Source organism: Brevundimonas sp. NPDC058933 (genome assembly GCF_049315965.1).
Taxonomy (GTDB): domain Bacteria; phylum Pseudomonadota; class Alphaproteobacteria; order Caulobacterales; family Caulobacteraceae; genus Brevundimonas.
Map to the genome: position 1 here is coordinate 1 of NZ_JBMOSL010000003.1, position 108777 is coordinate 108777.

Here is a 108777-nt window from a genome sequence, read left to right on the forward strand (position 1 = left end):
GCCCTGCGGCCCAGCGTCCGGCCCCGCGCCCTGCGGCCCGGCCCGCAACGCCGGCCGCCGCCCCGGCCGAGGCCGGTCCGCGCCCCTATACGCCGCCCGCCGCCGAGGCTGGCCAGCCGGCCGCCGCCGCCCGGCAGTCGGTCCAGTAAGAGCGCTCCGGACAACGGCGCGGTTGGCAGACCGGCCGCGCGCCGCTATTCAGCGCGCTTCGATTTTCGCGAGACCATCCCATGTCCGACGCCCTGCCTGACCGCCTTTCGGTCGATCCCGACAGCCCCTTCCACGACGCCGACCTGTTGGCCCGCGGCATCGGCATCCTGTTCAAGGGCGAGGAAAAGACCAACGTCGAGGAATACTGCGTCTCGGAAGGCTGGGTCCGTCTGGCCGTCGGCAACCGCGTCGACCGTCGCGGCAAGGCCCTGACCGTCAAGCTGCAAGGTCCGGTCGAGCCCTTCCTCAAGGGCGAGTGATTCTATCCTCGCGGGCGGCGTCTGAGGCTTTCGGTCGCAGGCTTCGCCCGCTAGGGTCCGCGCCTTGTTTGTGAGTCTGGGAGGCGCTCCATGTCGTTCAACGCCCGTCTGATGGCCGCCAGCGCAATGGCGCTGGGCCTGATCGCCACGCCGGTTCTGGCGCAGGACGCCGCGACCATCCGCGCCGCCGAGCAGGTGCGCGACACGGCGCTGCAGTCGAACATCGCCCTCGACTACGTCACCCAGATCACCACCCGTTTCGGCGCCCGCCCGGCGGGCTCGCGCTCGGAGCAGGCCGCCGCCGACTGGGCCGCCGACTATATGCGCGCCCACGGCTTCCAGAACGTCCGCATCGAGCAGTTCCCGCTGGTCGGCTGGGAGCGGGGCGAAGAGAGCGCCGAACTGCTGGGCGCCCGCCCGCAGCGTCTGGTCGCCGCCGCCCTGGGCCACTCCATCGCCACGCCGGCTGACGGCATCGAGGCCGACGTGGTCTTCTTCGACGGTCTGGACGCCCTGCTGGCCGCGCCGGTCGGGTCGCTTACGGGCAAGATTGCGGTCGTCGATGGCGGCCAGATGGTCAAGATGCAGGACGGTTCGGGCTATGGCTCGCTGTCGCGCATTCGCGGCGTGGGCCCGACCGAGGCCGCCAAGCGCGGCGCCGTCGCCTTCGTCATGCGGTCGGCCGGTTCGGACGAGCACCGGATGCCGCACACCGGCACCACCCGCTATGTCGAGGGCAAGGTGCCGCTGCCGGCTTTTGCGCTGAGCGCGCCGGATGCCGACCAGGTAGCGCGGCTGGTGAAGATGGGCGAGCCGGTGCGGCTGCGCCTGAAATCCACCGCCCATACCTATCAGACCCACAGCCAGAACGTGATCGGCGACATCGTCGGCGCGACGCGACCGGACGAGATCATCGTCCTGGGCTCGCACATGGACAGCTGGGATCTGGGCACCGGCGCCATCGACGACGCGGCGGGCGGCGCCATCACCCTGGCGGCGGCCAAGCTGATCGCCGACCAGGGCCGTCCGGACCGCACCGTGCGCGTGGTCCTCTATGGTTCGGAAGAGGTGGCCCAGCCGACCGACACCGGCAACGGGGGCGGCGCCTATTTGCGCAACATCGGCGCGGCGGGCGTCGAAAAGCACGTCATCGCGGGCGAGAGTGACTTCGGCGCCGACCGCATCTATGCCCTGAAGACGCCGCCGGGCGCGCAAGGGTCCGACTTCGCCAGGATAGCCGCGCGGGTGCTGCGTCCGATCGGCGTCCTGCCGTCGAACGAGCCGGAACTGCACGGCGGCGTGGACATCGGCCCGTTGGCGGGAGCCGGCGTGCCGGTCTTCGGTCTGTCGCAGGACGGGACCCGCTACTTCGACCTGCATCACACAGCTGACGACACTCTGGACAAGATTGATCCGGCGCAGATGACCCAGAACGTCGCCGCCTGGGCCGCCCTGGTTCGGCTGATCGCCGATTCCGACGTGGACTTTCGGGCCCTGCGTGCGGCGGCTGCTCCGGCGAAGCCATAAAGGCCGGCGTTCTTCCAGGCGGGAAGGCGCCGCCAGGTCATTAGAGGGCGGCCTCGCCTTGGCTCAAACGCCAGAGGCGGCTATAGATTCTGCTCGGCCCGCGGGCGTGGCGAAACTGGTAGACGCAACGGACTTAAGCTGAGGATTGAGTGCGCCGGGGGAAATCCCGGACGTAGAACCGCTCAAATTCGGGGAACCCTGTGAAATGGCGATCCCGAGCCAAGCCCGTCATTCGTGACGGGAAGGTGTAGAGACTAGACGGGCGGCGTCTAAGGCCTTGCGGCTATGACGAAGGGATAGTCCAGACCACGAACGCCCTCGGGTGGCGGCGAAAGTCGAAGTGGTATGAAAATCCGTCGGGCATTGCCCATGCCGGTTCGACCCCGGCCGCCCGCACCACCATGTCAGTCGCCCGACACGCACTCCTGGGGCCATCCGGAGCGAGTGACGCCGGAGGGTGCGAACTCGGCGCCGGCGGTCACCGGGGGGCTGCTCGCGCCCGGCTCAGTTCGCTGGCGGCGACGGCGAAGTCGGCGCGATAGGCGGGGTCGGCCTTCAGCGCCGCGACCAGGGCGGCGCCGACGATCCGGCCGGCCTCTACATCACTGGCGTAGTGGACGCCGCAGACCATGCGGCTTTCGCCATAGGCCAGCCCCCGCGCGAGAATCTCGTCGGCGCGGTCCGGCGCCATTTCCGCCAGCACCAGTGCCCAGGCCCAGCCCAGGGCGGAATGACCGGAGGGGTAGGATCCGCTGTCCGCAAGCCAGGTTTCTGGCGGAAAGCAGGTCTCGGCAGGTTCGGATACGAACGGGCGGATACGGAAGTAGCCGCGCTTGGCCGGGGTCTGGACGGTCTCCAGGTCTCCCAGCATGCGCCCCAGCAGCCGGGTCAGGGTCGGCATGCGCTCGGGAACGAAGTCGATTCCGAGGGCCTCGTTGAAGACGCGGGGCGCAGACGGAGTCTCGATCTCGTTGTCGGCCCGGGCCTGCTCCCAGCGCGGCGTGCCCTTCAGAGTTCGGGTATAGCGATAGCGGGCGATGTCGTCCTGTTCCCGTAGTGAGCCGGCCTCGGGCGGAGCGGGCAGGAAGACGGCGGCGTTCGGGGCGTGCGCCTTGTCCAGATAGCCGTGCGGATGGTCGCGGAATCCGGTCCAGAAGGTCGGCGGCGAAGCGGGGGCGGAGGCGCAGCCGACAAGGGCGAACGCCAGGACGGTCGTCGCCAGGCGGCGGCCGGGGAGAAGAAGGCTCATGGATGCTCTGGGGCTGGGCGTGTCAGACGATCTGGGCGCCGGGACGGCCGTCTTCGACGACCCAGGTGTTGAGTGTGGACAAGGCCGCCTTTGGATCGCGCACGTCGCTGATGGCCTGGTAGCGGGTGGTCATCCGGTCGGGGCGGACGTCGATGGAGATATAGCCCCGCACGCGGCTTTCGAAGAATTTGATGTGCGGGTTGGCGGGCATGGCCGACATCAGCCCTTCATGGGGCGGTCCGCCGGACGTGATGGAGGTGCCGACGAACTCGGTCGCCACGACGGGGGAGTTTTCGTCTTCGCTGTTCAGCAGGACGTCGTTGGTCCAGAAGGAATGGTAGTCGCCGGACAACACCACAGGATTGCGCGGCTTCAGCGTGTGAAGGGCTTCGGTCATCCGCACGCGCGCTGCGGGGAAGCCGTCCCATGTGTCGGTCCAGTAGCGGGTCTCGTCGCCTCGGTTCTCGAACCGCAGGCCCGCCATGACCAGGTCCTGCCCCAGGATGTTCCACTGAGCCTCGGTTCGAGCCAGGCCGTCGTATAGCCAGCGCTCCTGTTCGAACCCCAGGAAGGTGCGTGACGGGTCCAGCCGGTCCGAGCACTGGCTGTCGGTGACGATCTGACCCCTGGCCCCGCCCTCGTCGACGCAGGCGCCGCGCGAGCGATACTGGCGGCCGTCCAGCATATAGAACTCGGCCAGTTTGCCGTAGCGGATGCGCTTGTGGATCGGCATTTGCAGCCGGGAATCGATGCGGGTGCGGCGGATGGGCATGGCCTCGTAGAAGGCCTGATAGCCGGCGGCGCGGCGCTTCAGAAAGTCGGCCGGCCTGCCGTCCTTGTCGGACCAGACGCCGGAATAGTTGTTCAGCACCTCGTGGTCGTCCCAGGTGACCAGACAGGGCGCGGCGGCGTGCAGGCGCTGAAGATCGGCGTCGGTGCGGTGCAGGGCGTAGCGGTTGCGATAGCCGGCCAGGGTGGTGGCTTCCTCGAAACCATAGTTCCGCACATTGTTCGCCGCCCGCTCGCCGGTGCGGCTGTATTCGTAGATATAGTCGCCCAGGAACAGGGTGAGGTCGGGCGCTTCATCCGCCATATGGCCATAGGCGCTGAAATAGCCGACCTCCCAGTTCGAGCAGGAGGCCACGGCCAGTTTCAAATGGTCGACGTCGGCATCCGGCGCCGGGGCGGTGCGCGCCAGACCGATCGGGCTCTGTTGGCCGGCGGCTGTGAAGCGATACCAGTATGGGCGTCCGGGACGTAGGCCCTGGACCTCGATGTGGACAGCGTGGGCGGTCGAGACGTCAGCCGTGACGCGCCCCGTCGCAGCGATCCTGGTGAAGCGCTCGTCGGATGCGACTTCCCACCGGACTTCCATGGGAAGGTGCAGGCCGCCCAGACCGTCTGGCGAGATCGGGTCGGCGGCGAGGCGGGTCCACAGGACAAAGCCGTCCGGCCAGGGATCGCCGCTGGCGACGCCCAAGTGAAACAGATAGGCGCCGCCAGCCTGCGCGCGGCCGAAGTGCAGCATGGCCGGGGCGGCGACCAGGCCGCCGATCAGGGCGCGCCGGTTCATCGACGATGTGGTTTTGAACAGGGTCATCAACGGCGTCCCGGCGGGTGAAAGTCGGCGGGCCGGGCGAGCCGGCCCGCCGGGAAGGATGCGGCGCTTAGAAGTCCATCGTCAGGCGCACGCCGACCGTGCGGCCCTGATTGGGCGAGTTGGTCGGGCGAGCGCCGCCGTTGAAGTTGTTGCGCGTCTCTTCATACTCGGTGTTGAAGAGGTTCTGCGCATAGAGGCTGGCGCGCCAGTTCGCGTCGGACGGGCCCATGCTGAAGTTGGCGTTCCACAGCCAGTAGCCCGGCAGAACCGAGGCCGAGGCGGCGTTGTAGATGCCGTCGCGCTGGTTGTAGTTGGTCTCTGCGCGCCAGTCGAAGCCCAGCATCGACCAGTCATAGGCGACCGAACCGCCGTAGTTGAACTTCGGGAACTGCAGCGGCTCGCCCGAACGGTCGTTCGAGATGATGATGTCCCAGGGGCCGTCGATCGGGTTGGCGGCGTTGGTCGCGGCGGCGTCGATGGCGAAGTATTCGCTGTATTCGCCTTCCTTGTAGCCGAAGTTCTGGCTGATCGTCAGGCCCGGGAACGGGGTCCATGTCAGCTCGATCTCGCCGCCATAGATTTCTGACTTGGGCACATTGGTGATCTTGCCCAGCTGGCCGGTCTCGCGGCTGTATTCAGTGCCCTGGATCTGCTGGTTTTCGTAGTCGTAGAAGAAGACCGCGCCGTTGACGCGCAGGGTGTTGTCGAACAGGTCGGACTTGATCCCGGTCTCATAGGCGATGACGACTTCGGGCTTGAAGGGCGTCTGCGACTGGCCGTTGTAGGTGGTGAAGCCGCCGGACTTCACGCCGCGCGCCACGCTGGCGTAGAGCAGGGCGTTTTCAGCCAGGTCGTATTCCAGACCAAAGCGGCCGGTCCATTCCGAAAGCGAGGTCTCGTAGGTCGTCTCCGGTCCGACCGGAAGGTTCAGGCGGCGCGTGCCGGTGGTGGTCAGGCTGCGGTCCTCGTTTTCGTAGCGCAGGCCGGCGATCAGGCTGAGGCGATCCGTCAGAGCAAAGCTGTTGTGCGTGAAGACGCCCGCCGCCTGAACCGACTGGTCATAGGGGGTGTTGATCAGGTTGCGGTTGGCGCCGCGGAACTCGGTGTAGAAACCGCCCTCGATGCTTTCGTCAGCATAGTGGGCGCCGACCATCCAGTTCAGGCGACCGACCTCGTTCGACAGTCGGGCCTCCTGCGAGAAGGCCTTGATGTCGTTGTAGAAATAGACGTCGGATTCAGCCGCCGGCGTGCCGTCCCAGTCGTTGTATTCCGACCGGCTGAAGGTTTGGTAGGCGGTGATGGTGTTCAGCGTAGCCCACCCCAGGTCAGCGCGGATGCGGGCGCTGAGGTCCAGGCCGTCGTTGTCGCGACCCGGCTTGGCGTCAAGGCTGCGGCCGGACACCCCGGCCAGGGCTTCAGAAATTCGCCATCCGGTAATGCGGCGAGCCGTGTCGGCGGGATAGGTGATGCTGCCGTCGAAGACAGGGTAGGGCGCGCGCAGGCGGAAACCCAGGCCGTCCGACTTGTCGATCTGGTAGGTGGCGGCCAGATCGACGGTCACGTCCGGCGAGGCGTCCCAGGTCAGGCGGCCGCGCACGGCGGTCTTGTCGCGATCGCCCAGCTTCTCGCCGGTCGTGCGGTGATACTGCCAGGCGCCGCCCTGTTCGGTGACGGCGGCCAGGCGGCCCAGCAGGCCGGGCGCGATCTGGCCGGATACATAGCCCTCGACCTTGTAGCGGTCGTAGGAGCCGTATTCGGCGGTGAAGCCGGCGCGGGTGTCGGCCGTCGGGGCGTTGGTGATGATGTTGACGGCGCCGCCCGTGGTGTTGCGTCCATAGAGCGTGCCTTGCGGTCCGCGCAGCACTTCCAGACGGGCGATGTCGAACATCGCGCCCTGGGTCGTGATCGTATAGGGATGCGCCACTTCGTCGACATAGACGCCCACGGTCGAGGCGTTGTTGGAGGAGTATTCGCGCGTGCCGATGCCGCGGATGCGGAAGGCGGGTTGGCCGCTGCCGAACTGGCTGTCGACCTCCATGTTGGGCACGACGTTCTCGATATCGTTGATGACGTTGATGCCCTTTTCGTCCAGGTCTTCGCCGCCGATCACGGACAGGGCGGCCCCCACATCCTGGCTGGCCTGCGCGCGGCGCTGGGCGGTGACGACGATGTCCTGCACCGTCGTGGCCTGAGGTTCGCTGGAGGCCGGATTATTACCCATGGCTGTTGCGGGCAGGGCCGCCGCCAGGGTCAGGACGGCGCTTGAGGCGCCGAGAAGAAGACGTTTCATGTGTCGATCCATCGGGCGACGCGCGGGATACCCCCTCCCACAGCCGTCGAAGTGTTTCTGAACGTTGTCGAACAGCCGTCTTGTCCAGCCGTTGATCGAGGCGTCTCACGCAGCGGGGAGGACAGGCGAGGCGACCTTCGTCGAGTCAGAAAAACAACTGTTCGACAACGAGATCGGCAATAGATCGAGCGAGCTATGCTTTTGTGACGTCTATCTGAAGTGTTCTTGTCAGTGCTCTCAGCCCGCGTTCGATGTGAGAATAACGCACGTTCGATCAGGCGTGGCGCGGGACCAGTTGGAGCGCGGCCGCGCGAAGATCCGCCTCCGAGAGGGCGGTTCCACTGGCGCAAGCCATCAGGGCGGCGGCCTTGACCCAGAGGGCGAACCGGGTCGCCGCCAGTCGATTGAGGTCGAATTCAGCGGGCCAGACGCCTGCGCTGTTGTAATAGGTGCCGCCTCCCTCGGGGCCTCGCAGCAGCATGGCCAGGTCGCGCAGCGAAGGGTCGCGTCGCGCCTCCATGCAGACACTGGCGATCAGCCGCACATACTTGACGTAGAAGCCTTCGGCGTCCGGCTGAATAGAAACGGTCGGCGCCATGATCCGCGCCCAGCTATCCAGATCGGCCGCCGCCGGGTCGCCCTCAGGCTGTTGCCCTGCCAGATAGCGGGGCATGTCGCGGAAGACGCTGTGCCAGACGGCGTCCAGAACGAAGCGGCGCATGTCCGGCCAGTGATAGGCGATCGTCGACGTCGACGTCCCCGCCACCGCGCTGACGGAGCGGTTGGTCAGAGCGGTGACGCCTCGCGCCAGGATCTGGTCGGCCGCGATGTTCAGCAGCTTGAGACGCATCGAATCCGGTTCCAGGCCTGCCGCCGGCGCCTGGGGCAGGATCAGGTTCTCGCGATACCAGAAGGTCGCAGTCGCCGGTCCGTCCGACTGGCCGAAGGCGCGGTCGATCAGCCCTCCCAAACCCTCGTCCGCTATGACCTGATAGTCGAGCCGATCCAGAAGCGCGCCAGCGTAGAACTGTTCGATGGTCGTCCAGTCGACGAGAGGGTCTGCAAAGGCTGCAAGTCGGGAATCCGCAGACAGGTGATCGCGCCAGGCCGTCTTTCGCATGGCGGCCCATCGCCGGATCAAATCCTGGCGTTCCGTTGTGATCTCGCTGTCGATCAGCAGGGCTTCCCAGATCCGGGCGAACCCGCAATCGTCCGAGACGCGACGGCGTAGATAGTGCCGCACCAGAACCATGAGGTTGTCACGGCTCAGGGGCAGATCGGCGACTGACTGGAAAAAGCTCGTATGGAAGTCCGCATCCCGTCGCAGCGCCTCCTCGCCGATCGCATGGACCAGACCGGATTTGGCGCCGAACAGGTTGACGATGACCGTCGTGCTCTTGCCGACCGCCTGAGCCAGGTCACGCATCGTCAAATTGTGCAGCCCATGCGCCGACGCATGATCGATGGCCGCATTGATGATCTGCTCGGCGTCGGCGGTGCGGCTGGTCGCTGGGATTGGAGGCATGATCCTCAATGTGGCCTCAAGGAAGGGCTGTCGAGTGTGAGCGACAGGCATTTTCCAGAGTTGTCGAAATGTCGCATCTGAAGCCGTTCGCCGGAGCCGGTGATGGTGCATTCGAAACTCCAAACGAGCGAGCGGCGGCGTCGTGCAGCGTGGGCGCCGCGTTCTCGGCCCTGGCCATCTTCGCGGGTCTGGGCGCCAGTCTTTAATGTTGCTGCATTCGGCTAGCGCGATTGATGACGCTGGATCCGCCTGGTTGTCTTGGCGCCGTTACGCTGGGGGGGTAGTCAGCCAGCATTCTCAGTGTTTCCCGGTGTTCAAGATGATCTTCAGCCGCATTCTGGCTCCGACCCTGGCGTTGGTCCTTCTGGCGGGCGCGGCTCTCCCGGCGATGGCGCAGCAGGCGGCTCAGCCCGTCGCCGCGACCGCACAGCGCGCCGCGCCAGCCCTGGTCGTGACCCTGGTGGTCGATCAGTTGAGCGCCAATCTGTTCAACCAGTATCGCGGCCAGTTCACCGGCGGGCTGAAGACCCTGGCCGATCAGGGCATGGTCTCGATCAACGGCTATCAGACGCACGGCGTCACCGTGACCTGCGCCGGTCACTCCACCGTCCTGACGGGCGTGCATCCGACGCACAGCGGCATCCCCGCCAACGACTGGATCGACACCACGACGGGCAAGGAGACCTATTGCCTGGCCGCGCCGCAGAACACCCTGGCGCACGGCAAGAACACCGATAACGGACCGGTCGGCCCGGATCAGCTGAAGGCCACGACACTGGGCGACTGGCTGAAGTCGGTCAGCCCGACCAGCCGCGTCTTCGGCATTTCCGGTAAGGATCGCGGGGCCATCAATCTGGCCGGCCACAAGGGCGACGGCGCCTATTGGCTGACCGCCGATTTCGGCTTCACCACCTATGTCGAGCCGGGACAGTCAGCCGAGGCGAAGCTGGCGCCGGTGACGGCGATCAATGCGCGGATGATCGACCGTTTCACGCGGGCGGCCCCGACCTGGACCTATAGCCACGAGGCCTGCCGTCGTCTGGAAGGCCAGTGGGTCATCGGCGGGCAGACCTTCAACTCGACCGTGCCGCCGTCGAACTTCACCCTCGACAGCTCCCCCCTCCTGGACGAGCTGACGCTGGAGGGCGCCGTCGAACTGCTGGACAACCAGCAACTGGGCCGCCGCGGCGTCACGGACATGCTGGGCGTCAGCCTGTCGGCCACTGACCGCATCGGTCACGGCTACGGCACGCAGGGTCCCGAGATGTGCGAGCAGATGCTGCGCCTCGATGCGGCTCTCGGCGTCTTCCTGGACAAGCTGTCGACCATCCCGGGCGGCGCGGTCGTGGTGCTGACCGCCGACCATGGCGGCTCGGACTTCCCCGAGCGGTCCGCGGTCGAGGGCTATCCGGCGGCGGGGCGGGTGGATCGTGGGCTGATGCCGCGCGTCAATGACGCCCTGAAGGCCCGCTTCAACCTGACGGCCAACCCCCTGGTGTCGTCGGCGGGCGGTCTGATCGTGGTCGATGGAGTCAGGAAGTCGCTGGCCGAGCCGCTGCGCAGCGAGGTTCTGGCGGCCGCGGTGGACTTGCTGACCGCCGAGCCGCAGGTGGCGCTGGCGGTGTCGCGCGACGAGCTGCTGACGGAGCCGATGCCCGCTTCGGACAACCCCGAGGCGTTGAGCCTGCGCCAGCGTCTGCGCCTGTCGGCGGTGGCGGGGCGCTCGCCCGACATCATGCGCTCGTATCAGCCCGGCCTGACCGGGTCGGGTCGCGTGGGGGCGACGATTTCCAGCCACGGATCGCCCTGGGACTATGATCGCCGCGTGCCGATCATCTTCTGGTGGCCGGGCGCCGAGGGTCAGGAACGCTTCCTGCCGATGCGGACCATCGACATCGCTCCGACCCTGGCCCACCTGATCGGGGTCAAGCCGGCGGACGCGCTGGACGGTCGCTGCATGGACCTGCCGCAGTTCGCTGCGGGGCGCTGCGAGGCCCAAAAGCCGTAACGTCGTGTTTCAGGGCTCATAAACTCGTGTTTCCGGCCGGGGGCGTGGTCTTACCTCCCCCGCGTTTCGTTGGCACAAGGGTGCAAAGCCTCTGAGGGGAGGCTCGGCCTGTAGAGCCACGAGGAAACACTATGAACAGAGCCCGCCGCGCGCGCATCGTCGCGACCTTGGGGCCCGCAAGCCGAGCGCCCGCCACCGTCAAGGCGCTGGCCCAGGCCGGGGTGGACGTCTTCCGCCTGAATTTCAGCCACGGCTCGCATGAGGATCACGCGGCGGCGCTCAAGGCCGTGCGCGGCGCCGAGATGGCGCTGAAACGCCCGCTGGGCGTTCTGGCCGACCTGCAGGGGCCGAAGCTGCGCCTGGGCCGGTTCGCCGATGTCGAGATCACCATCAAGCCCGGCCACAAGATGCGCTTCGACCTGGATCCGGCGCCGGGCGACGCGACGCGGGTGCAGATGCCGCACCCGGAAATCTTCAAGGCCCTGCGCACCGGCATGCTGCTGCTGATCGACGACGGCCGCATCCGCCTGCGGGTCGGCGAGCGCTCGGACGAATGGGCCGATGTGACGGTCGAGAGCGGCTCCAAGCTGTCGGACCGCAAGGGCGTGGCGGTGCCGGAGGCGGTCATTCCGGTGTCCGCCCTGACCCCCAAGGACCGCGAGGACCTGGCCTTCGCCCTGCGCCTCGGCGTCGATTGGGTGGCCCTCAGCTTCGTGCAGAAGGCCGAGGATATGGCCGAGCTGAAACGGCTGGTGAACGGTCAGGCCGCCTGTCTGGCCAAGATCGAAAAGCCCCAGGCCCTGAATGATCTGGAGAGCATCCTCGACTACTGCGACGGCGTCATGGTCGCGCGCGGCGATCTGGGCGTCGAGATGGAGCCGGAAGAAGTGCCGGTCGCCCAGAAGAAGATCCTGCGCGCCGCCCGCCAGCGCGGCGTGCCCGCCATCGTGGCGACCCAGATGCTGGAGTCGATGACCAGTTCGCCGGCCCCGACGCGGGCCGAGGCGTCTGACGTGGCCAACGCCGTTTATGAGGGGGCCGACGCCCTGATGCTGTCGGCGGAGACGGCGTCGGGCGACTATCCGATGGAGGCGGTGCAGATCATGAACCGCATCATGGAGCGGGTGGAGCGCGACCCCCTGTGGCCCGGCCTGATGGACGCCGAGCACGCGGGCATGGATATTCACGACGTCGATGCCCTTGTGGCGGCGGCGCGCAAGGCGGCGGAGGCGGCCTCGACCGCCTGCATGGTGGTGTTCACGACGCTGGGCGGCACGGCGCGGCGGATGTCGCGCGAGCGGCCCCTGCAGCCGGTGCTGGCCCTGACGCCCAAGCCGGAGACGGCGCGTCGTTTGTCGCTGGTCTGGGGGCTGGAGCCGCGTCTGGGCGAGCAACCGACGTCGCTGGAAGGCCTGACGGATGATGCCGTGCAAAGCGCCATGACCTATGGCCTGGCCGAGCCGGGCCAGCGCATCCTGATCCTGGCGGGAACGCCCTTCGGCGCGCCGGGGGCTGCGAATCTGTTGCGTCTGGCCCATGCTCCGGCCCATGCTGCCGGCGGGGCGAAGAACGCCCGGAAGATCTGACGGGACCGGATGATAAAATACATCGGCTCAAAGCGCGCGCTTCTGGGCCATGTGACGGGCGCCGTTCGCGCCGCCTTGCCGGACGGCGGGACGGTCTGCGATCTGTTTTCCGGCTCGGCCCGGGTCGGCCATGCCTTGAAGGGGCAGGGTTTCCGCGTCTGGTCCAATGATCACAACGCCTATGCCCACACGCTGGCCACCGCCTATGTCCAGGCCGACCGGGAACGCTGGACCGACAAGGCCGAGACGGTTCTGGCGGAGCTGCGAACCCTGACGCCCGAGGCCGGCTGGTTCACCAAGGCCTTTTGCGAGGACGCCCGCTTCTTCCACCCAGACAACGGCGCCCGGATCGACGTCATGCGGACGCGCATCGAGGCCATGGGTCTGGAACCGGAGTTGAAGGCCGTGGTTCTGGTCGCCCTGATGGAGGCGGCGGACCGGGTGGATTCCACGGCGGGTCTGCAGATGGCCTATATGAAGCGCTGGGCGCCGCGCGCCCTGAAGCCGCTGGAGTTGAGGCTGCCGGACCTGCTGCCCGGCGTGGCGGCGGGGGCTTGCCGGGCGACGCAAGGCGACGCGGTCGAGATCGCGGATCAGGTCGAGGCCGACCTGGTCTACCTGGACCCGCCCTACAACCAGCATTCCTATCTGGCCAACTACCACTGCTGGGAAAGCCTGGTGCTGTGGGACAAGCCCGAGACCTATGGGATCGCCAACAAGCGGGTGGACGTGCGGACCCGCAAGAGTCCCTTCAACAGCCGCCCCGGCATCGGCCCGGCCCTGCAATCCGTGGTCGAGCGGCTGAAGACGCCCAACCTGATCGTCAGCTTCAACGACGAGGGCTATCTCAGCCGCGACGACCTGACGGCCATGCTGTCGGCGCGCGGTCATGTCCAGGTGGTCGAGATTGCGCGCCCCCGCTATGTCGGCGCCCGCATCGGCATCCATAATCGCAAGGGCGAGAAGGTCGGCGCCGTCGGTCGCCTGCGCAATGTCGAGCATCTGTTTGTCGTGACCCCGGAACCCCTCAGCCTGCCGGTCGCCGCCTGATCGCGGAACCATCGGGTGTTGATCAGGTTACCGGTGCCATGAGCGCATCAACCGAACGTTCGAATTCCTCGCCTTCAGAGCCTCGCCGACAGTCGTCGGGCGGATTGCCCAACTGGCTGTTGTTCGCGCTGATCGCGGCCGTCGTGGTGATCCTGGGCCTGCTGGTGGCGGGCGCAACCAGCGGCTAGGCGCTTTCCAGCAAGGCCTTGATCGGCGCCCAGCTGGGCCGGTGCGCCGGGCAGGGGCCGAGAGCCTTCAGCGCTTGCTGGTGCAGGGGGGCGTTGTAGCCCTTGTGGCTGGCGAAGCCGTAGCCGGGGTATTGTCCATCCAGCTCGATCATCAGCCGATCCCGCGCCGTCTTGGCCAGGATGGAGGCCGCCGCGATGGACAGGGACAGGCTGTCCCCCTTGACCACGGTGGTCACGTCGCAGGGCAGTTTGAAGCGGTAGTTGCCGTCGACCAGAGCGATGGCGGGCTTGATGCTCAGGGCCTCGACGGCGCGACACATGGCCAGGCCGGTGGCGTGCAGGATGTTCAGTTCCTCGATTTCCTCGACCGAAGCGAAGCCGACGCCCCAGGCCAGGGCGCGGGCCTTGATCTCGGGCTCCAGCGCGGCGCGGCGTTTCTCGGTCAGGGCCTTGGAGTCGTCGATGCCGGGCGGCAGGTCGTCGGGATTGAGGATCACCGCCGCCGCCGACACGGGTCCGGCCCAGGGTCCGCGCCCGGCTTCGTCGACGCCGCAGACGTGGCCGCCGTTTCCGCCCTCGCGCGCCAGCATTTCCAGCGCCAGGGTGGGGAAGGCGCGGACAATCTTGGGGGCGGCAGGTTTAGGCGGGCTCATCGCGCGTCAGTGCCACGAACCGGCGCGGGGCGGAAGGCGGTCCTCTGATCGCATAGGCGTGGCGGGAAGCGGACACTCTGAATGTCAGCCAAGGGTGGGAAGCGGACCTCTCAGCTATCAGCGCCACGGCGGAGATGTATGAGCGCATAGGCGCGTCCCTGACCATCTAGAGCAGATCGCCCGACACGTTCGAAGCCTAGATGTTCGTAAAAGCCGAGGGCTTTCGGATTCTGCTCGTTCACATCGACCGTCAGGTTTGGATGTGCGCCGAGGACATTGCAGATGAGGGCTTTTCCAATGCCTTTGCCGTGATGATCGGGGGACACGAAAAGCGCTTCCAGATGCCCGTCATGCAAGAACATGAACCCGAGCGGCGCATCGGAACTATCGACAGCAAGAAGCAGAGACACCTGCGGGAAGAATTCCAGAACCTCAGCCTCGATTGCAGCGCGGTCGCTTGGGGCGAGGAAGTCGTGGGTAGCGTCAACGGCTGCGCGCCAAATATCCATAACGCGAGGCAGATCGGAGGGGGTGGAAGGGCGGAAATCTAACATGCGCTGTCTTTACCCGTGCCCCTGTTCGTCCGCTACGGGTCGAAGGCGGCGATCCCTAGAGCGGCGTTTTCTTCCCTTTCGTCATCCTCCGGCAAGCCGCTCTCGGCGGCGCAGACCGGGGGACCCAGCGGCGCGCGAGAGCGCGAACCTGTCGCGCAGACGATGGTCGAACATCTCTCGTGAACAGATCGCCTTCGGCGCCGCTGGGTCCCCCGGTCTCGCTGCGCTCGCCGGAGGATGACGAAGGTGAAAACGCACACCAAGGTGCGCAACGGGTCGAACGCTGACCTCTACACAACGCCGCCAATCAGATATTGCCCACCTCCCCATGCCGGAAGCAGGTCGTCTGGTGGTCGTTGACCATGCCGACCGCCTGCATCCACGCCGCGACAGTTTGACAAAATAACCGCGTCGCGTAGACGGGGGCTATGAAAGTCCTGATTTACGCCCGTTATTCCGGCTCAAAACAAAGCCACGGAACGTCCGTGGAGCGTCAGGTGGAGATGGCGGAAGCCTACGCCAAGGCGCACGGGCTGGCGATCACAGAGCCTCCCCTGATCGACCGCGCCAAGTCCGCGTTCCACGCCGTCCACATTCGCGGGAAGATGGGTCAGCTTCTCAAGCGGGTCGCCTCCGGCGATCTCGGTCAGGGCGACATCATCCTTGTCGAAATGATCGACCGCATGTCCCGCGAGAAAGTCATGAGGGCGTGGGATCAGCTTCGCACCTTCACCAATGCCGGGGTGACCATCATCACCGTGGCGGACGGCGCTCGGCTCAACGACGCCACCTTCGATGACCAGTGGACACGGATCATCGAACCGCTGGCGAAGATGGCTGGCGCCCATGACGAAAGCGCCAAGAAATCCGTTCGCACCGCCGACAACTGGCAACGGGCGAGAGCCAAGGGCGTGAACATGACCACGGCTCTCCCCGGCTGGCTCAACCAAGATCGGTCAGAGCGTCCCGAACGGGTCGATATGGTTCGCCAGATTTTCGATCTCTGTCTCGCCGGTCATGGGTGTTCGGTGATCGCCAAAACACTGAACGCCATGCCGGAGTCTCCCGCATGGGGGAACGGACGTTCAGACACCTATCTCGAATGGTCCACCGCCACGATCTCGAAGATTCTCGGCAACCGGGCCGTCATGGGCGAGTATCAGCCGCGATCCAAAGGCGAGATCGTCGGCCCGGTTGTCCCTGACTATTTTCCGCAGATCATCGACCCCGACACGTTCTTCAAGGCTCAAGCCTTGATCAAATCGCGCCGCTTCGGTGGCGAGGGGTCAGGCCGTAGGGCCGAAGGCGCGTCCAACATTTTCCGGGGGCTGGCTCTTTGTGGTGTGTGTCGGCGGCGGATGGTCGTGACCCACGCGGGCGGGATCAGATACCTCCGCTGCTATGGGTCCAAGGCCGGAGTTTGCGCGAACAAGCGAGGCTTCAACTACGACAAACTTGAGGAAGCGGTCATCAAAACGGTCAGCGAAATCCAGTTGAGCGACGACACCGCGTCCGCCCGGCTCCGGGGCCTCCAATCGGAGATTGCCTCGGCCAAGCGTGATCTGGAGACGACCCAAGGGAACATCGACTTCCTCATGAGCGAGCTTCTGGCGCGACGGTCACCCGCCATGTCGAAGGCGTTGGCCGACGAAGAGGCCAAACTGGAGAGCGTCCAGAGCCGTTTGGACGGCCTTCAACAACGTCTGGCCAGCGAGGCGGCGCCGCTCACACGACACCAGAGCGACCTGACCACGGCGTTCGACCAACTCTCTAAGGCCGATAAGCCGGGCGAGGTTCGCCAACGGTTGAACATGGCTCTGGCCGCGTTGGTCGATAAGATCGCCATGACGCCGAACCACAACGTCATGATCCATTTCAAGGACCATACGGTCTACGTCCTCCGCTACCGGCTCAAAGCCGACCTTCCGAAGCAAAAGCGCGTCGGGGCGCGGCCGGTCAGCGACTATGAATGGTATGCGGGCCGCGTCGGCGGTCAGGACATGATGGACGCTTGGGCCGCTGATCTCGCCGCTCTGGACGCAGCTTAAAGAGGCTGGCCCCGGTTCTCGGAGCGTTTGAAGTAGGGCCGGAGATAGTCGCGGAGTTCGTATAGCTCGTCGTCTGACAAAGCCCACCAGAACGGTAGACAACGCACCGTGCGAAGGTCGGTGGCCTTTTGGACCGGTAGCGCATCGTTGGTAATGGCGCGCTCGTGGAGCGTCTCGATCACCGCCCTAAGCCAGTAGCGTCGCGCATGCTGGCGTCTATGGGTGTTGGTGATCGAGACTTGCTCTTCCTTATAATAGTCGATGATACGCACGGTTTATTTAGCCCCGTGGATGGCGGATTAAGCCCGGTTAGATCGTGGTCCCGTCGTGGAATACGGCGAAGAGGGTCGCGTCCCGGTCACTCTCGAACTCGTAGATGAACACGACAGGTTCGCCCATTTCGACCGGGAGCTTCACGAACTTCCAAGCCCCTTGGCAATCGGTCTTGCACCACGCTTCGGCCTCCGTGTTCAGAGGAACGATGGCGCCGCCATGGCGGTCGATATGCTCTTGGATGACGTCTTGGGTGAACGTCAGGGTGACGATGTGGCTCATAGTCATAGTTATCTTGTGATGGTGATCAGGCGGCTTTAGCGGCCGATTTTCGCGATTTTAGGCGGCTTCCGACCACCAGTCGGGACCGTCAGTGCAATGGCTCTCGAACTCGATTTCCATCTCCGCGAAAAACTCGGTCAGGTCGGGATACTCTTCGAGCAGGGCGCGGGTTGGCTCTCGAATGACCAGCCATTGTTCGGGTGTCTCGATGACCACCATTCCCACGGCGTGGGCGACCCTCGCCAAATAGTGGCGGAAGCCATGAACCAAGGTGTCGTCGTCGCTGGGGGTCGCGGCCATCATACGGGCGTAGAACAGGAAATCGTTTTCAAGGGGCGTCGCGACCCGCGTGAACCTCTTTTCGAACGCCTCGAAGATCGCGTCATCGTTCGTCTGGAGGATGGTGTAAGGGCTTTCGCTCTCGCCCTGAAATGCGATGAACTGTGTCGTGAACTTGCAGATCGCGACCTCAACGTCTCCGTTCTTCCAACACTGCCAAACGGTCTGGTCCACCGACGCCGTGAGGTCGTCGTTGTCCTCCGGGTCGTCGCGTCGAACCGTCATATGGGTGTTGGCCTTCCTGAATCCGGTCGAGCGCAACCAGTCTTGGACTTCACTGAACGAGTAGTCAGGATTCCATGCCTGACCCTCGTGGGTCAGGTCTTTCGGCGGGAGGTTCATCAGGCGGCTTTCTGTTCGGTGAGCTTGGCGGCAAGCGCCATCAGCTTGAGTTGACTATCCGGCACGAGACCAGCGGGCACGGAGCCGAACGTGGTCTTACCGGTCGCCTTGGCCTTTTCCTTACCGGTGCGGGTCAGGACGAGTTCCATGGCGTAGCGGATGCGGGTCTTCGGTTCGCCGGTCAGGCGCTCGAAAAGGTTGCGGTTCACGAGCAGGATATGACGGGCGCCCTCGCGCTTGCGGAAACCAAGGTTGCGACCAGCGGTCTGGTTGAACTCGTCGATATGGCGGTGACGGATCAGGTCGTCGGTTTCGCACCATGCGTTCAGAGCTTCGAGATATTCGAACTCGTCAGGCGAACAGTAGGTCATGGTCTGACAGATCGTCTCTCCCATGAGCTTGTTGGACCCGCGCGCCGCCGCGTGGGTCATGGTGTCAGGAATGGCGCTGACCTTGTTGCTCACGATGAAATGGGTCGGATTGGCCGCGCGCCATCCGGCGCAAAGCTTCATCAGTCCATTCGAGGTGACCGCTTTCTTCGGGTAGGTCTCAACGGTGTCGCGGGTGATGCGAGGCGTGTCGAGGTCGTAGATCGTCCAAGGGATGACGCCCGTGTCGTTCAGTCGTTTGGCGATCTTCAAGGGCACCGCTTCGGTCGTGAGGATGACCGTGCGCTTGGCTGTGTCGAGCGGCCACCGGCGCTCTCGCAAGCACCACTCTTTACCGATGCGGTCGCCATAGATCGATTTCTCGGACCCGGCGTCATACTCGCCGCTGTCCTTGGTGGTTACGATCTCCCAATCCGTGAAATTCGCCGTCATGTAGACGTCAGTGGCCTGTTCGAACGTGATCTTGGTTTGAACACCGTTCAGGAACGGCCCGCCGTTCGCATTCTGGAAAGCGTGGAAATCGTTGTAGCGGGCGACGGCGGTGGAGTTGTCGTTGTGCCAGACGGCGACGTTGCTATCCGTCATGGCCTTGACCCAATCCACAAGGCTTTTCGGATAGGCCGCAACCAGATTGTCGGCCTTCACCTCATCGTGGATCAGCAGACCCAAGACCATTTCGCTTCGGCAAAGACGGGTGTGCTCGCCATCCCGCTGGCCTGTCCAGAATGATGGCGCCCACATGAGGCGCGACGGTGAAGTCATCGCCCACTTCGACGCGACGGCGTGAACGGTGAAGAACACCGGTTGACGATTTCCAACTGCCGTCCACATGGCGTCGTGGAGCCGGGCGAACTCTGCGATGACGGTCGGCTGATACTGTTCGATGGCCGTCCAAAGATTCGGGGCGCCGTAATAGGCGGCGTCCGTCAGGCTCATGGGCGTCACGCCAAGCGACTGGCAGACGTCCTTGTAGGTCCGGTCGAACGAACGCAGCACCACGGCGTGGTAGAGATTGGAGTTGGCGCGGGCGTTGAACTCGTCAGCCTTCTCTTGGGCGTTCTTGTAGTCGCCAAAGGCATACATCACGCCCTCCGGCTGCTCGGACGCCTTCAGCCAACCGGCGATCCGCTGGTGGTTCTTGAAAAGGCTGGTGGTCTTGGACACGCCCTCCGGCGCGCACACGAACGCAAGCTCTTCGTCCCGCACCGCACCCAAGAGGATGCGCGCGATCTCGCGGGCGCCGGATGCGCCATCCGTCACCTGTTCGGCGAACCTCTGCTCGGCTTCCGTGCGGACGCGGCCGTGGATGGCCTGATACTCGTCCAGCCAATCCACGATCATTTCGCCAAGGGTTTTGGAGAGGGTCACTTCCGAACGGTTGGACAGACCACGGCCGGTCCCGACCATGCTCACGGACTTCCAATCGAGGTCCATGTAGCTGTCAGGCGTGAGGTCAGTGAAGTCGTTGGTGAACTTGGCTCGAAGCTCGCCCGTCTGATCATTGACCGTCCAATGATCAAAACGCGGCCACACGGTCTCGCCGTTGAACACGTCACGAAGACGCTCGCCACAGAACGTCAGTTCAGGACTGTTCAGGTTGAGGCTGGCCAGAGCCGTCACGGCCTTGCCGGAACGCGCCTTGGCGACATGCGGCTTGCTCTCGATGAAGAGCGTCCTATCCCAAAACGATGCTTGGGAGCCGTTCGGGGCACGGTCGAGCCACTTTTCCCACATCACCAGTTGAGGAACATGGGAACGGGCCGGAATGCCGATGGCGGACGTCTTCTCAAGGGTCCGCGTTCCTCCGGGCAACCGACGAAACTTCTCCGGCTGGTTCATGCCCATATCCGGGTCGATGCCGGGGTTCAGGATGCCCGTGACGATGGGATAGAGCTTCGTCCAATGGCTCATGAAGCCGTTGCGGAACCCTTCCGTGACCGTCAGCAGGGACGTCGAGAACACGACGTGGATATGGAAGGACTTGTTGCCCGACCATGCGACGGTGATGCCCTCGAAATCGCAGTAACGAGAGAGTTCTCGGTAGAGTTCCCCGATCTTGCAATCGGTCGGGTGCTTCGAGGATCGCATCCACGAGAGTTGGGTCTTGAAGAACGTCAGGTCGGGTTGGTCGAACTCGAACGTGAAGGCTTGGGAGAGACCCTTCACAACGCGCTCCATCGGTCGGACGAACCGTTCGCGGTTTCGTCCCTTGTCATCGACCCAAGCCTCCGGGGCATGGTCGATCCGCATGGCGTTGGTGAAATAGGTCTGGTGGCTCCAGTCGAGCGACGGGTCTTCCGTCAGAGCTTGGGCGACATAGTGGTTGCGACCATCCGCAAACTCGTTCTGATCGACCGCCAGATAGGCGTCGAGGTCAGGACGGTAGAGTTGAGGGGTGACGAAACGGTCGAGGAAGAGGGTGCGGTTTGCACGGTCGGCGAAGGCTCGCTCAAACTGGCGCAACTCATGCTTCGTCAGATGTTGGGAGGCAAATGCCTCAAAATCAGAGTAGTTCACTTCGGTTTCCACACCCGGCTATAAGGTTATGCGGTGGAGACCGCGCCAAAACCGAGTGAAAATGCTGACGAGGTTCATGACTCCCTCGTTGGCCTCCACCGAAATCTATTTATCCACAGTGTTCAGATACGCGCCATATCTTTCTCTCATAAGGAACAGCAACAGTTTGGGGGAAGTCAGAGGGACATATCGATAAACGATAAAAAGTCCCCCAAACTAATGCAGTTGCTTATAGTATTATAAGGAACAGCAACAGTTTGGGGGAAGTTTGAAGAACTCGGCTCTCCAAGGGCCAGTTCACCCCAAACACCAAGGGTCGATAGAGACTATCCCCCGCCGAAGATTTAATGCGGCGTCTTCGCGACATACCGCGACCGCACCGGCAAAGGCTTAAGCCACTGACTCGCCACGGTTTGGAATGTAAGGCAAGCCTTACATCCGTCTTACGCTAAATATCGACATGGCGACTAAAGAACCCAAGAAACGCGGGCGCCCGCCCAAGCCCAAGCTCACCGAAGCGGAACGCAAGGCTGTCGCGCTGGCCTCTGCGAACGGTCGTGACGCGATCTCGACAGTCATCGCGGATTTCAACCAGACACCCGCGCCGCACAATCGGAATGTCACCGACGCTCACATGGAGACCGTTCTTGCACGGGTCGCCGCTGGAGAGACGGTTAAGGGCGTATGCGCCGACCTTGGTATCAGCGCGGCGCTCGTGCGCCAGCGCGTCTATGATGCTCCCGAAGTCTATGGAGAGCGTCTTCATCAGGCTCGTCGCCTGAACGCCGACCAATCGTTCGAAGAGATGATCGAGGTCGCCCGCGACCCATCATTGGAAGTCGGCCGCGCCCGCCTGATCGTCGAAGTGCTGGAGAAGATGGCCAAGGTGAACAACCGCGCGACATACGGCGACAAGGTTCAGGTCGATCAACGACAGATCGTCATCAACTACGATCCAGAGAAGCACGGCGGCTTCATCTGATATCATTATTGTGACGGACGTCAGCGTTATGATAAATAGTTCTCATGAACGGATCATTCGTCACCTACTACCGCGTCAGCACCGACAAACAGGGCGTCAGGGGCCTTGGCATGGACGCCCAACGAGCAGCGGTCGAACGCTACCTCAACGGCGGTAACTGGACGGTCTTGGCAGAGTTCGAGGAAGTGGAGTCGGGCAAGCGCTCCGACCGTCCTGAACTCGCCAAGGCCATTGCCCTCTGTAAGTCCACTGGCGCCAAGCTGCTCATCGGCAAGCTCGACCGATTGTCACGCGACATGCTGTTCCTGCTCACCCTCCAGAACGAGGGTGTCCAGTTCGTCGCGGCCGATATGCCCGACGCCAACAACATGACCCTCCACATGATGATGGTGTTCGCCCAACACGAGCGGGAAACGATCAGCGCTCGCACCAAGGCTGGCCTCCAAGCGATCAAGGACCGTATCGAGCGCGAGGGGCACCATGTCTCCAAGGCTGGCAACGTCATCACCAAGCTTGGCCCCGCCAAACCCTTCACCGGCGCCGACAGCGCGAGGGGCGTTCAGAGCCGTAAGGCCAAGGCCGACGAGCATGCCTCGAAGGTCATCCCCACGATCACCCTTTTGAAGGGTCAGGGCGCTACTCTCCAGCAGATCGCGGACCACCTGAACCATATGGGCCAGAAAACGCCCCGTGGGGCTTCGTGGACGCCCATCGCGGTGTCTCGGGCATACGGACGCCAGAAACAGCAACCGGCCGTCTGAACCCCCTCCAGAGCCATTTTAGAGGCATATCCAAATGCGGCTTCACCAGATCGTCTATTTCGAGCTTCGCACCGACGATCCAGAGGGTGTGGAGACGATGCTCAAGGGCATCCTGACGCCTGATGCGGTCATTCGCCCCTATCCCCACAACGGAGAGGTGTTCGTCAGGGTCTACAACGAGCGTGACGAGACCATGCTCCGCACCGCCGCATCGGACCTCATCAAGGAAGAGACGCACTATTTCGGCGACGAGCTTCCTCATGACGACAGCACCGGCCACATTGCGTTCAAGCATCGGCCGAACGGTCCCGCTCATCGTCGCCTGAGCCACAAGGGCGAGTGGATCGAGCGCTTCAAGCTATGGGATGAGACCCTTCGACCGGAGGATCACGCCGAAGCCGTCTCCAAGAGCCTCCACGAGGATCATGGGGCGTTCACGGCATGGTGGGCGAAACGCTATCGGACCCTCCAGCGCAAAGGTCTGGTCTGACCATCCACAAGACCGTGAACAAATGTGGAACATTATCGTCTGATTCCACGCTATGGCGACGGTATGGGCCACAATCCGAAATACCGTTTCTGGACCCGCGAGAATTGGGCGGGCTATGCGCCGACCATCCATGACATGGTGCGCCGCGACTGGAGCCTGACGCTCCGTTGCCACGTCTGTCGCCTTGAGATCGCGGCCGACCCTCAGAAGATCATCCGAGAGCGTGGCCGCGCCTATAGCCCATGGGGCAAGTCCGCCCGGTGCCCGCGCCTCCATTGCCATGGTCGGATGACGCTCGAAGCCTACGATCCCCGGTCAGGGTTCAAGATCGACGTGTGAGGGCGCCGGATAAATACCGGCATGAACCACACACCATCGTCCCGCCTGACCATTTCCTACATTGTGAGCTTGTCTGGCGACCGCGCCACCATCCGCGAGGCGCTGAACTGGTGTTTCGACAACTCCGTCTCGTTCAACCTTCACGAGGCTTGCCTCTACGATGAAGAGACCGTGGGTGATTGGGCGGATTTCACCCTGACCTTCCGCAATGATCGCGACGCCGTTCTGTTCAAAACCTTCTGGAATGATCGCTAAAAGCAGCTTTTGAGCATCCCGAAATAAATAGAACTGTCAGCATTGATACTCTATTATTCAAGGATACTCACATGAACATTCTTTCCTCTCTCAAATCATTTTTCACGGGTAAGTCCGCGACCAAAATCGCGGCACCGGACCAACACCCTGACTTCGAACAGTTCGTCCGCGATTTCTCAGAGTTCCACGGCGGCGCTCCGTTCGTCGTGTTTCTGAACGAGAACGGCGCCCTCCGTCAGCGCGAAATCAAGTTCACGCCCGCGCGCCCGACCATCGAAGAGGTCAACCAAGCCCGTGACGAAGCCGTCAGCGACATGATCGCCAAGGCTGACGAGATCATCGAGCGCCTTCGCGCCAACGATGATGCCCGGCAGACCACCATCGTCGAAGAGAATGGCGTCCCGACCATCAAGCCCGCCCGCAAGCGCAAGCCGAAGGGTTCGGGTCAATGATCCGCCGCGTCCAATACACCGTCATCGCTGACAACCGACCGGGGAGATTTGACTGCTTCCTGTTCTGGTCGCCCCGCGAAATGAGGGACGGTCGATGAGCGGCGAGCGTCTGACCATGCGCGGCTTCCAAGCGATGAAGCTGCTCGAACAGGGCGTCTCCCGCGATGAAGTTGCGGAGCGCACCGGCCTGTCGGAAGTCTCCGTCTGGAAATACGCGAAGAAGCTGGGGCTGGTGACGCGCCGGTGCGAACCGCGCGATTGGGCGCCGGTTCAAGCCGCGCTCGATGACGGCCTCACCTATCGTGACGTCGCGGAGAAGACCGGCGTCCCCATCGGCTCGCTGAACGACGCCCTTCGCCGTGGCGTGGTGACGTCGGGTCGCTACCGGGCGTCAGTCACCCGCGAGAAACTTCGTCAGACCCTCGGCAACCATCCTGACGTGGATGCTCTGGTCGAGGTTCTTTGGAAGGGGCTTCGGAAATGACCCTTCAAGGCAAGCTGCTCGTCGCCGCGATCCTCGCCATCATCCTGATCGCCACCGGCGTCCTGACGATCAACAAGATCAGGTCGGACGCCTACCAAGCTGGCCAGCAATCGGAGCGTCAGGTTCACGCCGACGCTCTGGCCAAGGTCAACGAGGCGAACGCCAAGACCACCCAAAAGCTCGAAGCCGATCTGGCTGACGCCGGTCGTCGATATGACGATCTCGCAGCCCGTCGCCGCGACCGTGAGCAAGTCATCGTCCGAGAGGTCGAACAGGCTCTCCCGGCGCAACCCAACTGCGAGATCACCCCGGAAATCCTCGCCCTCCGAAACCGCATCCGTAATCAGTGAACGAAGACCCTATCGACCCCTACGAGTATTTCTGGCCTCAAACCCTCAATCGCGAAACGCTCAAAGCGTTCTTTGACGGCCGTAAAGACGACACCCACGGTCTCCGGCTTGGCCAGCATTTCGTGGCCGTGTTTTGCCGCAGTCTGACGTGGCCGGAACTGTTCTACGAAGAAGACGAGGCCAAGGCCCGCACGACGATCCTTGATTACGTTCAAGAGTATTGGACCGGCCGCTATTTCGGTCTTGAGCGTCAAGCTCAACTTACCCTTCAAATCCGCGATCTCCAACGCCGGGTGCATGCTCTGGAGGCGGGCAAATGATCCGCCTGATCCTCACAGCGACCGTCGCCCTGACGCTCTCCGGCTGCATCACCAAACCGGTCCCCGTCACCCCGACGCCTGTCCAGATGCCCGCTCTCCCGGCGCCCCTGAACCAGCGCGCTCAAGACCTCCCGCCGCTGGTCGCCACCGACCTTCACGGGATGATCCGTGAGAGCATGGCGACCGACCGCGCCTACAACGAGGTCCGCGACCGTCTGAACACCGTGCTCGACGTCTACGATTGCGTCCGCACGGCCATGAACTCCGGCTCAGACGCCAAGGCTTGTTTCCGCGAGGCTGGCCAATGACGGACGACGCCAACACCAACGTCGAATACCTGACGCTCGTCGATCCCGGCGAGCACTTCCGCATGGACCCGGACGTCGTTCTGGAAGGCGCGAAGGGGCGGAAATACAAACGTCTGCTCATCATCGGAGAACTCGAAGAGCCAGACGAGGACGGCGAAGACCTGTTCCTCTCAGGCAACGCCAACATCGGCGAAAGCCTCATCCTGATCGAACTGTTCAAGCGGACGGTGATCTGATGAGCGATCACCAGTTCTGCGAACGCACCGGCAAGATCGCCTACATGAGCCGCGCCAAGGCCAACAAGGCGGGCGCCGCCATGAAGAACCGGAACGGCTACAAGAGATCGGCGTCGGTCACGCTCGAAGCGTTCGAGTGCCGCGCATGCGGTCACTGGCATCTGGGCAACACGCTCACGACGAAGCCGCGCCCACGCACGGACTGGCACCCGGCATGAAGCGCGGCAAGTTCAACAACGTCAAAACCGTGATCGACGGGATGACCTTCGACAGTAAGGGCGAGGCCGCTCGCTACACCGTGCTCAAGGCTCGCCAAGAGGCTGGCGAGATCAGCGACCTCAAGCGTCAGACCAGCTACCGGATCACCGTCAACGGCGTGAAGGTCTGCGACTACCGGCCGGATTTCGAATACGTCCTGCAAGACCGGACCCAAATCGTCGAGGACTTCAAATCTCCCGCGACGATCACCCCGACGTTCCGGCTCAAGGTCAAACTGATGAAGGCCGTCCACGGCGTGGACGTGAAGGTCGTCACGAAACCGGGTGACGCCTGATGTTCACCAGAGACGAAATCCTCGCCTACGAGGCCATGCGCGCGGAGCAGCTTTTCGCCATCGCGCGGACGATGACCGCCCTCGGATTGTCGGGTCACGATCCCGATGACGAGCGGGTCTCGGAGTTCCTTGAACGCGGAGCCAAAGAGACCGGCGACGACGTGGACGATCTGATCGCGTGGATCGCGGTCAACAAGCGCGGTTGGGGGCTGGCATGATCAGTCACTTCGCCCTTCCGCCCGATGATGACGATGATGGTAATGACGGCGCCCTGATGATGCATTGCGAGAACTGCAATTCAGGCATGTTCACCATGGAAATCCTCGAAGACGGTTCGCGTCTGGTGACGTGTGCTTTCGTCCACTGTCAGACCCTCATCGAGGTCATCCCGCCTCCACGATAGGCAAGCAAAAGGCCCGGCGAGGGACACTCACGCCGGGCCTCCGCATGTCCGTGGCCCGCCGGGACAAGCGGCGGAAGGCGCTCACCTACGCCACGGACGATCTCAGAAATCGACCTTGGGTGCCGACGCCGGGGGATTATTCACTGTGGCGGTGAACCGGAAGCTCCCGTTCCCCATCCGGCTCCCGATCTGCTTGAGCGTGAGCGTCCCGTCGCTGAACGCCCAAGTCGCAACAGTGTTGTCGAAGGACGCACCCGCGCGATTCCGCCATTCCTCTTTGGACATTGTTGGCTCACCGTATTTCTCAGTGAAGGCCCGAAGCAGGGTCAGGAAGTGCTCTTCGCGGAACTGACCCAAAAGACCGTTCAGGCGCCCCTCGTGATAGGCGCTCGAATAGATCACGCCCTCGACACCGGCGACGCTGGCGACCTGAGCGCAAGACACGATCCCGTCGTCGGTCATGCAATTTGGGTTGTTGGCCGTGTCCACCACGGTTGAAGTATTCTCGCCACGGAACTCGAAGGGGTCCGCAGAAATCAGGGCCAAGGCCCCGGCAAAGATGATGTTGATCATGGTCTTAGTTATCCTCCAGCCTTAGCCGTAGCGCCGTTCTCTGCGATCATCCAATCCTTTGGATCGGTGCTGATCTCGCTCTCGTGGACGGTGGCCATGTCGATGGTCATGCCGTGGGCCTTCCCGATCTCAGAGAGCCGGGTGGCGATGCGCTGCTCCAGTTCAGCGACGAAGGAATCTCGCGCCGGGCCAACAGAGCGATCTCGGATGCTTTTCAGGATGCCGGGCACCGCTACCATCGTGATCTGGTTTGCGGCCTCATCGGCGTCGGCCGAATTCAGAGCGACCAACCTTTCGATGGTGTCGAGGGCCTGATCCAAGAGGGCGATCTGACCCTCAATCCATGTTGTGCGAGCCATCAGCCCCATCTCATTTTCGCGTGGAATGCTTCGTCTTCATCGTCGAACCAGAGGTTCAGGCCGATCAGTTCGCGTTCGATCCGGTAGGCGAACCGGGTGAAGTCCCATCGCCCGTGAAACTGGACCCGCGAGCGGGTGTGCGACCTGATCCAGTCCCGCATTTCGCTGATCTCGAACGCCTCTGTGACCAGCACAGAGCATTCGGGGTTCAGCATCAGGATCACGCCCTCTTCCGGGTCAGGCTGGCCCTTGCCAGCCATCCACCCGTTCCACCGACGCCAGTTCGTCGGCACGTCGAGCATGGTCATCAGTTCAGGCTACCGCCGGATTTGATGAAACGCTCCATGGAGCCGTTCAGCAGCTTGATCCCGGCGATCTCCCGTTCACGAGCGGCGGCTTCGCGCTCCATGTCCGCGATGCTGACCAGCTTGGAGCGCATGTTGTGGACGGCGCGCTTGCACTTGCGCCAGTGGTGGAGACCGATCACGGCGCCGATCACGCCGTCTTCGGGAAGGAAGTCCCACAAGGCTTTTGGTGACCGGTCGGGAATGATCCCGGCGTCGAACAGGCGGTGCATCAGGAAGCCCATGCGCCATGTGTCGGCCAAGCTCTCCGGCGATCCCAATGGCAGGATGCGCTTCACGGTGCTGATCGAATAGCCGGTCGCCTCGGCGATCTCGGCCGCCGACCCGTCCGCGTTCAGAATCTCGACGATCTCGACAGTCCCGATGTTTCTCCCGCGCTTGCGCTTGGGTCGCGAGGCCGGGGTCAGGCTGATGGCGGAACCGAAGACGACGTTCAGTTCCTCGTTGTAGTCGTCGGCTTCGATGAACGTGCGCCCGCAAGTGCTTTTGATAACACGAGCGTCGATGCCATTGGTTTCGAGCAGTTGTGAAACTTCGTCCGCATTGTGGTTGCTGACGAGTTCATAGACGGGTTTTGGGGTGGTCATAGCAGTTAGCCGTTGTAGGTGAGCGATGAACTAAGCATGTCGCCAACTCTGCTTGCCGTCAACTGACGGCACCAAGACGAGCGGGGCATTCTGAACGTAATAGACAGCGCATCCGACCAAATACCTATCGAAAGGCAAGTATCCTCGCGCCAGCGCCCCGAAATCCTCACGTTCAGCGGCGCAAACAGTCAGATCGGCCGTTAGTCAGGAAATTTATTTTCTACTTGGCGAGGATTAGCCAGCCAGATCAGGGCGGATTTCGAGTCATCCTAAATAGATGGATGACTTCGCCGATTACTCCAGACGCCCTAAAGGTCTTGAATCTGCACCGTGCCGGTGCGGAACCCATGCCTTTCGCTTTCATGACGAACGGTTCACCGCGTGACATGACTGGTGTGTCGGTCGTGTTCAAAGTTCAGGGTGGTCCGACGATCCCGTTGGCCCGTCATGAGACCTTGGCGCATGTCATGGTTCTGTCGTTCACGGACTCCGATCTCGCGGCGATCCCGCCGCGCGGAGCCGATTACTTCATCAAAGACGAAGCTGCTGGTCGGGTCATTGTCGATGGCCGCGTCTTCGCACGAGGTTTCGCATGATCATCATCGACTACGTTGATGCCGATGTTGTTCTCGGCACCCCGGAACGCACACTCATCTCCGTCAACCATGACGGCATCGCTGGCCCTCCGGGGCCTCGCGGCGAACGAGGCCAAGACGGCGCCGCTTCAATCCCTGAAATCCTTGACGGAGGAAACTTCTAACTATGGCAACCACCCTTCGCTTTAAGCGTCGCGTCACTGGCGCGGCTGGCGCCCCTGCCGGTCTCAAGTCGGCCGAAGTCGCCTACAACATGGTCGATAAGCGTCTCTACGTCGGTTTCGGCGATGACGGCGCCGGTAACGCGACCTCGATCAAGGCTTTCGCCGCTGATGACTTCATCGCCAACCTTCCGGCTGGCTGGTCCACCGGCAAGATTCTCGGTGTCGCCGCTGGCGCCCCGGCTTGGGTCGATGCGCCCGAAGGCGCGATCTACACGGCTGGCGCGGGTCTCACCCTGACGGGTTCGGCCTTCGGTATCGATGACGCCATTGTGGTCACACACACCGATCTGGACGCGATCCTCGCCACGCTGGCCACGGATTCCGAACTGGCGACGGCTCTCGCTGGCAAGGCCAACGCGGTCCACCAACACGCGGCTTCCGACGTCACGTCGGGCACCTTCGACGCGGCTCGCATCCCGAACCTCGACGCCTCCAAGATCACCGGCGGCGTCTTCGACGTGGCTCGCATCCCGGTTCTACCTTCGCAGATCGTCGTGGTCGCCTCCACGAACATCGCGGGCCTGACGGCTCCGCAACAGGCTTCGGTCGCCCAAGGCACCGTGGTCACCACGTCCGATGGTCGCCGGTGGGTCTACAACACCGGCTCGAAGACCGCCGAAGCGTCCTACGTCGAGCTTGCGGATATCACCCCTGACTGGTCGGTGATCGCCAACAAGCCCGCGTTCTCGACCGTCGCGACGTCGGGTTCCTACAACGATCTGTCGAACCGTCCGACGATGGGCACCCTCGCCAGCCAGAACGCCGCTTCCGTGGCGATTACGGGCGGCTCCATCGACGGCGTAACGCTGGACGGCGGCACGTTCTAAACCAAGATAAACGGCCATGCTCCCCTGAATAAATAGGAGCATGGCCGTTTCCTTCCAGCATAAGCGTGGCACCCGCGCACAAATCGCTTCCGCCGCTGCTCAAAGCCAACTGAAGGTTGGCGAAATCTACTTCATGACCGATGAGCAACGCCCGGTCATCGCTACGGCGTCGAACGCCTATCAATCCATTTTCTCCAGCACCATGTCGGTGTCGGTCTCCGGCAAGCCCGCGAACGGCGAGATCGTCGGATGCGCGATCTTCCCGCTGGCTTGTGTCCTGACGGCTGGCAACTGCTCGGCTCAAGCGATCACAGCCGCGACTGCCTCGACGGTCTTCACGATCAAGAACAAGACCTCCGGCTCCACGGTCGGAACGATCACCTTCGCGGCCGGAGCGACGCTCGCCACGATCTCGATCACAAGCGCGAGCATCGCGGCGAATACGATGCTCTACATTGAAGCTCCGGCTACGGCTGACGCGGCTCTCGCGAACATCGCCTTCGTGGTGCGCGCGTAAGCATGCCTACGGTTCTGATTACGGCGGTCGGTTCCGGCTCGTGGACCGTCCCGGCTGGCGTCACCTCTATCACTGTCGAGTGTTGGGGTGCTGGTGGGGGCGGCGCAGTCTACGGCGACACAGGCGGCGGCGGCGGCGGCTACAGTCGTTCCGTCCTTTCGGTCACGCCGGGGCAATCGTTGAGCTACAGCGTGGGGGCTGGTGGCCTTGGTCTTGTAGTCACGCCTTATCGTGCTTCGTCAGCGGGCGGGGACACTTGGTTCCAAACCTTGGGGACCATCATGGCGAAAGGCGGCGACGTCGGTGCATCAGTTGGAACTGGTGGACAAGCTTCGGCGGGTTTCGGCCAAGTGAAGCATTCGGGCGGGAACGGTCTCGACCATGCCGCCAAATCCTTTGGCTATGGATTCCCCGCCGGGGGCGGCGGGAGCGCATATCCGTCTGGCAACGGTGGGAACGCCAACCGTGGCTCAACCGCACCTACCGCTGGTTCAGGCGGTAATTCGGGAAGCATCCCCGGAGCCGCACAAGGGTCGGAAGGCGTCTCAAACGTGGACGGCGGTAGCGGCGGCTATGGGTCGAACGGTGGCTCGCCGGGCGGCGGCGGCGGCGGCGCCGGTCAGAGCGTTGGATACGACGGCGGTCGCGGTCAAATCCGCATCACCTACGAAGTCGCGGCGGCCGACACGACCGCTCCGACGATCACCACTTCGGCTATCCAGACAGTCGCGGAGAACTCCACGTTCTCGATCACGCTTGCCGCTAACGAAGCGGTGACGTGGACGAAAGCGGGAGGCGACGACCAAGCGTTGTTCACTCTCTCCGGGTCCACCCTTTCGATGACGGCCAAAGATTTCGAGGCTCCGGTCGATGCGGACGAAAACAACGTCTACGTCGTCGCCGTGCGCGCGACCGACGCGGCTGGCAACTGGAGCGAAAAAGCTCTCCACGTCGAAGTCACGAACGTCGCTGACACCGACACGACGCCTCCCACGATCACGAGCAGTGCGACCCCTTCGGTCGCGGAGAACACAGTCGATGCCTCCGGCAACCTGACCGCCAACGAGGCCGTGACGTGGAGCAAGGTCGGCGGCGCCGACGCCGGAGCGTTCACGCTCGTCGGCTCAAACTGGACCCTGAACGTCACGCCCGACTACGAGACCAAGACCTCGTATGTCGTGATCTGGCGAGCCACGGACGCGGCTGGCAACGCGACCAATCAGACGATGACGTTGAGTATCACTGACGTCTCTGAAACTCCCCCTGATCCCGGTCCTACAGTCCCGTCCGAAGAGACCTTCGTTTGCGGTCCTCTGACCACGACGTGGGACACTGGCTCTTACAAATCCTACGAGTTCATCCTTTCAAGCGAGAACCGTGTCGCCCACCATAACCGTGGCTACAACGCTTCGGGGTCGGTGCTCGGATCGCAGGGCATCACGACCGGCGACCACTCGTTCAGCGTCATGATCACGAAATTGGCTGGCACCGTCGCGATGGGTGTCACGAACAAGAACCGTCCGTTGGGCACGACCCTCGGCTGGAGCGTCAACGACGCCTCTATCCAGAACAACGGCGACATTCTGATCCAGAACGTGAACCACGGGAACATCGGCGCGATGGAGGCCGGTTCCATCGTCGAGGTCCGAGTCAGGAACCAGCGGCTCTACGCTCGCAGGGATGGCGGCAACTGGAATGGCTCACCAACGGTCAGCCCTGACGCTGGCAATGGCCCAAGCATCGCCTCGATCTCTGGCCCGATCTTCCCCGTGGTTTTCGGGAGCACGAGCGGCCTCCAGTTCGTCGGCCATTTCAGCGAGTGGAATACAGACCGCAATTTCGCCTTCACCGTCCAGCCCGGCGAAACGAGCATCACGCTCGCCGGTCACGGCGCGGGAGGCGGCGGCGCGGGTGCCAACACTGGCAACTCCGGGATGGGCGGCGCGGGCGGAGCTTTCTCTGGCGCGACCGTCTCCGTCACCGGCGGCGACCAGATCGAGATGGTTCTTGGTGGTGGTGGCGCCTTCGGCCTGAACAGCATCGACAACACTGGAGCCAAGGGCTTCGCCGGTGGCGACACCATCGTTCGCAAGAACGGCACAATCGTTCTCCGCGCCAAGGGCGGCGGGGCTGGTTTCTGGAGACCCTTGCCGGTCGATTACAACGACGCTCCAGCTAACCTTGGTGGCCAAGCCAGCGCGGGCATCGGCACGAACCTCCGTTCGGGCGGTCGTGGTTGGGTCGGTGGTCAGTATGGCACGGCCGGAGCCGGTGGCGGCGCGGCCTCTCCGACCGGCAACGGCGCGGACGGGAACTATCAAACCGGCGGGGCGGCTGGTCCCGGTGCGGCGGCGGCCACGCCTTGCCCTGATTATTTCGGCGCCATGGTGGACGGCAACAGCCACCCGCTGGGAGGCGGCGGCGGCGTCGGTCAGAACAACTCCGGCCATACCAAACGCTTCTCTGACGGCGGCTTCCCCGGCGGCGGGGGCGGGGGCGGCTGGATGAACGGACGCTCGGGGTCGGGCGCCGGTGGGCAACTGGTCGTTCAACGCTCGCTTCCCACGCAAGGCGAGAACCGCAAGGCGCCGCGAGGATCATCATTCCAGTGAGGGATAAATAGAAACATGAATTCGATCAGCACTCTCCCCAAGCACTACAACGTGGATTTCATCATCGCTGAATCCGGCGTGGCCAACCACTACGGCTATGAGATCGCGGAGGATGAGATCGTCTTCCGTTATCAGGTCAGCGACTATGACGCCGTGGTCGCGGCCATCGAGAGCTATCCGATGGCGTATCGCGTCGTGATGGTTCCGACGATGATCCACGCGGTGAGCCAGACCCGCGAAGCTCGGCTCCAGACTTTCAGCTTCAACGGCATGACCGTCCCGCTGGACACCGTGACCATCGCCAACCTCACCGCGTCGGCGGTCGGTCTTCAGCGCAACCCGGATCGGGCGTCGATCAACTGGTCTCTGGGCAAGGGCGTCTTCGTCACGATCTCCCGCGATGCTCTGCTCGCGTTGGCTGACGCCGCTTTCAACTACGTCAACGACTGCTTCGACGCTCAAAAGGCTATCGTCGAGGAAATCCAAGCGGCGCCTGACATTGAGGTTCTTCGTCAGATCGACATCGCAAACCACGAGGCGTGGCCCGCCTAATCTAAATAGAGGATGACGAAATCATCCTCTAAATCCTTTAGCTTCTCAAAGCGTTCAAAGGATAATCTGGCTGGTGTTCACCCCGATCTTGTTCGGGTGTTCGAGCGAGCCATTCAACTCTCAAGCCAAGACTTCCTCATCACGGAAGGCGTCCGCACACCGGAGCGTCAGGCCGAACTCTACGCACAAGGTCGCACCAAGCCCGGCAAGGTCGTGACGTGGACGCTGAACAGCAACCATTTCGCCAACCCTCGAACCGGGTTCGGCCATGCCGTGGACGTCGCACCATATCCGGTGGACTGGACCAAGCCCGCCAAGTTCGAGGCCATCGCCAAGGCGGTGAAACAAGCGGCGGCTGAACTGAAGGTCCGCATCGAGTGGGGCGGCGACTGGACGGCCAAGAACCGCGACATGCCGCATTTTCAGCTTGATCGGACGACCTACCGTTGAAGGTCCGCAAGTCCGATCTGCTCCAAGAAATTTGGAAGTCGAAGCTCTCTTACTGCCTGATCATCGAGCCAGCCTTCGTTGATCCTGACGTGTCGGTCTCGGACCTTAGCGAGGTCACCATCCCGAACCTCACGGTGAGGCTGGACACGGATAGCCATCTTCCTCGGGCCGCCGTCGCCGGGAAAGGCAACCTCGGGCACCTCGAAGGCGAGGTCAGTTTTGACCCCTTCATCCTCTATCGGAGCTATCGGGATGACGCCGGGAAGCTGGCCTTCCGCGAGACCGCCCGATCTCACCAGCGCGCCGGGAGCCTGACACCCACCCTCGCGCGCTTGATCACGGCCATGGCGCATAGCTACGCCCGACGCGGCAACTGGCGAAACTACACCTATGTCGATGACATGGTTCAAGAGGCGCTTTTGAACCTCGTTCTCAATGTTCTCAAGTTCAACGAGAACAAGAGCGACAACCCTCACGCCTACATCACGCGGTGCCTCCAGACGAGCTTCATCCGCGAACTCAACAATCAAAAGAAGCAAGGCAAGATCAAGGACATTCTGTTGATTGCCGCTGGACAGACACCAAGCTACGGGGCTGACGACCACCTTCAATAAATAGGTGATGACTGAATCACCAAAGCTCAATCCAAAGCAGATTGAGCAAATGAACTTGGCTGGTGGACCAGCTACCTATTGTCTTGCGGCTGGAGGGTCACGCTCCGGCAAAACCGCTGGCTGGTGTCACTACATTGAGCAACGGGCGCTCTTCGTCCCCGGCTCCGTGACCGGCATCTTCCGCGCCACTCAAAACAGCCTTCGTCGATCTGTTTTCCGGCAAGGCGCGACCTATCGCCAGATGAGCCGACTGTTCAATCCCGGCGTTCTGGAGTCGTGCAAGATCAACGAAACAGACATGACCATCGAATACGAGAACGGTTCGATGGTGATGTTCCTCGGTCTGGACGATGGCGCCAGAATGGAGCGCGTCCTTGGCCTCGAATTTCTGACGATCTACGTCAACGAAGCATCCGAGTTTCCGACCTACGAACCCATCGAAATGCTGACGACCCGTCTCGCCCAAAAGATCAAGGGCGTGAACGGTCAATGGGCGCGTCCGAAGTTCCTTTTCGATATGAACCCGTCCAGTTCCAAACACTGGACCTACAAATGCTGGCGCGAGAGCATCCACCCGGAGAGCGGTGACCCGCTCGACGATCCCGCTGATTGGGATTGGCTCCAGATGAATCCGCACGACAACGCGGAGAACCTTGCCGCCGTCTACCTCAAATCGCTGAAGAACATGTCGGCGGCGAAGCAGCGCCGCTTCGTTCAGGGCGAGTGGCAGACCGAAGTTGACGGCGCCCTGTTCAATATCGACCTGATCGACGCCAAGCGCGTGAAGACGGTCGATAAGAACGATCTGGTCCGCATCCTCGTCGCGGTCGATCCGGCCGCTAAATCGACGCCGGGAAGCGACGAAACCGGCATCATTGTCGCGGGTATCGACGAGAGCGGCCAAGGCTACATTCTCGAAGACGCCTCCATGCGAGGAACGCCGGAGCAATGGGCGGCCCGCGTGAAAGAGGTCTACGAACGCTGGTCTGCCGATTGCATCGTTTACGAGGCCAACCAAGGCGGCGAAATGGTCGCGGCCACACTTCGAGCCGGTGGCGTGAACCTTCCGATCAAGGCGGTTTGGGCATCACGCGGGAAGACGATCCGCGCCGAACCGATCTCCGCTCTCTACGAGCGTGGGCAGATCAGCCACGTCGGCGAATTCAAGAAACTCGAAGACCAGATGGCCAGCTTCACGCTGGACTACAATCGAACCAAGCAAGGTTCGCCCGACCGTCTCGATGCCCTTGTTTGGGCGCTCACTGAACTCATGACCATCGAGCAAGATAAGCCAGCCTCAATGGAGGTCACGAGGGCAAGAGGAATGTGGTGAGAACCTAAATAGAGACGACATGTCTCTTGATATCAACCTCCCCACTGAAGTAATCGCCCGCGCTCACAAGCGTTGGAAGCGCAACCGCGACATGGTTGCTGGCGAGGATGCCGTCAAAGCGGCTGGCATCGCCTACCTCCCGGCCATCAACGGCATGACGCCGGAGGAATACCAAAACTACAACGACCGGGTGCCGTTCTTCCCCGGCGCCAGCCGCACCCACGACGGGCTGGTTGGACTGATCACCCGTAAGCGGGCCACGGTCGAAGCGCCCGATGGCGTGGCCAAGCTGTTCGTGACGATCACGCGCTCTGGTCACGATCTCGACGACCTTGCCGAAGAGGTCTTGAGCGAGACCATGGTGACCGGCTTCCTCGGGATGCTGATCGATCACCCGACCGCCTCCGGCGCCGCAAATCTTCGCGACGCGGAAGCCATGGGCGCCCGTCCTTTTATCGCACCCTACATGGCGTCATCGATCCTCGAAGTGACGCCCGGCGTCTGGAATAACCGTCAGACGCTCGTTCGCGTCCGCTTGCTTGATGATCCAGAGACCGTCCGAGAACTCGTCCTCGATCAAGGTGTCTACCGCATCATCATTCACCGCCTGATCGGTGACCAGTGGACGGCCAGTGCGCCAATCACTCCGCTTCGCAAGGGCAAACCCCTCGACGAAATTCCGTTCGTTCTTTGCACACCGAAGGCCCGCGCATTCTCGCCGGTGAAGGGACCGCTCGATGACGTCTGCTCGCTGAACGTCCACCTGTTCCACGCCCAAGCCGACGCCCACAACAGCCGCTATTATTCGTCGGCGCCCATCCTCACACTGATCAACGTCCCGAAGCCCGAAGGCGGTCTTTCGATCCATCCGGGCACGGTTCTGTTCGCCCAAGACAGCACCAAGGAAAAGCCGGTTGAGATCAAGTTCGTGGAGTTCTCTGGCCACGGTCAGGAGACGCTTGAGAACGCTGTCGGGACCATCAAGGACGAGATGGCCAAGCTCGGGTCAAACATCCTCGCCAGCGAGCGCACGGCGGCCGAAGCAGCCGAAACCCATCAGATCAGGCGGTCGTCCGAGAACTCGGTTCTCGCGGGCATCGCACGCGCCGTCAGCCGCAAGATCGAAGACGCCCTGAATTGGGTCTCGTGGTGGGCGGGTGAAGACGACGACACCCTCATCAAGTTCGCCCTGAACACCGATTTCGTGCCCGCGCGCATGTCGTCGGAAGATCGGAAGGCGCTTCTCGCTGAACTCCAAGCCGGTGCTATCAGCCAAGAGACGTTCTGGAGCCTGATGGTCGAGGGCGAAATCCTGCCCGAAGACTTTGACATGGACGAAGAGCGTCAGCGCATCGCTGCTGACACGGCCCTCGTGGATCGCCCGACCGGCGATCCCGTCGAACAGGACGACCAGCCCGCCGAAGGTGAGTGATGCTCGCCCGGCTCTGGTGGGTGATCGTCAAGCTGCTGATCGCCATCGATCAGGTGGCGCACGTCCTCGTGGCGGCGCCGTTCTACGTCTTCGGACTGACCGACGATCTTCCTGATCCTGACGAGACGATCTCCAGCCGGGTCGGCCGCTACAGCATCCGTGGCGACCGCTGGGCGAAGGTCGCGGAGTATCTGATCGACCTTCTGTTCTTCTGGCAGACGGACGAACACGGGCGCCGCAACCACTGTCGCCGGAGCGTCGAGGCGCGGGAGTGCGCCCGATGAGCGTGAACACGGAACTCCGTGACGCGGCGATCCGCCATGCGATCTACAGCGAGCGTTTCGGCAAGGGCCTCGCCCGCAAGATCGTGGCGCTGCTGAACGCGGTCGATGACGACCTGTCGGACAAGCTGGAGGCCCGGATCAACAAGATCGCGGGAGGCGCCGCGACTGGCCCAGCGACCATGCGCCGAATGACCGAAATCCTCGACACGATCCGCGTCCTGAATCGCGACGTCTACGAGCGTGTGGCCAAGGGTCTGGAGGCTGAACTCACGGACATGGCCGCGTTCGAGATCGAGAACCAGCAAGAGACGCTGGCCAAGATCGTGCCCGTCGCCATCGTGGCCAAGGCGCCCACGGCCACCATGTTGAAGACGCTGGTGACCACCACGCCCATCGACGGCTTCCTGTTGAAGTCGTGGACCGAACAGATGAGCGCCAATCGACTGGCGCGGGTCGAGAAGGCCCTTCGCATCGGCATCACCCAAGGCGAGACCGCGAGCCAGCTTGCCCGCCGCATCCGGGGCACTCGTGCCAACGGCTATCGAGACGGCATCCTCCAGATCAGCCGAAGGTCGGCCGAAACGCTGGCGCTGACCGCCAACTCCACCATCGCGAACGCCGCTCGCGAGACCGTCTATCAGGACAATGCGAAGCTGATCGACAAGCTGAAGTGGATCGCCACTCTGGACACCCGCACATCTGCGGTTTGCCAGCACCGCGACGGGACGCTCTACGACCTCGACAAGCCCCATCCCACGCCACCGGCGCACCCGCGTTGCCGCTCGGTGCTGATCCCGATCACCGTCCCGTTCGAAAAACTCGGACTCGATGCGGACGACTACAGCCCCGCGAAGCGCGCCAGCATGGACGGTCAGGTTCCGGGTAACACCACCTACGAATCTTGGCTCCGGTCAGGGCCGCGCTCTCGCGTCGAAGATATCTACGGCAAGGAACGGGCTGACCTGTTCCTCTCTGGCAAAGTCGCGTTCGACGACCTCTACAAGCAGGACGGTTCGTTCTACAGCTTGGCCGATCTCCGTAAGCGTTCGGGTCTTCCCGCCGCGAAACCGGCTCCCGCTCCGGCTCCGGCGCCCAAGGCCGCGCCTACGCTGGCAGAGATCAACGCATCGAACGACGCCGCTCTCAAAGCCTACACGCTCGACAATGGTCGCCGCACCAAGACCGAACACCTTGCGATCTACGACGCCGCGACCGGTCGCCAGTTCGAGGCCGTCAGCGACGGCAAGAAAGGCTCGGTCAGCTTCCCGAAGTGGATGGTGGACGAACTCCGCAAGCCGGAGAACCAGATCGTGCTTCACCACAATCACCCCGGCTCGTCTTCGTTCTCACCGGCGGACCTTCAAGTCGTCCATGCCTTCAAGGGCGCCAAGGCGATCTGGGCGCACGGGCACAATGGCTCGTCCTACTATGCCGAAGCCGGTCCCCGCGCGATGAGCCTCCAAGGCTACAATCTGCTCCGCAAGCAGGTTCAGCAATGGATGCAGCGGAAGGTGAACACGAAAGAAATTGCGGAAGCAGACGCCAATCTGATTTTCTACCATGTCGTCACCCGACTGGTGGAGCACCGTGGCTATCTCGTCTACCGCGCCGATCTCCAAGGCGAGACCTTGGAAGCCGACAAGCGAACGAAGCCGCTCGTCGATGCGTTTCTATCCACCATCGCTGGACACAAAGAATGATCCTGATTGATCCCCCGTCACCTTTCGCGCCGAAATCAGACTGGCGCGCGTTCCTCGACGAAATGGAGGCTCTTGCGAAAGAGCACCCTGACGACGAGAGCGTGAAAGAGCATATCGAAGAGGCTCGCGAAGCACTCGCCGCCTAAGAACAGGGACGATCTCACTCTCGTCCTAAATAGTTGGCTGATCCCTACGGGTGAAGCTCACAACAGTTCTACGAATGAGTGAGACACAACTTATGACTACCGAAGAAAAGCTCGCAAAAGAGCTTGAAGACGCTCGCGCGTCGATTAAGGCTCTCGAAGCCAAGAATGCCGAAGTGATCGGCATCAACAAGCGCGCCAAGGCTGAAGCCGAAGCCGCTCGCGAAGCTGCTGAAGCAGCCGCCGAAGAGAAAGCTCGCACGGAAAAAGACGTCGAAGCCCTCGAACGCACCCTGACCGCCAAGTTCGAAAAGACGATCAAGACCCTGACGGATCAGCTTGAGCAGCGCACCGCTGACCTCTCGACGATCCAGATCGACAACGCGATCTCGAAGGCTCTGGTCGATAACAACGTGGCCGCGCCCTACCATGAGGCCGTCACGGCTCTGTTCAAGTCGCAAGCCAAGCTCGACGGTGCTGACGCCAAGATCGGTGACGCCCTGCTCTCCGATCATATCAAGAGCTACCTCGCCACGGACGTGGGCAAAGCGTTCGTCGCGCCTCCGGCCAATACCGGCGGTAACGCGCCCGGCTCCAGTGCATCGAGCAGCACCATCACCAAGGAAAACTTCAGCATGGACGCCCTGCTGAAACTCGCTAACGAAAACCCGGCAGAAGCAAAGCGCGTGGCTCAGGCGACCGGCAACGGCCACCTGTTCGAGTAAAACAAGGCCGATTGAGGCCGGTGTCTAAATAGGGATGACCACTTCGACAGTGGTCTCCCACGACAATGGAAGTTGTGGGCGCAACTTCTACTGTTGGAGACACAAGTTTTATGACTACCCTTGCTAACATGCTTCCGAATGGCGACTCGCGTCGCATTTTCGAAAACCAAATCCGCGTCAAAGCGACTCTGCAATCGAAACTGCGCCAAGCTGGCCTGTTCGCGATCAGCAACGACCTGAACGCCCGCGCTGCTGGCGCTGGCAACATCAGCGAAATCCGCTTCATGAACCCGCTGACCGGCGATTCCGTCGTCGGCACGGACGACCTGAGCGTCAAGATCGCTGCTGGCAACCTGACCGGTGGCGAACTGCTCGCCGTTCGTCAGTTCCGCAACAAGGCTTGGTCCAGCGCCGTTCTGGCCTCGACCGTCTACGGCGCGGACCTGACCGGTGGCATCGCGGATCGCGTTGCCGAATGGCGCTCGCTCGACGAGCAAAAGGTCGCTCTGGCCATGCTGGCTGGTGTTGCCGCTAACGCCGCTGCGGGCGCCGACGCTGCCGCGATGATCGTCGGTGACGGCCTCTCCGCGATGAGCAACAGCCTTCTGATCGACGCCGGTCAGACCAAGGGCGAGCACAAGGAGAACCTGAAGGTTCTGACCGTCCACTCGGCCGTTCACGCCAAGCTGGCCAAGGACAACCTGATCACGGTCGTTCCCGCCTCGGAGCAATCGCCGTCGTTCGAAGTCTACGCGGGCAAGCGCCTCGTGATCTCGGACGCCATGCCGGAAGACGACGGTGTTTACACCTCGATCCTGTCGGCTCCCGGCATCATCTCGTATGGCGAAGCCGCTCCGAAAAACGGCGCCATCGAAGTGGCCTACGACCCGGCGGCTGGTAACGGTTCGGGCGGTGAAACGCTCTACACCCGTCGCCAGTATATCATGGGCATCCAAGGCTACAGCTACACGGGCACGGCCAACCCGACCAACGAAGCTCTTGCCGTGGGCACCAACTACGCCCGCAAGTTCGACGCGAAGGTCATTCCGTTCGTTCTCGTGAAGACCTCGGTCTAATTAGAACGTAGTTCAAGCAACTTGGAGGGTCGTCTCGAAAGAGGCGGCCCTCTTTGCTTGTCTAAATACAGGATGAGCATTCTCGTCCACTCTGGCGCCGAAGGCGTCGATTACAACAGCTATGCGTCGCTCGCCGAAGCGGACGCCTATCACGCTGCTCGTGCAACGACCGCGTGGACCTCGGTGACTGACCCGGCCGTTCGCACCGCCGCGTTGATCCGCGCCACGGACTACATCGACGCCACATATCGGTTCTCGGTGAACCCGGTGCTGGGCACCGGTCTCGACGCCCTGATCGTCAAGGCGACCATCGTTATGGCCGTCTACGCGCTCTCGGACACGCTGGCTGGAAAGGCTGATCGCGAGATCGTCGAGGAAGAGAAAGAGGCCGCTGGCGTCGGCAAAAAGCGCGTCAAATACGCCGAAGGTCAAGCGGTCGATCCCTATCCGATGGTCACCAAGATTCTGGCCCCGCTGACCGGAAACTCCGGCGGCGGCGGCGTGTCGGTGGGCAAGGTGATCCGATGAGCGCATTCTTCGACGAGATGCGCGATCTGACCGACGAACTCATGGAAGAGTTCGCGGTCGCGGCCACGCTGACCCGCGTCGTGGGCAAGCACGATCCACGGACGGATCGCGCGGAGCGCCACGAGTTCCCGATCTCGTGCCTCGGCGTCTTGAGCGCCCGCAAGCAGTATGCGGCCAACGGTCTTCTCGTCCATCAGACGGTGGCGAAGCTGACGGCTAAGCCGGAGATCGGCGACAAGCTGAAGATCGGCCCGTCCACCTACACGGTCGATCACGTCGAAGAGATCGCGCCTGACGGTAAGCCGATCATCTGGATGGCGGTGCTGCGATGAGCATCCGCATCGACCTGAGCGACCTGACGTCGAACCTGAACCTTGAAGCCGAACTCAACGAGATCGCGGTCCAAGAGGTCGTGAAGAAACTCGCCTTGGACCTCCAAGCGGGCCTGATGCTCGCGACGCCGGTGGACACCGGACAAGCGCGCAATGGCTGGCAGATCGCCGAAGCCGGTGACCTGACCGCCGTCGAAAACATGGTGCCCTACATCGGCGTCCTGAACGATGGGCATAGCCAGCAAGCGCCCGCCGGTTTCGTCGAGAACGTCATCGACGACGTGACGAAGAGGCCGACCAAATGAGCCTCTATCTCGACCTTGACGCCATCCGCACTCACTTCGTGGACTCGTGGGATTTCGACACGATCCAGACCGTGATGGCCAACGGCGAAGCCTTGGACCTCAAAGAGGATGAACCGGCCGTTCGCTTCTCGATCAACCCCGGAACACGGCGCCTGATCGGCGGTGATCGCCTCTATCAGCAACTCGGAAGGGTCTGGCTCCAAATCTTCGTGCCCAAGCAACAGGGCGCGATGATGGGCTTCGATCTCGCGGACAAGTTCACCGGCCTCTATCGCCATTGGCAGAGTGAAGACGGTTGTGTCCGCATCGAAGGAGAACACGTCGAGCAGATTCCGAACGGTGAGAATGGCTATTTCCAAGTCAACGTAAGCGTTGAGTGGAGAAGTGTGCGGCGACTGTAGAACAGGTGAAGGACGGCCCTTCGTCTAAATAGGTCAGGAGCCTGTAGCGGCTCCCGATAGACCTATTTTGGGAGACCGTTCTTCATGATTACCTATAGCCCGAGCGACGTTCGCTACGCTATCACTAAAGAAACCGAAGCTGGCGTTACGCCCGCCAATCCCGTGTGGCTCCGCTATGACCACATTCCGGGCACCTCGGTTAACCTGACCTCCGATTTCGTTGAAGCCTCTGTCGTGACCGCCGGTCGCGCTTCGGGCGGCTCTTCGAAGACCAACTTCCGCGTCGAGGGCGGCCTCAAGTCCAACCTGAACGCCGGTGAGGCTTTCGATCTTCTGCTCCAGTCGTCGTTCGCCGGTGAGTGGGTCGAAGCTGGCGAAGCTGGCGAGGGCGACGACGTTCTGAAGGCGTCCGACAAGGACACCTCGATCTCGGTTCGCAAGACGCTGGGCGGCGCCACCCCGCTGACCGTCCGCAACGTCGGCCTCCAAGTCTCGAAGTTCACCCTGTCGTGTGAAGCCTCCGGCATGGCCGAAGCTCAATTCGATTTCATGGGCATGGGCCGCGTTCCGGCCGCTCAGGCGGTCATGGCTGGTGAGACCTTCACCGACGCTTCCGACAAGGTTTTCCTGTCGGGCAAGCAAGTCTCGGTCACCATCGGCGGTCTGACGGGCGTCCAATACCGTTCGTTCGAACTGTCGGTCGAGCAGACCAAGGAAGCCTTCGATACGTTCGGCACGGATTCGGCTGCGGGCATCGGCACGTCGGGTAACCGCAAGACCAACCTGAACATCACGTTCTACCGCAAAGACCTGAACCCTGAGACCCTGTTCGGTGCTGACGGCACGGTTCCGGTGACCATCACTGTCGGCGTTCCGGGTAATGGCTACAGCTTCACCATCCCGGCCGCGACGTCCTCGGTCCCGACCGATGAGGAAGACGGCGCCAAGATGCTGGTGTCGCTCGAAATGACCGCCAAGCGCGACAACGCGGCTGGCACGGACATTTTCGCTACCCGCCTCTAAGCCTCGCAAGCAGAGAAAAGGGGAAAGAGAAGGCTCGCCGGTCTACCGGCGGGCCTTCTCGCTGTTTGGATAAATAAAAGCATCACCCCTTTTGCGAGGCTACTGCTTTACATGAGTTTCAACTTCTCCGTCCCGTCCCGCGTGGACAATCAACTTGCCGAAACCGGCGTCGATCTGAACATTACGTCTAACGGCATCAACTTCGGCACTTTCAAAGTCTGCTACATCGATCCCTACAATCCGCGCGATGAACTCAAGCTCAAGCGCATCAAGCAGAAATATGCGGGCCAACTGCGCCGCAAGGAACTGACGGAATGGGACGAAATCCGCATCACGCTGGTTGAGGCCAACCTTCTCGGATGGTCTGGCGTCAAGGACGGTAAGGGTAAGGAAGTCCCGTTCAGCGTGGAGGCGGCACACGCCTATTTCTCGATGGAACAGACCCGTTGGATCATGCTGGAACTGGCTCGCCGCGCCAGCGACGTCGAGACTTTCGCGCCGGAAACCGACGAACTCGAAAACGCTGAGGCTATCGAAAAAAACTAATCGCGCATCTTGAGTGGCAGTTCGATGAGTTCGCGGAAGGCGAGCTTGCGGACGTCGCTCGGGATGCTCATGCGGGCATCGAAGCCGCTATCGAAAAACTCGAAGAGGCTCCGATCATCGAGAAGGCCAGCCAGTTCTATTGGAACGCGATGGCCGCTCTTTCGACAGAACGACCGCCCTCATTTGGGGGCGGTCTTCAGCCGATCCCCCTGACCTCCATCATCGCCTACGCTGATTTTCTTGGGATGACCCGAAGAGAAGCTGACTATCTCGTCAGAGTTATCCGCAACGTAGACGCTTATCGATGCAATAGGTCTGCTGAGAAAGCCAAGAAACGGGCAGACAAGGCGGCCAGAAAGGACCAGTCATCGCCTCATAAATAGAGGCGATGACTAATACCGCCCGCACAATCCGCATCGAGATCGACCCGGCGTCTGCGAAAGCTGGCGCGGCGGCGGTAAACAACGCGCTCGCCTCAATCGGGCGCGAGGGCAACAAGGCGCAAGGCGGCGTCAACGGTCTTTCGAACGCGCTTCGAGGCGCCAACGACAACTTCGCCAAGTCCAACGGGTCGATCCTGAACTTCGCCCGTAGCGTCGGCAAAGCGACCATGGCGATGGGTCTGCTGACCGGCGCCTTCGCTATCCTCACTGTAGCTGGCGCGGCCTTCACCGGATTGGCCGACAAGGCGTCTCAGATGGAGGCGCGGCTTCGGATCGCGACGACCTCCGCTCAAGGGTATGCCCAAGCATCGCGCGACGTTGTGAGGATCGCCCAAGAGACCCGCTCGGAGCTTGGAGCGGTCACGGCCCTCTACACCAAGATGGCGGCGAATTCGAAGACGCTGGGCCTGAACACGGCTGGCGTCGGTGTGGCCACGCGAACCTTCGGTATGGCGCTGAAGGTTTCCGGGGCGTCCGCTCAGGAAGCTGAATCCTCGATCCTCCAGCTTGGTCAGGCGATGGCCTCGGGCGTCCTCAACGGCGACGAGTTCAAGTCGCTGGCAGAGAACTCGCCCGTCTTCATGGGCATCCTCGCCAAGTCCATGAACGTCCCGCTTGGCGCTCTGAAAAAGCTCGGCGCCGAAGGCAAGATCACCGGTCAGCAGATCGCGAAGGCCCTGACGGACCCGGCGATCATCGCGGATATCGAGAGCAAGTTCGGGAAAATCCCGGTCACGTTCGGCGACATCATGACCACGACGCGCAACGTCCTGATGCAGGGCGCCGGTGCGCTTTTCCGTGGCCTCGGTATCGATGAATCGCTGGCGATGCTGAACGCCAAGATCAATCAGTTCGGCCAAGCCGCCGTGCCGATGATCACCAAGATCGCCACTCAGATCAAAGGCGTTTTCGCGACCATCGCACCGGCGATCACGGCTGCTTTCGGCGTCGTCGGCCCGGTCCTGACCTTCGTCGGCAACAACCTTGAGACCATCGCGAAGGTGGCTCTGAGCGTCGGTGCGGCTTTCACCGTCATGAAGGCGTCTATGGCCCTCTCCAGCGTGATCGCACAGGTCACGGCGCTCGGTGGAGCCATGGGCTTTGCCGGTGGCATGGGCGTCGTCTTCTCGAACGCCATGGGCGTCGCTCGCGGCGCGGTCAACGGTTTCACCGTCGCCTTGCTGGCGAACCCTCTGACGGCCCTTGCTACCGCCCTCACGGCGGGCATCGTGCTTCTCGTCACCTTCTCAGACAAGATCAAACTGCCGGGTCAGGAACTCGGTCGCTTGAACGATATCGTCGCGGTCCTCTTCGGTGATTTCGTCAAGCACGTCGGCAACACGATCAACGGCTTCGTGAAGTTCGGCAACGCGGTGAAGTCCGTGTTTCAAGCCTTCATGGCCATCGGGCGCGCGGCCTTCAACGCCGTCCTGTCGGTCGCTTCAAGCGTCTTCAGCAGCCTCGACCGCCTGACCGGCGGGTGGATGGGCAAGGCCCTGTCGGCGGTCAGCTTCGTCGCTGACGGCTTCGGCGCGGCCTTCTCCATGATCTCGTCGATCTGGAGCAATCTCCCGGCAATCATCGGCGGCTTCGTCACCTCGACCGCGAACAACGTCATCGGCGGCATCGAGAGCATGGTGAACCGCGCTATCGGCGGTCTGAACCGGCTGATCGATCTGGCCAACAAGCTCCCGAACACGAACATCGACCGCATCGCCGACGTCACCTTCGGGCGCCTTGAGCCGGGGGCATACGTCGGTAGCGTTCGAGGGCGCGCGGAGGCGCGTGGCGGTGCTCGTGCGGCTCGTAATCGCGCGGCTGGCAACACGCCGCCGCTGGCCGACGATACGTCCACGACCACCACGCCACTTTCTGGAGGCGATGACGCAAAAGGTGCCAAGTCCGCTCAAGATCGCGCCAAGGCGATGCGCGATTTCTGGCAAGGTCTGGAGCAGAGCCGCGACGCGGCCGGGCTGCTCGGCATCGAGCTTGAGCGCCACAACGCCGCTCTCGAATATCGCCGCATCCTCGGTGATGGCGATCTCGACAAGGCTCGCGCCCTGACGGCCGAAGAGACCACCCGCATCAACACGCTGCTTCGCGAAACCGCTACTCGCAAGGCAATCGGTGAACTGACGCAATCGGCGACTGACCACGCTCGCGAGAAGGCTCTACTGGAGCAGCGCGCGGCCTTGCTCGGCACGACCACGCTCTCGCTCGTCGGTGAAGAGATGGCGATCCGCCAACGCATGGACGAGCTTCGGACGAAGTTTCTCCAAGAGGGCGCCAACCTCTCCGAGACTGAACTCGCCAGCATGCTGGCTCGTGAAGAGTCGGCTCTCCGTGAGAACGCGGCGCTGGAGCGCGGCAACCGCCTTCTCGAAGAGCGCATCAAGAATGGTCAGTCGCTCGTGGAGCGATATTCCCGCGACGCTGATCCGACGTGGTGGGCCGGTCGAGATCGCAACGACCGCGACGCCAATATTCGTTCGGCGATGGGTAGTGCTCCACCGGAAGGCGTGAGCGCGGCTGACTGGCAACGCATGCTGACGACCGCTCTGAGCGGTTCGGCGCGCGAGTATGACCGCACCATGAGCGACATTGCGTCCAAGTGGCGCGAGCGGATGCTTGGCGGCATCGACCAGATCGCGGACGCATTTGGCGGCAAGCTGGGCGACGTCATCCGTCAGTTCGGCACGGCCTTCGACGCGATCATGCGGTCGGCCAATGGCGACCATTCACAGAGTGGCTTGCTCGGTGGCATCGCGCGCCTGTTTGGTGGTGCGGAAGGCAATCGCAATGCTTTCGGCAGCGCCTATGACAACGCGGCCAAGGGCTTCTCGCCTGACGCTCTGACCAAGGCTTTCGACAAGCCCCTCGAAAGTCTGACGTCGAGCTTCAACAGCTTCCAAGGTCTGTTCAAGCAGGGCGGCGGCTTCACCAAGGCGCTCGGTTCGATGCTCGGTGCGGCGGGTCAGGGAGCCATGATCGGTTCGGCCGTGGGCGGCATCGGCAAGGCGCTCTTCAAGGACGCCTTCTCGAACACCGGTTCACAGATCGGCGGGATGATCGGCTCGGTGATCGGCGGCCCCATCGGCTCGATCATCGGCTCGATTGGCGGCGGTCTGCTCGGTGGCCTGTTTGGCAAGAAAAAGAAGCCTACGGGTTCGGCCGCCATCACCATGGGCGCCGGTGGCCTGAACATGAACGTCACCGGCAACAACGGCGATGCGAAGGAAGCCGCGTCGGGCGCCGGTCAGAACGTCATGTCTGGCCTGACCTCCATCGCCGAACGGCTCGGTGTGGTCCTCGGCGGCACGGCGAACGTCGCTATCGGTCGCTACAAGAACGATTGGAAGGTCAGCACCAACGGCACCGCCATCGGCAAAAAGAACGGCATGAGCTTCGGCGAAGACTCCGAAGCGGCCATCGCCTACGCCATCAAGGACGCGATCCGCGACGGTGTGCTGATCGGTCTGTCGTCGTTCTCCGACCGTGTGCTCAAGAGTTCCAAGAACCTCGACAGCGCCGTCTCGCTCGCTGAGTCCTACGAAAAACTGCTCAAGGAACTGGCGGCGATGAAAGACCCGATTGGGGCTTCCATCAACGACCTGACGACCAGCATGGATCGCATGGCCAAGTCCATGCGCGAGGCGGGCGCCACCTCTGCGGAGATGGCCAAGCTGGAGGAATACAAGTCCCTCAAACTGGACGCCCTGCTTAAGGATCAGCTTAGCTCGATCTACGACTTCCGTCGCGACCTGACGGGCGAAGGCTCCGGCCTGTCGGCCTTCAGCCGCCTGAACACGGCGCAATCCGAGTTCGCGGCAATGGACGCCCTGATCCGCTCGGGTGGCACCGTCGATCAGGACGAATTCACTCGCCTCGGTCAGCAAATCTTCTCGCTGGCTGGCGAGGTCTACGGAACCTCGTCGTCGCAGTTCCAAGCGATCCGCGACATGCTGATGGACGCCACGGACGGTGTGATCAGCAACGTCACCAAGCAGTTCGACGACGCTCAGGTTCAGGCGATCAATCAGCAGACTGACGCCATCGTGGGCACCCAAAACGTGACCAACGATCTGCTTCGTCAGGTCGTGGAGCGCCTTGGCGGGCGGGTCGATGCGATCACCTACGACAGCCGTAGCGCGGTCAACGGCCGCTACTATGGCCCGGCGGTGTAAATAGTATCATGCCGAACGATCCCAACCGCGCCACATTCGTCCAACAGGAATACCGCTTCGAGAAAGCGGAAAACCTGAACATCAAAGCGACTTATCAGTCGTCGCGTGAACTCGTGTTGATGACCAATCTCGCGAAGTCGGCGGCGGCTGCTTTGGCCTCTAAACTGTTTGCTGAAAACAACACGCCAGCGGACGCCTACAACATCGAAGTCGAGGGCGTTTACGCCGTGAGCGACTTCAAGAGCGCGCCTCTCCGGTTCACCATCGACATGCCGATGTATGCGACCAGCGGGCGCACCTTCAAGGTGACCAGCATCGAGGCTGATCCCTTCTACAACCGCACCACTCTGGAGCTTCGCGGATGACGGCGATCCTCGTTCGACCGCTCCCGTTCACCGTGGGCGCAAACTCTGGCTGGAACGGCAACAATCCGGTCAGCAACCTCAACATCGACCATCCGGCGATGGTGGCGCGCTCGACCGGGACCACGGCCTCGTTCACGGTCAACCTCGGCTCCAGCCAGACAATCGACACGGTGGCGCTCGTCGGATCAAACCTCCCTTCGAACGCCACGGTGACCGTGACGGCCGGGAGTTATGCCTCTGGTGCAACGCCCGCTTTTGTCGGCGTGAAGGACTCTGCGATCTCAACGAAGACGATCCTTCTATTCTCGCCGGTGACGACCTCCAGCGTGACGGTTCAGATCACGACGCCCTCGGGCACAATCGAGGCTCAAAGGCTCGTGGTCGGCAAGCGGGTCGAAACGCTGGGCATCAATCAGAACTGCGAACAGACCTTTGACGATCTGTCGGTCGTGGAGACCGGTCGTGGCTTTTCGACCGTGGAGGAATACGCCGTTCTCCCGTCGTGGAAGGCGAAGATGGATTTCGTGCCTGATGACAAATGGCGCAACGAGCTTCAGCCGCTTTTCCTGCGCGTGGGCAACAAGCGCGGGGTTCTGTTCGTGCCCGTGTCAGACGTGCCCTCTCGCATCCAACACGAGGCCGTCTTCGGCCGACTGAGCGCCCCGGCGAAAGGCGAAGTCCTGAGCCGTAACAACTGGATGGTCAGCTTCTCGATCACCGGCTTGGCGGCCTGACCCCTTTCTAAATAGAGGATGGCAAGAAACATCCTCGTCGAAGTCAGCCCGATCAATAAGGCCACCGGTCTCCCGGTGACCCTTCGCATGTCGCATTACTCGACGGACGCCAACGGTGTGAACGTCGATGGTAAGGTCTGGCTTCCGCTGGTCGTGGAGACGCCGAAACAATCGGCTCGATTCTTCAGCGACGGTGCGCCGCAAGAAATCGAGATCAGTCACGGCAATCTGTCGTTCCAATGCCATAGCGACTATGGCTCGCTCGATTGGTCCAACTACTCGTGGGATGGCGCGTTCGGGCGCATTTGGGTCGGAGACAGCACCGGCGATTTCGCCAGCTACACGCAAATCTTCGAGGGCACGTTTGGACCTCTTCGCCGCAAGCGTCATGTCGCAAGCGTCACTCTTCTGGGGCCGGAGGCGATCCTCGACACCCAACTCTTGGCCGTCAGTTACGCGGGCACGGGCGGTGCGGAAGGCAACGAAGGTCTCAAGGGCATCCTGAAGCCTTGGGCGTCTGGTCCGTGCCAGAACGTCGAGCCGGTGCTCGTGGATGCGGTGACGTGGGTGTTTCAGGTCCATGGTCACGGCGTCATTGAGTCGGTCGAACACGTCTACGAAAACGCCCTCGACCTTGGCGTTCCTGTCGCTGATTTTCCGACATATGGCGCGTTGGCTGGCGCGACGCTCGAAGCGGGTCAGTGGGCGACGTGTCTTGCCCAAGGCATGTTCAGGCTGGCCAACGAACCGTCTGGCAAAATCACCGCCGACGTTCGGGGCGCGAAAGACGGCTCGACCTACGTCAGCACCGTCAGCGCCATCGCCAAGCACCTGATGAAAACGGCCGGGATTTCGACCGGTCAGCTTGACGCCTCACTCGACCTATTCGGCTCCGTTCAGTGGAGCTTCTACACCCGCGAGCAAATCTCGGTCGGTGAGGTCGTGCGCGCCGCGTTTCACCAAGCGGGCGGCTATATCTATCCGTCTCGAACCGGGCGTTGGGAAGCTGGCGACTGGTTCGGTTCACGAGCGGCCGGAACGATCAAGCAGGATCGTTCGGCCTTCCCGCTGGTCGTCGATCACGAGCAGCTTGAAGCCGCGCCTCCCTACTATCGGGTCAAGGTCGGTGCTGACCGCTGCTTTTCGGTCCACTCGTCGAATGAAATTTCGCCCTACCTAACGGAAGCCACCGACGAAGAGGCGCGGGCGGCGGCTGAAGCTGCTCGATTGCTCGCTGAACAGGCGGCGGCCGATGCGGCTGCGTCCATGGAACGGATTGACGCCATTACTGACGACAACGTGGTGGAACGCTCGGAAAAGAGCCTTCTGCTTCGCGAGATCGGGCGCATCAATGCGGAATTCAACGGCATCAAACAGACCGGCATCGCGCTCGGACTGACGACGCTCGCGAACCTTTACGAGGTCGCGAAGACCGATCTTACGGAATACATCGCCACCATCAGCCCGCCGCTGGATGACACCTCTTCGAACTCGCCCATCAATGGCGACGTCTTCGACGCCCTGTTCGACGCCTATTACGACGCTCGCCAGAACCTCTTGAACGGTGCGGCCACTCAAGGGGCCGTGGTCGGCTACCTGACCAATGAGAGCCACATGGTCGTGGCCGACGCCGCTGGCGCCGTGACGTCTGACGAACTGAGCCGCGCCGGTGGCCAGTTCAAGATTCTGAGCGGCCTCGCCGACGTGACGAACTCCGCGATTTTCTCGGTCGTCAACGAGGTCGGCGTAGACGTCAGCATTGCGGAGAATGGGGTCTATATCGTCGTCAACATGACGGCCGACTCCGGCTACGCCACGATGCGGGCGACCTACGGTTCGACCAGCATCGACAAGCGCTTCACGATCACCAAGTCGAAGCCGGGCGCGGACGGCGCCCCGGCGCGGACGATCTATGTCATCGGTGACCGTGCTCAGATCACATACAACGGTGCGGGTGCGGCTACGCCCGCCGTTCAGACCACGACCTTCACGGCGCAAAAACAGAACACCACTTCGACGGTGAACTGGACGGTGACGGATATGCTCGGCACCGCCAAGACGCCCGTCACGAGCTTCCTGTCGGCGGCTACCGGCGACACCGTGACGATGACCATCAGCCAGTTCGCGGCGGCTCGCGGCGGCACTCAGGGCGTCATCGTCACCGCCTCGGTGACTGACGGCGGAAAGACCATCAGCGACAAGTTCAGCGTGATCCGCGCCGCTGACGGTGCGAACGGCGTCGATGGTAACGACGGCGTGGATGGCGAACCCGGTCAGGATGGCGTCAGCCCCATCGTCGCGATCCTGACGAACGAGAGCCACACGGTCAGCGCCAACGCCTCTGGCGTCGTCTCGTCGTTCACCGGCGCCGGTGGATCGATGCGCGTGTTCGAGGGCCAGATCGAACGCACCGGTTCGGCGACATATTCGGTCGTTTCGGCGACGGGTGTGACGATCACGATCAACGCCGCTGGCACCTATACCGTGACCGCCATGTCGGCCGACACGGGCACCGCGACGTTGCGGGCCGTCTACAACGGCATGACGGTCGATAAGCAATACACGATCACCAAATCGCGCGCGGGTTCACCGGGGGGCGACGGTGCTGACGCCAAGCTGATCTTCCTCGAATCCACGCATATCGCGTTCACCTACAACTCCGGCTCGTCCACGCCGAACACTCAAACGACGACGGTTCGCGCGACCCGACAGAACACGTCGGTCGCTACGACTTGGCGCACGTTCAAGATCGACGGCACGACGGAAGTGGCGCTCTCGACCAGCTACACCAGCCGGTCGGGCGACGTGCTGACGATCAACCAAACTCAGTTCAACAACTTCTGCTCGGCTCAATCGACGACCGGCATCGTGATCGTTGGCCAGTTCACGGATGGCGGGGTCACGTTCACTGACCGCGTGTCGATTGTTCAGGTCCGCGACGGCGATCAGGGTCCGCAAGGTCCGACCGGCCCCGGCGGCCCTCAAGGCCCCCAAGGTCCGCAAGGTCCGACTGGCCCCACGGGTCCGGGCGGCGCCCAAGGACCGGGCGGCCCGGCTGGTCGTGCCTCTCTGACGTTCCAGCAGAACACCAATCCGACCGGCATGGCGGCGGGAGACACTTGGCACCGGCCATCCGATCAAAGCTTCTGGCGCTATAACGGCTCGGCGTGGGTGCGGGTGCTGGGCGCCGTGTCCGCGCTCGATCAGGTGACGGCGAACTTCATCAGCGTTGAGAGCCTGAGCGCGATCTCCGCGAACCTTGGGTCGATGCTCTCCACGAATTCGTCAGGCTCGAACACGATCTCGGGTCCGGTGATTGTCACGCGCAATCCGTCGAACGTCATCCAGTTCCGCGCCGGTCTCTGGTGATAAATAATCGCATGTTCATCCAATGTCTGGCGCTGACGCGCCAAGGGGTCGAAGCCCGCGCGCACCGTATCCATAGCCTCAACGTCAGCGACGACCGGGTTGAGATCACCATCAACTCATACGTCAACGAGACCGGCACCATGCCTGTCTGGCAAGACGCCTATCCGATGCCTTTTGACGACTTCTGTCTCGGCACCTATCCGCAAAACGTCCACGAGTGGCTGATCAGCCCTTCGGGTCCGTTCCTTGGCGGTTCGGTCGTGCTCGAAGTCAGCAAGTTCGAAGACCTCAAGGTCAAGACGCTCGCTCGCATCAATGAGCTTCGGAAGGCGGTCGCGGAAGGTGGATGCGAGACGCCGTTCGGCGTGGTGGACACGACGCCTACGAGCCAATCGAACATTCAGGCCGCGTTCTCGATGGCGACCTTGGCCAAGGCCAGCGGCCAGCCCTATTCGGTCGTGTGGCGGCGCCTCGACAATACTGAGGTCACCCTCGACGCGGATGGCGTGATCGCCATGGGCGCCGCCGTGCTGGCGCATATCGACCGGGCTTATCGCCACTCGTGGACGCTTAAGGCTCAGGTCGAAGCCGCGACTACCCTTGAAGAGCTTGAGAGCATGATCCTCGCCGGGTGGGCGACGCATTGGGAAGACCCGAACGCTGAACCCGAAACACCCGTCGAGGGCGAAAACGAGGGCGTCTAAATGCCCTCTGGAATTCAGACCTTCGACACGAGCGGGAACGTCCTGCTCGACACCTCGACGCTGACTTCGCGGATCATCGGGACGCGAACCGCTACCGCTGGTCATTTCGAGGCGATCACGGTTCCTCTGGCGAGTGGCAAATCCCTCTGGTGGCATTTCCACGTCAGCGGCTCTCTGGCCGCCTACTGCTACCGCCAAATCTTCGTCGATGGGTCTCAGAACCAAGGCGCAAACCAGTTCACCATTCAGGTGGATGGGCCGTCATGGGGCGCCCCTCAGAACGGCACGGCATACATTTGGTATGGTGAGCACGGTGGGTCGGCCTCCAACGGCGGGAGCACCCAACCCGACCGCATCCCGAACGCGATCACGCTCTCAAACATCACGTTCAACACGAACGACAACACCGCGAGCGCCAATCGAACATGGCAAGTCTCCGGCATCAATCAGACGGTCGGCATCAAGGTCATCCGCCATACGAACGCCCAAGGCGGGAACATGTCGGTCAACCGCACCTACGTCCGCACGGCGAGCAGTCAGAACGGGCCGTGGACGACGCACGGCACCATGATCACGAACGGCGAGGTCGAAATCCTCGTCACTGATGGCATGTGGATTCAGATCGCCGTCGAAATGACGACCTCAAGCGGCCGGGCGACGGCAAGCTATGGCCTGACTCTGACGAACAATTGGGATGCCTCGACTTACGCGGGGTGCTCGGTGTCGGCCACGCTGGACGCCGACAACAACTACGGCGTCACCGATGCGACGCTTGACCCTCTGAATTGGGCGAACATCAGCGCCTCGGACTCTCGTCAGGATTACAGCACCCAAAACGCCTACCTGACCCTCTCTGGCATCAATACGACGGTCAACCTTCGCGCTGCGCTATCGAACGTCACCGGCACCTTCAGTGCGGGCACCCGGCTCGAAATGTGGGTCGGTGGGGCGATGCGCTACCACTCGACAAACGTGGCCAACGGGAGTTGGGCGGGGGGCAATTTCAGCAACGGCGAACAGGTCTGCTTCGTCGCTCGATGCGTCGCCACCGGCACAATCGAGCGCAACGTCTCTTACACGGTGACGGTGACGAACCAGACGACTGGCGCGACCATCGACACGTTCACGGTCAACCAGACCGGCAACGTTGCTGACGAAACACCCGACACGATCAACTTCCCGACGTTCAACGTCTCTTCAAATGATCCTGACGTGTCGTGGTCTTCCACGTCCTATGGAACCCACACGGTGACCGGCATCAATCGGCCTATCACCGTCCGCTTCGAACGCTACGATTTCACCGGCAACGCGGTCCTCCATATCGACTGCTTCATCTGGCCACCCGGCGCGTCGGACTGGCAACACGTCGGTTATTTCACCGCTTCGAACGGTGGCTATCAGTCACTCGACGTGCCGAACATCGTGAATGGCACCCGGATCGCCATGAACCCGCATGCTATCTCGACGGGAGGCCGTCGAACGGCATCCTGTCGGCTTGTTCTCTGGAGCATGACCGGAACTGGTGGGCAGTTCATGACGACCGGGACGTGTCAGTTCGTGGTCGATAACGACAACAACTATACGACGCCTGACACAACGCCTGATCCGGTCGGTGCTCTGAACGCGATTGCGCCGTCCACTACCGCCGAAGTGGCATGGGGCGCCCCGCGCAATTTTCAGATCACCGGCATCAATCAGCCGATCACATTGCGGGTCACCAAGTCGCATGTGGCTCAAAGCGGCAACCTCGCCCGAAAATGGCTCTACGTCAGAACCGGGACGGATGGGACCAATTTCAACGAAATTGCGATCCTCCAAAGCGACAATCAGACGTTCGATTTCACGGTTTCGAACGGGACGTGGGTTCAGTTCGGAATTCAGGTTTTGACGAGCAGCGGTTACGCCAACGCGCAATGGAACGTCACGGTCAGCAACCTGACGGCTGGCGGAACCATCACGTCGATGGGCGTCAACGCGACGGTCGATAGTGACAACAACTTCAACATGCCGGTCGGGCCGACCGGGAGCCTCACCCCGTCCTTCATCAGCGGCTACAACTCCGCTTGGGACACGTTCAGACCGGTGACGGCTTCAGCAAGCGCCAGCCTCTCTATTAGCGGCGGATCAGGCCCCTACAGCGTCGTCGCCGAACTTCAGAACGTCAATGGAACACAGCCTTTGACCTCTACGGCCACCAACTCGGTGACCGTGCGAGTCTCGTCGGCGAACTATGTTTACGCCACCGGTCAGGTCAGGGCGCGTATCACCGACGCCAACAATCAGGTCGGGTATTCGAACTGGATCAATTACGAACTCCAGATCGACAGCGGAACCATCGGGCCAGACGTCTAAATATCCGATGGCAGTAGGCTTCCAATCATGGACCGATAGCGGCGTCATCCAAGTTGACACCAATTATCCCGTGCTCTGCTTGCGGAGCACCGGGACGGCGACCGCGACCACAGTTCACCCCGCGAGCGTCAGCACCGGTCAACGGTGCATGTATGTCGATCTCACCTTCAACACGATCTCGGCGCCTATGCTCGCGTTCTATGGCCCCGGAGCATATGGCGTTCTTGCGGTCAGCGTGACCGGATCGACGTGGAAATTCCGCGTCGCATCGCTGGCCAACCAGACCATCGGCAATCCACCCTTCAAATGGCTGCTCTTCGACAAACCGGTTGTGCGTTCGTCGGGAGCCGGTGCGGAAGCTTTTGACGCCTCCGGCAACATCGTCTGGTCGTCGTTCTACCCGCCGCTCAAAGTCGCGTCATTCGTCGGTGATGGTGGCGCGTCGAGTGGCGGCTACCACGAGACGCAACTTCCCTCGAACCGCCAATATGCCGTGGCGTTCAACGCTCAGATCACGCTCTATGAGAACAGCGAGCACTACACGAACCAACAGGTGTTCACTTACTGGACCTACGACTTCACCGCTGGCTATGCAGAGACCACGGCCTCGCCATATGACGCTACGAAAAAGCGTTGCGGCATCACAACGCAGACCATCAACGGAGGCGTAAACGAAGGCTCACAAAGTCCAGCTTATCCGTCCGGTGATCTCGGTGGTTGGGGGTCCGCGTCGTCAGCCCTGATCCTCGACGTGACGGGGCACGTCTGATGATCCTGCTCGGTTCAGCAGCGGCGATCCGCAACAACTGTCTCCCGGCGTGGCGCGAAGGCATGGCCATCGCGGACTACGATCTCGTCGGCACGGATGACGAGTTCAAGGCGCTCGTCGCCTACTTCAAAGGGCTGGGAAAACACGTCCTCGCTCACGACCGTGGCGTCACTCACAAGGCGATCCGCGTAGCGGACGACTATCGCACCAGTGAGCGCATCCTGATCGATTGGGTGACCATGGCGCCGGAGAGTTCACGCATTCTCGACCGGCTTACGGATTTCGATGATGGCGAGGTCTTTGGGTTCCCGGTTCGGCTTGCGTCACCGCTGACCCAATACGTCACCAAGCGCGCCTACGGCCGATTTTTCGATCTGGAGAAGATCGAGAAAGACGTCGCGCACTGGCGTCAGATGGTCGCTGACGAAGGTCTGACCCTGACCCCGGATCACGTCGCGCTCTTCAAAGCGATCAGGGCTGAGTATGCGGAGCGCCTAAACAAGGCATGACGGGCACTCGCCCATAAATAGTTCATGCTGAAGAACCTCCCGAAACCGACGACCTTCGAACAGGGCCAACGCCTGATGTTCGGCCTCATGATGGTCGGTGCGGGCATTTTCAACGGCGTGGGCGCGGTCGCTCTGACGATCTGGTTCGCGTGGTTGGCCTTCAAGCTCCCGGCGCATCAACTCCCGATCATCTACGTTCTGGCTGGCTCCCTCACGGGCGCCATCGTCGGGATGATGATCGTGTTGATCTCGATGGCCGTGGGTGGCCCGGTTGGGAAGCTAAAGGCTTCGGCATCAAGAGAAGGCGTCAGCCTCGAAGCTTCGGACGACGATGAGCCGCGCCGACGTGGACACCCTCCGGCTCGTGAGTTCGAAGCCGATGAATGCTGACAAACCCGAAACCGCCATCGCGGTCCTGACAAACGAAATCCGACACCTGACGGAAGGGTTCAACCGGCTCGCCAGTGAGCTTCGTCAGAGCCGCGAAGCGTCCGACAAAAAGTTCGAAGCGGTGGAGCGCAAGCTCGAACAGAAGGCCGACGCCAGTCGCGTTGCTGAGCTTGAAGATTGGGCGAAGTGGGTGAAGCGGACGGTCATCGGAGCGGTGATCGCGGCGGTCTTGGGAAGCGTCGGCTATGCTGGTTTCAGCATTTCCAAGGCGAACGCGGCGCACCCCGCGAAGGCTGAAGCGCCCCGAAACGGCTGACGGTCGAAAATATTTTCGTGCACCAAAACCGAGTCGGATCAGGCGCTTAAGTAATGTGTCAAACTGTAGTTGCCTTGATGAAGGCGTAGACGATCACCGGGCCGCAGAATTTGAAGCCGCGCGCCTTCAGGGCCTTGGCCATGGCGACGCTTTCCGGCGTCTGGGTCGGGGCCTCGCGGAAGTCGCTCCACTGGTTCACTAGCGGTTGACCGCCGACGAAGGACCAGAGCCAGGCCGAGAAGTCCTCGCCGTTGTCGCGCATGTCCAGCAAGATTCGAGCGCCGTTGATGGCCGCGTCGATCTTGGCGCCAGAGCGGATGATGCGCGGGTCGGCCAGCAGGCGGGCGCGGTCGGGCTCGCCATAGCGGGCGACGATCTCGGGGTCGAAGTCAGCGAAGGCCTGACGCATCCCTTCGCGTTTTCTCAGGATGGTGATCCAGGCCAGCCCGGCCTGAAAGCCGTCCAGCACCAGCTTCTCCCACAGGGCGCGGGCGTCGTACTCGGGCACGCCCCATTCCTCGTCGTGATAGGCGATGTAGAGCGGGTCGGTCGTCCCGCACCAGCCGCAGCGGCCGATGGCATTGTCGGTGGCGGCTTTCTCGGATTCGGTCATGGGGCGATGTTGCTGGAATGTTCTGGGGTGGCAAGGGGAAACCATATCCGGTCATCCCGGCGGACGCCGGGATCCAGCAAGAGCCTCAGGCGCCACCTTACGAAGCAGAGCTTTGACCGTCAGCGCTGCGCTTGCAGCCAAAGCACTGGATCCCGGCGTCCGCCGGGATGAGCGGTGAGGGTTTGGGGCAGCGAAAAGGCACGGCGTCGCCGCCGGACCTCTCGCCACGTGGGACTGACCGCTTACAAACGCTCGACCGTGTAGCCGCGCGCCTTCAGCATATCGATGACGCTGTCCTGATCGGCCAGATGGGCGACGCCGACGGCGATGAAGGCCGTGCCGGAGCCCTGCATCAGGGTTTCGATCTGGCTGGTCCAGTCGGTGTTGCGGGTGATCAGGACAGCCTGGTGAACTTCCTCGTGCACGTCGCGGGTATCCATGCGGTTCAGGCGTCCGATCCCGGCGGCGTCGCCCTTCAGCCAGGCGTCTACCGTCTGATCCAGGTGGGTCACCACGCCGTCGCCCGCGCGGACATAGTTGTTCAGATAGGCCACCTGGGCTTCTTCGCTCATGCCGGCGATCAGGCGGACCTGACGGTCGGCGGTTTCAAGGCCGTGGACGGTCTTGCCCTGGGTGCGAGCACGATCCACCAGCACCTTGTCGGCGCCCGCTTCGGCGCTGAAGCCGGCCTTCATCGGCGGGGACACCGCGACCATGAAGGCCGCCAGCCAGGGGCGATAGGGATCCAGCGCGGCGCCGCTGGCGCCGCTGGCCTGGGCCGCCCTGTCGAAGGCGGCGAAGTCAGCGGGGGAAAGGACGGACGACAGCGGTCGGTCGGGGCTGGCGCCATACTGCTGGATCACCGGCATGATGACGGACTGATCGTCGGGATTGGCGATCTCGACCCAGATGTCCGAGGCGCTGGCGAATGCGGCGTCCACCTTGTCCGAACCCCAGGCCGTGCCGGGGCGCAGGATATGGATGGTGCCGAAGAGATAGACGGTGGAGTCCTCATCCTTGACGACCCACAGCGGCGGGCCGGCGCCTTCGGCGCGGGGAATGGGGGCCACGGCGGCGGCGGGCGCGGCGACGACAGCATCCTGAGCGTGGGCGGCGCCGGGGAAGACGGCCAGAACGGCGCTGCGGCCAGGGCGATGCAGGCGCCGAAGGCCAGGCGCGAGACGTGGTTGGCCGTACGGCCCATGCGGTTGGGGAGGGTCATTGGGAAGTCCTTGGATTGTGGGGTGTTCAGGAGGGGCCGATCAGGTCAGCGGCGGCGTTAGCCCGGGAAGGCTGGAAGGTCAGCGCGGGGTCGAGACGGCGGCGGGGGCGTCGAACCATGCGGCGGCCTGGCTGGGGCTGGGGAGGGCCATGACGGCGAGGCTGAACAGAAGGGCTCCGCAGACGCCCAGGGCGAAATCGGAGACGTGTTTGGCCGCTTGGCCCATGCGGTTGGCGCAGGTCATAGGGTAGTCCTTTGAATGTAAAGTTGTTTTAGGGTCGGTGGGGCGCGGGGTCGCGCCGGGATCACTGAACAAAGATGGCTTCGATCGGTCGGCCGAAGAGGCGGGCGATGCGGAAGGCCAGGGGCAGGGAGGGGTCGTAGCGGCCCTTTTCCAGCGCCTGGATGGTCTGACGGGAGACGCCGAGCTGTTCGGCGAGGTCGGCCTGGGTCCAGTTGCGCTCGGCGCGGAAGACCTTGAGGCGGTTGACGAAATCGCTGGTCATCGGCGGGCTATCCACCAGAAGCACCAGGCGAGGGTGTAGCCGACGGCCTGTGCCGCGAAGGCGGCGGCGAGGCCCACAGCAATCAGGGCGGCGTCGGTGTGCGGCACGCGGGCCGGCAACAGGTCGACCCCGTTCAGGGCGGCGATGACGACCGCAGCGCCGCCGACGACGAAGCCCAGGTTGCCGCCCCACCACCAGGCCCACTTGTGGGCTTCCTGGGCGGCTTCATCGAGGGCGCGCCACCAGTAGAGGGTGTGCAGGGCCAGGAAGACAGCCAAACCAGCGGCCAGGACGACCACGCCGATCGACGGGGCCTGGCCCCAGCTCGCAGGCCAGAAGGGGGTGGCGGCCGTGGCGCTGACGCCGACCACGGTGAGGGCGCCCAGGCCGATCGTCAGCTCGTCCATCTTCTTTGTGTCGGCGGCGGTCTCGGTGGCGGTGTTAATGACAAGCTCCCCTGTCGTTGTGACAAGTGAACTTTACCAATGCCGCGTTCTGCGTCAAGCGACTTTTACATCGTGACAAGCAGATTTTCCGTTCCGCCGAAATTAGCCTTGAAAATCAGGGATCCAGCCTGGCTTTTCGGCGCGAACGGGACGACCGTCCACGCTCAGCTCGCCCTCCAGACGGTCCAGACGGAGCAGGGCGATGGCGCGGCCGTCGGCGCCGGTCATGACTTCGCCGGCGCGAAGTTCGCCGTTCAGCACCTCAGCGCCGCGTTCGGGGGCGGCGCCGTCGAAGGCGATGGCCATCATGCGGTTCTTGATCGTGCCGCGCCGTTTCATCCGCGAGGTCGTCTCCTGACCGATGAAGCAGCCCTTGTGGAAGTCGATGCCGTTCAGCAGGTCGAAGTCCGCCTCGATCGGATAGGTCTTGTCCAGCAGCGTATCCGCGGTCGGGTCGGGCACGCCAAGGCTCAGGCGGTGCGACTGCCAGTCGGCCTCGGTCGCGTCGGTCTCGCACTGATCGCCCCAGCGGCGCCCGCCGAGTTCGGGCAGGCGGGGGTCGGGGATGAAGCCTTCGGGGATGTCGCCGCCCCAGGCGACGAAGACGGCGTCGGGAATGGGCATGACCTCGACGTTGGAGCGCAAGCGATACATCGACAGCCGCTGGACCAGGGCGTCGCGCCGCTCGGTAGCGACATCCAGCACCACGCCGTTTTCCTCGCCCCAGAGGAAGAGGTCGAACAGCAGCCGGCCGGGTGGAGACAGCAGGGCGCCGAAGCGCAGGGCGCCGGGTTCCAGCGTCTCCACGTCCTGCGTCAGCAGGTTGTGAAGGAAGGGGCGGGCGTCAGGGCCGGTGACACGGATCAGGGCGCGGCTGTCGAGGCGGGCGATGGACATGCGGCCAAGATAGGGAGGGGCGGAGGGAAGCGACAGGGCTTCTGTGTCCTTCTCCCCTTGAGGGAGAAGGATCAGCAGACTGCATACCTCGCGACGACCCCGTCCGGCTGAAAGTCATGCTCGGCCAGCCTGTCCAGCGAGGCGAGGACGCGGGCGAGGAAGTCCGCGGGATCGCCCTCTTCAATCGCGGGGCGCAGCCAGTCGGTGACGACGGCGCGGGCCGGGTAGGTCCCGACCGGGCCGGGAACGCTGAGAGCCACCTCGACCCCCTCGGCGATCCAGCCGGCGACCGTGGCGAAGAAGTCCATGCTCGCCAGGAAGTCGGAACGGCGCACGACATAGAGGGTGATCTCCCCGCGCTCGACGCCGTCCGGGCGGATGATGACGCCGCTGCGGTCGGGCCGCCAGTCGTCGGACAGTTCGACCGCACGCCACAGGCAGAACCAGACGCGGCAGGTCTGGGGCCGGACCTCATGCACCGAGCATCCCGCCCCATCGACGCAATAGCCGCACAGCTCGCCCGTGGGCTTGGCCAGTTCGGGCAGGTTCAGCGGGATGACGCGGCAGCACTCGACGCAGCCGCCGCAGGTCCGATCAGGCAGAAGGGGAAGGCTCATGACGCATGCCTTAGCGCATCAGAGGCGGAAAGCGCAGGCGTCGTGGGTTACGGGTCTTGCGTTCGTGTCATTATGTAGAATACGTTTTGACATAATGAGAACGGCGCTCAAGCCGAAACGCAGTCGGGAAACGCATCCAGTGAGACACGTCTTCGCCATTTCCTTCCTAGCCCTCGCCGCCGTGGCGGGTCCCAGCCTCTATAGCGGCGACGCACGGGCCGAGGTCATTCGCGCCAATACTCCGGCGGTCGGTCTGACCATCGACCGGATCGGCGCCCTGCCGGATGCGGAGCGCGGCGCCTGGGCCGACTATCTGGCCCGCTCTCAGGCCCAGCATCTGGCCGACCGCGCCGCCCTGGCCGCCGAACTGCCGGCGGGCGTCGCCCCGCCGCCGCCGCCATTGGCCATTCGGGGCAACAGCTCGCACATGCCGCTGGATCGCCCGGCCGAATGGTACGGCACGGCCGAGGCCCGCGCCGTGGCCGATGCGGTGGTCAGCTTCCAGACCCCGGCCGGCGGTTGGAGCAAGAACCAGGACCGCAGCCTCAAGCGCCTGCCGGGGCAGCGGTTCTCGAACGACGCGGAGACGATGGAGCAGAACCCGGCCAACTTCGATGCTCCCGCTGACCGGTTCTGGACCTTCGTCGGCACGCTCGACAACAACTCCACCTGGACCGAGATGCGTTACCTGGCCAAGGTCGCAGCTCAGGCACCGGGGCGCGAGGGCGACGCCTGGCGGGCCAGCGTCATCAAGGGCGTGCATTACCTGCTGAACGCCCAGTACCCGAATGGCGGCTGGCCGCAGATCTGGCCGCTGGAAGGCGGCTTCCACGATTCCATCACCTTCAACGACAACGCCGTCGCTGAAGCCGCCATGGTGCTGCGCGACGTGGCCAACGGCGCGGAAGGCTTCGGCTTCGTGCCGCCGGAACTGGAAGTCCGCGCCGCCGAAGCGGTGAAGAAGGCCATCGACGTCACCCTGGCCGCCCAGGTGCGCAAGGGCGATCAGCTTCAGGGCTGGCCGCAGCAGGTCGAGCCGATGCGTCTGGTCCCGACCAGCGCCCGCAACTACGAGCCGCGTTCGATCGCCAGCGGCGAGACCACAGACATCCTCGAGTTCCTGATGGGCGAGCCCAACCCGTCGCCAGAGGTCAAGGCGGCGATCCGTGGCGGCGTGGCCTGGCTGGAATCGGTGCGCGTCTATGACAAGTCGTTCGAAATGACCGACGACGGCCGCAAGCTGATCGACAAGCCCGGCGCCGGGCCCCTGTGGTCGCGCAACTATGATCTGGTCACCGGCCGTCCGATCTTCGGCGACAAGGATCAGAGCATCCACGACGACGTCAACGGCATCTCGGTCGGGCGCCGCAACGGCTATTCGTGGTGGCTGTCGGCGCCGCAGCGCGCTCTGGACCGCTATGCTGTCTGGTCGGCGGCGAATCCCTAGGACAGCGCCGCGCTTTATGGTCGCCGATCCGTCTTCCGATCGGCGACCGGTGCATCATCGCTGAATTCCGTAGAGAATCCCTCTAGGGTCGCCTGATGCATGGGCGTTTCCCGATCCTCTATATCGCCGAGGCGGACGCTGAAGAGGCGGTCCTCTCGTCGGGGACGCTCGCCCATCTGGTCGAGGCCATCCCGCACGCCACCTTCACCGTCGTCGGTTCGCCGGCCAGCGCGCCGCTGTTCGCGGACACGCCCAGGCTGGAGCGGCTGATCGTTCTGGACCGCGACGGGCGCTGGGACTGGATCGCCCTGTGGAACCAGGTGCGTGAGACCAACTGGGGGCTGGTGGTCGACCTGCGCGGCTCGACCCTGTCGGGCAAGCTGCGGCGCCAGAAGCGGGCGGTGAAGGGCAAGGTCCTGCCTGACGTGCATCTGGTCGAACAGGCTGCACGCGTGCTGCAGCTTGACGAGATCCCGGCGCCGAAACTGTTCGTCGGGCGCGACACGCAGGAAGCGGCGGACGCCCTTGTTCCTTCGGGCAAAGGGCCGATCCTGGCCATCGGACCGGGCGTGGACTGGATCGGCAAGCGCTGGCCCGCCGACCGCTACGCCAAGGTCGCCCTGTCGTTGCTGGGCGAGGACGGGCCTCTGGCGGGCGGACGGCTGATGATCGTCGGCGAGGAAGCCGACCGCGACGCGGCTCATTCGATCCGTTTCGCGGTGAAGCGTGAGCGGGTCATTGAGCTGCAAGGACGACTGACGCGATTGCAGACGCTCGCGGCCCTGTCGCGGGCAGATTTTTATATCGGCGGCGACTCGCTGTGGACTCAACTGGCGGTCGCTGCGGGCGTACCGGCGGTCGGGGTGTTCGGCCCCTCGGACGAGGTGCTGCGCCGCCCCTGGACCGGGGTTGCGGTGCGCGGCCCGCGCAGCCTGCAGGAGTTCGTCGACCTCGACCCGCGCCTGAACCAGCATATCCAGCACATGATGGACCTGCCCTATGAGCGGGTGCTGAAGGCGTCCAGGAAGCTGCTGGCGCAACTGGTCGACTGAGGCTTCGGGGCTTGTCCCCTGGGGCGTCGAACGCGCATAAGCGCCTCGACCTCAGGAGACGCCAATGACACAGACCTATGACCTGATCGTGCGGGGCGGCGAAGTCGCCAACCATGCGGGACGTGGCAAGGCCGACGTCGGCGTCATCGACGGCCGCATCGCCTTCATCGGCGACCTGTCCCAGGCCTCGGCCGGCGAGGTGTTCGACGCCACGGGCCTGACCGTCCTGCCGGGCGTCATCGACACCCAGGTCCACTTCCGCGAGCCGGGTCTGGAATGGAAGGAAGACCTCGAGACCGGCAGTCGCGCGGCGGCCCTGGGCGGCGTCGTCGCCGTGTTCGAGATGCCCAACACCAACCCCAACACCACCGACCCCGACACCATGGCCGACAAGCTGGTGCGGGCCAAGGACCGGATGTGGACCGACCACGCCTTCTACGTCGGCGGCACGCATGAGAACGCCGGGCACCTGGCCGATCTGGAGCGGTTGCCGGGCTGCTGCGGGGTCAAGGTCTTCATGGGCGCCTCGACCGGCGACCTGCTGATCGCCGACGACGAGGGGGTGAGGAAGGTGCTGTCGAACGTGCGCCGTCGCGCCACCTTCCACTCCGAGGACGAATACCGACTGGTCGAGCGCCGCAGCCTGGCCCGCACAGGCGACTGGACCAGCCACCCCGAGGTCCGCGACGCCGAAAGCGCCATCATGTCCACCCGCCGTCTGGTCGGGCTGGCCAAGGAAACCGGCGCCCGCATCCACGTCCTGCACGTCACGACCAAGGATGAGATGGAGTTCCTGCGCTTCCACAAGGACGTCGCCACCGTCGAGATCACGCCCCAGCACCTGACCCTGGTGGCGCCCGAGGCCTATCAGCGGCTCGGCGCCTATGCCCAGATGAACCCGCCGATCCGGTCGCAGGAGCATGTCGACGCCCTGTGGCTGTGGGGCATGCAGCAGGGCGTGGCCGACGTGCTGGGCTCGGACCACGCGCCGCATACGAAGGAAGAAAAGTCCAAGCCCTATCCGGCCTCGCCGTCAGGGATGCCGGGGGTGCAGACCCTGGTGCCGCTGATGCTGACCCATGTGGCCGAGGGCCGCCTGTCGCTGGAACGCTTCATCGACCTGACCTCGGGCGGGGCGCAGCGGGTGTTCGGCACGGCCAACAAGGGGCGGATGGCCGTCAGCTATGACGCCGACCTGACCATCGTGGATCTGAAGGCGAAGAAGACCATCAGCCACGACCAGCAGGCCAGCCGCTGCGGATGGACCCCCTTCGACGGCTTCGAGACGACCGGCTGGCCGGTGGCCACTATCGTGCGCGGCCGGGTGGTGATGAAGGACGGCGAACTGATCGGCCAGGCGCACGGCCAGCCGGTGCGGTTCCAGGAGACCCTGGCGGGGTGAGCGCGCCCAGGCCCACGCTCGGCCTGATCGGCTTCGGCGCCTTCGGGCGGCTGACGGCCAAGCATCTGTCGCCCTGGTTCGACATTGTCGCCTATGACCCGGCGGCCAGCGACGGCGAGGGGCTGGTGCGGCTGACGACGCTGGAAGAGGCGGCGGCCTGTCCGGTGGTGGTGCTGGCTGTGCCGGTCGGGGTTCTGGCCGAGACGGTCGCGGCCATCGCTCCGTCCGTGACGCCGGGCGCCCTGATCCTCGACGTCGGCTCGGTGAAGGTGAAGCCGGCCGAGGTCATGCTGGAGGGCCTGCCCGAGGGCGTCCAGATCGTCGGAACCCACCCCCTGTTCGGTCCCCAGAGCGGCAAGGACGGCATCGCGGGCCTGCGCATCGCCGTCTGTCCGGTGCGCGGCGACAAGGCGGCGTGGCGGGTGGCCGCTTTCTGTCGCAAGGCGCTGGGGCTCAAGGTCTTTGTCGTCACGCCTGAGGATCACGACCGCGAGGCGGCCACGGTCCAGGGCCTGACCCACCTGATCGCCAAGGTTCTGCTGGCCATGGAGCCGCTGCCGACACGGATGACCACGACCAGCTTCGAGCGCGTCATGCAGGGCGTGGACATGGTCCGCCACGACAGCGCGGCGGTGTTCCGCGCCATCGAGCACGACAACCCCTACGCGGCCGAGGTCCGACGCCGCTTTTTCGACCTGGCCGAACAGGCGCGGGCGGAGCTGGAGGGCTGAAGGCCTCGCCTATTTCAGAATGAAGGCCGCGACCGCCTCGATCACGCCGGGGGCCAGGGGCAGGGCCGGGTCCAGATAGGTCGCCACATTGGCGGCGCGCTCGGCGGGCGCGGTCTTCAGGACGTGATTGACGCCATCCCAGATCACGAGCTGCGCGCGGGGCTGGGCGGCCTTGATCGCCTCGGCGTCGGTCAGCGTCACCTGCAGATCCGTGGCGCCCTGTCCGATGAAGATCGGGCCGTCGTAGGCAGCGGCCAGTCTGGCTGGATCCAGCGCCAGCCAGGAGATCAGGTAGGGCTGGACTGAAGGACGAAACAGGGCGGCCAGTTCGACCGGCGGGTCGGCGACAGTGCGGCCGGCCTCCAGTTCGCTGACGACCTCGCTGGCGCGGCTGTTCAGCGGCTCCGGGAGAGCCGTCATCTGCTCGCGCAGCACGGCTCCGGCCGGACGTCCGGCGCCAGACAACAGAACCAGGCCGCAGATCCTGTCGTCGTCGGCGGCGACGGCGGCCAAGGCGATCAGCGCGCCCTCGCTGTGGCCGATCAGCCATGCGCAGGGCTGGCCCGCCTTCGTGGCCGCCTCGTCCGCCCAGGCGCGGGCGTCGGCGACATAGGCGCTGAAGCGCAGCTCGGCTTCGGCGGGACCGGCGGCGGCGCTCTCGCCGACGCCCCGCTTGTCGATGCGGATCGTGGCTATGCCCCGCTCGACCAGGCCCTCGGCCAGCAGGCGATAGGAGGCCGCGCGGATGGCGAACTGGGCGCTGTTCCCGTCGCGATCGGTCGGGCCAGAGCCAGGCAGGATGAGGGCGACGGCCTGCGTTTGCCCCTCCGGCGTGAGCAAGGTTCCGTGCAGGGGCGCTGGCGTCGAGGCCAACTGAACCGGCGTGGAAACCGGCGAGAGCAGCAGGGCGGCGGCGAGGGTCAGCATGGTCGTCTCCGTCTCGATGTCTGGGCTCAGAAGGGCTGGCGGTCGGGGTCCGTGCGCCAGACGCGCCAGCTTTCGATCACCGACCAGACGGCGGCGATCAGGACGCCCGTGATCAGGGTGATCAAGCCTGCGGGCTGGGCGACCAGGGGGCTGGACGCTAGACCGGCCGCTCCCAGCCAGAACATCAGCCGGCCGGCCAGGCGGTTGGAGCGGTCCCAGGCCAGCTGCGACTTGTAGGCCCAGGGCGTCTTTACTCCAATGAAGGGATTGGGGCCGACACGGCCCAGGGTCGCGCCCGTGATCAGAAGAATGAAGGCGGTGAAGGCCATGGCGGCGCCCGGATGGCCCGCACCGGCCGGGGCGGCGGGACCGAGGCTGGACCAGCCGATGAAGGCGGCGATCGCGCTCACGATGATGATCGACAGCCACTGTCCGCGGCGAAGTCCCTTGCGGCGGATCAGGTCCGGCGTGGAGTCGGCCTGTCGTCCGACCATCCAGGCCGCCAGCAGGTTCAGCAAGGCCAGTCCGGCCAGGACCGCCGCGACCTCGTAGCGACTGCCGTAACGATCGGCCTGTCCGGCGGCGTCAAAATGCACGGGGATCGGCGTCTCGGGACCATAGATCGCTATCCATGCTGCGCCCGTCAGGATCAGAAGCGTGACGATGGCGGCGACCGTGTCGGCCAGGGCGGGGTGTTTCATCGGATCTCTTCCTCGTCCGTCTTGCCGGTTCCTGTCAGGTCCAGAAGGAAGGCCATGGCCTCTTCGACCGCCGAGATTTCCAGCCGGTAACGGATCGACTGGCCGTCGCGCTCGGTGCTGACCAGTTCGGCCTCCTTCAGCGCGTTGAGGTGTCCGGTGACCGTCGGCCAAGTCATGTCAAAGGCGGCGGCGATGTCGCCGGACGCCAACGGGCCTGTCCGCAGCATGGCGATGATGCGTCGCCGCACCGGATGGGACAGGGCTTTGAACAGGCTGTTCATAAGGGGAGAAGCTAATTAGGAAATCTACTAAATGCAACCAGTGTTTGTTCAGGGGCGGCTGGCCTTGGCCGCAGGCGCGGCCTATGGCTGAGGCTGCTTCATTCTTTGCGAGTCGTTCTCATGGAAATCCGCGATCAGATCGTTCTCATCACTGGCGGCGCGCGCGGCGTCGGCGCGGCGACGGCGCGGGCCTTCGCCGGGCAAGGCGCGCGGGTGGTGATCAACTGGCGCGCGAGCGGCCCGCAGGCCGAGGCCCTGGCGGTCGAACTGGGCGAACGAGCTGTCGCCATCCAGGCCGACGTCACGGACCGTGCGGCGGTCGAGGCCATGGTGGCGCAGGCCGAGGCTCATTTCGGCGGGGCGATCAGCACCGTGGTCAACAACGCCCTGGACTATAGCTTCAACGGCGACGCGCGGGCGCAGATGGCCGACATTCCGTGGAAAGACATGGAGCGCCAGTTTTCGACCGTGATTCACGGCGCGCTGAATGTCATCCAGGCCACTGCGGCGGGCATGAGCGGGCAGAGGTTCGGCAGGGTGGTCAACATCGGCACCAACCTGTTCCAGAATCCGGTCGTGCCCTATCACGACTACACCGCCGCCAAGGCGGCCCTGCTTAGCCTGACGCGCACGGCGGCGGGCGACCTCGGCCCGGCGGGGATCACCGTCAACATGGTCTCCGGCGGACTGCTTCGGACCACGGACGCCAGCGCGGCGACGCCGGATGCGGTGTTCGACCTGATCGCCGGCATGACGCCGCTGCGTTCGGTGACGACGCCGCAGGAGTTCGCCGATGCCGTGCTTTTCTTCGCCTCGCCGTGGAGCCGTGCGGTGACCGGGCAGAACCTGGTGGTCGACGGCGGGCTGGTCCGCGACTAGGCGGTCTGACCGCACCCCTTGGGCGGGTCGATCAGTCCCAGAGGGGCAGGGGCGGTGGTGACGATCGAGGGCCGGGGCGTGAAAAGGACCTCGCTCATCAACCCGCCGCCGTGCGCCGGTCAGAGATGGGTCTTGAAGAAGCGGATCATCTCGCTGTTCAGGCGTTCATGAAACGCGGCGCGGTCGAAGCCTGGGTGGGCGCGCAGATCATCGGAGCGTTGGCGGCCAGTTCGGGCGAGCAGGGCGGCATGAAGTCGAAATGGCCGGCGCCGTCGATACGCTTGTACTCCGGCGGCCGCGGCAGGGCGTCGCGCACCGGTTCGGCGTAGAAGGGCGCGGGCAGGATCTGGTCGGCCCCGGCCTGCCACAGCTGGACCGGCTGGTTCACATTGGCCAGGCCCGCGCGGGTGAAGGTGAAGCCCAGGGCCGGGGCGGCGACGACCAGGGCCTTGAGGCGGGCGTCGTGCGGCAGGCGCGGCGCGCCCTGGCTGTTGTTCATCGTCTCTGAGTAGCGGCCCACGAGACGGCAATCATAGAATCCCGGGTTGGCGCGGCAGTGATCGACCATTCGTGTCAGGTCCGGGTTACCGCCCGCCGCGGCCAGCACGGTGAAGCCGCCGGCGGAGAAGCCGAAGGCCCCGATCCGCTCTGCATCGATCCCGGTCCTGCCTTCCCATTGGCCCAGCATGTGGTCGATCAGAACCGATGGCTGGCGGGTGCGGCCGACGACATCGGTGGCGCGGCTCTGGTCGCGCCAGTTGTCGCCGGTGTGGGTCAGGGCCGCGACGACGAAACCGGCCTTGGCCAGGGCCTGGACCGTGTCGCGATGGCTGCGAAAATCGCCGCCGTTGCCATGGGAGACGACGATCAGCGGGCGCGGCGCCGTGGCCGCCTCGGCCGGATACCAGACGCCCGCCTCGATGGCGGGCTGATCGCCGTCTCTCACGGTCAGGCGGGAGAAGGCCACGCCGTCCCGGATCGTCGGGCCGACTTGCGCGGCCGACTGGGGGGGCGATTGGGGCGCGGCCTGAGGCAGGCTTGGCGTGGCGGCTGTGGCGCTGGGGGCCAGCAGGATGGAGGCGGCGGCGATCAGGGCGGCGGTGGACATTGAAAGGGCTTTCTCAGCGGCGGGTGATGAGGCTGTGTGAGGCCGCTCCCCGTCGTCGCGCCAGCCAAGATGGGCGAACGGGCGAACGGGTTCGTGGCCGGGCGAACGGCTGCAATCGCCCGCAACGCTTGCTAGGGTGGGGGATGGAATCGACGGGTCTGAAAAACAGGCGATGGCGAGCGGCGGCGGCCGGGTTCGCCGTCTCGACCGTCGTGGGGCTGACCCTTGGCGCGATCGGTCCGTTCGGCAGCTATCTGAGCGGAACCCTGCCGGGGCGCACGGCCTATTGGGTGGTCTGTCTGTGGGGCGGATGGCTGGCGTTCGGCGTCAGCCTGCCGATCCTGACGCGGTGGGCGAAGGGGCGGGGCGTTTCGGCCTGGCTGTGGACGCCGCCGGCCATCGCGGTTCTGACCCTTTTGCCCGCCGTGCTCAGCCGTGTGCTGGCGGTCAGGCTGTGGCCCGTGGTCGGTCAGGTCGGCTGGCTGGAGTGGTATGGTCAGGGTCTGGTGATCAGCACCCTGGCGACGCTGGGCATGATGTGGGCCACGCGATCGCGAGACGCCGTCCCCGCAGGACCCGACACGTCGTCCGCCGACCCGCGTGACCGGCTGCCGCCCCGGCTGGGACGCACCGTGCTGTGCCTGCAGATGGAGGATCACTATGTCCGGGTGCACACGCCGCAGGGTTCGGCCCTGGTGCTGATGTCCCTGTCCCAGGCCATGGCGGGGCTGACGGACGTGGAGGGGGTGCAGACCCACCGCTCGTGGTGGGTGGCGCGGGCGGCCATCATCGGCGTGGTCGAAGACGGACGAAAGCTGCGGCTGCGTCTGACCGGCGGTCTGGAGGCGCCCGTCTCGCGCGCGCGGATCGGAGCCTTGCGCCAAGAGGGCTGGCTGGCCGTCACGCCCGCGAGTTGATGTGTTCTGGCGGGCAGGATGGCGGTTCCCGGACCGCCAACGGCGCTAGGCGGATCTGATCGCGATGGCGGACAGGTCATTGGCGGCGTCGATCGGCGTGCCCGACGCCTTACGTTCGGAGTAGCGATCAACCAACTGGCCCGCATGGCCGCGGGCCAGGACGGTGAAGCGCACCAGTTCCTCCATCACGTCGACGATGCGGTCGTAGTAGCTGGACGGCTTCATGCGGCCGTTGTCGTCGAACTCCATGAAGGCCTTGGCCACGCTCGACTGATTGGGGATGGTGATCATCCGCATCCAGCGGCCGAGCAGGCGCAGGGTGTTGACCGCGTTGAAACTCTGCGAGCCGCCGGAGACCTGCATGACGGCCAGGGTGCGGCCCTGGGTCGGGCGCATGCCGCCCATGTTCAGCGGCAGGTGGTCGATCTGAAGTTTCATGATCCCGGAAATCTGGCCGTGGCGCTCCGGGCTGCTCCAGACCATGCCTTCGGACCACAGGGCGTGCTCGCGCAGTTCGTGGACGGCGGGGTGGTCGTCGCCGTCGACCTGATCGGTCAGCGGCAGGTCGGACGGATCGAAGATGCGCGTCTCGCAGCCCATGAAGCGCAGAAGGCGGGCGGCCTCCTCGACGCACAGCCGGGAATAGGACCGGTCCCGCAGCGAGCCGTAGAGCAGGAGGATGCGCGGCGGATGGTCGTTCGGGCCGAGGCCCAGCGCCGGCTGGCTGGACAGGTAGGCCGAGTCGAGCGCGGGCAGGTGGTTCGGATCGGGCAGGTCGCGGAGGCGGGGCATCAGCAGACGTCTTTCTTGGGCGCGGTCGCGGGGAAGTAGCGGCGGCCCAGCCACAGGGCGACCGAGACCAGCAGGATCAGCACCGGCACCTCGACCAACGGGCCGATGACCGCCGCGAAGGCGACCGGCGAGGCCAGACCGAAGGCCGCGATGGCGACGGCGATCGCCAGTTCGAAATTGTTGGAGGCGGCGGTGAAGGCCAGGGCCGTGGTGCGCGGATAGTCCGCCTCGATCAGCCGTCCCATCAGGAAGCTGACCACGAACATGACGAAGAAGTAGATCGTCAGCGGGATGGCGATGCGCAGGGCGTTCAGCGGCAGGGCGACCACTTCGCCGCCCTTGAGGCTGAACATGGCGACGATGGTGGATAGCAGGGCGATCAGGGTGATCGGCGCGATGCGCGGCAGGAAGCGCGTCTCGTACCAGTCGTTCCCCTTCCTCGCGACCAGGGCGCGCCGGGTCAGGAAGCCGCCGAGGAAGGGCAGGCCCAGATAGACCAGGACGGCGCCGGCGATGGTCCAGACGCTGACGTCGACCACGCTGCCCTCCAGCCCGAAAAGGGGCGGAAGCACGGTCAGGAACAGCCAGGCGTAGAGGCTGAAGAAGGCGATCTGGAAGATCGAGTTGAAGGCGACCAGACCCGCCACATACTGGTTGTCGCCGCGCGCCAGCTGGTTCCAGACCAGCACCATGGCGATGCAGCGGGCCAGACCGATCAGGATGACGCCGGTCATGTATTCCGGCTGGTCGCGCAGGAAGAGGACCGCCAGGGCGAACATCAGCACCGGCCCCAGCACCCAGTTCTGGAACAGGGACAGCAGCAGCACGCGCCTGTCGGCGAAGACGCGCGGCAGTTCCTCGTACTTCACCCGCGCCAGCGGCGGATACATCATCAGGATCAGGCCGATGGCGATGGGGATGTTGGTCGTTCCGACCGACAGGCCGTCGATCCAGGCGGGCAGACCCGGCGCGACCGTACCCAGCAGCACTCCCAGCGCCATGGCGGCGAAAATCCACAGCGTCAGCCAGCGGTCGAGGAAGGACAGGCGGCGTTTCGGCTGTCCAGTCATTGCGGCGTCGACCATCAGCGGACCCTCCGGCCCTCGGCGTCGATGACGACTTCGCCGTCCTCCTTGGTGAAGGGCTTCAGGTCCTCGGATGGCAGAAGATCCAGGACCGCCTCGGACGGCCGACACAGCTTCACGCCCAGTGGCGACACGACGATGGGGCGGTTCAGCAGGAGCGGGTGAGCCTCGACGGCGCCCAGCAACTGGTCATCGGTCAGGTCGGGATCGCCGAGGCCCAACTCGACGAAGGGCGTGCCCTTCTCGCGCAGGAGGCTGCGTAGCGGCACGTCCATCCGCTTGACCAGCCCCAGGATCATGGCGCGACTGGGCGGCGTCTTCAGATACTCGACGACGTGCGGCTCGATCCCGACGTGGCGGATGAGGGCCAGGGTGTTGCGCGACGTCCCGCAGGCGGGGTTGTGATAGATGACAACGTCCATGAAATCCTCAGGCGCGGCAGGGTGCGAGTTCGGCCAATAGCGGTTCGCAAAGTTCGGCGCGGCCCTGGCAGCAGTCCTTCAGCAGGAACAGAACCAGCGTCTGGAGACGGTCCAGGTCAGCGCGGTAGATGATCGACCGGCTGCGGCGCTCGGAACTGATCAGGCCGGCGCGCGACAGGACGCCCAGGTGCGCCGACATGGTGTTGGCCGGCACCGCCAGAGCGTCCGCGATCTCGCCGGCGGGCAGGCCGGCAGGTTCATGTCGGACCAGCAGACGGAAGGTTTCAAGACGTGTCGACTGCGCCAGAGCAGCGAGGGCGAGGATGGCGGATTCTGATTCCATAATTCCAAGATAATAGAATTATTGGGGTCGTCAATCGTCACAACGGGCCTTGTGGGGTGTGAAGGGCCGTCTTCCGGCTAGCGGCCAACGTCAGCTTGTGATGCTGTTGACGGCGGCCGAGCTCGAGGAGAGCCATGGGACAGGTGGCAACGATCGGTTTGGACACCGCGAAATCGGTGTTTCAGGTACACGGCGTCGATGCTGAAGGCGGCGTCGTCATTCGACTGAAGCTGACGCGAGAGCGGCTGCTCGAGTTCTTCGAAAACCTGTCCTCCAGTCTGGTCGTGATCGAAGCTTGCGGAACGGTGGCCCGCGAACTGATTGGCCTGGGCCACAACGTGCGGCTGACGCCGCCCAGCTATGTGAAGCCGTAGGTGAAGCGCCAGAAGACCGACATGGCCGACGCGGAGGCGATCTGCGAGGCGGGGGCGCCGAGGAGAGAGCTCTATGATCAGCCCTGTCACGGCCGGCTATAAATGGTCCGCCCGTCCTTGATGGTTTCGACCACATGGATGTCCTTGATCGTTTCGGGGGCGACCCGGGTGGGATCTGCCGAAAGAATGACGAAGTCGGCTCGCTTGCCAGGGGCCACCGACCCCTTGGTCGCATCCTCCCTGTACTGATAGGCGGCGTTGATGGTGATGGCCTGAAGCGCCTGATAGGGGGTGATCCGTTGATCCGCCCCCAGGACGCCGCCCGAGCGCAAAGGCCGGTTCACGGCCGTCCAGACGGTCATCATCTGATCGACGGGAACGACGAAGGCGTCCGTATGATTGGTGGGACGAAGCTCTGCCTCGATCGCGGCCTTCATGGGGCTGATGAAGGCAGCCTGTTTCAGTCCACGATTGATCACATGGGTGTCGCCGAAGAAGAAGGTGTGATCGGTGAACAGTGACGGGATGATCTTCAGTCTGGCGAATTCGGCAATCTGGTCTGGCCGAATGAACTGGCAGTGGATGCAGACCGTACGGCGATCCTTGTCCAGATCCGCGCCGGCCATTTCCTTGTGAGTTGCGATCAGAAAGTCGATCGCAGCATCGCCATTCCCGTGCATCAGCACCTGTAGATCATTGTCATAGCAGGTTTGCACCATGGAGCGGATGGCGTCGGTCGGCAGGCTGGCCTCGCCTCTCCAGTTGGCTTCACCGCCGGGTCCGCCGGTGAGGTAGGGCGTGGTGAACCAGGCGGTCTTGCCTTGCGGTGATCCGTCCACCGTGACCTTGCATCCGCCGATCTTCAATCTGTTGTCGTAACGCCCGAACGTCGCGACCGGATTGACCTTCAGGATAGCGTCGAGGTCCGTGATGAAGGGATAGGCGATCACATCGATGATCAGGCCGTCCTGTGATGCGACGCGCTGGAGCTGTTGCAGCATGGGCAGGGTCGTGGCCCCTTCCTGAGCTGTCGTCACGCCTGCGGCGGCGTAAAGGAGCTGACCCGAACGGGCGGCGGCCATTTCCTGTTCAGGACCTGGCGACGGCAGCTTGCTGTGCATGGGCAGGTAGCCCGCCTCCATGACAAGCCCTTGCAGGTTCTGGGCGCCGGGCTTGCGCAGGATGACCCCGCCGGCCGGCGTGGGCATGCCGTCGGTGTAACCGTAGAGCTCCATCGCCTTCGAATTGATGACAGCGCCGTGCATCGAAACATGGATGACGCCCACCGGATTGTCGGGGAAGGCCTGATCAAGAATGTCACGCGAAAGCACCTGACCATCGGGCATCAGGTTTTCATCATAGCCCCAGCCGAGCAGGAGTTCGCCGGGCTTCAATTGCTTGGCGGCGGCGCCCGCCTTGAGCGCAGCAACAATACCTTCCGGATCAGAGGCTGGTCCTACCGGCGGGCCGGAAACATTGACGCGATCCGCCAGCGCCAGTGAGTCGATGAAATGGCTATGCGGGTCGATGAAGCCTGGAAGCAGAGCCTTGCCGGCAAGGTCCTTGACGACCGTGCGGGCGCCCTTGAGCCGCATGGCTTCGGCGTTGCTGCCTGCAAAGACGATCTTGCCATCCTGCACCACCACGGCTTCGACATAGCTCGGCTGCTCTCCCTCCATCGTGAGAATGGGGCCGCCATGAATGATGATGTTCGCGTTTTCCGCGGGCGAGTTGCGGTCCGCGCATCCAGAGAGGATCAGGGCTGAAGTCAGAAACATCCCGCAGAGAGTCGAACTAAGCTTCAGCATCCTGGTCTTCCCCACTTGATGTCGCCCACGTTCGGCAGGTGTGAGTGAACGCTGAAATACGAATTACGTCCAGCCTTGGGTTGGATGGGGCGTGGCCGGTCGAGGCCGCTGCGACCCAGACGACCAGGCTGGCGGTTGGTCCCGGTTGTTTGGATAATTCTTTTCAAACGCGTCGAACAACCATCGGGTCTGGAGGTTGCGTGTGGATGTGCACCACCTGCGACGAACACCGGGGACAGGTCGTCCGCTTCCGCAGGCTGACGGGACTTGTGGCGGATGATCGCGCCAGGTCCGCGCTCTTCGCCCTCATTGCTGAACATGAAGCCGCGATCCTGCAGCTTCACCTTCCGGCGTCCGAGGCCATCCCTGGCCGTTGAGGCCGATGGGGTCGCCTCTGCGGCCCTCGCCCGGGGATGGGGAGGGCTTGCCTAGTCTCACGCGATTTCCGATTGCAAGCTTGAAGGTGTAGCTTGGTGAAACGTTGTTCTTCAAGCGGGCGGAGGCAGGCGAGATGGGTCAGTCAACAAGAAGGTCAGCGACCGCAGAGCCGCTGTCGCGTCGGCATGTGCTGGGGGCTGCGGCGGCAGGGGGAGCGGCCCTCGCCGCAGGGCGGGCCTATGGTCGGCCGCAGGCGCCAGGCCAGCCGTTGCTGTTCACCAATCTTCGTCTTTTCGACGGTGTTACGGCTCGGTTGCACGGCGGTCGCAGCGTCCTGGTCGAAGGCGGCAAGATCACCGCGGTGCTGAGCGGCGGCGACCGTCCGACCGAAGGCGTCCAGACCATCGACTGCGGCGGCCGGACCCTGATGCCCGGGCTGATCGACGCCCACTGGCATTCGATGTTGTGCGCCATGTCGATGATGGAGCTGATGACCGCCGATCTGGGTCTGATCACCCTGGCGGCGGCGGCGGAGGCGGAGCGCACCCTGATGCGCGGCTTCACCAGCATCCGCGATCTGGCGGGGCCGGCCTTCAGCCTCAAGCGCGCCATCGACGCCGGTCTGACGGTCGGCCCCCGGATCTGGCCCTCGGGGGCCATGATCTCCCAGACCGGCGGCCACGGCGACTTCCGCATGCCCTATGAGGTGCCCAGCGCGCCCGGCGCCCCGTTGTCGCGCGGCGAGGTGCTCGGCGCCGGCGCCATCGCGGACGGGACGGAGCAGGTGCTGAAACGGTCGCGCGAACAGCTGATGCTGGGCGCCAGCCAGCTCAAGCTGGCTGCGGGCGGCGGCGTGGCCTCGACCTATGATCCGATCGACGTCGCCCAGTACAGCGAGGCCGAGTTCCGCGCCGCCGTCGATTCCGCCGAGAACTGGGGGACCTATGTGACGGTCCACGCCTATACCCCGCGCGCCATGCAGACGGCGATCCGCGGCGGCGTGCGCTGCATCGACCACGGCCAGATGCTGGACGAGGAGACAGCCCGCATGATCGCCGGGGAAGGCGTCTGGTTCTCCTCCCAGGCCTTCGTCGCCGGCCCCTACGCCAATCATTACCCCGAGGGCTCGGCCAGTCAGGCCAAGCAGAGCGTCATGTTCGCCGGTACGGACGCGGCCTTCGAACTGGCCAAGAAGCACCGGCTCAAGACCGCCTGGGGCACAGACATCCTGTTCGACCCCGGCATGACGAAGAACCAGGGCGCCATCCTGGCCCAGATGACGCGCTGGTACGCCAGCGGCGAGGCCCTGCTCATGGCGACGGGCCGGAACGCAGAGCTTCTGGCTCTGTCGGGCGAGCGCAATCCCTATCCGGGCAAGCTTGGGGTCATCGAAGCCGGGGCCTATGCCGACCTCCTGATTGTCGATGGAGATCCCGTGGCCGACATCGCCCTGGTTGCGGATCCGGACGCCAATATGAGGCTGATCATGAAGGCCGGGCGCATCTACAAGAATACTCTTCCGGCCGGCTGAGGCCTCCCTCGCCGCTGGTCAAGCGCCTCGAAGCGCCAGCCCTTTGAAGGGACCCGCGAGAAAATGACTTTGCGGCCTGGGAGGGGCGCCAGCGCGAGGGCCGACAACGGGTCTGCGCCGGCTACGCGGGCGTGCCGTCTTGGCCGAGCGGCGGCCTTTGACCGGGAAAAGGTCGCGCCCTTGTGGCGGCGGACGTCATTCAGCCTGGGGCCGCCGATATCGGCTCCCGGAACGCGAACCATTTGCCCTCGAACAAGAGGGCCCATGGGGCCGCATCGGTCGGGGGTTAGTGCGCCCCCGCCTGCGACGGCAGGTGGTCCTTCTCGAAGCGGCCCAGCCGATCAACCAGGGCGCTTCCGGCGGCGTTCAGGCCCGTGACCTCGACGACGGCGCCTTGGCGACGGTAGCGAAAGACGACCTTGTCCAGGGCGGCGACGCCGGTCAGGTCCCACAGATGAGCGTCGCTCATGTCGATCTCGACCCGTTCAGGGCGCCCGTGATGCTCGAAGCCGGCGGCGAAAAGCTCGGCGGAAGCAAAGAAGACCTGGCCTGAAACCCTGTAGCGCAGCACGCCGGGTTCAGGCGTGGGGACCTCGGTCACGATCAGGGTCTTGCCGATCTTGCGCATGAAGAAGATCGCCGACAGGACGACGCCCAGGACGACGCCCTTGGACAGGTCATGGGTGGCCACCACCGTGCCCGTCGTGGCGATCATGACCACGGAGGATTGCACCGGCGTCGTGCGCAGGTTTCGGATCGAGCCCCAGTCGAAGGTGCCGACCGAGACCATGATCATGACCGCCACCAGGGCGGCCATGGGGATACGCGCCACCCAGTCCTGGAGCACCAGGATCAGGAACAGGAGGAAGAGACCCGCCCACAGGGTCGACAGACGCCCTCGCGCGCCGGAGGTGACGTTGATCATCGACTGGCCGATCATGGCGCAACCCGCCATGCCGCCCATAAAGCCGGAGGCGATGTTGGCTATGCCCTGGCCCCGCGTTTCCCGGTCCTTGTCGGAGGGGGTGTCGGTGATGTCGTCGATCAGGTTGGCGGTCAGCAGGCTCTCCAGCAGTCCGACGAAGGCCAGGGTGGCCGAAACGGGGGCGATGATGGCGAAGGTTTCCCACGTCAGGGGGACCATGGGCAGGTGGAACATCGGCAGGGTCGAGGGCATCTGGCCCATGTCGCCGACGGTGCGGACGTCCAGGCCTGTCCAGATGACGAACCCGCTGAGCAGGAGGATGGCGACCAGGGCGGACGGCACGGCGCGGGTGAGGCGCGGCAGGCCGTAGATGACGGCGAGGCCCGCGGCGACGAGGGCGAAGGTGCGCCAGTCGGCGCCGATCAACTCGGGCATCTGGGCCAGGAAGATCAGGATGGCGAGCGCGTTGACGAAGCCGGTCATGACGCTGCGACTGACGAACTTGATATAGCGGCCCAGTTTCAGCAGGCCGATGGCGATCTGGAACAGGCCGCACAGGATGGAGGCCGCGAACAGGTATTCCAGCCCGTGATCCCGGACGAGCGTGACCATGAGCAGGGCCATGGCCCCGGTGGCGGCGGAAATCATGGCCGGTCGCCCGCCGACCAGGGAGATGGTCACGGCGATGATGACGCTGGCGTAGAGGCCGACCGCCGGATCGACCCCGGCGATGATGGAGAAGGCGATGGCCTCGGGGATGAGGGCCAGGGCCACGACGGTCCCGGCCAGCAGGTCGCGGCGGGGGCTGGCGAGCCATTGCTGGCGCGCGGAAGCGATGAGGGTCATTGGACTTGCGTCTTCAGGTCGGCTGCAAGACCCGGCGCTCGGCCGATGTCATGGGCAGCCTTGAAGTTTCCCGACGGATCGGCGGACGGGATAGCCACCCGTCGCCTGCAGGCAGGTCCGGGTCCGAGGTGAGGACGTCTGATGCGGGCCGCTGCTGGAAAAGGCAAGTCTGCGACGCCGGATTTCCGGCGGCGGCCGTTTCGCTCAGGACAGGGGTTGGTGCGTGAAGCCCGCGACGCTGCTCATGGGACGGGCGTCGCGGCCGATCTCCACCTCGCTTTCGACATAGGCGATCAGCAGGCGGGCCAGGTCGCCCAGGGCGCTTTCGTGGATCCGTTCATAGCCGTGGCTGGCGTCGATGCCGAAGGCGAGCAGGGCGGTGCGGATATCGGCCCCGGATTCCAGAGCCGAGGCGGAGTCGGACCGATAGTAGCGGAAGACGTCCTTCTGATGAGGGATCCCGCGATCCCGCGCCAATTGGACCAGCTTGCGTGACAGGTGCCAGTCGAAGGGACCGGTCTGGTCGGCCATGGCGATGGTGACGCCGAACTCGGAGGAGTTCTGGCCGGGCGCCGTCGTGCCGTTGTCGACCGTGACCATGGCGGCCACGTCCGGAACCAGGACCGAGGAGGCGCCCAGGCCAACCTCTTCGGCGATGGTGAACAGCCACCAGGTGTCCACGGTCGGCGTGCGCTCTTCGCGGACCAGGCATTCCAGCGCCGCCAGCAGGACGGCCACGCCGGCCTTGTCGTCCAGATGGCGCGAGACGATGTAGCCGGTGTCGAGAAACTCAGGCTGGGGGTCGATGGCGACGATGTCCCCGATATCGACGCCGAGCTTCAGCGTGTCGTCGCGGTCGTGCGTGACGGCGTCGATGCGCAGCTCCACCTCGCGCCAGCTGACCGGCTGGGTGTCGATCTCGGTGTTGAAGGTGTGGCCCGAAGCCTTGAGCGGGAGGATGGTCCCGCGCCAGGCGCCGCCTTCGGAGAAGATCGTGCAGCGGGCTCCTTCGGCGAAGCGGGAGGACCAGTGACCGATGGGGACGACCTCCAGCCGGCCGTTGGCCTTCACCTGCTTGACCTGGGCGCCCAGGGTGTCGACGTGGGCGACGACGGCGCGGGCGGGCGTCGCGTCCCGGCCGGGCAGGCGGGCGCGGATGGCGCCGCGACGGGTCATCTCATAGTCAAGGCCGAGCCGGTCCAGCTCGCGGCACAGCAGCCGGACGGCCTCATCGGTGTAGCCGGTCGGGCTGGGCGTGTTCAGCAAGTCGGCGAGGCGGGCCTTGAGGTAGGCGAGGTCGATGGCGGGATCGGGCAAGTCGTCTCCTTCGGGTGGGCGTCTAGGCGTTGCTGCGCGATGAGCCGGACGCGGAGGCGGGGAAGAGCAGGTCGATGAAACGTTCGGCCGTAGGCTGGGGTTCGTGATTGGCCAGGCCCGGGCGTTCATTGGCTTCGATGAAGGCGTAGTCGGGCTGGTCGGGCGCCTTGACCATCAGGTCGATGCCGGTGACGGGGATGTCGATGGCCCGCGCCGCCGTGATCGCAGCGTCCACAAGGACCGGGTGCACGATGTCGGTGACATCGTGAATGGTGCCGCCCAGGTGAAGATTGGCGGCCTTGCGCACGATGATCTCGACGCCCTCCGGCGCCACGTCGTCAAGGCCGAAGCCGGCTTCGGCCAGGGTGCGCTCGGTCTCGGCGTCGATGGGAATGCGAGACTCGCCGCCCGTGGCGGCGCTGCGGCGACGGCTCTGATGTTCGATCAGGCGGCGAATGCTCGTCTGCCCGTCGCCGATCACACGGGGCGGACGCCGCACCGCGGCGGCGGCCAGTTGGAAGTCGATGATCACCAGGCGCAGGTCCTCGCCCTGGACCTGTTCTTCGATCAGGACGTCGCTGCAGATCCGCCGCGCGCCGATCAGGGCGCTCTGGACCTCGCTCATGGTCGTCAGTCCGACGGCCACGCCCTGGCCCTGCTCGCCGCGCGCGGGCTTGACCACCAACCGGCCATAGGTGGCCAGGGCGGCGTCGATGGCTGAGGGGCTGTCGGCCTTGATGGAGGCGGGGGTGGTCACCCCGGCCTCAGCGACAATGCGGCGGGTCATCCGCTTGTCGTCGCAGATGCTCAGGGCGACGGCCGAGGTCAGTTCCGACAGGCTCTCGCGGCACCGCACGGTCCGGCCGCCCCAGCTCAGGCGGAACAGGCCACCTTCGGCGTCGATGACCTCGGTGGCGATGCCGCGCCGACGGGCCTCGTTGACGATGAGGCGGGCATAGGGGTTCAGGTCTTCGTTGTTCGCGGGCCCGGTGAAGAGGGCTTCATTGATCGGGTTCTTGCGCTTGACGCCGAAGAAGGAGACGCGGCGGAAACCGAGCTTCTCGTAAAGGGCGATGGCCTGCAGATTATCGTGCATGACCGACAGATCCATGTAGGCCAGGCCCTGGGTCCGGAAGTGCTCGGCCAGTCGCCGTACCAGGGCTTCGCCTATGCCGGGCTGGCGGGCCTGGGGCGCGACCGCCAGGCACCACAGGGATGACCCGCCCTCCGGGTCGTCGACGGCGCGGGCATGGTTGACGCCGGTCACCGTGCCGACGACCTCGCCGGTGACGGCGTCCTCGGCGACGAAATAGGCCAGGCTCCGGTCGTCCCGGCGCGACCAGAGGAAGCCGGGCGGCGTCTGGACCATGCGACGCGCGGCGTAGATCCGGTTGATCGCCTCGGCGTCCTGTTCAGAACCCATGCGGCGGATGGTGAAGCCGCGCGGCTGACGTCGGCTGGGCCGGTAGACGGCCAGGTCGAGGCGATAGGAGTGCGAAGGATCGAGGAAGACCTCCTGGGGCGCCTGCGCCAGCAGGACATGGGGGTTGCGGACATAGAAGGCGATGTCGCGCCGGTCCGGGGCCTCGGCGCGCAAGGCGTCGATCAGGGGCGCGGCCGTCTCGAAGGTCTGGGCGAAGAGCAGCCGGCCCCAGCCGCAATCGACGACCGCATGGGCCTGGATCGGCGTTGCGTCACCGTCCTGAACCCGCGGCTTGAGGCTTTCGTGGCGAAGCCGTTTCAGACGATGGGCCAGGGCAGGCACGGGGCGAGGGTCAGAGGCCATGGGTCTGCATCCACATCTCGAGGACCGCGACCTGCCATAGCTCGGACCCCTGCAAGGGAGTGAGGCGGTGGGTCGGGTCGGCGAGGAGGGCGTCGAGATAGGACCTGTTGAACAGGCCGCGATCGCGCGACGCCTGATTGGTCAGGGTCTCGCGCACCATCTCCAGGTAGGGGCCCTGGATGTATTTCAGGGCCGGCACCGGGAAGTAGCCCTTCTTTCGGTCGATGACCTCCGAAGGGATCACCAGGCGCGCGGCCTCCTTGAGCACGCCCTTGCCGCCCTGGGCCAGCTTGTGCTCCGGGGGGATGCGGCCCGCCAGTTCGACCAGCTCGTGGTCGAGGAAGGGCACGCGCGCTTCCAGGCCCCAGGCCATGGTCATGTTGTCGACCCGCTTGACCGGGTCGTCGGCCAGCATGACCTGGCTGTCCAGGCGCAGGGCCTTGTCGACCGGCGTGTCGGCGCGGCCTTGCGCGAAATGGGCCTCGACCAGGGCGCGGCTGACGTCGGTGTCGGCCATATAGGCGCCGTTCAGCTGGGTTTTCAGGACGGCGTGGCTGCGGTCGAAGAAGGCCTTGGCGTAGGTCTCGACCGGATCGGTCGTCTCCAGCATCGGCGGGTACCAGTGGTAGCCGGCGAAGATCTCGTCGGCGCCCTGGCCGGACTGGACCACCTTGATGTGTTTCGAGACCTCCTGGCTCAGCAGGTAGAAGCCGACATTGTCATAGCTGACCATGGGCTCCGACATGGCGGCGATCGTGCCGGGCAGGGCCTCCATCAACCGGGCGTGCGGCACGAAGATCTGATGATGGTTGGTTCCGTAGTGCTTGGCGATCAGGTCGGAATAGGCGAACTCGTCGCCCTTCTCGCCGTTGGCGGCCTCGAAGCCGACGGAGAAGGTCATCAGGTCCTTCTGGCCCAGCTCGGCCAGAAGGCCGACGATCAGGCTGGAATCCACCCCGCCCGACAACAGGACGCCGACCGGCACGTCGGCCACCATGCGTCGCTTCACCGCCTCGCGCAGGGAGGCCAGGACCTGGTCGCGCCAGTCCTCGGCGGTCAGGCCGGCGTCCTCGGGGCGACGGGTCATGTCTGCGCGCCAGTAGATCCGGTCGCGGGCCGTGCCGTCGGCCTCGATGACGCGGATCGTGGCAGGGGGGAATTTCTTGACGCCCTTGAGCAGGGTGTGGGGCGGCGGCACCACGGCGTGGAAGGTCATGTAGTGGTGCAGGCCGACCGGGTCGATCGTGGTGTCGATATCGCCCGCCGCCAGCAGGGCGGGCAGGGTCGAGGCGAAGCGCAGGCGCTTGCCCTTCTCGGCGAGATACAGGGGTTTGATGCCGAACCGGTCACGCGCCATGACCGTGCGGCCGCTGTCGCGCTCGTGCAGGACGAAGGCGAACATGCCCTTGAAGCGATCAACGCAGGTCTCGCCCCAGGCCTTCCAGGCCTTGATGATGACCTCGGTGTCGCCTTCGGAAAAGAAGCGGTAGCCAAGGCCCTGAAGCTCCTGGCGAAGTTCCGGATAGTTGTAGAGGCAGCCGTTGAAGACCAGGGTGATCCCGAGCTCGGGATCGACCATGGGCTGCTGGGCCTTTTCAGACAGATCGATGATCTTGAGGCGGCGATGACCCAGTCCGACGGAACCCCGCAGAACGATCCCGGCGCCGTCGGGCCCTCGAGGCGCCAGGGCCTCGGTCATGCGTTGCAGGGCGTCGGCGTCCGCGGGACGCCCGTCGTGATTGATCTCGCCGCTCAGGCCGCACATAGGCTGTCCTTGTACTGTGAATGCAGCGTGCACAAATAATTAGCACACTAAGGAATTCAACCCTGATGGATCCGATCCTCAGCCCGCAACCCGTTTCCCGACCGGAACGCCCCGCCGATCCGACCGCCTCCCTGGTGCGGTCCATGCGGCGCATCGCTCAGGCCATCGACGTCCGCTCGCGTGAAGTCGCGCGGCTGTCGGGCCTGACCTTGCCGCAGCTGATCGTGCTGCAATCCGTGCGCTCTCTGGGGGAGGTGACGACCCAGGCCATATCGCGAGATGCGGCCATGTCGGCGCCGACGGTCGTGGGGGTTCTGGACAAGCTGGAGGCGAAGGGACTGGTGGTCCGCTATCGCTCGACCCGGGATCGTCGCGTGGTGCATGTCCGCACGACCGAAGCAGGCCAGGCCGCGCTTGCGGACTCGCCCGACCTTCTGGGCGACGGCTTCATCGCCGCCTTCGGCCAACTGCCCGTCGAACGGCGCAGGGATCTGGCGGAGGCTCTGGATGTCCTGGCGGGCTTCATGGTCGGAACAGTCCCCCAGGGTTGAGAGCGGGGTGCGGGCCGCTTTTTTGCTGGAGATGTGGCCGGGCCTTGGACTTGAGATCGTTTTCGGTTTCGGGGCGCCGTTCCCGACGGATTTCATGTCTTCGATGTGTAGCTCAACAAGCTCGCCGGATGTGCGAAGCCGCGCTGACCGAGAGGCGAGTCTTAGGCGCTCTGGACGATTGCCGTCACCAGGCCGGAGTTAACTATGCTTTCGGGGAGACTCGCCGAGAGATGCGTGCCAAATCCCGTCGTTCGAGGGATGACCGCTGTTTTGCGGCGCTGGGGGCGGGAAGATGGTCAATCGATTGGCGGCGGCTTTGGGCCGTGCGAAAAATCTTGTCGCGACTATAGGCGTGATCTTGTCCGTCTTCATCGCCGGACCCGCAGCAGCGGCGTCTCCAGGTTGCGACGCAGTCAATTCCATCTGGGGCGGCGGTGTCAGCCTCACAAACGGGGCGAGTTTGGAAAACCCCTGGCCGCTCCCGAATTTTGCGGTTGGCGAGCGCATTGTTTTTCGCTCCACGACAACAGGCACCACTGCGGCAGGTGGGGGCGGCTTTGCACTCTATGAGAATGGCGGCGCCAATATCCTGGTTGAGCAATACGCCCAACCTGGCGCTGAACTGAGCATTGATGGTCATCATGTGGTCGCCGCAGGTGAGCGCGACTTCATCCTGTACGCCTGGAGCGTGGCTGGGGCAGGGACGGTTGTAAGCGCCTCGGCCAGTTGTCTCACTGCGCCGCTGCCGACGGTCACCGCCCTTTCGCCAACGGCGGGTCCGACTTCGGGAGGGACGGCCGTGACGATCACCGGGACGGGCTTTTCGGGCGCGACGGCGGTGACCTTCGGAGCGACGGCGGCGACGGGTTTCACGGTCAACAGCGCGACCCAGATCACGGCGACGGCGCCGACGGGGAGCGGGACGGTGGACGTGCGCGTCACGACGGCGGGCGGCACCAGCGCGACCTCGGCGGCGGATCAGTTCACCTATGTGGGAGCGCCGACGGTGACGGGAGTTTCGCCGACGTCGGGTCCAGCCTCGGGCGGCACGACCGTGACCATCACAGGGACCGGATTTGCAGCGGCCCCTGGCGCGGGTGCGGTCAAATTCGGCGCGACGGTTGCGAACTACACGATTAACAGCAACACGCAGATAACCGCCACGGCGCCGGCTGGCGGCGCGGGCACGGTGGACGTCACGGTAACGACGGTCGGCGGGACCAGCGGGATCTCAGCGGCGGATCGGTACACCTATCTGCCGGCGCCGACGGTGACGTCGATATCGCCGACGGCGGGTCCGACCGCGGGCGGGACGACCGTGACCATCACCGGGACGGGCTTTGCGGGCGCGGGCGCGACCTCGGTAACCTTCGGAGCGACAGCGGCCGCGGGTTTCACGGTCAACAGCGCGACCTCGATCACGGCGACGGCGCCATCAAGAAGTGCGGGAACAGTGGATGTTCGCGTCACGACGGCGGGCGGAATCAGCGCCACCTCGGCCGCCGATCAGTACACCTATGTGGCGGCCCCCACGGTGACCTCTATCTCGCCGACGGTGGGGCCGGTCACGGGCGGGACGACGGTGATTATCACCGGAGCCAACTTCTCGGGCGCGACGGCGGTGACCTTCGGGGCGACGGCGGCGACGGGTTACACGGTCAACAGCGCGACGCAGATCACGGCGACGGCGCCCGCAGGAGCCGGCACGGTGGACGTGCGTGTGACGACGACGGGCGGAACCAGCGCGACTTCGGTCGCTGACCGGTTCACCTACCAGTCCGCTCCGACAATCTTGATCTCGCCAAGCGCCCTCCCGGGATGGGTGGTCGGCGCAAGCTACAGCCAGACGATCGCGGCCTCAGGCGGCGTCGCACCCTATAGTTACGCGGTGACAGCCGGCGCCTTGCCTGCCGGTTGGACGCTATCGCCTGCTGGCGCGCTGACAGGCACGCCGACTGCGGGCGGGACATTCAATTTCACGGTTACCGCGACTGACAGTTCGACCGGAGCAGGCGCGCCCTATTCAGCCAGCCGCGCCTATTCGTTGACCGTGGCTGCGCCGACCATCACCATAGCTCCGACGACCTTGCCCGCCGGAATAATGGGCGATGCCTACAGCCAGACGATCGCGGCAGCCAACGGAACGGCCCCTTATACCTTTGCGCTTGTCGCCGGCGCCATGCCGGCTGGTGTGTCGCTGTCGTCCGCCGGCGTGCTCGCGGGCACGCCGAGCGTGTCTGGCACGTTCAACTTCACCCTGAGCGCCACCGATAGTTCGACGGGGGCAGGTCCTTTCGATGGAGCGCGCGCCTACACCTGGACCGTTGGCGCGCCGGCGCCGACGGTGACGGGGGTCTCGCCGAACCGTGGGCCGAACGCAGGGGGAGCAAACGTCACCATTAGCGGTACGAACTTCACTGGCGTTACGGCGGTGACCTTCGGCGGGATATCTGCGACAAGCGTTACGGTCATTGACGCGACCCGGATTACAGCGACCGCGCCGGCGGGCGCCGGGACCGTGGATGTGCGCGTGACGACCGCCAGCGGGAGCAGCGCGACTTCGGCCGCTGACCAGTTCACCTATGTGCAGGCGCCGACGGTGACGGCGATCTCGCCGACCAGCGGCCCGTCCACGGGCGGCACGACGGTCACGATCACCGGGGCGAACTTCTCGGGTGCGACGATGGTGACCTTCGGGGCGGGTGCGGCGACCGCCTTCACGGTCAACAGCGCGACCCAGATCACGGCGACCGCGCCGGCGGGAACCGGGACGGTGGACGTGCGCGTCACGACGACCGGCGGGACCAGCGCGACCTCGGCGGGCGATCAGTTCACCTATTCATCCGCGCCCATCGCGGGCGCGGTATCCGCGATGGTGGCTTTTGGATCGAGCGCGAACCCGATCACGCTGAACCTCTCGGGCGGACCTGCCTCCAGCGTAGCGGTGGTGTCGGCTGCGACAAACGGGACAGCCACGCCGAGTGGAACAAGCATCATCTACACGCCAATGGTCGGCTATTTCGGCCCAGACAACTTCACCTATACCGCGACCGGTCCCGGCGGGACCTCGGCCCCGGCGACGGTGACGGTGACGGTGGCGACGCCGGGCGCGCCGGTAGTGGCGGCGGCTTCGGCCTCGACAGCCTATGGCGCTCCCACGGCGATTGACCTGAGCGGTTCCATCACCGGAATCTACACCAGCCTCGCGTTGGCCTCCGGGTCGGCGCATGGCGTCATCAGCGTGTCGGGGGACGTCGTCACCTATACGCCAGCGGCGGGCTATTTCGGCGCGGACAGCTTCACCTATACGGCGACGGGTCCCGGCGGGACCTCGGCGCCGGCGACGGTGACGGTGACGGTGGCGACGCCGGGCGAGCCGACGGTTGCAGCGGTGTCGGCGGCGGCGGCCTATGACGCGCCCACGCCGATTGACGTGAGCAGTTCGATCAGCGGGGTTCACTCCAGCGTCGCAGTGGTTTCCACGCCGGGGCATGGCGTGACCATCGTCGCGGGCGACGTGATCACCTATACGCCCACGGCCGGCTATTTCGGCGCGGACAGCTTCACCTATACGGCGACGGGTCCCGGCGGGACCTCGGCGCCGGCGACGGTGACGCTGACGGTGGCGACGCCAGTCGCTCCGACCGTCGCAGCCGTTTCGGCCGCAGCGGTCTACAACGCCTCGACGACGATTGACCTGAGCGGTTCGATCACCGGGGTTCGCACCCGTCTCGAGGTGGCTTCCGCGCCAGTGCATGGCGTGGCCAGCGTGTCAGGCGAGGTGGTCGTCTATACGCCTAAGGCCGGCTATTTCGGTGCGGACAGCTTCGCCTATACGGCGACAGGACCTGGCGGGACCTCTGCACCGGCGACGGTGTCGCTGACGGTGGCGCCGCCGCCGCCGCCGGTGGTGGAACAGCCGACCGGTCCGGTGATCGTTCCTCCCTCTTCGGGCGGAGTATCGACTTCGGTCGATCTCGGTTCCGTCAGCCAGGGCCCGATCGACGGTTATCGCATTACGGTCGTCAGCCAGTTCGGCGTGGCGGAGATCGCGAACGGAGCCGCTGCGGCGCCAATGCAGGCCCGGGCTTCAGCAGCGCCTCAAGCGGCGGGTCCCTACCGACTGATCTATACGCCGGCCGCGAACTTCATGGGCGAGGACGCCGTGACCGTTGTCGCCTTTGGGCCGGGCGGTGAGTCCTCCCCGGTGACCTTCACCTTCCAGGTGGCGGGCAAGGCGCCCGATCTGTCAGGCGCAGTGGTCGCGGGCGCGTCGGCGACCTTTACGCCGACTGCCGGACTGGTCGGCGGACCGTTCCAGGCCCTTCGCGTCACCCGTCCGCCGGCCTTCGGCGCGGTGACGGTGAACGGGTTGAGCCTGGTCTTCACGCCGGGCTCCAACGGCGGGACGACCACGTTCGACTATGTCGTCGATCTGCCCTTCGGCCCTTCGGCGACGGGCCGGATGTCGCTGACCTCCAACGCCATGCCCGGATCAGAGGCCCTGGTCGCCCAGACCCTGCAGGGCGTGCCGGTGACGGTCCTTCTCGGCGACGTCGCGGGCGGTCCCTTCACCGGCGCCGCCGTGGTCTCCATGGCCCCGGCGACGGCGGGCGAGGCGACCATCGCCAAGGCCGGCGACGACTATGAACTGACCTTCGTCTCGACCGGCGACTTCTCGGGCGAGGCGTTGGTCACCTACAGCCTCAGCAACGCGTCCGGCACGACCAACAGCACCCTGACCGTCACGGTCGAGGCGCGCCCAGATCCGTCGCTGGATCCCGAGGTGAGGGGGGTGGCGACCAGCCAGGTCACCTCAGCCCGTCGCTTCGCCGACGCTCAGATCAACAATTTCCAGCAGCGTCTGCGCGATCTGCACGACGGGACCAATGGCTCGTCCAATGGTCTGAGCCTGAACCTGGGCCTGGGCGGCGCCGAGGCGGATCGCGATCCGCAGCAGGCCCTGCGCCGTCAACTGGGTCAAGACCGCAACCTCGACCCCGGCTCCCTGGGCGGCGATCGCGAACGCGAGATGCTGGGCCTGGACCTCTGGGCCGGACGGGCGCAGGCCTCCGCCCCGCCGGCGACAAGCGATGACCGTCTGAACGCGGCGGCTCAGCCTGGTGTTGGTGTTGGTTCCTCGGTCGGCCTGTGGACCTCGGGCTCCGTCGACTGGGGCCGTCAGGATGCGACGGGCCAGCGTGACAGCCGCTTCACCACGCAGGGCGCGACCCTGGGTCTGGACGTCAAGGTCTCGGATCAGCTGATCGTCGGCGGCGGCCTCGGCTATGGCGAGGACAAGACCCGGATAGGCGACAACGGCTCGGTCACCCACGGCAAGGCCGTCACCGGCGCCTTCTACGCCAGCTGGCGGCCGGCCCAGGCCTTCTATGTCGACGGCGTCTTTGGCTTCGCCAATCTGGACTTCACGTCGCGGCGCTGGGTCGAGGGTCTGGCGGGACAGGCGGACGGCTATGCCGACGGCGACCGGTCCGGCGACGTACGCTTCGCCTCGGCCGCCTTTGGCCGGGTCCTGCGCGGCGAGCGGGCGACCAGCGACTTCTATGCGCGACTTGACGCCCGCGACATAACGCTGGACGGTTTCACCGAGACCGGCGGCGGTCTGTCCGCCCTGAACTGGGATGAGATCGAGCAGAAGAGCCTGTCGGCCAACCTCGGGGCCTCCTGGCGCTGGACCCTGGACAGCCGTCGCTACGGCCAGTTCCGACCGACCGCGCGTGTCGAGTGGTCGCACGAACTGGAGGACATCGGCGCCCAAGGGGTTCGCTACGCCGACTGGACGACCAGTCCGACCTACCTGGTCCCGCTGGACGCCTGGTCGCGCAACGCGATCAACCTGGACCTGGGAACCGAGTGGTCGCTGAGCGACCGCCTGATGCTCAGCCTCGGCTACCGCGGCGCCCTGGGTGACGCCAGCTCCAGCCACGGCGCCCAGATCGGGATGAAGTACGGCTGGTGACCCAAACGGGGCCGCGCGACGTCGCGGCCCCGAACTACGCGCGTCGGCTTGTGTGACGACGAGGCACCAGGAGCGTCTGCTTTCGTTTCGTCAGCGAATGTCCGGTGTTGGCGCATCTGAGAAACGTCCAAGCCGAGTGATCTATTCTGTCCGCGCGAGGGGAGCCGCGTCGGCTTGAAACTAGGCAGCAGGACTTGCAGCAATCAGGGGGAGGGATTCCGCCCTCAGGTGAGTTTAGCGTCGGAGCATCTTCCAGTCTTTGTGGCCGGTGACGAGAGCGACCTCCTGAATCTGAAAGCCTGCTTCGAGCAGACGGCTGGTTCCCTCGTGGCGAAGGTCGCTAAAGTCCAGTATACTGCGGCTTTTGCAAACCCGCATGAATGCCGTGCCGGCTGACCTGTGATTGAAGGGAATATGGCAAGGTCCGCATTCGCGCGGCCAGGGCGCTGAGCTTCGATCAACGCGACGGGATCGAAACCAGACACCGACGCTGGCGAATATGCGAAGCCGAGCCGCCCGCGACGGCGTAGGCGTCTCGCCGCGATCAATCCGACCTTCGGTCTCGGTCGCCCATCGCCGCGCGTCATCGCGTTTGAGGACGGTCTCGCCTATATAGCGACCCTTCCGTCTTGCCTGGGCCCGCCACGTTCCTGACGGGAGTTTCGAGTAGGTCGCCATTTCGTGCGCGCTCTGTGTGCACTGAGGTGTCGAAAACCCGGAAAAACGTCGCAACACGTCGCAAATTCGAGTGCACACGCCGCCTTCCAACGTCTTGATCCTGCTAAAAAATGCCGATGAACAACGCCCATAGACTGTCAGTCGCCCCCATGATGGACTGGATAACTTACTGATTTGATTCAATAAGTTGAACGACTGCGTGTGCGAAATTTGCACACGAATGTTCTCGTTCTTTTTTCTTTTCGTTCTCACGCGCTCTGTCGGTCCAGTCGCCGCCAATGCGATTCCAAGCGCAAATGAACGCTCGAAGCACGTCCCTGGCGACCGCGGCGCCGATAGCGCGCCGCGATCAGGCCTAGAATCGATGCTCCCGTCCTTGCTTGGACATAGGCGCTCGGCGCGGTACGAAATGCGCCGTCGGTTCATGCCGACGGGTTCGCAGGCCTCGCTGTTCGGGCCCTCGGCGGCCGTCTCAGGCGAGGGAGGGTTCCACTGGGCGAAGGTGCAGATAGCGTCGGTTAAAGTCAGCGTCCTTGTCGATGAAAACTGGGCCGGCGCCGACCTCGACGCTCTCGTGCTTGAGGCGATCCGCCCTTATGATCGGCGGCCTTCGCCCTTTGTGGTGGCGGGGCCGAGAACCCGGCTCCATCCGTCCCAGGCCGTGGCCCTGTCGCTGGTGCTCCACGAACTTATCACCAATGCAGCCAAGTACGGCGCGCTTAGCACCGGGTCAGGACGTATCCACCTAAGCTGGAACCTGGGATTTGACGGTATGGGCCGGCGGTCTCTGGTCATGCTCTGGCGTGAAAGCGGAGGGCCGCCGGTGACGCCGCCGGAACGCCGCGGATTCGGGACCCGACTGATCGAGAAGAGCTTCTCAAGAGGGCAGGGTGAAGCCCGTATCGACTACCGCCCCGAGGGCCTGCAGTGTTCTCTTTCTCTGCATCTCGTCGAACAGCCTTTGACGTGCTCGCAAGGGATGTCCGCGACGGATCCGGGGGACGATCTTGCGAAACCCGGAAAGGGTAGCAGGATGAATGGGACCGGATTTGGACAGAGGGCGCAAAGCCACGGCCCGACAGAGGGGTAGGGGCTGTCCCTGCAAGTTTAGGAAGCCAGGGTCGGGGGATGGACTTGTTCGCACTTGCACCTGGTATTCGAGATCATTGCTGAACCGGCCCGAGGCCAGATCCGACAGGCATCATGCCTTGCGGTATGAGCGTGTCGGACATCAGGTGCGAACATTCCGGCGGAGCATCATCCTGGATAAGGATCCTGCTTTAGCAGGCCTGCGAGGTGGGTGGCGTTGGCGGCGAGCATTTCTGCTGTTTTCGCCACCTTGTCGGGAGGTTGCGGCAGGTCTCTGAAATCAACCGAACCCATGGCTTCGCCGACCCAATAACAGGCTCCCACGGCCGGAATCGTCCACCCGACGTCATTGAGGGCCTGGAAAAGTTGAGCCGACGTCGCATGTGCGCCGTCCTCATTGCCTACAATCGCTGTGACAGCCACTTTGCTATAGCTGGGCATTCGTCCCTGATCGTCAGTCTCATCGAGGAAGGCGTCCATGCGTTCAAGGACGCGCTTAGCGATGCTGGATGCCTGCCCCAACCAGATGGGCGTTCCAAAAATCAGGATGTCCGCCGAGAGAATCTGGTTGCGAAGCGATGGCCAGGCATCGCCTTCGCCCTCATCGGAGGTGACGCCCGGCAGAACGTCGTAGTCCGATATGCGAAGCGTGGGAGCAATCGTGACGTCAAATCGACGAAAGGCGTCCGAGATCGTCGCAATCATTGCGTCTGTGGAGCTGTCATCGCCGGAACTGCGTTTTAAACTGCAGTTGATAGGTTGTGCTTTGAGTTTCATGTTCGGGCTTCTTCCTCTCATCTTGAGAAGAGGCGCTCCACAATCGCCGACGTCCCTCCACCCTTGCGGCCGACGATACCCACGCCTCAATGACAAGCAGACGCCATGCGGCGCTGGCTCAGACAGCCAAAGCTCCGCCCTTCCGGACGGAGCTTTGAGGTTCAGGACGGTATTTCCTGTCCTTGGCCGCGCCGGGCTTCCTGCAGGTCGCCCTCGGGAGCCGTATCGGCCCCTATTTTGGTGATGTGGCCGTTTTCGTCCGATAAGAAATCGGCCGCCTGTTTGTCGTCACTCTGGTCGAGCGTGGCTTCTCGAGTCGCTTGTTTCTGCAGGCTGTCTTCACCCAGGCCTGTTCTGTCCGGGTCCGCCTTTCCAGGCTGATGCCGCTTCGGATCGCGGTCGGGATCGGGTCGCGCGTCAGTCATATGAATCTCTCTTCAGTCCGGGCTGGAGATCGGAGGCGCTGTCGATGGCGCCCGATCTTCATCAGGATTTTCGCCCTCGGCCTTGGACGTTTCCCGCCGGGCTTGTCGCTGAAGGCTGTCGTGGTCCTGAGGATCGTCGTTGGGATTGGCGTTGTTGTCCTGGGTTGATCGGGCATCGGTCATATCCGCCTCCTCAAGCACCGGCGCCAAAGCCGTCGGGTCCGCCCGCCCCTGCCGATCCCTCGCCGCCCGTCGTAGACGCGGGATCATCCTTTGCGGGCTGACGTTGAGCCATATCCCGAAGGTTTTCCCGCTGCTGCGGGTTCTCATCCGGCTGCGGCGTCGAGGGGTCTCGATCCTGCGTTTGATCACGTTCTGGTTGGACGTCGGTCATGTCGATCTCCCTGAATGGTTACAAGAAACCAAGCGCCAGGGCTCAAGGCCGTTCCTACGGCTGCGCTACACGAAAAGTTTGAATAGGCTGCGGGAACTGACAGACGATTCCCGCCCGGCGACGCGGAAGCGTGGATTGCTGGGCAGGGCTGTACCGGTCGTATCATGGGGTTCGGCAGGTTGCCGCTCCTCCATCTCGGTTCCGCGACGAGCGTTCGAGACACCCACCTGTTCGGCGGGATCGAAGTACGTTGTTTTGGCTAGCCTGTTCACTCCGCCAACCAAACGCGATCTGGCTGGGCTCCTGATCCAGGCGGCGCCGCCCAGCGCCTCCATACTTGTAATTCTTGTCGCTCTAGGAGGGAGTTGCGCTCAGGCCGGGTCGTCCGGCGGGAGATCCGGAGCGTCCGCCGGCGGCGGCGTGGCCTCGAGCCGGGCGATATGGCGTTTCATCTCGGCGATTTCGCGCCTCTGGGTCTCGATGATGTTGTCGGCAAGTCTGCGGACCTCGGGATCCTTGATGTGCGCGTGGCCGCTGGTCAGCAAGGCGATGGAGTGATGCGGGATCATCGCCCGCATGTAGCTGACGTCACCGACTGTGGCCTGACTGCGTACCAGCCAGAGACAGGCGGAGAACACCAGGACCGCCCCGGCCACGATCAGGATGTTGAGGCGGGTGTTGCGGTACATGTCCCACATGAAGCTCATCATGATAATGGCCATGGCTGCGCCCATCAGCATCGCCATCCAGGTCCGGGTCTGGCTGTACTCGACATGATCGATGGCGAAGGTGTTCAGATACATCAGGCCGAACATGATGACCGTGGAAACCGCGATCATGACGAGGAAGCGCCGGTAACTCATCGCCAGGGATCCTAGAGGCCGAACGGGAAGGTGTCGGGCGCTCCGTCGCGCTGCCCGACTGCGGTCGGAACGAGCGCTCTGGTCTCATCGAACCAAACCCAGCCATCGAACTGTTCAGACAGGGAGCAGGCGGAATAATGGCTCCATCGTTCGGTTTCGGGCCGATAGATAACGCCGATGAACCGTTCGAGGCGTGGCTGCCGGAGTGACCTGTAAAGGGTGGCGTTGGCGTCGGCTCGCAAATCCAGAACGAACTGGGGCGCCCGGGCGTCATGGCATAGCCGTTCATAGCTGTCCGGCCGCGACGGATTGATCGCCTTGGTCTTCATCGGCGCACCCCAGTCCGAGGCGCAGGCGACGGTTCCGGCGTGGGTCCCGAAGCCAATCAGGGCCGCCTGTGATCCGAAACGCTCGCGGCACAGTTGTCCGATGTTGAGCTCACCGCGGACCAAGCCCATCTCCGTGCGCGAGGCGTCGCCAATGTGGGAGTTGTGGGCCCAGACCACGGCCTTGCTGTTCGGCCCCCGCGCATCGAGAACGGCGCAGAGGGTCTCGAACATATGGGTGTCGCGCAGATTCCAGCTCTCGGCCGCGCCATAATACATGATCCGGTAGTAGGCTTCGGCATTACGGACCAGCCGGGCATTGGCGGTCGCATCCAGCCAGTCGTCGCGGTCTTCCCCGGTGGGCAGGCGTCGCTGGAGAAGGTCGGACAGCATCTGGACGACCGCGCCCTCACACTCGGCATAGCCCTGGGTCACGGCCATCCGCCCATAGGTTTGGGGGTCTCTCACCCAGGGCTGGAGGCAGCCGTAACGTTCGCGCGCCACCGCCGCCGCTTCGGGATCCGTCTCGTCCAAGTAGTCGAGGACGGCGGTGATCGAGCCGGACAGATTGTAGAGATCGAGGCCGTGGAAACTGACCCGATCGGGCCGGGGCTGAGCCTCGTTCCAGTCGGCCAACCAACGGGTGAAGCTTTGGAACTCGGTGTTGCGCCACATCCAGGTCGGGAACCGCTGGAAAGCGGCCTCGGAGGATTCGGCGGAGGGCTTGCCGCGCACGCGTCGGTCGATAACGGCGGCGTCTGGCCAGTCTGCCTCGACCGCCACGATGTTGAAGCCATGACGCTCTATCAGCCTGCGAGTGATGGCGGCTCGCGCGCGGTAGAACTCGGCCGTGCCGTGGCTCGCTTCTCCAAGTAGAACCACCCGGCAGTCGCCGAACCGGTCGAAAAGGGCGCCGAAAGTCGGACCGTCCACATCATCGAACGGCTCGGCGGTCCCGGCGATCAGATCGACGATCGCGGCGTCTCGCTTCGGGTCGAGGGGAGGCGCGTCCGGCGGCTGAATTCCGGCGGGCTGCATCACCCAGCCTTTTTGCGTCGCGTCTCCCAGCCCTTCTTCGCGGCCGCCGAGCGATCGGCCTTCGAACGCGAGGCTGAGGCGGCTCCGCCCTTGCGACCGCCCTTGTGGGCGGCGGGATGGCCGGTGTGCTTGCCGCGACCGGACCCGGACTTCTTGCCGCCACCGTCGTCCTTGTTGACGGTGGCCCAGGCCCGACGCTCCGCTTCCTTGTCGGACACGCCGCGTTCCTCATAGCCTTCGGCGATGTGGTCGGCCTTGCGTTCCTGCTTGTCGGTATAGGCCGACTTCTCTCCACGGGGCATGATCGATCCTCCTTTTCGGCGAAATACACAGCGCCGGAGCGGGTTCCTATGTCGCACGCCAGACAGAGCCTTAACCGAGTGACTGCGCGCGGCGGTTCCGTCCTTGGGACCGCCGCCGTCGCCGATGAGGCCGACGCCGTTAAGAATAGGCGCGAGCAGGCGTCACCCGCGCCGCTGAGTGCGCTGCTGGTCGGCATTGGCCGGGCCCTGAACCGAAGCGCGGACAGCGTGTTCTCTGGCGAAAGGAGAGCCGCCATGACCGTCAGGCGCTGGTCCGCCGATGTGACCGAACACAGCGACGCCCTGGACCTCGACGAAGGGGTTTTCAAAAAGAAGGATCCGGCCGAAATCGCCGCTTCGTTGAAGCGGTCGGCAGAGCGCAGCCATCGCAAGAAAGGCACGCCGTTCCAGTCGGCGATGTCGATGCTGACCTTCTATATCAATCGGGCCGGCGACAATCTCGACGCGGCGGATCGCAAACGGATCGAGGCGGCCAAAGACGAGCTTCGCAAGCTGTTCCACAAGGAGGGCTGACCTCTGCCTTATGGAACGGCCCCAGGAACAGGTGATTGATTCCGCAGAGCCGTTCGCGGCTAAAGCAGGAGAGATCATGATGCCGACACACAACGACAACGCCGACCGCTGGGGCGGCCCAGGCTCGAGCCACGAAGACCGGACCAAGCCGAAACCAGATCCGGTGGTCAAGGACGCGGACGCCCCGGACCACCTCTCGCCGCGTTCCCAAGTCTCGTCGGGCGGCGAGCGCGACATCCATCACGGTCACGCGCCGGAAGCCAAACACGCGAAACAGGCCACCAGCGACGAGAAGCGCCACGAGCGCGACAACCGCAACTGAAGGAGCGGATCATGCCTCACCAGAACACATCCTCCTCAACCGCCACCGCCCAGAGCGCAGCGACTGATCCGGTTGAAGCCGGTGATCAGCCGCAGGGAAACAACGTGCGTTCGGAGCCGCGCAGCTATGTCGCCCCCGATGCCGCCGATGCGTCCCTCGCGCCGCCCGCGGCAGGCGAGGTCGCCGACGCCATGGACGAGGGCGACGCGCTAGCCGCCGACGATATCCAGCAGGGCTCCACCCACGCCAATCGCCCTGAGCGGACAGAGACGCAGGCGGATCAGGGGCCGAAGACGACCGAGGCCAATCGCGAGGCGCTCAAACATTAGGGAAGTCGCGTCCGGAACCGGCGGCCGGCAGCTTTGGCCGCTGGTTCTGAGGCTGACGACGTGCGTGGCCTAAGGCGGACCTGCCTTACAGCCTATGAGACTGCACCTTGGCCGATATCGTGGGGTGATCAGCTTGCAATGTATGGGGCTTTCGGCCCCCGCCCGCCGGCTGACGCGACGTATCTCCAGCGGCTCGCGCTGCACTGAGCTTGCTTGGATAAAGTCTGGATTAGGACACTCAGGAACGGTGTGAGGACGGGGCGATTGGAGGGGAGCGGCAGGGAGGCCGCACCCATGAACCCTCACGATCCGATGCCCGCCCCGCCGCCCGGCGCGCCGCCTCGATTCGGGGGCCAAGCGGCTGTGATCACTGGCGCGGCGCGAGGGATAGGGCGCGCCATCGCCCTGGCCCTGGCGCGCGAAGGCTGCGACCTTGTCATCGGCGATGTTTTGGAAGGCCTCCCTGACGGCACGCCCTATCCGAAGGCGACGCAGGCGGACTTGGACCAGACGATCGCGGCGGCCGTCGCCAGCGGCGTGCGCTGCATCGGCTTACGCATGGACGTGCGAGAGGCCAACGAAGGCGAAGCTCTGATCGAAAAGCAAGAGCGTCTTTCGGCCGGCTGGACTTTCTGATCGCGGACGCCGCCGTGACCTTGGAAGGACGAATGACGGACCTTTCGCCGGCTCAGTTCGACGCCGTGGTGCGGACCAACCTGCACGGCGTCTTTCACGTTATGGCGCCGGCGCTGCGCTTGATGACCGAGGCAGGACGTGGACGTATCGTCGCCATCGGTAGTGGAGCCGGAAAGCATGCGGAGGCGGGGGCAGGGCCCTATGTCGCCTCGAAATTCGGCCTGATCGGCCTGTGCAAGACGGCGGCCCTGGAAGTCGCAGAACAAGGAGCGACCGTTAACGTGGTTCTGCCGGGGCCGACCGATACGCCCATGATGTCGAGCCCGCAGCGGTTTCGCCAGGCGGTTCCAGATAAGCCCGAGCCGACCCGCGACGACTATCTGGAAGCCCGCAAGGACGCGACTCCCATGGGCCTGGCCTGGATCAAGCCCGAGGACGTGGCCGCCGTCGTTTTGTCCTGCTTAGCGAAGAGGCGCGCTTCCTCAGCGGCGAAACCATCAGCATCGACGCTGCTGACTGCGCTAACTGGACATGAGCGACCGGCCCGTCGCCGCCTGGCCGGGACCTGACGGCGAGGCCCCGCCGGTTCTGGTCGGCATGACGCCCGCCGCAGCCTCGGGCCTGAACATAATGATCATAATCGGGGCCGTCGGACTTTTCGCCGTGGCGGATGTCTTCGCCAAATTTCTGACCCATGACACCGCCCCGGCGCAGGTGGTCTGGGTGCGCTATGTCGCCATGCTTGCCCTGGGACTAGTCGTGGCCGCCGACCGCGGCCGGTGGGTCTGGCGAGTGCGGCGGCCGCTATTGCAGGGGGGGCGTGGGCTAGCGGTGCTGATGTCCGGCGGGCTGTTTATCCTGGGGCTTGGTCCTTTGCCCTTGCCGGAGGCGACCGCCGTCTCCTTCGTCACTCCGATCTTTGTGACGATGATGGCTATTCTCTTCCTGCACGAAACCGTGGCGCGCCGGCGATGGACGGCGTTGCTGATCGGCCTGGCCGGAATCCTGGTCCTGTTGCGGCCCGGAGGGGCGCTGTTCAGCACGGCGGTGCTGTTCCCGCTCGGATCGGCCTTTTTCGGCGCGGCGGCCATTATTCTTACGCGTCGCATCGGCGAGGAGGACGCGCCGGCTACGACCCTGCTCTGTTCGGCCCTTATCGGCTTTGTCGTGTTGAGTGCGACGGCGCCGCTATGGTTCGCGCCGATGGGGCCGGTCGCTCTGGCCGCCGCTGCAGCCATGGGTCTGTGCTATGCGGTCGGCCAGCTTCTGCTGGTGGCCGCCTATGGGCGTGGCGAGGCGTCTCTGCTTGCGCCCTTCTCCTATGCCCAGGTGATATTCGCCGCCTTGCTGGCCGGGCTCGTCTTCGGCTGGACCCCCGACGGACCGGGGGCTCTGGGTATGGGGCTGGTGGTGTTGAGCGGGGTTTACATCCTGCATCGCGAGGGGATGCTGGCTCGGCTTCGTTTCAAAGGAATGTCAGTCCGGCGTGCTCGGCGCCGCGCCGCATTGTAGTGCTGGCGGGCCGGTCTCGACCCAGCCCGTATCCCGACGATCAAGCTGGCGTCGACTGGCACTACATCGCGCCGGTTACATCCAGAACGGGTTTGTGGAATCTATCAGCGGGCGATGGGTGACGAACTGCTCAACGAAAGCCTGTTCTTCAGCCTCCGCCATGCTCGGCAGAAGGTCGCTGCCTGGGCGCTGGAGTATAACATCTGCCGGCCGCACTCATCGATCGGCTACCTCACTCCGCAGGCTTTTCGCGCCAGTCTGACCGCAACAGGCCGACCCGCTGCGCAGGTTGAACGCTGCGCAGCCCGGCCTGTTGCTCACTCCACGCAGCGAAGCGTACTTAACCCAAGGACTCTGGTCGCCGATGGATGAAAACTCAGAGGCACGTCAGATTGTCTGTAACGGATCGTTAGGCCGCGCTAGCAAGCGGAGTCTCGACGCACTTGGAATGCAAGCCGGATCGAAGGTGCGGCTGCACGGGCGAGACACCAATGATTTGGCTGGAAGGGTGGATAATGAACGTTGCAGCAAATGCAGGCGCCAACGTCGCCATCATGGCCGCCGTGATGCGCAAACAGATGATCCAGCACTTCGAGAAGGCCGGAGCATTCGGCGCCGAGACCGCGATTCCGTTGCCGCCGAAGCATCCGCGGTCAACCGTGAACGCCCTGATCAAGCACAAGGTGATCGTGTCGGTGGGTGAGAACCTTTTCTATCTGGACCGCGAGGCTGACGCGCGGTCGCTTCGCGAGCAGGGCAAGGCTGCATTGGCCGCACTAGGAATGCTGGCGCTGATCGGGCTGATCGTCCTCGGCATGGTGCTGGTCGGGCGCGCATGAACCGCAAGCTTCTCCACCGCGAGGTCAAGAGCCTGCTTCAGCACGTCGCGCAGTCGAAACCGTTCGACTGGATTGCGACCGGAGCGCTCGTAATCATCCTGGCGTGGCCGAAGAAGGTGATCTGGCGACCGTGGCCTGAATGGCTGATCGTGACGGCCATGGTGATTGGCGGGGCGCTGGTGGCCGTGGGGGTGGTGAAGTGGCTGCTGAGTTTGAAGGCGCCGAAAACCTCCGAGGAGGGGCAATGACAGAGCCAGGCCGTCTAGCGGGTTCGAAAGAGTCCATCCTCACTTATGTCGAGGAGCTCAAAGCCGACCGTAACAGTGCGCGCGTGGCGCTGCATGCGATGATCAGCGGTGACATGAAGGCGCCGATGAACGCCCCGGCCGATGCTGTGAAGGCAGTCGCCGATTACGAACAGCGGATTGCCAAGCTGGATGAGATGATATCGCATTACGAAGCCGAGTTGGCGGCAGGCCAGTAGGTTGACTAAGCGAAAGCGGGGAGGCCGAAGCCTCCCCAGCGCGTTAGGCCGTCCGTTTGCGGTCGTTGCTCAAAGTGGGCCGCTTCAACATCCGGGCTTCGGTTGGTTGGGGTCGGGCAGGAGGTGCGGCAGGTAAGGAAGCGCCGAGGGCGCGCGGCTGTTGAAGTACTCCTCACCGCAGTCGGGGATCCAGATGCTGTCGACGTATTCAAGATAGAGACCCCTCACCGAGGGGGGGGGCTGTCCCGCTCTAGGGTGTCTGCTTCTTCACGATATCGTTCTGCGATCCGCCCGAACCGATCACGGTCAGCCTTGAAAGGCGACAGCCTGGCCATGTTCTCGGCATTGCGTTGGAGTTGGCGAAGGTCGGATACGCGAGAAGTACGGGTCATTTTGATACTGAACTCGGAAACTGCGGTCGGGCTCTGGTCTCGGAGCAAGTCCTGAGCCTGAGGCGATACGGCCCGTCGCAGGCCGTGGATGACCTGTCAGTTCCCTAAGGGGTCAACATTTTCGTGTAGCGCAGCCTTAGGTACGGCCCTGCTTCAGAACACTTGGTTTGCTGTAACCAATCCAGGGAGATCAAAATGACCGAGGCCCAACCGAACCCGGATCGCGAAGAGGACCTGGAGACGACAACGCCGCAGCCGGACGCGAACCCGCAGCAACGCGAAAACCTTCGAGAGCAGGCTCAGCGCCAGCCAGGGAAGGATGATCCGGCGCCGGCTTCGGGAGGCGAGGGTGCTGCCGGCGCAGGCGGGCCCGGTGGACTCGGCGCCGGCAGCTAGTCAGCCAAGTTAGCTGCGCGAACCCCGCCTTTAACCAGGCGGGGTTTTTGCTGTCGTGACGCCGGTGTACGGGATGACATCATCGCGTGACGTGGCTTTTGAGGATTGGCCTCGGCGATCTTCGGTCACGCGAGGCGAGAAAGCACGGCTTCGAAGGCCACTTCTGGAGCGTCAGGAGAAATCCCCTTCATCAAGGCCTCGTTTCCGAGTGATTGACCCTCCAGTAGGATCCGAGCGCGTTCGACCCCGAACACGGATCTGACCATCGACATCTCTGTATGGCGATCGACCTGAATCTCGGCGCGGAACAGCCCGTCCTCAAGCTGGTAGGAACCGACGTACCACGAAGTGCTGTCTCCTCCGCTGATGCGCCCATCCCGAAGCGTGACGACGCCAAAGCCTGTGCCGAGAGGCGTCTTGAAGCCGACCCTGTACAGTCCATCCTGCATGCGACGCTAACGAATGATTTGTCGGATTCGATCCGCAACCCGTTGAGATGGCTGACAAGGTTTTTGACCATAGAGGTCCGAGCGGGCTGTCTTGGCCCTATGTCAGGTTCAAGACCCATGGCCAGAATAGACGGTTGCGGCGAGGCTCAGGAGCCTGAATCAGATCGTCCCCCTGGGCTGAGTCGGTATCGAGGTCCCAGGCCTGTTTGTCTGGTCTCTGCATAATTCCCCTGTGTCCGGTATCGGAACTTGTGAACCCCCTGGCATCCCCGACGTAGATGGCTCCATGGCGATCTATGATTACATAGTAAGCGGCGTGGATCCTGAGGTGGCTCTCCAAGGCGCAGCGTCTACGGACGCCGATGCTTGGCGCGAGGCGATCCTCTTCCTTTCGGAAATGTTGCGCGAGAAGCCTATGCGGGAAGGCGGCGCCTTTTCGCTTCGGATCATCGTTCGGCACGAAGGTAGGGAAATCTGCCGGGTTGGCGCTTCGGCTCATTGAAGGCCTAGACCTGAGGAAGCGAGAGAGAAGAGGGCCGGTTACGCCAAAGGGGGGCAATCGCGCAACCGGCCGCTTGCCGATCTTCTTTGAGGAACGATCTGCATCCAGACAACGTCGCGTCTTTAGGCGTTGCTCCTTCGGTCGGGTTCCGAACTTATCGGCTCGGTTCGGTATCAAAGCATGCCCTCTACCGGGCCTTTTGCTGCAGCATGGAGCGGGACGGATCGCCCGGCGTTGCTCCGGAAGACATGAGGAGCAGTGACATGAGCATCCACGATCAGGCCTTCAGAGCCGTTGAACTTCCAGAGCTTCCTGGAAAGCTGAGGGAAATCGACGACCTTCTCCAGGCGACGAGATCGTCCGGAGCCGTTAACAGCGAGCGCGCCGTCCTCAACGAGATCGCCCGCATTATCGGCGGCTCTTCTGGCGGCGATGTCTATCAGAAGCCGCTCGGCTGACCCTATTTTGGCGCTGGCGCGACAGATGTGTACAAATGTTCGAAACCCGACAACTGTTCAAAAGGCGCGTTTTCATTGAAGGGCCAGCCTTCTTGCTGGTCTTTGCATGCCGCCTGCCCTCGGGTCTGAGCCCGGTCATCGACGCGGGCGGCGTCGGGGGTCGACTAGGGGGCTGGCGGCCGGCAGCGCGACCGGGAGTCTTCTAGGCGCGATCAACGAAGCCCGGATATGGCGATAGAAGACGCCCACGTCCATGCAAAGGGTGTTCGGCGCAGGCCGCGCTCGTGATCGTCAAGGCTTCCGATGCGTGTCGCGTGCGGATCAATGCCCTTCTGGGCAATCCTCGCGTTCTCGAGGGCGCTACGCGCGGAGGCGTTCGCCATCAATCGGGTTGGACCGATTTCGATCCCTGCGGCGAGCCCCGCGGACAGAGCCGGGCCTAGCACGCTCTGCCGCTGATCCACCCTGCGAACACCCAGGACGCGCTCCTCCGTCGGGAGGCAGGTTCCTATTTAATTGGGGCGATCACCAGTGTCGCCAAGACGACATTCTACGCCTCAGAACGTCTTTCCGCGTTCTCGGTCGTAACAAAGGCGGGAGTCATGGGCGTCGTCATTTCTTTTCCTAGCAAGGGCAAGCCAGATCGCAGGCGTCGCTCCTGGATCGTGGGGGCAGGCGGAATCTTCGCCCTGTCGTTAGCCGCGATCGCCGTCGTGCTGGCAGGCCAGGATCTTCTTCGCGGAGCTCAGGCTGGCCCGCTGAACCAGACGGCGGAACGCGCCTTATCGCCCGTCCCGGTCAGCCCCTGATCAGGCGGCCGTGTTCCGCAGGAGAGCGTCGCGTGCGGCCCAGCTGGCGGATTCCGCTGCGCGCAAAGGCGTGGCGGCTGCGGCGGCAGAGGAAACCCCCTGCTCGCCGCAGCCGCAGGAAACGGCGCGCAGGCCGGCAAGATCGAGGATCTGCACCTTTCCTCGGCCAAACCGGACCAGACCCATAGTTTGGAGGCGTCCGGCGGCGGCGTTGACGCTGGTTCTCTGCACGCCGAGCATGGCGCCGAAGTCAGCCTGGGTCAGTCGAAGAGGAGCGCCATTGGCCCCGCAATGCAGCCGGACCAGCCACTTCGCCAGTCGTTCCTGAACGAGGTGAGTGGCGTTGCAGGCCGCTTCGGCCGCCAGACTGCTCACCCGTCTGGAAGACTGCCGCGCGACCAGACGGTTCAGCCAGTCGCGACCAAGGCCATCGACGACGCAGTCGGCGGGCACTCGGCAAAAGGTAGTGTCGATCAGGGCCCTGACCGCCGGGCGGTCGCCGTCAGGCTCCAGGGCGTGGTCCCATCCGTGAACTGATCCCGCGACGACGGTCGCGACGCAGATGCGGTCGCCATGGGGGAAGAGGCCGAGAACCCCTGCGAGGACAAAGGAGAGAAAACCGCTTTCCTCGAGGGGCTCGCCGGCCGGGATAGACACCAGCCTGCTGTGAGACTGAGCGATCGACTGGATGCTGCGCGGGAGCGCCTGGAAGACAGGATGGTCGGCCAGGTCCAGTTGCGGACGATAAAGGCCGCAGCCGTTGTTGGTGAGGCTGATCATAGTTTGCATGACGGACTCCTAAGCACAGAGTGGCGTCTCCGACGCGGACCGCACTTACATGGGTTAGGAAAGCGGCAAGTAGCTCAAAAGGCGCTTGCATCGAGCAGCGTATCTGCCGCCAGAGTTCGGCTTAGTGCACAAGGAACGAGGTTTAAGGCGCTGAATTGAGCTTCTGGAACAGGAGGCGATATGACCATTTACACCATCTGCTTCAGCGCTCGGGGCACGGGCGTGTTGAGAACCGAATCCATCGTCGCCGAGGAGGCCCAGGCAGCGATCGCGCTGGTGAAGCGTCGTCTGGGCGCGAGCCGCACCTTTCAGGAAGCCAGGGTCTTCGAGGAAGGGGAGCTGCGGTTCAACGTCTCGTCGGACGCCAAGGGCTTGGCGACGGCGGGCGGCGGCGAGACCCGTTCGAGATCCTGACTTTCGACAGCGGCGCCAGCGACGGAACGCGTCCGGCGCTCGAGGCTTATCAGGACACTTCCCCTGTGGCGAGGAGACCGTCCTGATCAGCCCTCTGATCCAGAAGCTGTCGCGTCGTGATGAACTCTCCGGGCGCGAGAGGGAGGTTCTTGGAGACCTTCTTCAGCCCCCGATCATCATTCCCGCGGGCGAAGACATCGTCCGGCAGCATTCATCGCCGGCATACAGCACGCTCGTCCTCGACGGCTTCGCAGCCCGATATGTCGTGCTGATGAATGGCGCAAGGCAGATCACGGAACTGAACGTGCCCGGCGACTTCGTCGATCTACACAGTCTGATGATGACCCCCATGGATCATGGGGTCGTTGCGCTCACCGCCTGCACGGTTGCGAGGTCTCCTCATGAGGGCCTGCGGCGGCTGACAGAGACCGAACCCCATCTGACCCGGCTGCTCTGGATGGACACCCTGATCGACGCCGCCGTGCACCGGCAATGGATTGCAGGCCTGGGGCGCCGGACTGCCGTGGCGCGGCTCTCGCATCTCCTGTGCGAACTCTATCTTCGCCTGAAGACCGTCCATCGCGCAGGAGGCTGCAGGATGGAGCTTCCTCTCAGTCAGGCCGTGCTCGCGGACGTTCTCGGGCTGTCGGACGTGCACGTCAATCGTTCCATAGCTCAGCTCCGCGTCGCGGACCTGGTCAAATGGACAGGACGCGTAATTGAGATTTGCGACTGGGATGGCTTAGTCAGACAGGCGGAATTCGACCCTACCTATCTAAGGCTCACAAGGGCCTCGGTCTAAGATTGGCCTAGCTCGAAGGCGTCGAGAACAAGACCCGAGGGGCGATGAGGGCTGCGGAATTTTCCTAGGGCGACCGGCTCCGGAACGGGGACGTCCGAAAGGCTCTCCAGCCCGGCCAACCGTTCCTTGAGGTCTATCTCGCAATATTTGTCGCGGGGCAGGGCGCCTGGCCGTTCGAGCATGACGATCGAACCCTCTTCCAGGGCGGCGTGGTCCCGCCATAGGCGCCGCCATTGCCGGATCCAGGCGCGCGTGGCCAGCATCTCGGACGGCGTCGCCGTCTCCACCTCGCCTGCGATGACCCGCATCAGGTCCATGATCGCAATCAGGTCGTCCACGGTCGCTGGATCGACATCGACATAGCGGGGGTAAAGCAGTTCCTCGCGGATGATGGAGACCATGGCGAACAGCCGGCAGAGCTCGGCAGGGCCCTCCATGCCGGTCTCTGACTCGAGATGGTCCTTGAAACGACTGTCGAGATAGCGGAGCTCGGCAAGCATATTCAGA

121 protein-coding genes, 3 pseudogenes and 1 other annotated feature are annotated in these 108777 nt (G+C 64.0%); of the genes and pseudogenes, 79 read left to right on the forward strand and 45 right to left on the reverse strand.

Annotation, left to right across the window (positions count from 1 at the left end; genetic code table 11):
* The first annotated feature begins 230 nt into the window (after positions 1-230).
* Together ACOZBP_RS08125 and ACOZBP_RS08130 are read left to right on the forward strand one after the other, a co-directional pair.
* The gene (locus ACOZBP_RS08125) at positions 231-470 is read left to right on the forward strand and encodes a DUF3297 family protein (RefSeq protein ID WP_105564633.1); all 240 of its coding nucleotides are present in this window, start codon (positions 231-233) and stop codon (positions 468-470) included.
* A gap of 90 nt (positions 471-560) precedes the next feature.
* Positions 561-1997, forward strand: a complete 1437-nt coding sequence (locus ACOZBP_RS08130; protein WP_422675918.1) for a M20/M25/M40 family metallo-hydrolase — start codon at positions 561-563, stop codon at positions 1995-1997.
* A gap of 478 nt (positions 1998-2475) precedes the next feature.
* Here the strand turns inward: ACOZBP_RS08130 and ACOZBP_RS08135 are convergent, their stop codons facing one another.
* From ACOZBP_RS08135 to ACOZBP_RS08150, 4 genes are all read right to left on the reverse strand, one after another.
* Positions 2476-3246 carry an acid phosphatase gene (locus ACOZBP_RS08135; protein ID WP_422675919.1) on the reverse strand — a complete coding sequence of 257 codons (771 nt, stop codon included), beginning with the start codon at positions 3244-3246 and terminating at the stop codon, positions 2476-2478.
* 22 nt (positions 3247-3268) lie between these two features.
* Complete coding sequence (locus ACOZBP_RS08140) at positions 3269-4846, reverse strand: alkaline phosphatase D family protein (RefSeq protein ID WP_422675920.1); 1578 nt, start codon at positions 4844-4846, stop codon at positions 3269-3271.
* Positions 4847-4913: 67 nt separating this feature from the next.
* Positions 4914-7136 carry a TonB-dependent receptor gene (locus tag ACOZBP_RS08145; protein ID WP_422675921.1) on the reverse strand — a complete coding sequence of 741 codons (2223 nt, stop codon included), beginning with the start codon at positions 7134-7136 and terminating at the stop codon, positions 4914-4916.
* Between the two features lie 274 nt (positions 7137-7410).
* Positions 7411-8661 (reverse strand): TetR/AcrR family transcriptional regulator, encoded by a 1251-nt coding sequence (locus ACOZBP_RS08150; protein ID WP_422675922.1) that lies wholly within the window; start codon positions 8659-8661, stop codon positions 7411-7413.
* Positions 8662-8980: 319 nt separating this feature from the next.
* On the opposite strand from ACOZBP_RS08150, the gene ACOZBP_RS08155 reads away from it, so the two are divergent.
* The 4 genes from ACOZBP_RS08155 to ACOZBP_RS08170 all read left to right on the forward strand — a co-directional run bounded on the left by ACOZBP_RS08155 (position 8981) and on the right by ACOZBP_RS08170 (position 13493).
* Positions 8981-10669 carry an alkaline phosphatase family protein gene (locus ACOZBP_RS08155; RefSeq protein ID WP_422676205.1) on the forward strand — a complete coding sequence of 563 codons (1689 nt, stop codon included), beginning with the start codon at positions 8981-8983 and terminating at the stop codon, positions 10667-10669.
* Between the two features lie 131 nt (positions 10670-10800).
* Positions 10801-12255 (forward strand): pyruvate kinase, encoded by a 1455-nt coding sequence (gene pyk, locus ACOZBP_RS08160; protein ID WP_422675923.1) that lies wholly within the window; start codon positions 10801-10803, stop codon positions 12253-12255.
* Positions 12256-12264: 9 nt separating this feature from the next.
* A complete protein-coding gene (locus tag ACOZBP_RS08165; protein ID WP_422675924.1) occupies positions 12265-13305 on the forward strand; it encodes a DNA adenine methylase in 1041 nt (346 codons plus the stop codon).
* 38 nt (positions 13306-13343) lie between these two features.
* Positions 13344-13493, forward strand: a complete 150-nt coding sequence (locus ACOZBP_RS08170) for a hypothetical protein (RefSeq protein ID WP_422675925.1) — start codon at positions 13344-13346, stop codon at positions 13491-13493.
* On the opposite strand, the gene ACOZBP_RS08175 is transcribed toward ACOZBP_RS08170, so the two are convergent.
* The 3 genes from ACOZBP_RS08175 to ACOZBP_RS08185 form a co-directional block, all read right to left on the reverse strand.
* The gene (locus tag ACOZBP_RS08175) at positions 13490-14083 is read right to left on the reverse strand and encodes a ribonuclease HII (RefSeq protein WP_422676206.1); all 594 of its coding nucleotides are present in this window, start codon (positions 14081-14083) and stop codon (positions 13490-13492) included. The two genes, ACOZBP_RS08170 and ACOZBP_RS08175, sit on opposite strands and share 4 nt — an antisense overlap.
* 173 nt (positions 14084-14256) lie before the next feature.
* Complete coding sequence (locus ACOZBP_RS08180) at positions 14257-14700, reverse strand: acetyltransferase (protein ID WP_422675926.1); 444 nt, start codon at positions 14698-14700, stop codon at positions 14257-14259.
* 307 nt (positions 14701-15007) lie between these two features.
* Entirely contained in the window at positions 15008-15142 is a 135-nt protein-coding gene (locus ACOZBP_RS08185; protein WP_422676207.1) for a DNA-3-methyladenine glycosylase I, read from the reverse strand.
* Between ACOZBP_RS08185 and ACOZBP_RS08190 the strand changes: the two genes are divergently transcribed.
* On the forward strand, positions 15129-16748 hold the full coding sequence (locus tag ACOZBP_RS08190; protein ID WP_422675927.1) for a recombinase family protein: 1620 nt from the start codon (positions 15129-15131) through the stop codon (positions 16746-16748). The two genes, ACOZBP_RS08185 and ACOZBP_RS08190, sit on opposite strands and share 14 nt — an antisense overlap.
* On the opposite strand, the gene ACOZBP_RS08195 is transcribed toward ACOZBP_RS08190, so the two are convergent.
* The 4 genes from ACOZBP_RS08195 to ACOZBP_RS08210 are packed head-to-tail and all read right to left on the reverse strand — an operon-like array spanning position 16745 to position 20902.
* Positions 16745-17020 (reverse strand): hypothetical protein, encoded by a 276-nt coding sequence (locus ACOZBP_RS08195; RefSeq protein ID WP_422675928.1) that lies wholly within the window; start codon positions 17018-17020, stop codon positions 16745-16747. The two genes, ACOZBP_RS08190 and ACOZBP_RS08195, sit on opposite strands and share 4 nt — an antisense overlap.
* 37 nt (positions 17021-17057) lie before the next feature.
* A complete protein-coding gene (locus ACOZBP_RS08200; protein ID WP_422675929.1) occupies positions 17058-17303 on the reverse strand; it encodes a hypothetical protein in 246 nt (81 codons plus the stop codon).
* Between the two features lie 57 nt (positions 17304-17360).
* The gene (locus ACOZBP_RS08205; RefSeq protein WP_422675930.1) at positions 17361-17984 is read right to left on the reverse strand and encodes a hypothetical protein; all 624 of its coding nucleotides are present in this window, start codon (positions 17982-17984) and stop codon (positions 17361-17363) included.
* Positions 17984-20902 carry a hypothetical protein gene (locus ACOZBP_RS08210; protein ID WP_422675931.1) on the reverse strand — a complete coding sequence of 973 codons (2919 nt, stop codon included), beginning with the start codon at positions 20900-20902 and terminating at the stop codon, positions 17984-17986. Before ACOZBP_RS08210 ends, ACOZBP_RS08205 begins: the two co-directional genes overlap by 1 nt.
* A 448-nt stretch (positions 20903-21350) precedes the next feature.
* Here ACOZBP_RS08210 and ACOZBP_RS08215 point away from each other — a divergent pair, with 448 nt between their 5' ends.
* The 15 genes from ACOZBP_RS08215 to ACOZBP_RS08285 all read left to right on the forward strand — a co-directional run bounded on the left by ACOZBP_RS08215 (position 21351) and on the right by ACOZBP_RS08285 (position 26823).
* A complete protein-coding gene (locus ACOZBP_RS08215) occupies positions 21351-21872 on the forward strand; it encodes a hypothetical protein (protein ID WP_422675932.1) in 522 nt (173 codons plus the stop codon).
* A 44-nt stretch (positions 21873-21916) separates the two neighbouring features.
* Positions 21917-22633 (forward strand): recombinase family protein, encoded by a 717-nt coding sequence (locus ACOZBP_RS08220; RefSeq protein WP_422675933.1) that lies wholly within the window; start codon positions 21917-21919, stop codon positions 22631-22633.
* Positions 22634-22667: 34 nt separating this feature from the next.
* Positions 22668-23123 (forward strand): hypothetical protein, encoded by a 456-nt coding sequence (locus ACOZBP_RS08225; RefSeq protein WP_422675934.1) that lies wholly within the window; start codon positions 22668-22670, stop codon positions 23121-23123.
* A gap of 24 nt (positions 23124-23147) precedes the next feature.
* Positions 23148-23462: a hypothetical protein gene (locus ACOZBP_RS08230; RefSeq protein WP_422675935.1), complete on the forward strand. Its 315-nt coding sequence runs from the start codon at positions 23148-23150 to the stop codon at positions 23460-23462.
* Between the two features lie 21 nt (positions 23463-23483).
* On the forward strand, positions 23484-23717 hold the full coding sequence (locus ACOZBP_RS08235; RefSeq protein WP_422675936.1) for a hypothetical protein: 234 nt from the start codon (positions 23484-23486) through the stop codon (positions 23715-23717).
* 71 nt (positions 23718-23788) lie between these two features.
* Entirely contained in the window at positions 23789-24169 is a 381-nt protein-coding gene (locus ACOZBP_RS08240) for a hypothetical protein (protein ID WP_422675937.1), read from the forward strand.
* A gap of 94 nt (positions 24170-24263) precedes the next feature.
* Positions 24264-24653, forward strand: coding sequence for a hypothetical protein (locus ACOZBP_RS08245; RefSeq protein WP_422675938.1), 390 nt, complete (start codon positions 24264-24266; stop codon positions 24651-24653).
* The gene (locus ACOZBP_RS08250; protein WP_422675939.1) at positions 24650-25003 is read left to right on the forward strand and encodes a hypothetical protein; all 354 of its coding nucleotides are present in this window, start codon (positions 24650-24652) and stop codon (positions 25001-25003) included. Before ACOZBP_RS08245 ends, ACOZBP_RS08250 begins: the two co-directional genes overlap by 4 nt.
* Positions 25000-25323 (forward strand): hypothetical protein, encoded by a 324-nt coding sequence (locus tag ACOZBP_RS08255; RefSeq protein WP_422675940.1) that lies wholly within the window; start codon positions 25000-25002, stop codon positions 25321-25323. The genes ACOZBP_RS08250 and ACOZBP_RS08255 overlap by 4 nt, the downstream gene beginning before the upstream one ends.
* The gene (locus ACOZBP_RS08260; RefSeq protein WP_422675941.1) at positions 25320-25631 is read left to right on the forward strand and encodes a hypothetical protein; all 312 of its coding nucleotides are present in this window, start codon (positions 25320-25322) and stop codon (positions 25629-25631) included. The genes ACOZBP_RS08255 and ACOZBP_RS08260 overlap by 4 nt, the downstream gene beginning before the upstream one ends.
* On the forward strand, positions 25628-25867 hold the full coding sequence (locus ACOZBP_RS08265; RefSeq protein ID WP_422675942.1) for a hypothetical protein: 240 nt from the start codon (positions 25628-25630) through the stop codon (positions 25865-25867). The genes ACOZBP_RS08260 and ACOZBP_RS08265 overlap by 4 nt, the downstream gene beginning before the upstream one ends.
* Positions 25867-26085: a hypothetical protein gene (locus ACOZBP_RS08270; RefSeq protein WP_422675943.1), complete on the forward strand. Its 219-nt coding sequence runs from the start codon at positions 25867-25869 to the stop codon at positions 26083-26085. The genes ACOZBP_RS08265 and ACOZBP_RS08270 overlap by 1 nt, the downstream gene beginning before the upstream one ends.
* The gene (locus ACOZBP_RS08275; protein WP_422675944.1) at positions 26082-26420 is read left to right on the forward strand and encodes a DUF1064 domain-containing protein; all 339 of its coding nucleotides are present in this window, start codon (positions 26082-26084) and stop codon (positions 26418-26420) included. The genes ACOZBP_RS08270 and ACOZBP_RS08275 overlap by 4 nt, the downstream gene beginning before the upstream one ends.
* Positions 26420-26638 (forward strand): hypothetical protein, encoded by a 219-nt coding sequence (locus tag ACOZBP_RS08280; RefSeq protein ID WP_422675945.1) that lies wholly within the window; start codon positions 26420-26422, stop codon positions 26636-26638. Before ACOZBP_RS08275 ends, ACOZBP_RS08280 begins: the two co-directional genes overlap by 1 nt.
* Positions 26635-26823 carry a hypothetical protein gene (locus ACOZBP_RS08285; protein ID WP_422675946.1) on the forward strand — a complete coding sequence of 63 codons (189 nt, stop codon included), beginning with the start codon at positions 26635-26637 and terminating at the stop codon, positions 26821-26823. The genes ACOZBP_RS08280 and ACOZBP_RS08285 overlap by 4 nt, the downstream gene beginning before the upstream one ends.
* A gap of 102 nt (positions 26824-26925) precedes the next feature.
* On the opposite strand, the gene ACOZBP_RS08290 is transcribed toward ACOZBP_RS08285, so the two are convergent.
* From ACOZBP_RS08290 to ACOZBP_RS08305, 4 genes are read right to left on the reverse strand one after another with little or no spacing between them, the layout of a single operon-like run.
* The gene (locus ACOZBP_RS08290; RefSeq protein WP_422675947.1) at positions 26926-27396 is read right to left on the reverse strand and encodes a hypothetical protein; all 471 of its coding nucleotides are present in this window, start codon (positions 27394-27396) and stop codon (positions 26926-26928) included.
* An 8-nt stretch (positions 27397-27404) separates the two neighbouring features.
* A complete protein-coding gene (locus ACOZBP_RS08295) occupies positions 27405-27716 on the reverse strand; it encodes a hypothetical protein (RefSeq protein ID WP_422675948.1) in 312 nt (103 codons plus the stop codon).
* Positions 27717-27754: 38 nt separating this feature from the next.
* Positions 27755-28057: a hypothetical protein gene (locus ACOZBP_RS08300; RefSeq protein WP_422675949.1), complete on the reverse strand. Its 303-nt coding sequence runs from the start codon at positions 28055-28057 to the stop codon at positions 27755-27757.
* A 5-nt stretch (positions 28058-28062) separates the two neighbouring features.
* Complete coding sequence (locus ACOZBP_RS08305) at positions 28063-28707, reverse strand: hypothetical protein (RefSeq protein ID WP_422675950.1); 645 nt, start codon at positions 28705-28707, stop codon at positions 28063-28065.
* Between the two features lie 281 nt (positions 28708-28988).
* On the opposite strand from ACOZBP_RS08305, the gene ACOZBP_RS08310 reads away from it, so the two are divergent.
* The 32 genes from ACOZBP_RS08310 to ACOZBP_RS08465 all read left to right on the forward strand — a co-directional run bounded on the left by ACOZBP_RS08310 (position 28989) and on the right by ACOZBP_RS08465 (position 59062).
* A complete protein-coding gene (locus tag ACOZBP_RS08310) occupies positions 28989-29303 on the forward strand; it encodes a hypothetical protein (protein WP_422675951.1) in 315 nt (104 codons plus the stop codon).
* On the forward strand, positions 29300-29467 hold the full coding sequence (locus ACOZBP_RS08315; protein ID WP_422675952.1) for a hypothetical protein: 168 nt from the start codon (positions 29300-29302) through the stop codon (positions 29465-29467). Before ACOZBP_RS08310 ends, ACOZBP_RS08315 begins: the two co-directional genes overlap by 4 nt.
* Positions 29468-29469: 2 nt before the next feature.
* Positions 29470-30354, forward strand: a complete 885-nt coding sequence (locus tag ACOZBP_RS08320) for a hypothetical protein (protein WP_422675953.1) — start codon at positions 29470-29472, stop codon at positions 30352-30354.
* Between the two features lie 40 nt (positions 30355-30394).
* Positions 30395-30871 (forward strand): hypothetical protein, encoded by a 477-nt coding sequence (locus tag ACOZBP_RS08325; protein ID WP_422675954.1) that lies wholly within the window; start codon positions 30395-30397, stop codon positions 30869-30871.
* Positions 30872-31422: 551 nt separating this feature from the next.
* A complete protein-coding gene (locus ACOZBP_RS08330; protein WP_422675955.1) occupies positions 31423-33483 on the forward strand; it encodes a hypothetical protein in 2061 nt (686 codons plus the stop codon).
* A 15-nt stretch (positions 33484-33498) separates the two neighbouring features.
* Positions 33499-34035 carry a DUF4376 domain-containing protein gene (locus tag ACOZBP_RS08335; RefSeq protein WP_422675956.1) on the forward strand — a complete coding sequence of 179 codons (537 nt, stop codon included), beginning with the start codon at positions 33499-33501 and terminating at the stop codon, positions 34033-34035.
* Between the two features lie 96 nt (positions 34036-34131).
* Complete coding sequence (locus tag ACOZBP_RS08340; protein WP_422675957.1) at positions 34132-34485, forward strand: M15 family metallopeptidase; 354 nt, start codon at positions 34132-34134, stop codon at positions 34483-34485.
* On the forward strand, positions 34482-35099 hold the full coding sequence (locus ACOZBP_RS08345; RefSeq protein WP_422675958.1) for a sigma factor: 618 nt from the start codon (positions 34482-34484) through the stop codon (positions 35097-35099). The genes ACOZBP_RS08340 and ACOZBP_RS08345 overlap by 4 nt, the downstream gene beginning before the upstream one ends.
* 7 nt (positions 35100-35106) lie before the next feature.
* Complete coding sequence (locus tag ACOZBP_RS08350) at positions 35107-36432, forward strand: phage terminase large subunit (RefSeq protein ID WP_422675959.1); 1326 nt, start codon at positions 35107-35109, stop codon at positions 36430-36432.
* 19 nt (positions 36433-36451) lie between these two features.
* Positions 36452-37864: a DUF4055 domain-containing protein gene (locus tag ACOZBP_RS08355; protein ID WP_422675960.1), complete on the forward strand. Its 1413-nt coding sequence runs from the start codon at positions 36452-36454 to the stop codon at positions 37862-37864.
* Positions 37864-38148 carry a hypothetical protein gene (locus tag ACOZBP_RS08360; RefSeq protein WP_422675961.1) on the forward strand — a complete coding sequence of 95 codons (285 nt, stop codon included), beginning with the start codon at positions 37864-37866 and terminating at the stop codon, positions 38146-38148. Before ACOZBP_RS08355 ends, ACOZBP_RS08360 begins: the two co-directional genes overlap by 1 nt.
* Positions 38145-39848, forward strand: coding sequence for a minor capsid protein (locus ACOZBP_RS08365; RefSeq protein WP_422675962.1), 1704 nt, complete (start codon positions 38145-38147; stop codon positions 39846-39848). The genes ACOZBP_RS08360 and ACOZBP_RS08365 overlap by 4 nt, the downstream gene beginning before the upstream one ends.
* Positions 39845-39994 (forward strand): hypothetical protein, encoded by a 150-nt coding sequence (locus ACOZBP_RS08370; protein WP_422675963.1) that lies wholly within the window; start codon positions 39845-39847, stop codon positions 39992-39994. Before ACOZBP_RS08365 ends, ACOZBP_RS08370 begins: the two co-directional genes overlap by 4 nt.
* Positions 39995-40086: 92 nt before the next feature.
* Entirely contained in the window at positions 40087-40716 is a 630-nt protein-coding gene (locus ACOZBP_RS08375; protein WP_422675964.1) for a hypothetical protein, read from the forward strand.
* Between the two features lie 65 nt (positions 40717-40781).
* Positions 40782-41792 carry a major capsid protein gene (locus ACOZBP_RS08380; protein ID WP_422675965.1) on the forward strand — a complete coding sequence of 337 codons (1011 nt, stop codon included), beginning with the start codon at positions 40782-40784 and terminating at the stop codon, positions 41790-41792.
* Between the two features lie 72 nt (positions 41793-41864).
* Positions 41865-42320 (forward strand): DnaT-like ssDNA-binding protein, encoded by a 456-nt coding sequence (locus ACOZBP_RS08385; RefSeq protein WP_422675966.1) that lies wholly within the window; start codon positions 41865-41867, stop codon positions 42318-42320.
* A complete protein-coding gene (locus tag ACOZBP_RS08390) occupies positions 42317-42652 on the forward strand; it encodes a hypothetical protein (protein WP_422675967.1) in 336 nt (111 codons plus the stop codon). The genes ACOZBP_RS08385 and ACOZBP_RS08390 overlap by 4 nt, the downstream gene beginning before the upstream one ends.
* On the forward strand, positions 42649-42957 hold the full coding sequence (locus ACOZBP_RS08395) for a hypothetical protein (RefSeq protein ID WP_422675968.1): 309 nt from the start codon (positions 42649-42651) through the stop codon (positions 42955-42957). The genes ACOZBP_RS08390 and ACOZBP_RS08395 overlap by 4 nt, the downstream gene beginning before the upstream one ends.
* Positions 42954-43358: a hypothetical protein gene (locus ACOZBP_RS08400; RefSeq protein WP_422675969.1), complete on the forward strand. Its 405-nt coding sequence runs from the start codon at positions 42954-42956 to the stop codon at positions 43356-43358. Before ACOZBP_RS08395 ends, ACOZBP_RS08400 begins: the two co-directional genes overlap by 4 nt.
* A gap of 84 nt (positions 43359-43442) precedes the next feature.
* Positions 43443-44381 (forward strand): phage tail tube protein, encoded by a 939-nt coding sequence (locus tag ACOZBP_RS08405; RefSeq protein ID WP_422675970.1) that lies wholly within the window; start codon positions 43443-43445, stop codon positions 44379-44381.
* A gap of 111 nt (positions 44382-44492) precedes the next feature.
* Complete coding sequence (locus ACOZBP_RS08410; RefSeq protein ID WP_422675971.1) at positions 44493-44927, forward strand: hypothetical protein; 435 nt, start codon at positions 44493-44495, stop codon at positions 44925-44927.
* 89 nt (positions 44928-45016) lie between these two features.
* The gene (locus ACOZBP_RS08415) at positions 45017-45310 is read left to right on the forward strand and encodes a phage tail assembly chaperone (protein ID WP_422676208.1); all 294 of its coding nucleotides are present in this window, start codon (positions 45017-45019) and stop codon (positions 45308-45310) included.
* A gap of 233 nt (positions 45311-45543) precedes the next feature.
* The gene (locus ACOZBP_RS08420) at positions 45544-49554 is read left to right on the forward strand and encodes a tape measure protein (RefSeq protein WP_422676209.1); all 4011 of its coding nucleotides are present in this window, start codon (positions 45544-45546) and stop codon (positions 49552-49554) included.
* Between the two features lie 8 nt (positions 49555-49562).
* Positions 49563-49919, forward strand: a complete 357-nt coding sequence (locus ACOZBP_RS08425; RefSeq protein WP_422675972.1) for a hypothetical protein — start codon at positions 49563-49565, stop codon at positions 49917-49919.
* A complete protein-coding gene (locus ACOZBP_RS08430; protein ID WP_422675973.1) occupies positions 49916-50653 on the forward strand; it encodes a hypothetical protein in 738 nt (245 codons plus the stop codon). The genes ACOZBP_RS08425 and ACOZBP_RS08430 overlap by 4 nt, the downstream gene beginning before the upstream one ends.
* Positions 50654-50671: 18 nt before the next feature.
* Positions 50672-54022 (forward strand): hypothetical protein, encoded by a 3351-nt coding sequence (locus tag ACOZBP_RS08435; RefSeq protein ID WP_422675974.1) that lies wholly within the window; start codon positions 50672-50674, stop codon positions 54020-54022.
* A gap of 11 nt (positions 54023-54033) precedes the next feature.
* Complete coding sequence (locus ACOZBP_RS08440; protein WP_422675975.1) at positions 54034-54726, forward strand: DUF4376 domain-containing protein; 693 nt, start codon at positions 54034-54036, stop codon at positions 54724-54726.
* Positions 54727-57078: a hypothetical protein gene (locus tag ACOZBP_RS08445; protein ID WP_422675976.1), complete on the forward strand. Its 2352-nt coding sequence runs from the start codon at positions 54727-54729 to the stop codon at positions 57076-57078. It begins immediately after the preceding gene.
* A 148-nt stretch (positions 57079-57226) separates the two neighbouring features.
* Positions 57227-57847 (forward strand): hypothetical protein, encoded by a 621-nt coding sequence (locus ACOZBP_RS08450; RefSeq protein ID WP_422675977.1) that lies wholly within the window; start codon positions 57227-57229, stop codon positions 57845-57847.
* A complete protein-coding gene (locus ACOZBP_RS08455) occupies positions 57847-58356 on the forward strand; it encodes a hypothetical protein (RefSeq protein WP_422675978.1) in 510 nt (169 codons plus the stop codon). The genes ACOZBP_RS08450 and ACOZBP_RS08455 overlap by 1 nt, the downstream gene beginning before the upstream one ends.
* Before the next feature lie 24 nt (positions 58357-58380).
* Positions 58381-58746 carry a hypothetical protein gene (locus ACOZBP_RS08460; RefSeq protein ID WP_422675979.1) on the forward strand — a complete coding sequence of 122 codons (366 nt, stop codon included), beginning with the start codon at positions 58381-58383 and terminating at the stop codon, positions 58744-58746.
* Complete coding sequence (locus ACOZBP_RS08465; RefSeq protein WP_422675980.1) at positions 58688-59062, forward strand: hypothetical protein; 375 nt, start codon at positions 58688-58690, stop codon at positions 59060-59062. Before ACOZBP_RS08460 ends, ACOZBP_RS08465 begins: the two co-directional genes overlap by 59 nt.
* 58 nt (positions 59063-59120) lie before the next feature.
* On the opposite strand, the gene ACOZBP_RS08470 is transcribed toward ACOZBP_RS08465, so the two are convergent.
* The 7 genes from ACOZBP_RS08470 to ACOZBP_RS08500 all read right to left on the reverse strand — a co-directional run bounded on the left by ACOZBP_RS08470 (position 59121) and on the right by ACOZBP_RS08500 (position 63363).
* The gene (locus ACOZBP_RS08470; RefSeq protein WP_422675981.1) at positions 59121-59675 is read right to left on the reverse strand and encodes a DNA-3-methyladenine glycosylase I; all 555 of its coding nucleotides are present in this window, start codon (positions 59673-59675) and stop codon (positions 59121-59123) included.
* 242 nt (positions 59676-59917) lie between these two features.
* Positions 59918-60745, reverse strand: coding sequence for a TraB/GumN family protein (locus tag ACOZBP_RS08475; protein WP_422675982.1), 828 nt, complete (start codon positions 60743-60745; stop codon positions 59918-59920).
* 231 nt (positions 60746-60976) lie between these two features.
* A complete protein-coding gene (locus tag ACOZBP_RS08480; protein WP_422675983.1) occupies positions 60977-61141 on the reverse strand; it encodes a hypothetical protein in 165 nt (54 codons plus the stop codon).
* Positions 61142-61202: 61 nt separating this feature from the next.
* Positions 61203-61403: a helix-turn-helix transcriptional regulator gene (locus ACOZBP_RS08485; protein WP_422675984.1), complete on the reverse strand. Its 201-nt coding sequence runs from the start codon at positions 61401-61403 to the stop codon at positions 61203-61205.
* Entirely contained in the window at positions 61400-61810 is a 411-nt protein-coding gene (locus ACOZBP_RS08490; protein ID WP_422675985.1) for a hypothetical protein, read from the reverse strand. The genes ACOZBP_RS08485 and ACOZBP_RS08490 overlap by 4 nt, the downstream gene beginning before the upstream one ends.
* Before the next feature lie 141 nt (positions 61811-61951).
* On the reverse strand, positions 61952-62746 hold the full coding sequence (locus tag ACOZBP_RS08495; RefSeq protein WP_422675986.1) for a YgfZ/GcvT domain-containing protein: 795 nt from the start codon (positions 62744-62746) through the stop codon (positions 61952-61954).
* Positions 62747-62817: 71 nt separating this feature from the next.
* Positions 62818-63363, reverse strand: coding sequence for a hypothetical protein (locus tag ACOZBP_RS08500; RefSeq protein ID WP_422675987.1), 546 nt, complete (start codon positions 63361-63363; stop codon positions 62818-62820).
* Positions 63364-63502: 139 nt separating this feature from the next.
* On the opposite strand from ACOZBP_RS08500, the gene pelA reads away from it, so the two are divergent.
* The 4 genes from pelA to ACOZBP_RS08520 all read left to right on the forward strand — a co-directional run bounded on the left by pelA (position 63503) and on the right by ACOZBP_RS08520 (position 67995).
* Positions 63503-64810 carry a pectate lyase gene (gene pelA / locus ACOZBP_RS08505; protein ID WP_422675989.1) on the forward strand — a complete coding sequence of 436 codons (1308 nt, stop codon included), beginning with the start codon at positions 63503-63505 and terminating at the stop codon, positions 64808-64810.
* A gap of 95 nt (positions 64811-64905) precedes the next feature.
* Positions 64906-65862, forward strand: a complete 957-nt coding sequence (locus tag ACOZBP_RS08510) for a glycosyltransferase family 9 protein (RefSeq protein WP_422675990.1) — start codon at positions 64906-64908, stop codon at positions 65860-65862.
* A gap of 64 nt (positions 65863-65926) precedes the next feature.
* On the forward strand, positions 65927-67264 hold the full coding sequence (locus ACOZBP_RS08515; RefSeq protein WP_422675991.1) for a dihydroorotase: 1338 nt from the start codon (positions 65927-65929) through the stop codon (positions 67262-67264).
* Positions 67261-67995 (forward strand): prephenate dehydrogenase/arogenate dehydrogenase family protein, encoded by a 735-nt coding sequence (locus tag ACOZBP_RS08520; protein ID WP_422675992.1) that lies wholly within the window; start codon positions 67261-67263, stop codon positions 67993-67995. Before ACOZBP_RS08515 ends, ACOZBP_RS08520 begins: the two co-directional genes overlap by 4 nt.
* Positions 67996-68004: 9 nt before the next feature.
* Here the strand turns inward: ACOZBP_RS08520 and ACOZBP_RS08525 are convergent, their stop codons facing one another.
* Genes ACOZBP_RS08525 through ACOZBP_RS08535 form a run of 3 tightly spaced genes read right to left on the reverse strand, consistent with a single transcriptional unit; the run spans position 68005 to position 69904 of the window.
* Positions 68005-68922, reverse strand: a complete 918-nt coding sequence (locus ACOZBP_RS08525) for an alpha/beta hydrolase (RefSeq protein ID WP_422675993.1) — start codon at positions 68920-68922, stop codon at positions 68005-68007.
* A gap of 26 nt (positions 68923-68948) precedes the next feature.
* Positions 68949-69623 carry an SdpI family protein gene (locus tag ACOZBP_RS08530; protein WP_422675994.1) on the reverse strand — a complete coding sequence of 225 codons (675 nt, stop codon included), beginning with the start codon at positions 69621-69623 and terminating at the stop codon, positions 68949-68951.
* A complete protein-coding gene (locus ACOZBP_RS08535; RefSeq protein WP_422675995.1) occupies positions 69620-69904 on the reverse strand; it encodes a metalloregulator ArsR/SmtB family transcription factor in 285 nt (94 codons plus the stop codon). Before ACOZBP_RS08535 ends, ACOZBP_RS08530 begins: the two co-directional genes overlap by 4 nt.
* Positions 69905-70024: 120 nt before the next feature.
* Between ACOZBP_RS08535 and ACOZBP_RS08540 the strand changes: the two genes are divergently transcribed.
* Positions 70025-70783, forward strand: coding sequence for a 3-oxoacyl-ACP reductase (locus tag ACOZBP_RS08540; protein ID WP_422675996.1), 759 nt, complete (start codon positions 70025-70027; stop codon positions 70781-70783).
* A 157-nt stretch (positions 70784-70940) separates the two neighbouring features.
* On the opposite strand, the gene ACOZBP_RS08545 is transcribed toward ACOZBP_RS08540, so the two are convergent.
* A complete protein-coding gene (locus ACOZBP_RS08545; RefSeq protein WP_422675997.1) occupies positions 70941-71891 on the reverse strand; it encodes an alpha/beta hydrolase family protein in 951 nt (316 codons plus the stop codon).
* 143 nt (positions 71892-72034) lie between these two features.
* Between ACOZBP_RS08545 and ACOZBP_RS08550 the strand changes: the two genes are divergently transcribed.
* Positions 72035-72808, forward strand: a complete 774-nt coding sequence (locus ACOZBP_RS08550) for a LytTR family DNA-binding domain-containing protein (RefSeq protein ID WP_422675998.1) — start codon at positions 72035-72037, stop codon at positions 72806-72808.
* 45 nt (positions 72809-72853) lie between these two features.
* Here ACOZBP_RS08550 and arsH read toward each other — a convergent pair whose 3' ends face one another.
* Genes arsH through ACOZBP_RS08570 form a run of 4 tightly spaced genes read right to left on the reverse strand, consistent with a single transcriptional unit; the run spans position 72854 to position 75450 of the window.
* A complete protein-coding gene (gene arsH, locus ACOZBP_RS08555; protein WP_422675999.1) occupies positions 72854-73600 on the reverse strand; it encodes an arsenical resistance protein ArsH in 747 nt (248 codons plus the stop codon).
* Positions 73600-74685 (reverse strand): ACR3 family arsenite efflux transporter, encoded by a 1086-nt coding sequence (gene arsB / locus ACOZBP_RS08560; protein ID WP_422676000.1) that lies wholly within the window; start codon positions 74683-74685, stop codon positions 73600-73602. The genes arsH and arsB overlap by 1 nt, the downstream gene beginning before the upstream one ends.
* Entirely contained in the window at positions 74685-75107 is a 423-nt protein-coding gene (gene arsC, locus ACOZBP_RS08565; RefSeq protein ID WP_422676001.1) for an arsenate reductase (glutaredoxin), read from the reverse strand. The genes arsB and arsC overlap by 1 nt, the downstream gene beginning before the upstream one ends.
* Before the next feature lie 7 nt (positions 75108-75114).
* The gene (locus ACOZBP_RS08570) at positions 75115-75450 is read right to left on the reverse strand and encodes an ArsR/SmtB family transcription factor (protein WP_422676002.1); all 336 of its coding nucleotides are present in this window, start codon (positions 75448-75450) and stop codon (positions 75115-75117) included.
* A 134-nt stretch (positions 75451-75584) separates the two neighbouring features.
* Here ACOZBP_RS08570 and ACOZBP_RS08575 point away from each other — a divergent pair.
* Positions 75585-75821: pseudogene (locus ACOZBP_RS08575) on the forward strand (IS110 family transposase); the annotation flags it as partial.
* Positions 75822-75910: 89 nt separating this feature from the next.
* Here ACOZBP_RS08575 and ACOZBP_RS08580 read toward each other — a convergent pair.
* Positions 75911-77602 (reverse strand): amidohydrolase, encoded by a 1692-nt coding sequence (locus ACOZBP_RS08580; RefSeq protein WP_422676003.1) that lies wholly within the window; start codon positions 77600-77602, stop codon positions 75911-75913.
* Between the two features lie 541 nt (positions 77603-78143).
* On the opposite strand from ACOZBP_RS08580, the gene ACOZBP_RS08585 reads away from it, so the two are divergent.
* Entirely contained in the window at positions 78144-79541 is a 1398-nt protein-coding gene (locus tag ACOZBP_RS08585) for an amidohydrolase family protein (protein WP_422676004.1), read from the forward strand.
* Between the two features lie 286 nt (positions 79542-79827).
* Here ACOZBP_RS08585 and ACOZBP_RS08590 read toward each other — a convergent pair whose 3' ends face one another.
* From ACOZBP_RS08590 to ACOZBP_RS08605, 4 genes are all read right to left on the reverse strand, one after another.
* Complete coding sequence (locus tag ACOZBP_RS08590; RefSeq protein ID WP_422676005.1) at positions 79828-81312, reverse strand: SulP family inorganic anion transporter; 1485 nt, start codon at positions 81310-81312, stop codon at positions 79828-79830.
* Positions 81313-81376: 64 nt separating this feature from the next.
* Positions 81377-81440, reverse strand: a sequence feature (sul1 is cis-regulatory element that is thought to sense ions involved in sulfur or methionine metabolism; They are found in Alphaproteobacteria).
* Between the two features lie 76 nt (positions 81441-81516).
* Complete coding sequence (locus tag ACOZBP_RS08595) at positions 81517-82629, reverse strand: osmoprotectant NAGGN system M42 family peptidase (RefSeq protein WP_422676006.1); 1113 nt, start codon at positions 82627-82629, stop codon at positions 81517-81519.
* A 22-nt stretch (positions 82630-82651) separates the two neighbouring features.
* Complete coding sequence (ngg, locus tag ACOZBP_RS08600; RefSeq protein WP_422676007.1) at positions 82652-84415, reverse strand: N-acetylglutaminylglutamine synthetase; 1764 nt, start codon at positions 84413-84415, stop codon at positions 82652-82654.
* Positions 84405-86180 (reverse strand): N-acetylglutaminylglutamine amidotransferase, encoded by a 1776-nt coding sequence (locus ACOZBP_RS08605; RefSeq protein WP_422676008.1) that lies wholly within the window; start codon positions 86178-86180, stop codon positions 84405-84407. The genes ngg and ACOZBP_RS08605 overlap by 11 nt, the downstream gene beginning before the upstream one ends.
* Positions 86181-86245: 65 nt before the next feature.
* Here ACOZBP_RS08605 and ACOZBP_RS08610 point away from each other — a divergent pair, with 65 nt between their 5' ends.
* From ACOZBP_RS08610 to ACOZBP_RS08620, 3 genes are all read left to right on the forward strand, one after another.
* Positions 86246-86731, forward strand: coding sequence for a MarR family winged helix-turn-helix transcriptional regulator (locus ACOZBP_RS08610; protein WP_422676009.1), 486 nt, complete (start codon positions 86246-86248; stop codon positions 86729-86731).
* Positions 86732-87023: 292 nt separating this feature from the next.
* Positions 87024-92711 (forward strand): IPT/TIG domain-containing protein, encoded by a 5688-nt coding sequence (locus ACOZBP_RS08615; protein ID WP_422676010.1) that lies wholly within the window; start codon positions 87024-87026, stop codon positions 92709-92711.
* A gap of 1087 nt (positions 92712-93798) precedes the next feature.
* A complete protein-coding gene (locus ACOZBP_RS08620) occupies positions 93799-94479 on the forward strand; it encodes a sensor histidine kinase (RefSeq protein ID WP_422676011.1) in 681 nt (226 codons plus the stop codon).
* 167 nt (positions 94480-94646) lie between these two features.
* On the opposite strand, the gene ACOZBP_RS08625 is transcribed toward ACOZBP_RS08620, so the two are convergent.
* The 7 genes from ACOZBP_RS08625 to ACOZBP_RS08655 all read right to left on the reverse strand — a co-directional run bounded on the left by ACOZBP_RS08625 (position 94647) and on the right by ACOZBP_RS08655 (position 98603).
* Entirely contained in the window at positions 94647-95255 is a 609-nt protein-coding gene (locus ACOZBP_RS08625) for a flavodoxin family protein (protein WP_422676012.1), read from the reverse strand.
* Between the two features lie 161 nt (positions 95256-95416).
* Positions 95417-95680: a hypothetical protein gene (locus ACOZBP_RS08630; RefSeq protein ID WP_422676013.1), complete on the reverse strand. Its 264-nt coding sequence runs from the start codon at positions 95678-95680 to the stop codon at positions 95417-95419.
* A 12-nt stretch (positions 95681-95692) separates the two neighbouring features.
* On the reverse strand, positions 95693-95863 hold the full coding sequence (locus ACOZBP_RS08635; RefSeq protein ID WP_422676014.1) for a hypothetical protein: 171 nt from the start codon (positions 95861-95863) through the stop codon (positions 95693-95695).
* 10 nt (positions 95864-95873) lie between these two features.
* Complete coding sequence (locus tag ACOZBP_RS08640) at positions 95874-96074, reverse strand: hypothetical protein (protein WP_422676015.1); 201 nt, start codon at positions 96072-96074, stop codon at positions 95874-95876.
* A gap of 371 nt (positions 96075-96445) precedes the next feature.
* Positions 96446-96937, reverse strand: coding sequence for a DUF305 domain-containing protein (locus tag ACOZBP_RS08645; protein ID WP_422676016.1), 492 nt, complete (start codon positions 96935-96937; stop codon positions 96446-96448).
* Positions 96938-96948: 11 nt separating this feature from the next.
* On the reverse strand, positions 96949-98301 hold the full coding sequence (locus tag ACOZBP_RS08650) for an erythromycin esterase family protein (protein WP_422676017.1): 1353 nt from the start codon (positions 98299-98301) through the stop codon (positions 96949-96951).
* Positions 98301-98603, reverse strand: a complete 303-nt coding sequence (locus ACOZBP_RS08655) for a plasmid stabilization protein (protein WP_422676018.1) — start codon at positions 98601-98603, stop codon at positions 98301-98303. The genes ACOZBP_RS08650 and ACOZBP_RS08655 overlap by 1 nt, the downstream gene beginning before the upstream one ends.
* A 48-nt stretch (positions 98604-98651) precedes the next feature.
* On the opposite strand from ACOZBP_RS08655, the gene ACOZBP_RS08660 reads away from it, so the two are divergent.
* The 10 genes and pseudogenes from ACOZBP_RS08660 to ACOZBP_RS08705 all read left to right on the forward strand — a co-directional run bounded on the left by ACOZBP_RS08660 (position 98652) and on the right by ACOZBP_RS08705 (position 104047).
* The gene (locus ACOZBP_RS08660) at positions 98652-99137 is read left to right on the forward strand and encodes a DUF3175 domain-containing protein (RefSeq protein WP_422676019.1); all 486 of its coding nucleotides are present in this window, start codon (positions 98652-98654) and stop codon (positions 99135-99137) included.
* Positions 99138-99147: 10 nt separating this feature from the next.
* The gene (locus tag ACOZBP_RS08665) at positions 99148-99459 is read left to right on the forward strand and encodes a hypothetical protein (RefSeq protein ID WP_422676020.1); all 312 of its coding nucleotides are present in this window, start codon (positions 99148-99150) and stop codon (positions 99457-99459) included.
* An 11-nt stretch (positions 99460-99470) separates the two neighbouring features.
* Positions 99471-99788: a hypothetical protein gene (locus ACOZBP_RS08670; protein WP_422676021.1), complete on the forward strand. Its 318-nt coding sequence runs from the start codon at positions 99471-99473 to the stop codon at positions 99786-99788.
* 312 nt (positions 99789-100100) lie between these two features.
* Positions 100101-100993 (forward strand): annotated as a pseudogene (locus ACOZBP_RS08675) (SDR family NAD(P)-dependent oxidoreductase).
* Positions 100956-101936: a DMT family transporter gene (locus ACOZBP_RS08680; RefSeq protein ID WP_422676022.1), complete on the forward strand. Its 981-nt coding sequence runs from the start codon at positions 100956-100958 to the stop codon at positions 101934-101936. Before ACOZBP_RS08675 ends, ACOZBP_RS08680 begins: the two are co-directional and overlap by 38 nt.
* A 41-nt stretch (positions 101937-101977) precedes the next feature.
* Positions 101978-102308 (forward strand): annotated as a pseudogene (locus tag ACOZBP_RS08685) (integrase core domain-containing protein); the annotation flags it as partial.
* Positions 102309-102427: 119 nt separating this feature from the next.
* Positions 102428-102775 (forward strand): hypothetical protein, encoded by a 348-nt coding sequence (locus ACOZBP_RS08690; RefSeq protein WP_422676023.1) that lies wholly within the window; start codon positions 102428-102430, stop codon positions 102773-102775.
* A complete protein-coding gene (locus ACOZBP_RS08695; protein ID WP_422676024.1) occupies positions 102772-103023 on the forward strand; it encodes a hypothetical protein in 252 nt (83 codons plus the stop codon). The genes ACOZBP_RS08690 and ACOZBP_RS08695 overlap by 4 nt, the downstream gene beginning before the upstream one ends.
* Positions 103020-103259: a hypothetical protein gene (locus tag ACOZBP_RS08700; RefSeq protein ID WP_422676025.1), complete on the forward strand. Its 240-nt coding sequence runs from the start codon at positions 103020-103022 to the stop codon at positions 103257-103259. Before ACOZBP_RS08695 ends, ACOZBP_RS08700 begins: the two co-directional genes overlap by 4 nt.
* A 587-nt stretch (positions 103260-103846) precedes the next feature.
* The gene (locus tag ACOZBP_RS08705; protein ID WP_422676026.1) at positions 103847-104047 is read left to right on the forward strand and encodes a hypothetical protein; all 201 of its coding nucleotides are present in this window, start codon (positions 103847-103849) and stop codon (positions 104045-104047) included.
* 125 nt (positions 104048-104172) lie between these two features.
* Here the strand turns inward: ACOZBP_RS08705 and ACOZBP_RS08710 are convergent, their stop codons facing one another.
* Complete coding sequence (locus ACOZBP_RS08710; protein WP_422676028.1) at positions 104173-104496, reverse strand: hypothetical protein; 324 nt, start codon at positions 104494-104496, stop codon at positions 104173-104175.
* Positions 104497-104782: 286 nt separating this feature from the next.
* Between ACOZBP_RS08710 and ACOZBP_RS08715 the strand changes: the two genes are divergently transcribed.
* Together ACOZBP_RS08715 and ACOZBP_RS08720 are read left to right on the forward strand one after the other, a co-directional pair.
* On the forward strand, positions 104783-104998 hold the full coding sequence (locus ACOZBP_RS08715; RefSeq protein ID WP_422676029.1) for a DUF6894 family protein: 216 nt from the start codon (positions 104783-104785) through the stop codon (positions 104996-104998).
* Between the two features lie 263 nt (positions 104999-105261).
* Positions 105262-105456 carry a hypothetical protein gene (locus ACOZBP_RS08720; RefSeq protein WP_422676030.1) on the forward strand — a complete coding sequence of 65 codons (195 nt, stop codon included), beginning with the start codon at positions 105262-105264 and terminating at the stop codon, positions 105454-105456.
* An 809-nt stretch (positions 105457-106265) separates the two neighbouring features.
* On the opposite strand, the gene ACOZBP_RS08725 is transcribed toward ACOZBP_RS08720, so the two are convergent.
* A complete protein-coding gene (locus tag ACOZBP_RS08725) occupies positions 106266-107054 on the reverse strand; it encodes a Crp/Fnr family transcriptional regulator (protein WP_422676031.1) in 789 nt (262 codons plus the stop codon).
* 180 nt (positions 107055-107234) lie between these two features.
* Here ACOZBP_RS08725 and ACOZBP_RS08730 point away from each other — a divergent pair, with 180 nt between their 5' ends.
* Positions 107235-107468 (forward strand): hypothetical protein, encoded by a 234-nt coding sequence (locus ACOZBP_RS08730; RefSeq protein WP_422676032.1) that lies wholly within the window; start codon positions 107235-107237, stop codon positions 107466-107468.
* A 178-nt stretch (positions 107469-107646) separates the two neighbouring features.
* Positions 107647-108270 carry a Crp/Fnr family transcriptional regulator gene (locus ACOZBP_RS08735; protein WP_422676210.1) on the forward strand — a complete coding sequence of 208 codons (624 nt, stop codon included), beginning with the start codon at positions 107647-107649 and terminating at the stop codon, positions 108268-108270.
* Here the strand turns inward: ACOZBP_RS08735 and ACOZBP_RS08740 are convergent.
* Positions 108267-108770 (reverse strand): hypothetical protein, encoded by a 504-nt coding sequence (locus ACOZBP_RS08740; RefSeq protein ID WP_422676034.1) that lies wholly within the window; start codon positions 108768-108770, stop codon positions 108267-108269. The genes ACOZBP_RS08735 and ACOZBP_RS08740 overlap by 4 nt on opposite strands.
* Positions 108771-108777: the final 7 nt, after the last annotated feature.

What these genes read in the sequence shown, in the direction of transcription:
- ACOZBP_RS08150 (WP_422675922.1), bottom strand. Translation starts at nt 8,661, where the DNA reads ATGCCTCCAATCCCAGCGACCAGCCGCACCGCCGACGCCGAGCAGATC.
- ACOZBP_RS08515 (WP_422675991.1), top strand. Translation starts at nt 65,927, where the DNA reads ATGACACAGACCTATGACCTGATCGTGCGGGGCGGCGAAGTCGCCAAC.
- ACOZBP_RS08200 (WP_422675929.1), bottom strand. Translation starts at nt 17,303, where the DNA reads ATGAGCCACATCGTCACCCTGACGTTCACCCAAGACGTCATCCAAGAG.
- ACOZBP_RS08645 (WP_422676016.1), bottom strand. Translation starts at nt 96,937, where the DNA reads ATGAGTTACCGGCGCTTCCTCGTCATGATCGCGGTTTCCACGGTCATC.
- ACOZBP_RS08165 (WP_422675924.1), top strand. Translation starts at nt 12,265, where the DNA reads ATGATAAAATACATCGGCTCAAAGCGCGCGCTTCTGGGCCATGTGACG.
- ACOZBP_RS08320 (WP_422675953.1), top strand. Translation starts at nt 29,470, where the DNA reads ATGGCAACCACCCTTCGCTTTAAGCGTCGCGTCACTGGCGCGGCTGGC.
- ACOZBP_RS08460 (WP_422675979.1), top strand. Translation starts at nt 58,381, where the DNA reads ATGCTGAAGAACCTCCCGAAACCGACGACCTTCGAACAGGGCCAACGC.
- ACOZBP_RS08260 (WP_422675941.1), top strand. Translation starts at nt 25,320, where the DNA reads ATGATCCGCCTGATCCTCACAGCGACCGTCGCCCTGACGCTCTCCGGC.
- ACOZBP_RS08360 (WP_422675961.1), top strand. Translation starts at nt 37,864, where the DNA reads ATGCTCGCCCGGCTCTGGTGGGTGATCGTCAAGCTGCTGATCGCCATC.
- arsH (WP_422675999.1), bottom strand. Translation starts at nt 73,600, where the DNA reads ATGCCCCGCCTCCGCGACCTGCCCGATCCGAACCACCTGCCCGCGCTC.
- ACOZBP_RS08180 (WP_422675926.1), bottom strand. Translation starts at nt 14,700, where the DNA reads ATGTTAGATTTCCGCCCTTCCACCCCCTCCGATCTGCCTCGCGTTATG.
- ACOZBP_RS08285 (WP_422675946.1), top strand. Translation starts at nt 26,635, where the DNA reads ATGATCAGTCACTTCGCCCTTCCGCCCGATGATGACGATGATGGTAAT.
- ACOZBP_RS08585 (WP_422676004.1), top strand. Translation starts at nt 78,144, where the DNA reads ATGGGTCAGTCAACAAGAAGGTCAGCGACCGCAGAGCCGCTGTCGCGT.
- ACOZBP_RS08455 (WP_422675978.1), top strand. Translation starts at nt 57,847, where the DNA reads ATGATCCTGCTCGGTTCAGCAGCGGCGATCCGCAACAACTGTCTCCCG.
- ACOZBP_RS08725 (WP_422676031.1), bottom strand. Translation starts at nt 107,054, where the DNA reads ATGCAAACTATGATCAGCCTCACCAACAACGGCTGCGGCCTTTATCGT.
- ACOZBP_RS08630 (WP_422676013.1), bottom strand. Translation starts at nt 95,680, where the DNA reads ATGACTGACGCGCGACCCGATCCCGACCGCGATCCGAAGCGGCATCAG.
- ACOZBP_RS08480 (WP_422675983.1), bottom strand. Translation starts at nt 61,141, where the DNA reads ATGACCTGCGCCAACCGCATGGGCCAAGCGGCCAAACACGTCTCCGAT.
- ACOZBP_RS08500 (WP_422675987.1), bottom strand. Translation starts at nt 63,363, where the DNA reads ATGAGCCTTCCCCTTCTGCCTGATCGGACCTGCGGCGGCTGCGTCGAG.
- ACOZBP_RS08400 (WP_422675969.1), top strand. Translation starts at nt 42,954, where the DNA reads ATGAGCCTCTATCTCGACCTTGACGCCATCCGCACTCACTTCGTGGAC.
- ACOZBP_RS08365 (WP_422675962.1), top strand. Translation starts at nt 38,145, where the DNA reads ATGAGCGTGAACACGGAACTCCGTGACGCGGCGATCCGCCATGCGATC.
- ACOZBP_RS08530 (WP_422675994.1), bottom strand. Translation starts at nt 69,623, where the DNA reads ATGAAACACCCCGCCCTGGCCGACACGGTCGCCGCCATCGTCACGCTT.
- ACOZBP_RS08615 (WP_422676010.1), top strand. Translation starts at nt 87,024, where the DNA reads ATGGTCAATCGATTGGCGGCGGCTTTGGGCCGTGCGAAAAATCTTGTC.
- ACOZBP_RS08525 (WP_422675993.1), bottom strand. Translation starts at nt 68,922, where the DNA reads ATGCTGACCCTCGCCGCCGCCCTGCTGCTCTCGCCGGTTTCCACGCCG.
- ACOZBP_RS08310 (WP_422675951.1), top strand. Translation starts at nt 28,989, where the DNA reads ATGACTTCGCCGATTACTCCAGACGCCCTAAAGGTCTTGAATCTGCAC.
- ACOZBP_RS08665 (WP_422676020.1), top strand. Translation starts at nt 99,148, where the DNA reads ATGGAACGGCCCCAGGAACAGGTGATTGATTCCGCAGAGCCGTTCGCG.
- ACOZBP_RS08305 (WP_422675950.1), bottom strand. Translation starts at nt 28,707, where the DNA reads ATGACCACCCCAAAACCCGTCTATGAACTCGTCAGCAACCACAATGCG.
- ACOZBP_RS08270 (WP_422675943.1), top strand. Translation starts at nt 25,867, where the DNA reads ATGAGCGATCACCAGTTCTGCGAACGCACCGGCAAGATCGCCTACATG.
- arsB (WP_422676000.1), bottom strand. Translation starts at nt 74,685, where the DNA reads ATGGTCGACGCCGCAATGACTGGACAGCCGAAACGCCGCCTGTCCTTC.
- ACOZBP_RS08385 (WP_422675966.1), top strand. Translation starts at nt 41,865, where the DNA reads ATGAGCATTCTCGTCCACTCTGGCGCCGAAGGCGTCGATTACAACAGC.
- ACOZBP_RS08335 (WP_422675956.1), top strand. Translation starts at nt 33,499, where the DNA reads ATGAATTCGATCAGCACTCTCCCCAAGCACTACAACGTGGATTTCATC.
- ACOZBP_RS08605 (WP_422676008.1), bottom strand. Translation starts at nt 86,180, where the DNA reads ATGTGCGGCCTGAGCGGCGAGATCAATCACGACGGGCGTCCCGCGGAC.
- ACOZBP_RS08265 (WP_422675942.1), top strand. Translation starts at nt 25,628, where the DNA reads ATGACGGACGACGCCAACACCAACGTCGAATACCTGACGCTCGTCGAT.
- ACOZBP_RS08420 (WP_422676209.1), top strand. Translation starts at nt 45,544, where the DNA reads ATGGGTCTGCTGACCGGCGCCTTCGCTATCCTCACTGTAGCTGGCGCG.
- ACOZBP_RS08670 (WP_422676021.1), top strand. Translation starts at nt 99,471, where the DNA reads ATGCCTCACCAGAACACATCCTCCTCAACCGCCACCGCCCAGAGCGCA.
- ACOZBP_RS08275 (WP_422675944.1), top strand. Translation starts at nt 26,082, where the DNA reads ATGAAGCGCGGCAAGTTCAACAACGTCAAAACCGTGATCGACGGGATG.
- ACOZBP_RS08190 (WP_422675927.1), top strand. Translation starts at nt 15,129, where the DNA reads ATGAAAGTCCTGATTTACGCCCGTTATTCCGGCTCAAAACAAAGCCAC.
- ACOZBP_RS08590 (WP_422676005.1), bottom strand. Translation starts at nt 81,312, where the DNA reads ATGACCCTCATCGCTTCCGCGCGCCAGCAATGGCTCGCCAGCCCCCGC.
- ACOZBP_RS08450 (WP_422675977.1), top strand. Translation starts at nt 57,227, where the DNA reads ATGTATGTCGATCTCACCTTCAACACGATCTCGGCGCCTATGCTCGCG.
- ACOZBP_RS08300 (WP_422675949.1), bottom strand. Translation starts at nt 28,057, where the DNA reads ATGCTCGACGTGCCGACGAACTGGCGTCGGTGGAACGGGTGGATGGCT.
- ACOZBP_RS08650 (WP_422676017.1), bottom strand. Translation starts at nt 98,301, where the DNA reads ATGCAGCCCGCCGGAATTCAGCCGCCGGACGCGCCTCCCCTCGACCCG.
- pyk (WP_422675923.1), top strand. Translation starts at nt 10,801, where the DNA reads ATGAACAGAGCCCGCCGCGCGCGCATCGTCGCGACCTTGGGGCCCGCA.
- ACOZBP_RS08225 (WP_422675934.1), top strand. Translation starts at nt 22,668, where the DNA reads ATGCGGCTTCACCAGATCGTCTATTTCGAGCTTCGCACCGACGATCCA.
- ACOZBP_RS08215 (WP_422675932.1), top strand. Translation starts at nt 21,351, where the DNA reads ATGGCGACTAAAGAACCCAAGAAACGCGGGCGCCCGCCCAAGCCCAAG.
- ngg (WP_422676007.1), bottom strand. Translation starts at nt 84,415, where the DNA reads ATGGCCTCTGACCCTCGCCCCGTGCCTGCCCTGGCCCATCGTCTGAAA.
- ACOZBP_RS08715 (WP_422676029.1), top strand. Translation starts at nt 104,783, where the DNA reads ATGGCGATCTATGATTACATAGTAAGCGGCGTGGATCCTGAGGTGGCT.
- ACOZBP_RS08660 (WP_422676019.1), top strand. Translation starts at nt 98,652, where the DNA reads ATGTCGCACGCCAGACAGAGCCTTAACCGAGTGACTGCGCGCGGCGGT.
- ACOZBP_RS08395 (WP_422675968.1), top strand. Translation starts at nt 42,649, where the DNA reads ATGAGCATCCGCATCGACCTGAGCGACCTGACGTCGAACCTGAACCTT.
- ACOZBP_RS08280 (WP_422675945.1), top strand. Translation starts at nt 26,420, where the DNA reads ATGTTCACCAGAGACGAAATCCTCGCCTACGAGGCCATGCGCGCGGAG.
- ACOZBP_RS08125 (WP_105564633.1), top strand. Translation starts at nt 231, where the DNA reads ATGTCCGACGCCCTGCCTGACCGCCTTTCGGTCGATCCCGACAGCCCC.
- ACOZBP_RS08485 (WP_422675984.1), bottom strand. Translation starts at nt 61,403, where the DNA reads ATGACCAGCGATTTCGTCAACCGCCTCAAGGTCTTCCGCGCCGAGCGC.
- ACOZBP_RS08495 (WP_422675986.1), bottom strand. Translation starts at nt 62,746, where the DNA reads ATGTCCATCGCCCGCCTCGACAGCCGCGCCCTGATCCGTGTCACCGGC.
- ACOZBP_RS08720 (WP_422676030.1), top strand. Translation starts at nt 105,262, where the DNA reads ATGAGCATCCACGATCAGGCCTTCAGAGCCGTTGAACTTCCAGAGCTT.
- ACOZBP_RS08535 (WP_422675995.1), bottom strand. Translation starts at nt 69,904, where the DNA reads ATGAACAGCCTGTTCAAAGCCCTGTCCCATCCGGTGCGGCGACGCATC.
- ACOZBP_RS08350 (WP_422675959.1), top strand. Translation starts at nt 35,107, where the DNA reads ATGACTGAATCACCAAAGCTCAATCCAAAGCAGATTGAGCAAATGAAC.
- ACOZBP_RS08315 (WP_422675952.1), top strand. Translation starts at nt 29,300, where the DNA reads ATGATCATCATCGACTACGTTGATGCCGATGTTGTTCTCGGCACCCCG.
- ACOZBP_RS08655 (WP_422676018.1), bottom strand. Translation starts at nt 98,603, where the DNA reads ATGCCCCGTGGAGAGAAGTCGGCCTATACCGACAAGCAGGAACGCAAG.
- ACOZBP_RS08740 (WP_422676034.1), bottom strand. Translation starts at nt 108,770, where the DNA reads ATGCTTGCCGAGCTCCGCTATCTCGACAGTCGTTTCAAGGACCATCTC.
- arsC (WP_422676001.1), bottom strand. Translation starts at nt 75,107, where the DNA reads ATGGACGTTGTCATCTATCACAACCCCGCCTGCGGGACGTCGCGCAAC.
- ACOZBP_RS08470 (WP_422675981.1), bottom strand. Translation starts at nt 59,675, where the DNA reads ATGACCGAATCCGAGAAAGCCGCCACCGACAATGCCATCGGCCGCTGC.
- ACOZBP_RS08640 (WP_422676015.1), bottom strand. Translation starts at nt 96,074, where the DNA reads ATGACCGACGTCCAACCAGAACGTGATCAAACGCAGGATCGAGACCCC.
- ACOZBP_RS08440 (WP_422675975.1), top strand. Translation starts at nt 54,034, where the DNA reads ATGTTCATCCAATGTCTGGCGCTGACGCGCCAAGGGGTCGAAGCCCGC.
- ACOZBP_RS08705 (WP_422676026.1), top strand. Translation starts at nt 103,847, where the DNA reads ATGACCGAGGCCCAACCGAACCCGGATCGCGAAGAGGACCTGGAGACG.
- ACOZBP_RS08325 (WP_422675954.1), top strand. Translation starts at nt 30,395, where the DNA reads ATGGCCGTTTCCTTCCAGCATAAGCGTGGCACCCGCGCACAAATCGCT.
- ACOZBP_RS08465 (WP_422675980.1), top strand. Translation starts at nt 58,688, where the DNA reads ATGAGCCGCGCCGACGTGGACACCCTCCGGCTCGTGAGTTCGAAGCCG.
- ACOZBP_RS08245 (WP_422675938.1), top strand. Translation starts at nt 24,264, where the DNA reads ATGAGCGGCGAGCGTCTGACCATGCGCGGCTTCCAAGCGATGAAGCTG.
- ACOZBP_RS08235 (WP_422675936.1), top strand. Translation starts at nt 23,484, where the DNA reads ATGAACCACACACCATCGTCCCGCCTGACCATTTCCTACATTGTGAGC.
- ACOZBP_RS08680 (WP_422676022.1), top strand. Translation starts at nt 100,956, where the DNA reads ATGAGCGACCGGCCCGTCGCCGCCTGGCCGGGACCTGACGGCGAGGCC.
- ACOZBP_RS08625 (WP_422676012.1), bottom strand. Translation starts at nt 95,255, where the DNA reads ATGAAACTCAAAGCACAACCTATCAACTGCAGTTTAAAACGCAGTTCC.
- ACOZBP_RS08580 (WP_422676003.1), bottom strand. Translation starts at nt 77,602, where the DNA reads ATGTTTCTGACTTCAGCCCTGATCCTCTCTGGATGCGCGGACCGCAAC.
- ACOZBP_RS08610 (WP_422676009.1), top strand. Translation starts at nt 86,246, where the DNA reads ATGGATCCGATCCTCAGCCCGCAACCCGTTTCCCGACCGGAACGCCCC.
- ACOZBP_RS08380 (WP_422675965.1), top strand. Translation starts at nt 40,782, where the DNA reads ATGGAAGTTGTGGGCGCAACTTCTACTGTTGGAGACACAAGTTTTATG.
- ACOZBP_RS08430 (WP_422675973.1), top strand. Translation starts at nt 49,916, where the DNA reads ATGACGGCGATCCTCGTTCGACCGCTCCCGTTCACCGTGGGCGCAAAC.
- ACOZBP_RS08710 (WP_422676028.1), bottom strand. Translation starts at nt 104,496, where the DNA reads ATGCAGGATGGACTGTACAGGGTCGGCTTCAAGACGCCTCTCGGCACA.
- ACOZBP_RS08145 (WP_422675921.1), bottom strand. Translation starts at nt 7,136, where the DNA reads ATGAAACGTCTTCTTCTCGGCGCCTCAAGCGCCGTCCTGACCCTGGCG.
- ACOZBP_RS08695 (WP_422676024.1), top strand. Translation starts at nt 102,772, where the DNA reads ATGAACCGCAAGCTTCTCCACCGCGAGGTCAAGAGCCTGCTTCAGCAC.
- ACOZBP_RS08140 (WP_422675920.1), bottom strand. Translation starts at nt 4,846, where the DNA reads ATGACCCTGTTCAAAACCACATCGTCGATGAACCGGCGCGCCCTGATC.
- ACOZBP_RS08550 (WP_422675998.1), top strand. Translation starts at nt 72,035, where the DNA reads ATGGAATCGACGGGTCTGAAAAACAGGCGATGGCGAGCGGCGGCGGCC.
- ACOZBP_RS08135 (WP_422675919.1), bottom strand. Translation starts at nt 3,246, where the DNA reads ATGAGCCTTCTTCTCCCCGGCCGCCGCCTGGCGACGACCGTCCTGGCG.
- ACOZBP_RS08405 (WP_422675970.1), top strand. Translation starts at nt 43,443, where the DNA reads ATGATTACCTATAGCCCGAGCGACGTTCGCTACGCTATCACTAAAGAA.
- ACOZBP_RS08445 (WP_422675976.1), top strand. Translation starts at nt 54,727, where the DNA reads ATGCCCTCTGGAATTCAGACCTTCGACACGAGCGGGAACGTCCTGCTC.
- ACOZBP_RS08130 (WP_422675918.1), top strand. Translation starts at nt 561, where the DNA reads ATGTCGTTCAACGCCCGTCTGATGGCCGCCAGCGCAATGGCGCTGGGC.
- ACOZBP_RS08635 (WP_422676014.1), bottom strand. Translation starts at nt 95,863, where the DNA reads ATGACCGATGCCCGATCAACCCAGGACAACAACGCCAATCCCAACGAC.
- ACOZBP_RS08490 (WP_422675985.1), bottom strand. Translation starts at nt 61,810, where the DNA reads ATGGACGAGCTGACGATCGGCCTGGGCGCCCTCACCGTGGTCGGCGTC.
- ACOZBP_RS08700 (WP_422676025.1), top strand. Translation starts at nt 103,020, where the DNA reads ATGACAGAGCCAGGCCGTCTAGCGGGTTCGAAAGAGTCCATCCTCACT.
- ACOZBP_RS08510 (WP_422675990.1), top strand. Translation starts at nt 64,906, where the DNA reads ATGCATGGGCGTTTCCCGATCCTCTATATCGCCGAGGCGGACGCTGAA.
- ACOZBP_RS08410 (WP_422675971.1), top strand. Translation starts at nt 44,493, where the DNA reads ATGAGTTTCAACTTCTCCGTCCCGTCCCGCGTGGACAATCAACTTGCC.
- ACOZBP_RS08155 (WP_422676205.1), top strand. Translation starts at nt 8,981, where the DNA reads ATGATCTTCAGCCGCATTCTGGCTCCGACCCTGGCGTTGGTCCTTCTG.
- ACOZBP_RS08375 (WP_422675964.1), top strand. Translation starts at nt 40,087, where the DNA reads ATGACTACCGAAGAAAAGCTCGCAAAAGAGCTTGAAGACGCTCGCGCG.
- ACOZBP_RS08240 (WP_422675937.1), top strand. Translation starts at nt 23,789, where the DNA reads ATGAACATTCTTTCCTCTCTCAAATCATTTTTCACGGGTAAGTCCGCG.
- ACOZBP_RS08290 (WP_422675947.1), bottom strand. Translation starts at nt 27,396, where the DNA reads ATGATCAACATCATCTTTGCCGGGGCCTTGGCCCTGATTTCTGCGGAC.
- ACOZBP_RS08175 (WP_422676206.1), bottom strand. Translation starts at nt 14,083, where the DNA reads ATGCTGGCGCGCGAGGGCGGAAACGGCGGCCACGTCTGCGGCGTCGAC.
- ACOZBP_RS08540 (WP_422675996.1), top strand. Translation starts at nt 70,025, where the DNA reads ATGGAAATCCGCGATCAGATCGTTCTCATCACTGGCGGCGCGCGCGGC.
- ACOZBP_RS08390 (WP_422675967.1), top strand. Translation starts at nt 42,317, where the DNA reads ATGAGCGCATTCTTCGACGAGATGCGCGATCTGACCGACGAACTCATG.
- ACOZBP_RS08170 (WP_422675925.1), top strand. Translation starts at nt 13,344, where the DNA reads ATGAGCGCATCAACCGAACGTTCGAATTCCTCGCCTTCAGAGCCTCGC.
- ACOZBP_RS08355 (WP_422675960.1), top strand. Translation starts at nt 36,452, where the DNA reads ATGTCTCTTGATATCAACCTCCCCACTGAAGTAATCGCCCGCGCTCAC.
- ACOZBP_RS08730 (WP_422676032.1), top strand. Translation starts at nt 107,235, where the DNA reads ATGACCATTTACACCATCTGCTTCAGCGCTCGGGGCACGGGCGTGTTG.
- ACOZBP_RS08370 (WP_422675963.1), top strand. Translation starts at nt 39,845, where the DNA reads ATGATCCTGATTGATCCCCCGTCACCTTTCGCGCCGAAATCAGACTGG.
- ACOZBP_RS08690 (WP_422676023.1), top strand. Translation starts at nt 102,428, where the DNA reads ATGATTTGGCTGGAAGGGTGGATAATGAACGTTGCAGCAAATGCAGGC.
- ACOZBP_RS08425 (WP_422675972.1), top strand. Translation starts at nt 49,563, where the DNA reads ATGCCGAACGATCCCAACCGCGCCACATTCGTCCAACAGGAATACCGC.
- ACOZBP_RS08570 (WP_422676002.1), bottom strand. Translation starts at nt 75,450, where the DNA reads ATGGAATCAGAATCCGCCATCCTCGCCCTCGCTGCTCTGGCGCAGTCG.
- ACOZBP_RS08545 (WP_422675997.1), bottom strand. Translation starts at nt 71,891, where the DNA reads ATGTCCACCGCCGCCCTGATCGCCGCCGCCTCCATCCTGCTGGCCCCC.
- ACOZBP_RS08620 (WP_422676011.1), top strand. Translation starts at nt 93,799, where the DNA reads ATGCGCCGTCGGTTCATGCCGACGGGTTCGCAGGCCTCGCTGTTCGGG.
- ACOZBP_RS08250 (WP_422675939.1), top strand. Translation starts at nt 24,650, where the DNA reads ATGACCCTTCAAGGCAAGCTGCTCGTCGCCGCGATCCTCGCCATCATC.
- ACOZBP_RS08220 (WP_422675933.1), top strand. Translation starts at nt 21,917, where the DNA reads ATGAACGGATCATTCGTCACCTACTACCGCGTCAGCACCGACAAACAG.
- ACOZBP_RS08205 (WP_422675930.1), bottom strand. Translation starts at nt 17,984, where the DNA reads ATGAACCTCCCGCCGAAAGACCTGACCCACGAGGGTCAGGCATGGAAT.
- ACOZBP_RS08435 (WP_422675974.1), top strand. Translation starts at nt 50,672, where the DNA reads ATGGCAAGAAACATCCTCGTCGAAGTCAGCCCGATCAATAAGGCCACC.